At 72.8% G+C, this 112664-nt stretch carries 100 protein-coding genes, 1 pseudogene and 1 riboswitch (1 of these 102 running past the window's edge); of the genes and pseudogenes, 50 read left to right on the top strand and 51 right to left on the bottom strand.

Going from position 1 to position 112664, the window contains the following annotated elements; translation table 11 throughout:
- Positions 1–339, bottom strand: the 5' portion of a protein-coding gene (locus ACFZB9_RS31485; protein ID WP_391452867.1) for a hypothetical protein. The gene continues 69 nt to the left of window position 1, outside the view; 339 of the gene's 408 nt are visible here — the first part of the coding sequence; the start codon lies at positions 337–339; the stop codon falls past the left edge of the window.
- Positions 340–554: 215 nt separating this feature from the next.
- Positions 555–701 (bottom strand): hypothetical protein, encoded by a 147-nt coding sequence (locus ACFZB9_RS31480; protein ID WP_391452865.1) that lies wholly within the window; start codon positions 699–701, stop codon positions 555–557.
- Between the two features lie 463 nt (positions 702–1164).
- Between ACFZB9_RS31480 and ACFZB9_RS31475 the strand changes: the two genes are divergently transcribed.
- The 4 genes from ACFZB9_RS31475 to ACFZB9_RS31460 all read left to right on the top strand — a co-directional run bounded on the left by ACFZB9_RS31475 (position 1165) and on the right by ACFZB9_RS31460 (position 5050).
- Positions 1165–2421: a helix-turn-helix transcriptional regulator gene (locus ACFZB9_RS31475; protein ID WP_391452863.1), complete on the top strand. Its 1257-nt coding sequence runs from the start codon at positions 1165–1167 to the stop codon at positions 2419–2421.
- 14 nt (positions 2422–2435) lie between these two features.
- A complete protein-coding gene (locus tag ACFZB9_RS31470; protein ID WP_391452861.1) occupies positions 2436–2795 on the top strand; it encodes a hypothetical protein in 360 nt (119 codons plus the stop codon).
- A 552-nt stretch (positions 2796–3347) separates the two neighbouring features.
- Entirely contained in the window at positions 3348–4340 is a 993-nt protein-coding gene (locus ACFZB9_RS31465; RefSeq protein ID WP_391452859.1) for a GlxA family transcriptional regulator, read from the top strand.
- Positions 4341–4423: 83 nt separating this feature from the next.
- Positions 4424–5050 carry an isochorismatase family protein gene (locus ACFZB9_RS31460; protein WP_391452857.1) on the top strand — a complete coding sequence of 209 codons (627 nt, stop codon included), beginning with the start codon at positions 4424–4426 and terminating at the stop codon, positions 5048–5050.
- A gap of 22 nt (positions 5051–5072) precedes the next feature.
- On the opposite strand, the gene ACFZB9_RS31455 is transcribed toward ACFZB9_RS31460, so the two are convergent.
- Entirely contained in the window at positions 5073–6146 is a 1074-nt protein-coding gene (locus tag ACFZB9_RS31455; protein WP_391452851.1) for a DUF4190 domain-containing protein, read from the bottom strand.
- 526 nt (positions 6147–6672) lie between these two features.
- Here ACFZB9_RS31455 and ACFZB9_RS31450 point away from each other — a divergent pair.
- The gene (locus ACFZB9_RS31450; RefSeq protein ID WP_391452849.1) at positions 6673–8349 is read left to right on the top strand and encodes a hypothetical protein; all 1677 of its coding nucleotides are present in this window, start codon (positions 6673–6675) and stop codon (positions 8347–8349) included.
- A gap of 279 nt (positions 8350–8628) precedes the next feature.
- Positions 8629–9144: a SigE family RNA polymerase sigma factor gene (locus ACFZB9_RS31445; RefSeq protein WP_391452847.1), complete on the top strand. Its 516-nt coding sequence runs from the start codon at positions 8629–8631 to the stop codon at positions 9142–9144.
- Positions 9145–9823: 679 nt separating this feature from the next.
- On the opposite strand, the gene ACFZB9_RS31440 is transcribed toward ACFZB9_RS31445, so the two are convergent.
- From ACFZB9_RS31440 to ACFZB9_RS31380, 13 genes are all read right to left on the bottom strand, one after another.
- Entirely contained in the window at positions 9824–13891 is a 4068-nt protein-coding gene (locus ACFZB9_RS31440; protein ID WP_391452845.1) for a LysM peptidoglycan-binding domain-containing protein, read from the bottom strand.
- Complete coding sequence (locus tag ACFZB9_RS31435; RefSeq protein ID WP_391452843.1) at positions 13891–14334, bottom strand: hypothetical protein; 444 nt, start codon at positions 14332–14334, stop codon at positions 13891–13893. Before ACFZB9_RS31435 ends, ACFZB9_RS31440 begins: the two co-directional genes overlap by 1 nt.
- A gap of 132 nt (positions 14335–14466) precedes the next feature.
- On the bottom strand, positions 14467–14913 hold the full coding sequence (locus ACFZB9_RS31430) for a TadE/TadG family type IV pilus assembly protein (protein WP_391452841.1): 447 nt from the start codon (positions 14911–14913) through the stop codon (positions 14467–14469).
- Positions 14914–14942: 29 nt separating this feature from the next.
- Complete coding sequence (locus ACFZB9_RS31425; RefSeq protein ID WP_391452839.1) at positions 14943–15329, bottom strand: TadE/TadG family type IV pilus assembly protein; 387 nt, start codon at positions 15327–15329, stop codon at positions 14943–14945.
- Positions 15326–15598 (bottom strand): hypothetical protein, encoded by a 273-nt coding sequence (locus ACFZB9_RS31420; RefSeq protein ID WP_391452837.1) that lies wholly within the window; start codon positions 15596–15598, stop codon positions 15326–15328. Before ACFZB9_RS31420 ends, ACFZB9_RS31425 begins: the two co-directional genes overlap by 4 nt.
- A 47-nt stretch (positions 15599–15645) precedes the next feature.
- Positions 15646–16533 (bottom strand): type II secretion system F family protein, encoded by an 888-nt coding sequence (locus ACFZB9_RS31415; protein ID WP_391452835.1) that lies wholly within the window; start codon positions 16531–16533, stop codon positions 15646–15648.
- Positions 16530–17540, bottom strand: coding sequence for a type II secretion system F family protein (locus tag ACFZB9_RS31410; RefSeq protein ID WP_391452833.1), 1011 nt, complete (start codon positions 17538–17540; stop codon positions 16530–16532). The genes ACFZB9_RS31415 and ACFZB9_RS31410 overlap by 4 nt, the downstream gene beginning before the upstream one ends.
- 64 nt (positions 17541–17604) lie before the next feature.
- Positions 17605–19380: a CpaF family protein gene (locus ACFZB9_RS31405; RefSeq protein ID WP_391452831.1), complete on the bottom strand. Its 1776-nt coding sequence runs from the start codon at positions 19378–19380 to the stop codon at positions 17605–17607.
- Between the two features lie 4 nt (positions 19381–19384).
- Positions 19385–20914 carry a hypothetical protein gene (locus tag ACFZB9_RS31400; protein WP_391452829.1) on the bottom strand — a complete coding sequence of 510 codons (1530 nt, stop codon included), beginning with the start codon at positions 20912–20914 and terminating at the stop codon, positions 19385–19387.
- Positions 20914–21777, bottom strand: coding sequence for an SAF domain-containing protein (locus ACFZB9_RS31395; RefSeq protein WP_391452827.1), 864 nt, complete (start codon positions 21775–21777; stop codon positions 20914–20916). Before ACFZB9_RS31395 ends, ACFZB9_RS31400 begins: the two co-directional genes overlap by 1 nt.
- Positions 21778–21872: 95 nt before the next feature.
- Complete coding sequence (locus tag ACFZB9_RS31390) at positions 21873–22904, bottom strand: hypothetical protein (protein WP_391452825.1); 1032 nt, start codon at positions 22902–22904, stop codon at positions 21873–21875.
- Positions 22905–22909: 5 nt separating this feature from the next.
- Entirely contained in the window at positions 22910–23308 is a 399-nt protein-coding gene (locus ACFZB9_RS31385; protein ID WP_391452823.1) for a hypothetical protein, read from the bottom strand.
- Between the two features lie 430 nt (positions 23309–23738).
- On the bottom strand, positions 23739–24638 hold the full coding sequence (locus ACFZB9_RS31380; protein ID WP_391452821.1) for a hypothetical protein: 900 nt from the start codon (positions 24636–24638) through the stop codon (positions 23739–23741).
- Between the two features lie 241 nt (positions 24639–24879).
- Between ACFZB9_RS31380 and ACFZB9_RS31375 the strand changes: the two genes are divergently transcribed.
- The 3 genes from ACFZB9_RS31375 (at position 24880) to ACFZB9_RS31365 (ending at position 27301) form a co-directional block, all read left to right on the top strand.
- Positions 24880–25314, top strand: coding sequence for a pyridoxamine 5'-phosphate oxidase family protein (locus ACFZB9_RS31375; protein ID WP_391452819.1), 435 nt, complete (start codon positions 24880–24882; stop codon positions 25312–25314).
- Positions 25315–25396: 82 nt separating this feature from the next.
- Positions 25397–25849, top strand: coding sequence for a MaoC family dehydratase (locus ACFZB9_RS31370; protein ID WP_391452817.1), 453 nt, complete (start codon positions 25397–25399; stop codon positions 25847–25849).
- 222 nt (positions 25850–26071) lie between these two features.
- On the top strand, positions 26072–27301 hold the full coding sequence (locus ACFZB9_RS31365) for an MBL fold metallo-hydrolase (protein ID WP_391452815.1): 1230 nt from the start codon (positions 26072–26074) through the stop codon (positions 27299–27301).
- Positions 27302–27319: 18 nt separating this feature from the next.
- Here ACFZB9_RS31365 and ACFZB9_RS31360 read toward each other — a convergent pair whose 3' ends face one another.
- The gene (locus tag ACFZB9_RS31360; protein ID WP_391452813.1) at positions 27320–28261 is read right to left on the bottom strand and encodes a DUF389 domain-containing protein; all 942 of its coding nucleotides are present in this window, start codon (positions 28259–28261) and stop codon (positions 27320–27322) included.
- 73 nt (positions 28262–28334) lie between these two features.
- Between ACFZB9_RS31360 and ACFZB9_RS31355 the strand changes: the two genes are divergently transcribed.
- The 4 genes from ACFZB9_RS31355 (at position 28335) to ACFZB9_RS31340 (ending at position 31880) form a co-directional block, all read left to right on the top strand.
- The gene (locus tag ACFZB9_RS31355; RefSeq protein ID WP_391452811.1) at positions 28335–29309 is read left to right on the top strand and encodes an acyl-CoA thioesterase; all 975 of its coding nucleotides are present in this window, start codon (positions 28335–28337) and stop codon (positions 29307–29309) included.
- Between the two features lie 110 nt (positions 29310–29419).
- Entirely contained in the window at positions 29420–31099 is a 1680-nt protein-coding gene (locus tag ACFZB9_RS31350; protein ID WP_391452809.1) for a BCCT family transporter, read from the top strand.
- A gap of 176 nt (positions 31100–31275) precedes the next feature.
- Complete coding sequence (locus tag ACFZB9_RS31345) at positions 31276–31506, top strand: hypothetical protein (protein ID WP_391452807.1); 231 nt, start codon at positions 31276–31278, stop codon at positions 31504–31506.
- Positions 31507–31652: 146 nt separating this feature from the next.
- On the top strand, positions 31653–31880 hold the full coding sequence (locus tag ACFZB9_RS31340) for a hypothetical protein (protein ID WP_391452805.1): 228 nt from the start codon (positions 31653–31655) through the stop codon (positions 31878–31880).
- A gap of 43 nt (positions 31881–31923) precedes the next feature.
- Here the strand turns inward: ACFZB9_RS31340 and ACFZB9_RS31335 are convergent, their stop codons facing one another.
- The 3 genes from ACFZB9_RS31335 to ACFZB9_RS31325 form a co-directional block, all read right to left on the bottom strand.
- The gene (locus ACFZB9_RS31335; protein ID WP_391452803.1) at positions 31924–32289 is read right to left on the bottom strand and encodes a DUF4180 domain-containing protein; all 366 of its coding nucleotides are present in this window, start codon (positions 32287–32289) and stop codon (positions 31924–31926) included.
- 14 nt (positions 32290–32303) lie between these two features.
- The gene (locus ACFZB9_RS31330; RefSeq protein ID WP_391452801.1) at positions 32304–32783 is read right to left on the bottom strand and encodes a helix-turn-helix domain-containing protein; all 480 of its coding nucleotides are present in this window, start codon (positions 32781–32783) and stop codon (positions 32304–32306) included.
- A gap of 112 nt (positions 32784–32895) precedes the next feature.
- Positions 32896–34773 (bottom strand): DUF2398 family protein, encoded by a 1878-nt coding sequence (locus ACFZB9_RS31325; protein ID WP_391452799.1) that lies wholly within the window; start codon positions 34771–34773, stop codon positions 32896–32898.
- Between the two features lie 249 nt (positions 34774–35022).
- Here ACFZB9_RS31325 and ACFZB9_RS31320 point away from each other — a divergent pair, with 249 nt between their 5' ends.
- A complete protein-coding gene (locus ACFZB9_RS31320; protein WP_391452797.1) occupies positions 35023–35703 on the top strand; it encodes a lysoplasmalogenase in 681 nt (226 codons plus the stop codon).
- A gap of 27 nt (positions 35704–35730) precedes the next feature.
- Here ACFZB9_RS31320 and ACFZB9_RS31315 read toward each other — a convergent pair whose 3' ends face one another.
- Positions 35731–36534, bottom strand: a complete 804-nt coding sequence (locus ACFZB9_RS31315; RefSeq protein ID WP_391452795.1) for an exodeoxyribonuclease III — start codon at positions 36532–36534, stop codon at positions 35731–35733.
- Positions 36535–36702: 168 nt separating this feature from the next.
- On the opposite strand from ACFZB9_RS31315, the gene ACFZB9_RS31310 reads away from it, so the two are divergent.
- Both ACFZB9_RS31310 and ACFZB9_RS31305 read left to right on the top strand, forming a co-directional pair.
- Positions 36703–38337: a CocE/NonD family hydrolase gene (locus ACFZB9_RS31310; protein ID WP_391452793.1), complete on the top strand. Its 1635-nt coding sequence runs from the start codon at positions 36703–36705 to the stop codon at positions 38335–38337.
- A gap of 141 nt (positions 38338–38478) precedes the next feature.
- Positions 38479–40077, top strand: coding sequence for a cytochrome bc complex cytochrome b subunit (locus ACFZB9_RS31305; RefSeq protein WP_391452791.1), 1599 nt, complete (start codon positions 38479–38481; stop codon positions 40075–40077).
- 66 nt (positions 40078–40143) lie between these two features.
- On the opposite strand, the gene ACFZB9_RS31300 is transcribed toward ACFZB9_RS31305, so the two are convergent.
- Positions 40144–41241 (bottom strand): ROK family glucokinase, encoded by a 1098-nt coding sequence (locus ACFZB9_RS31300; protein WP_391452909.1) that lies wholly within the window; start codon positions 41239–41241, stop codon positions 40144–40146.
- Between the two features lie 329 nt (positions 41242–41570).
- Here ACFZB9_RS31300 and ACFZB9_RS31295 point away from each other — a divergent pair, with 329 nt between their 5' ends.
- Positions 41571–42731 (top strand): alpha/beta hydrolase, encoded by a 1161-nt coding sequence (locus ACFZB9_RS31295; RefSeq protein WP_391452789.1) that lies wholly within the window; start codon positions 41571–41573, stop codon positions 42729–42731.
- Positions 42732–42809: 78 nt separating this feature from the next.
- On the opposite strand, the gene ACFZB9_RS31290 is transcribed toward ACFZB9_RS31295, so the two are convergent.
- Positions 42810–44402, bottom strand: coding sequence for a PucR family transcriptional regulator (locus ACFZB9_RS31290; RefSeq protein ID WP_391452787.1), 1593 nt, complete (start codon positions 44400–44402; stop codon positions 42810–42812).
- Positions 44403–44970: 568 nt separating this feature from the next.
- Here ACFZB9_RS31290 and ACFZB9_RS31285 point away from each other — a divergent pair.
- From ACFZB9_RS31285 to ACFZB9_RS31245, 9 genes are all read left to right on the top strand, one after another.
- Positions 44971–45858 (top strand): FAD binding domain-containing protein, encoded by an 888-nt coding sequence (locus ACFZB9_RS31285; RefSeq protein ID WP_391452785.1) that lies wholly within the window; start codon positions 44971–44973, stop codon positions 45856–45858.
- Positions 45855–46343 (top strand): (2Fe-2S)-binding protein, encoded by a 489-nt coding sequence (locus tag ACFZB9_RS31280; RefSeq protein ID WP_391452783.1) that lies wholly within the window; start codon positions 45855–45857, stop codon positions 46341–46343. The genes ACFZB9_RS31285 and ACFZB9_RS31280 overlap by 4 nt, the downstream gene beginning before the upstream one ends.
- Positions 46340–48700 carry a xanthine dehydrogenase subunit D gene (gene pucD, locus ACFZB9_RS31275; protein ID WP_391452781.1) on the top strand — a complete coding sequence of 787 codons (2361 nt, stop codon included), beginning with the start codon at positions 46340–46342 and terminating at the stop codon, positions 48698–48700. Before ACFZB9_RS31280 ends, pucD begins: the two co-directional genes overlap by 4 nt.
- A 258-nt stretch (positions 48701–48958) precedes the next feature.
- Positions 48959–50437, top strand: coding sequence for an NCS2 family permease (locus tag ACFZB9_RS31270; protein ID WP_391452779.1), 1479 nt, complete (start codon positions 48959–48961; stop codon positions 50435–50437).
- A 132-nt stretch (positions 50438–50569) separates the two neighbouring features.
- Complete coding sequence (locus tag ACFZB9_RS31265; RefSeq protein ID WP_391452777.1) at positions 50570–51769, top strand: XdhC family protein; 1200 nt, start codon at positions 50570–50572, stop codon at positions 51767–51769.
- 303 nt (positions 51770–52072) lie between these two features.
- Positions 52073–52705, top strand: coding sequence for an RNA polymerase sigma factor (locus ACFZB9_RS31260; RefSeq protein ID WP_391452906.1), 633 nt, complete (start codon positions 52073–52075; stop codon positions 52703–52705).
- Positions 52702–53751: a hypothetical protein gene (locus tag ACFZB9_RS31255; RefSeq protein ID WP_391452775.1), complete on the top strand. Its 1050-nt coding sequence runs from the start codon at positions 52702–52704 to the stop codon at positions 53749–53751. The genes ACFZB9_RS31260 and ACFZB9_RS31255 overlap by 4 nt, the downstream gene beginning before the upstream one ends.
- Before the next feature lie 503 nt (positions 53752–54254).
- The gene (locus ACFZB9_RS31250) at positions 54255–54875 is read left to right on the top strand and encodes a pyridoxamine 5'-phosphate oxidase family protein (protein WP_391452773.1); all 621 of its coding nucleotides are present in this window, start codon (positions 54255–54257) and stop codon (positions 54873–54875) included.
- Between the two features lie 19 nt (positions 54876–54894).
- Positions 54895–56127 carry a globin domain-containing protein gene (locus ACFZB9_RS31245; RefSeq protein ID WP_391452771.1) on the top strand — a complete coding sequence of 411 codons (1233 nt, stop codon included), beginning with the start codon at positions 54895–54897 and terminating at the stop codon, positions 56125–56127.
- A gap of 29 nt (positions 56128–56156) precedes the next feature.
- Here the strand turns inward: ACFZB9_RS31245 and ACFZB9_RS31240 are convergent, their stop codons facing one another.
- The 12 genes and pseudogenes from ACFZB9_RS31240 to ACFZB9_RS31185 all read right to left on the bottom strand — a co-directional run bounded on the left by ACFZB9_RS31240 (position 56157) and on the right by ACFZB9_RS31185 (position 70643).
- Positions 56157–57884, bottom strand: coding sequence for an SDR family oxidoreductase (locus tag ACFZB9_RS31240; protein WP_391452769.1), 1728 nt, complete (start codon positions 57882–57884; stop codon positions 56157–56159).
- Positions 57881–58732 carry a M24 family metallopeptidase gene (locus tag ACFZB9_RS31235; protein WP_391452767.1) on the bottom strand — a complete coding sequence of 284 codons (852 nt, stop codon included), beginning with the start codon at positions 58730–58732 and terminating at the stop codon, positions 57881–57883. The genes ACFZB9_RS31240 and ACFZB9_RS31235 overlap by 4 nt, the downstream gene beginning before the upstream one ends.
- 2 nt (positions 58733–58734) lie before the next feature.
- Positions 58735–59955 carry a PDR/VanB family oxidoreductase gene (locus tag ACFZB9_RS31230; protein WP_391452765.1) on the bottom strand — a complete coding sequence of 407 codons (1221 nt, stop codon included), beginning with the start codon at positions 59953–59955 and terminating at the stop codon, positions 58735–58737.
- Positions 59956–59975: 20 nt separating this feature from the next.
- Positions 59976–60860: a metal-dependent hydrolase gene (locus tag ACFZB9_RS31225; protein WP_391452763.1), complete on the bottom strand. Its 885-nt coding sequence runs from the start codon at positions 60858–60860 to the stop codon at positions 59976–59978.
- Between the two features lie 173 nt (positions 60861–61033).
- Positions 61034–61768: a polyprenol monophosphomannose synthase gene (locus ACFZB9_RS31220; protein WP_391452762.1), complete on the bottom strand. Its 735-nt coding sequence runs from the start codon at positions 61766–61768 to the stop codon at positions 61034–61036.
- Positions 61769–61956: 188 nt separating this feature from the next.
- Positions 61957–62709, bottom strand: coding sequence for an IclR family transcriptional regulator (locus ACFZB9_RS31215; protein ID WP_391452905.1), 753 nt, complete (start codon positions 62707–62709; stop codon positions 61957–61959).
- A 300-nt stretch (positions 62710–63009) separates the two neighbouring features.
- Positions 63010–64470, bottom strand: a complete 1461-nt coding sequence (locus ACFZB9_RS31210; protein WP_391452760.1) for a catalase — start codon at positions 64468–64470, stop codon at positions 63010–63012.
- 283 nt (positions 64471–64753) lie between these two features.
- Positions 64754–65821 (bottom strand): annotated as a pseudogene (gene alc / locus ACFZB9_RS31205) (allantoicase); the annotation flags it as partial.
- A gap of 28 nt (positions 65822–65849) precedes the next feature.
- The gene (gene allB, locus ACFZB9_RS31200) at positions 65850–67250 is read right to left on the bottom strand and encodes an allantoinase AllB (protein WP_391452758.1); all 1401 of its coding nucleotides are present in this window, start codon (positions 67248–67250) and stop codon (positions 65850–65852) included.
- 132 nt (positions 67251–67382) lie between these two features.
- Positions 67383–68522 (bottom strand): glycerate kinase, encoded by a 1140-nt coding sequence (locus tag ACFZB9_RS31195; protein WP_391452756.1) that lies wholly within the window; start codon positions 68520–68522, stop codon positions 67383–67385.
- A 329-nt stretch (positions 68523–68851) separates the two neighbouring features.
- Positions 68852–69745 (bottom strand): 2-hydroxy-3-oxopropionate reductase, encoded by an 894-nt coding sequence (locus tag ACFZB9_RS31190; protein WP_391452754.1) that lies wholly within the window; start codon positions 69743–69745, stop codon positions 68852–68854.
- A gap of 55 nt (positions 69746–69800) precedes the next feature.
- On the bottom strand, positions 69801–70643 hold the full coding sequence (locus ACFZB9_RS31185) for a hydroxypyruvate isomerase family protein (protein ID WP_391452752.1): 843 nt from the start codon (positions 70641–70643) through the stop codon (positions 69801–69803).
- A 370-nt stretch (positions 70644–71013) separates the two neighbouring features.
- Between ACFZB9_RS31185 and ACFZB9_RS31180 the strand changes: the two genes are divergently transcribed.
- The 8 genes from ACFZB9_RS31180 to ACFZB9_RS31145 all read left to right on the top strand — a co-directional run bounded on the left by ACFZB9_RS31180 (position 71014) and on the right by ACFZB9_RS31145 (position 78724).
- Complete coding sequence (locus ACFZB9_RS31180; protein ID WP_391452750.1) at positions 71014–71289, top strand: thiamine-binding protein; 276 nt, start codon at positions 71014–71016, stop codon at positions 71287–71289.
- Positions 71286–71669 carry a helix-turn-helix domain-containing protein gene (locus ACFZB9_RS31175; RefSeq protein WP_391452748.1) on the top strand — a complete coding sequence of 128 codons (384 nt, stop codon included), beginning with the start codon at positions 71286–71288 and terminating at the stop codon, positions 71667–71669. The genes ACFZB9_RS31180 and ACFZB9_RS31175 overlap by 4 nt, the downstream gene beginning before the upstream one ends.
- 180 nt (positions 71670–71849) lie before the next feature.
- Entirely contained in the window at positions 71850–72380 is a 531-nt protein-coding gene (gene uraD, locus ACFZB9_RS31170) for a 2-oxo-4-hydroxy-4-carboxy-5-ureidoimidazoline decarboxylase (RefSeq protein ID WP_391452747.1), read from the top strand.
- A gap of 89 nt (positions 72381–72469) precedes the next feature.
- Positions 72470–72805 carry a hydroxyisourate hydrolase gene (uraH, locus tag ACFZB9_RS31165; protein WP_391452744.1) on the top strand — a complete coding sequence of 112 codons (336 nt, stop codon included), beginning with the start codon at positions 72470–72472 and terminating at the stop codon, positions 72803–72805.
- 30 nt (positions 72806–72835) lie between these two features.
- Positions 72836–73756 carry a factor-independent urate hydroxylase gene (gene pucL, locus ACFZB9_RS31160; protein WP_391452742.1) on the top strand — a complete coding sequence of 307 codons (921 nt, stop codon included), beginning with the start codon at positions 72836–72838 and terminating at the stop codon, positions 73754–73756.
- A gap of 328 nt (positions 73757–74084) precedes the next feature.
- Complete coding sequence (locus tag ACFZB9_RS31155; RefSeq protein WP_391452740.1) at positions 74085–75479, top strand: nucleobase:cation symporter-2 family protein; 1395 nt, start codon at positions 74085–74087, stop codon at positions 75477–75479.
- A gap of 8 nt (positions 75480–75487) precedes the next feature.
- Positions 75488–76870, top strand: coding sequence for an 8-oxoguanine deaminase (locus ACFZB9_RS31150; RefSeq protein WP_391452738.1), 1383 nt, complete (start codon positions 75488–75490; stop codon positions 76868–76870).
- A gap of 210 nt (positions 76871–77080) precedes the next feature.
- Positions 77081–78724, top strand: a complete 1644-nt coding sequence (locus ACFZB9_RS31145; protein ID WP_391452736.1) for an MFS transporter — start codon at positions 77081–77083, stop codon at positions 78722–78724.
- An 82-nt stretch (positions 78725–78806) separates the two neighbouring features.
- On the opposite strand, the gene gcl is transcribed toward ACFZB9_RS31145, so the two are convergent.
- The 4 genes from gcl to ACFZB9_RS31125 form a co-directional block, all read right to left on the bottom strand.
- Positions 78807–80594, bottom strand: a complete 1788-nt coding sequence (gcl, locus tag ACFZB9_RS31140; RefSeq protein ID WP_391452734.1) for a glyoxylate carboligase — start codon at positions 80592–80594, stop codon at positions 78807–78809.
- A gap of 113 nt (positions 80595–80707) precedes the next feature.
- Complete coding sequence (locus ACFZB9_RS31135) at positions 80708–81094, bottom strand: hypothetical protein (RefSeq protein WP_391452732.1); 387 nt, start codon at positions 81092–81094, stop codon at positions 80708–80710.
- A gap of 27 nt (positions 81095–81121) precedes the next feature.
- A complete protein-coding gene (locus ACFZB9_RS31130) occupies positions 81122–81595 on the bottom strand; it encodes a hypothetical protein (protein ID WP_391452730.1) in 474 nt (157 codons plus the stop codon).
- Between the two features lie 324 nt (positions 81596–81919).
- Positions 81920–82552: an HAD family hydrolase gene (locus ACFZB9_RS31125; RefSeq protein ID WP_391452728.1), complete on the bottom strand. Its 633-nt coding sequence runs from the start codon at positions 82550–82552 to the stop codon at positions 81920–81922.
- A gap of 129 nt (positions 82553–82681) precedes the next feature.
- Here ACFZB9_RS31125 and ACFZB9_RS31120 point away from each other — a divergent pair, with 129 nt between their 5' ends.
- Complete coding sequence (locus ACFZB9_RS31120) at positions 82682–83227, top strand: flavoprotein (RefSeq protein ID WP_391452726.1); 546 nt, start codon at positions 82682–82684, stop codon at positions 83225–83227.
- A gap of 61 nt (positions 83228–83288) precedes the next feature.
- Here the strand turns inward: ACFZB9_RS31120 and ACFZB9_RS31115 are convergent, their stop codons facing one another.
- Entirely contained in the window at positions 83289–83669 is a 381-nt protein-coding gene (locus tag ACFZB9_RS31115; protein WP_391452724.1) for a gamma-glutamylcyclotransferase, read from the bottom strand.
- Between the two features lie 90 nt (positions 83670–83759).
- Positions 83760–85436 carry a malate synthase A gene (aceB, locus tag ACFZB9_RS31110; protein WP_391452722.1) on the bottom strand — a complete coding sequence of 559 codons (1677 nt, stop codon included), beginning with the start codon at positions 85434–85436 and terminating at the stop codon, positions 83760–83762.
- A 193-nt stretch (positions 85437–85629) separates the two neighbouring features.
- On the opposite strand from aceB, the gene ACFZB9_RS31105 reads away from it, so the two are divergent.
- The gene (locus tag ACFZB9_RS31105) at positions 85630–86427 is read left to right on the top strand and encodes an IclR family transcriptional regulator (protein WP_391452720.1); all 798 of its coding nucleotides are present in this window, start codon (positions 85630–85632) and stop codon (positions 86425–86427) included.
- A gap of 15 nt (positions 86428–86442) precedes the next feature.
- Here ACFZB9_RS31105 and ACFZB9_RS31100 read toward each other — a convergent pair whose 3' ends face one another.
- Complete coding sequence (locus ACFZB9_RS31100) at positions 86443–87996, bottom strand: MFS transporter (RefSeq protein WP_391452718.1); 1554 nt, start codon at positions 87994–87996, stop codon at positions 86443–86445.
- 208 nt (positions 87997–88204) lie between these two features.
- On the opposite strand from ACFZB9_RS31100, the gene ACFZB9_RS31095 reads away from it, so the two are divergent.
- Positions 88205–89737: an MFS transporter gene (locus ACFZB9_RS31095; protein ID WP_391452716.1), complete on the top strand. Its 1533-nt coding sequence runs from the start codon at positions 88205–88207 to the stop codon at positions 89735–89737.
- A 29-nt stretch (positions 89738–89766) separates the two neighbouring features.
- Here the strand turns inward: ACFZB9_RS31095 and ACFZB9_RS31090 are convergent, their stop codons facing one another.
- On the bottom strand, positions 89767–90987 hold the full coding sequence (locus tag ACFZB9_RS31090) for a hypothetical protein (RefSeq protein ID WP_391452714.1): 1221 nt from the start codon (positions 90985–90987) through the stop codon (positions 89767–89769).
- 3 nt (positions 90988–90990) lie between these two features.
- A riboswitch (cyclic di-AMP (ydaO/yuaA leader) is annotated at positions 90991–91180 on the bottom strand.
- 245 nt (positions 91181–91425) lie between these two features.
- Here ACFZB9_RS31090 and ACFZB9_RS31085 point away from each other — a divergent pair.
- Positions 91426–91818, top strand: coding sequence for a ribonuclease domain-containing protein (locus tag ACFZB9_RS31085; protein WP_391452712.1), 393 nt, complete (start codon positions 91426–91428; stop codon positions 91816–91818).
- Between the two features lie 90 nt (positions 91819–91908).
- Here the strand turns inward: ACFZB9_RS31085 and ACFZB9_RS31080 are convergent, their stop codons facing one another.
- From ACFZB9_RS31080 to ACFZB9_RS31070, 3 genes are all read right to left on the bottom strand, one after another.
- Positions 91909–92634 carry a response regulator transcription factor gene (locus ACFZB9_RS31080; protein WP_391452710.1) on the bottom strand — a complete coding sequence of 242 codons (726 nt, stop codon included), beginning with the start codon at positions 92632–92634 and terminating at the stop codon, positions 91909–91911.
- Positions 92635–92781: 147 nt separating this feature from the next.
- Positions 92782–93840, bottom strand: a complete 1059-nt coding sequence (locus ACFZB9_RS31075) for a class I SAM-dependent methyltransferase (protein ID WP_391452708.1) — start codon at positions 93838–93840, stop codon at positions 92782–92784.
- Between the two features lie 105 nt (positions 93841–93945).
- Positions 93946–94140 (bottom strand): DUF1059 domain-containing protein, encoded by a 195-nt coding sequence (locus ACFZB9_RS31070; RefSeq protein ID WP_391452706.1) that lies wholly within the window; start codon positions 94138–94140, stop codon positions 93946–93948.
- 191 nt (positions 94141–94331) lie between these two features.
- On the opposite strand from ACFZB9_RS31070, the gene ACFZB9_RS31065 reads away from it, so the two are divergent.
- The gene (locus tag ACFZB9_RS31065; RefSeq protein WP_391452704.1) at positions 94332–94667 is read left to right on the top strand and encodes a MoaF N-terminal domain-containing protein; all 336 of its coding nucleotides are present in this window, start codon (positions 94332–94334) and stop codon (positions 94665–94667) included.
- A gap of 107 nt (positions 94668–94774) precedes the next feature.
- On the opposite strand, the gene ACFZB9_RS31060 is transcribed toward ACFZB9_RS31065, so the two are convergent.
- Positions 94775–95533, bottom strand: a complete 759-nt coding sequence (locus ACFZB9_RS31060; protein ID WP_391452702.1) for a TetR family transcriptional regulator — start codon at positions 95531–95533, stop codon at positions 94775–94777.
- Positions 95534–95672: 139 nt separating this feature from the next.
- On the opposite strand from ACFZB9_RS31060, the gene ACFZB9_RS31055 reads away from it, so the two are divergent.
- Positions 95673–96437, top strand: coding sequence for an SDR family NAD(P)-dependent oxidoreductase (locus tag ACFZB9_RS31055; protein ID WP_391452700.1), 765 nt, complete (start codon positions 95673–95675; stop codon positions 96435–96437).
- An 18-nt stretch (positions 96438–96455) separates the two neighbouring features.
- Here ACFZB9_RS31055 and ACFZB9_RS31050 read toward each other — a convergent pair whose 3' ends face one another.
- Both ACFZB9_RS31050 and ACFZB9_RS31045 read right to left on the bottom strand, forming a co-directional pair.
- Positions 96456–97433, bottom strand: coding sequence for a phosphotriesterase (locus ACFZB9_RS31050; RefSeq protein WP_391452698.1), 978 nt, complete (start codon positions 97431–97433; stop codon positions 96456–96458).
- A gap of 159 nt (positions 97434–97592) precedes the next feature.
- Positions 97593–98171: a DUF4865 family protein gene (locus ACFZB9_RS31045; protein WP_391452696.1), complete on the bottom strand. Its 579-nt coding sequence runs from the start codon at positions 98169–98171 to the stop codon at positions 97593–97595.
- A gap of 274 nt (positions 98172–98445) precedes the next feature.
- Here ACFZB9_RS31045 and ACFZB9_RS31040 point away from each other — a divergent pair, with 274 nt between their 5' ends.
- Positions 98446–98772 (top strand): tetratricopeptide repeat protein, encoded by a 327-nt coding sequence (locus tag ACFZB9_RS31040; protein WP_391452695.1) that lies wholly within the window; start codon positions 98446–98448, stop codon positions 98770–98772.
- 175 nt (positions 98773–98947) lie between these two features.
- On the opposite strand, the gene ACFZB9_RS31035 is transcribed toward ACFZB9_RS31040, so the two are convergent.
- Positions 98948–100408, bottom strand: coding sequence for a PLP-dependent aminotransferase family protein (locus ACFZB9_RS31035; RefSeq protein ID WP_391452694.1), 1461 nt, complete (start codon positions 100406–100408; stop codon positions 98948–98950).
- A gap of 106 nt (positions 100409–100514) precedes the next feature.
- Between ACFZB9_RS31035 and ACFZB9_RS31030 the strand changes: the two genes are divergently transcribed.
- Complete coding sequence (locus ACFZB9_RS31030) at positions 100515–101759, top strand: MFS transporter (protein ID WP_391452692.1); 1245 nt, start codon at positions 100515–100517, stop codon at positions 101757–101759.
- 84 nt (positions 101760–101843) lie between these two features.
- Positions 101844–102713: an NAD-dependent epimerase/dehydratase family protein gene (locus ACFZB9_RS31025; RefSeq protein ID WP_391452690.1), complete on the top strand. Its 870-nt coding sequence runs from the start codon at positions 101844–101846 to the stop codon at positions 102711–102713.
- A 150-nt stretch (positions 102714–102863) separates the two neighbouring features.
- Here the strand turns inward: ACFZB9_RS31025 and ACFZB9_RS31020 are convergent, their stop codons facing one another.
- Positions 102864–104297, bottom strand: a complete 1434-nt coding sequence (locus tag ACFZB9_RS31020) for a carboxylesterase family protein (protein WP_391452688.1) — start codon at positions 104295–104297, stop codon at positions 102864–102866.
- Positions 104298–104408: 111 nt separating this feature from the next.
- On the opposite strand from ACFZB9_RS31020, the gene ACFZB9_RS31015 reads away from it, so the two are divergent.
- The 7 genes from ACFZB9_RS31015 to ACFZB9_RS30985 all read left to right on the top strand — a co-directional run.
- Positions 104409–105413, top strand: a complete 1005-nt coding sequence (locus tag ACFZB9_RS31015; protein WP_391452686.1) for an AsnC family transcriptional regulator — start codon at positions 104409–104411, stop codon at positions 105411–105413.
- A 176-nt stretch (positions 105414–105589) separates the two neighbouring features.
- Positions 105590–106357 carry a gamma-glutamyl-gamma-aminobutyrate hydrolase family protein gene (locus ACFZB9_RS31010; protein ID WP_391452684.1) on the top strand — a complete coding sequence of 256 codons (768 nt, stop codon included), beginning with the start codon at positions 105590–105592 and terminating at the stop codon, positions 106355–106357.
- Positions 106350–107090: a GNAT family N-acetyltransferase gene (locus ACFZB9_RS31005; protein WP_391452682.1), complete on the top strand. Its 741-nt coding sequence runs from the start codon at positions 106350–106352 to the stop codon at positions 107088–107090. The genes ACFZB9_RS31010 and ACFZB9_RS31005 overlap by 8 nt, the downstream gene beginning before the upstream one ends.
- Positions 107087–108946: an NAD(P)/FAD-dependent oxidoreductase gene (locus ACFZB9_RS31000; RefSeq protein WP_391452680.1), complete on the top strand. Its 1860-nt coding sequence runs from the start codon at positions 107087–107089 to the stop codon at positions 108944–108946. The genes ACFZB9_RS31005 and ACFZB9_RS31000 overlap by 4 nt, the downstream gene beginning before the upstream one ends.
- Positions 108946–110430 carry a pyridoxal phosphate-dependent decarboxylase family protein gene (locus ACFZB9_RS30995; protein ID WP_391452678.1) on the top strand — a complete coding sequence of 495 codons (1485 nt, stop codon included), beginning with the start codon at positions 108946–108948 and terminating at the stop codon, positions 110428–110430. The genes ACFZB9_RS31000 and ACFZB9_RS30995 overlap by 1 nt, the downstream gene beginning before the upstream one ends.
- Positions 110417–111424: a DMT family transporter gene (locus ACFZB9_RS30990; protein WP_391452676.1), complete on the top strand. Its 1008-nt coding sequence runs from the start codon at positions 110417–110419 to the stop codon at positions 111422–111424. The genes ACFZB9_RS30995 and ACFZB9_RS30990 overlap by 14 nt, the downstream gene beginning before the upstream one ends.
- 719 nt (positions 111425–112143) lie before the next feature.
- Positions 112144–112664, top strand: a 521-nt coding sequence (locus ACFZB9_RS30985; RefSeq protein ID WP_391452675.1) for a hypothetical protein, incomplete at its 3' end; no start/stop codon positions are given.

Raw genomic sequence — 112664 nt, 5'->3', positions numbered from 1 at the left:
TCCGGTCTCCCGGTACTGCGCGAGGGCTTCGGTGTTCACGGTGCCGTCGACGTTGGTGAACCAGATCTCGGGGAGCGGCCCGTACACCTGCTCGTACGCGCTCACCCAGTCGATGAGCCCGTGGCCCGTCATCTCGACGTGGGTCAGCTCCCGGGCCGCGTGGTGCAGGCTGAAGTCGCGGTGGGCGTCGGGGTCCGTGACGAGGGCGTGCCACGCGGAGTCGATGGCGGTGGAGAACATCTGGGGCGCGGCCTGGCCGGCGTCGAACCGGCGCGCGGCGATGGTGAAGAACTTGCCCAGCTCGTCCAGTTCGACGCTGGGCTTGGTGGCGGTGTGCATGTGCCTCTCCAATCGGGTTGGCTCTGCTCGACCAGACGGCCGAGCAGTGGTGCAAGGTCGTACCGGCCCCGGCCCGGCGATGGCCCTTTCCACCGAGCCGGGGGCTGTGCGCCGCCGCACCGGCCGGCCGGTGCGGCGGCCCGAGGTGCGTGAGGTCACGCCCCGGAGCCCGCCGTGAGAACGGCTGAGAAACACGGCGGGAGTCTGTGGGCTGGTCAGCGGGTCTGCGGCGGGCTGGGCTCGTCGGGCTCCGAATCGAAGACGAGCTGCCACGGCGGGTCGAGGACGATGGGCTTCGCGTGGGTCGGGCGGGGCGGCTCGGCGTCCCACGCCCGCTTCACCCGCCACCTGATCATCGTCATCATCCTGCGCGTCCTGCGGCAACCTTGATGCGTCGTCACTCCACAGCGGGTCCGGGGCCCTCGGGCGGCGCACCCCAGACCGCTGCACTGTTCACTCGCCGCCCCCTCGCGGGTGCTCGCACTCCGGCAGAGGCACGTGGAGAGCACGGCAGCGCTCTGACGCAGCGTGCCCGGGGACTGGCCGGCCTCGGCGGCCCGTGCGGCCTCGTAGTCGTCCAGCGGGTCCCAGCCGGCCGGCAAGGCCGCCAACTCCCTCTTTGCCAGGCCCGTCACGACTTCGCGGTACACCCGTGGGGTGGTGCGTCTCACCATCGATCTATCCTCCTTCGCCGCTCGAAGTAGCTGCATCCAGTGAACGGCCGAAGAGTTACCCCGAACCAGAGCGGCAAGTGAGCACCTGTCAGGCATAATCAACGCACTGTCCGGCCTGACCTCGGGCTTCTCGATCTGAGCGGAGGCTCCCGTGGCTCCGAGGAGGAAGCGTCTCGCCGAGCGCCGCAGGGCACTCGGCTACAGTCAGGAGTTGTTCGCCAACGAGCTGGGGGTAGCGGTATCCACGGTTACCCGTTGGGAGGCTGGCGCGACCGATCCCCAGGCGTACCTACACCCCAAGATGGCAAAGGTTCTCAGGGTCAACCCTGAAGGGCTGGCGGACCTCCTCGCACCAGAGGTGCCAGTCCCTGACCGCACAGTGGTCTACGTCGCCGGCCCTCCCCCTGGTGATACTGATGACATGAAGCGCCGCGATGTATTGAGCCTGCTCGCCGTGACCGGTGCGCTCATCGCCCTGCCGGGCTCCGACAAGCCCCCGTCTCGTCCCGGGGTGGCTGTGTCCTTGGCAGACACCGGGCCTGAATTGAACACGTACCTCTGGAAAGTGTTCGGCCTCTCCGACTCCAAGCAGGCCGTGTACCCGATGGTTCAGCACCAACTGGGTCTCCTGGCCAAAGGGCTGGGGGAGAGCCAGAGCGACGCCTCGCGCCAGCAGCTCTGTGTGCTGGTGGGAGACCTGTATCAGCTCGCTGGCGAGATCTTCTTCGACGCCAACAGGTACACCGATGCTGCGCACTGCTACACACTGGCCGCCAGCGCCAGCAAAGAAGCACGAGCTTTCGACATGTGGGCCTGTGCGTTGACGAGGCATGCCTTTGTCGAACTCTATGAGCGCCGCTTTGCCGTCGCGGCTCCGATTCTGTCAGCGGCATCTCAGGTAGCAGAACGAGGAGACAGTCAGCTCTCGACCCGACACTGGGTGGCGGCGGTCCAAGCGGAGGCGCATGCGGGCCTCGGCGACCTTGATGCGACTAGACGCGCGCTCGACGTCGCCGAGCAGGTACACAACCTGTCCGGGCAGCTTCACAATGGCGGCTGGCTTCGGTTCGACGGATCACGCCTCGCCGAGGAGCGTGGGACCTGCTACCTCGCCCTCGGCCGCCCGGATTTGGCAGAGCAAGCGCTGACCGCCGCACTCTCGCAGCAGCTCTCACTGCGCCGTCGGGGAGCGGTGCTCGCGGAGTTGGCGGCCCTGGGTGCCGAACGCCGCGATCTCGACCAGGCGGGTCACTACACTCGCGCTGCTTTGGAGCTGGCAGGCCAGACCGGCTCGGGCTACATCGGGAGGAAGTTGGAGGGCGTCAAGAGCCGCCTCGTCCCGCTCATGGCCGATGCTCGGGCTTCAGCATTGCACCAGCAGATCTCGGCGCTCGACAGCGCCGCCTGACGAAGGAGTGACGCATGTCATCTGACGGGCAGATCTTCCGCGAAGCGTGGATCGCGGGCGTGTCAAAGCACTACCCGGGCGAGCCGAAGGCCGGCTACGTCGCCCCATGGGACAAGACACCGGAATGGGAACGCGAGTGCGCCGCCTCCGTGTACGGCCAGGTCCGCGACTTCATCAGCGTGAGCGGCGGGAATACGTCAAAGCTCACCCGGGAGCAGAAGGGGCGGTTCGTCGCGACGTGTTGGATTGCTCAGATCCACAAGCACATCGAGAACCCGAAGCCGGGCTACGTCGCTGACTGGAACGACCTGCCCGCCTGGCAGCAGGAGACTGATGCGGACATCTTCGAGGCGATCGAGCACAGCCATTCCTGAGCGGTCTGCGTCTGCCCTCCCCGACTCTTCCGGGGCGGGGAGGGCAGTTCCGGTGATCCAGGGCGGCCGGCTGGGTCAGCAGAGGGGTTGTCGTCAGTGCTACTTGGGCGCCTCGGCGGGGAATGCGCTGGGGCCTACGAGGGGGTGGGGCCGGGGATCGGCCGGTGGCGGCTGCCACCCAGGCCTGGTGGCGTCCCTGGGCATCCAGACACCCCCGGTGCTTCTCCACGGTGCCGGTCTGCTCACCCAGGCCCCGGACAACCCGGAGCCTCGCCGGTCACCGATCCCGGGAGGCTCATATGAACCTCTCAGGCGCAGGCGCAGACCCGGCCGACAGCGCATCACCTCCGCAGCGATCTCACCGTCTGCGGGAACTCCCCCGTCCCGAGCGGATGGGTCGTCTCCGGCACGAATGCCCTGAACGGATGCGGGGGCTACCTGACCGACTCGATCACGAAGGTGAGCTGACCGACGGCCGTCGAGTACGGCGGCGTCCGGATGTGACAGAAGCGCGTCATTGCGGATGCGTGGGGCGGCGGCAACGATGGGGGCATGCCCACTTCCCGCCGTATCGTCATCGCGGTCTTCCCGGACGTCGACCTGCTCGATGTGACCGGGCCGGCCGAGGTGTTCGCGCTGGCCAACCGGGAGACCGGTGGCCGCGCGGGATACCGGGTGCAGTTGGCGGGGCCGGCCCGGGGCGAGGTCGTCACGGCGGCCGGGGTGCGGCTGGTGGCCGACCTGTCGTTCACCGAGGCGGCGCAGGCCGGTGGGGTGCTCGACACGCTGCTGGTGCCCGGCGCGGTGGACCTGGGTCCCCAGGGGCCGGTGGCCCGGATCGACCAGTCCGTCGTGGCCTGGCTGAAGGCGATCGCGCCGCAGGCCCGGCGGGTGGCGTCGGTCTGCGTGGGCGCACATCTGTTGGCCGCGGCCGGGCTGCTGGACGGGAAGCGGGCCACCACCCACTGGTCGACCGCCGCACAGCTGGCGGCCGACCATCCGGCGGTGACGGTGGACGCCGACCCGATCTTCGTCCGGTCCGGGCAGGTGTGGACCGGGGCGGGGATCAGCGCGTGCATGGACCTGACGCTGGCCCTGGTGGCCGAGGACCTCGGCGAGCAGGTCGCGCTCGCGGTGGCCCGGCAGCTGGTGATGTACCTCAAACGCCAGGGCGGGCAGAGCCAGTTCTCGGTACCGCTCAGCCGGCCCGCCGCCTCCCGGCGGGACATCGAGGAGCTGCGGACCCACATCGCCGAACATCTCGACGGTGACCTGTCCGCGGCGGCGCTGGCCGGGCGGATGTCGCTGAGCGAACGTCACTTCGCACGGGTCTTCCGCCAGGAGACCGGCAGCAGTCCCGCCGGGTACGTCGAGGCCGTCCGGGTGGAGGCGGCCCGTCGGCTGCTGGAGAACACCGACCAGCCGCTGGAGCGGGTCGCCGCCGCCAGCGGATTCGGCTCCGTGGAGACCCTGCACCGGGCGATGCGCAAGCAGATCGACACGACACCCGCGGCCTACCGTCGCCGCTTCCGCACCACCACCTGAGCCCTCCGCTCACCCGGCCTCGGGCACGTGCGCACGCCGTGCCCCTCTCCTGCCATGTCCAGAACGAGAAAAGGAACCCTGTGATGACCACTCCCCTGACCCCTTCGCCGACCCTGCGCGAGGTGATCGGCCTGGACGGCCGGCTGCCCCGGCTCGCCGACACCACGCTCGTGCTGATCGACTTCCAGAACACCTACACCACCGGGGTGATGGCGCTGGAGGGCGCTCGGGAGGCCCTGGCGGCCGCCGGCCGACTGCTCGCTGCCGCCCGCGCCGCCGGCGTCCCGGTGATCCACGTCGTGAACGACGGCGGCGAGAACACCCCGTACGACATCCGGGCGGAGATCGGCGCGATCTGCGCCGAGGTCGCGCCCGTCGACGGGGAGCGCGTCGTGGTCAAGCAGTCCCCCGACGCCTTCCACGACACCGAGCTGGAGAAGGTGCTGCGCGAGCTGGGGGCGGGGACGGAGCTGGTGCTGGCCGGCTTCATGACGCACATGTGCGTCGCGTTCACCGCCCAGGGGGCCTTCACCCACGGCTACCGGCCCACCGTCGCCGCCGAGGCCACCGCCACCCGCCCGCTGGCCGGCCCCGACGGCACCGTGCTGCCCGCGGCGACCCTGCAGGCCGCCGCGCTGGCCACGATCGGCGACCTGTTCGGGACCGTCGCCGCCACGGTGGCGGAGCTGACCGCACCGGCGGTCCGGTAGCCGGGCAGGTGGCGGGCCGGGCTCAGACCGGGGCGGGGGCGGCGGTGTCGGCCGGGCGCGTGCTGTCCGGGGTGCCGGTCTCCGGGTCTGCCGGGGTACCGGTCTCCGGGTCTGCCGGGGTGCCGGTGTCCGGGGCGGCCGGGGTGCCGGTCTCCGGGTCGGCCGGCAGGTCGTCGTCGGTGAGGCCGAGGGCCTTGCGGGCAGCGGCCTCGGCGGTCGAGGGGGCGTTGGTCCGCAGGGCGGCCTGGTAGGCGGCCACCGGGTCGGTGGTGTCGGCGGCGGCCGCGTTCCAGACGGCCTGGTCGGCCCGGAAAGCGCCGACCAGCGTGGCGATCTGGTCCTTGACCCCGCTCGGCCACTGCGTCGCGTTGAGCATCGTCGCGCTGTCCGCGAGCACCTGGGCGGTCCGGGTCGACTCCTCGACCGCCATCCCCGGGTCGGTCTCCGGCATCCGCAGCATCCGGTCCTGGGCCTCGACCTCGGCGATGTCCGTCACGAAGTCCTGCTGAGCCCGCGTCAGACCGGCCGGGTCGGCAGGGTCGGTCGGGTCGGCCGGGCCCCCAGAGCCGTCGCCAGGGTTGTCACCGGGCAGGGGCAGCACGGGGGCCGAAGTGTCGGAAGCGGTGGCGCCGCTCATATCGAAGTGCCAGTGGCCGACGATCGTGCTGAACGTCCCCGCGAGCAGACCGAGCGTCCCGAGCACCACCCCGGCGATCGCGAGCCCGAGGCCGCGCTGGTGGCGACGCCGGAGCTGGACCAGCGCGGCGATGCCGAAGCCCAGTGCGGCCGGCCAGAGGCAGCAAGTGAGGCCGGTGACCAGCGAGGTGATGGCCAGCCCGTTGGTCCCCTCGACCGCCCGGCGCCCGTCGAAGGGGTGGGGGTAGGGCCCGGCCTGCCCGTACGGATAGGGATACGGATAGGGATAGGGATAGGGGTACTGAGACTGGTACGGGCCGCTCCCGGGCGGCGGCCCCGCGAACCCGGCGGGAACGGCATCCTGCGGCGGCGCCCACAGATCACCCGCACCGGGCCCGGGCGGCACCGCGTCCTGCGGCCCCACCGCCTCCCCGCCATCCGGTCCCGCCGCGTCCGTCATCTGCCCGCTCCCCCAAGCCCACTGCCCACTGCCCACGCAGCAGTCCGACCGTGGCCGGACTCTAGCGGATCACGAGAACCCACCCAGCTCCCGGACCCGTGACAGCGAAAGCGCGGCTCAGGGTCCGGCGAAACAGGTCCGGCGGGGGCCGATATGGCGCGCGTCCGGTGGGAGTTTCACCGGACCAGGGTCTTCAGGAACTCGCGGCGCCGGCGGTCCTCCTCGGCCTCGCGGGCAGCCTTCCGCCGGTCATGGTGCACCCGTTCCCGCAGGTCAGTGGGCCCTGGCGACCGGTCATACATGGCCGGTGCGCTGTCCTGTCGGTCGAGCTGCGGCGACACCACAATCGGTGCCATCAGAGCGGCCCCGCGCCCCGGTGGCAAGACGCGCCGGAGTAAGGAGCCGCCCCCCGAGGCGACCGTCGTACCGAGCCGCCGGCTCGTCCAGCGACTCGTCACAGCCGGCCGCCGCAGCCCAGGCGATGACCTGCCTCCAGGGAGCACATATGCCACCACAGGAAGTGATCATGAATAGGACCATGAAGAAGGCCGCGAAACTCCTCACCGCGCCGACCATTGCCCTGGCCCTCCTGGCGCCCGTCCTCGCTGCCACCCCGGCAAGCGCCGCGACGACCGATGCCTACACCTTCACCAACCCGAACGGCACCCTCAACGCGACGGGCAACAACGACGGGAACCAGATCTCCGTCACCCCCGACGGCACCAACTACACGAACTGGCGACTGATCAAACTCAGCGACCCCGGCACGTTCGACATCGCCAGCACCTCCTCCGGGAAGTGCCTCTACGCCTCACAGCCCGCCATCCAGCAGTCCTGCGGCAAGAGCGGCGAGGAGTGGCACTTCCGCCCCGTCGACGGCAAGCCCAACACCTTCGGCATCGTCCGCCGCGACGACAGCACCGGCACCGAGTACTGCATGGACAACCGGGGCGGCCTCCACCTGTGGGGCATCCTCGCCCAGCCCAACGCCTGCAACGGCAGCGCGAGCCAGGAGTGGACGGTACCCGCCGCGAACGCGGCCGAGGCCAGGAGCCTGGCGCTCGACTACTACAGCGACCTGTGCTCCAAGAAGACCTCCACCTGCTCGTGGACCGAGAAGTCCGAAGGGCAGCCCGAAGCCCTGCCCCGCCAGCCCGCCTCCTCGGTCTGGTACAACGACACCGCCGACAAGGTGACGCAGGTCTTCACCACGATCTATCACTCGGGCTGGTCGCAGTCGTTCGGGGTGGGCCTGTCGTCCTCGATCGGTGTGTCCGTCCCGGTCCAGGCCATGGTGTCCACCCAGCTCCAGGCGACCACTGCCTACGAGTCCGACCAGTCGACCATCAACGGCATCGCGGTGACCGTCCCCACCAAGAACTACGGATGGGTCGACTTCGCGGCCATCGGCAAGAAGGTCACGGGAACGTGGACCTTCGACACCGACAACCAGCCGTGGACGACCGACGCGACCGTGACCGTCCCCGTCATCAACTCGACGGCCGGCTCCACGATGTACGTCGCCCACACCAGCCCGGACCAGCCGGGCACCACGAACGTGACAGGCGCTGACGCACCGGCGCTGACCATGGCCACGAAGGCATCGTTCACCCCGGATCTCCCCGACGGCACCACGGCGTCGCAGGACGGCCCGAACACGGTGAAGCTCATCGACACCGCCACCGGAGCCAAGATCGGCACGATCAAGCCGAGTACCGTCGTGGACACCAAAGGGACCACTCACGCCGTCGATCTGACCATCTCCGGCAACGTCATCACGCAGACCATCGAGAACGCTCCCGGCGACACCATCGACGGCTCCATGACCATGCCGGCCGTCAGCTACAGCACCATGACCGCTCCGGCCGTCAAGCCCGCTGGTGTCAGGACCGCTGGTGTCAGGACCGCCGCGCTCACGACCAGGTCCGCGAAGGCGACCATGCGCCCCGCGTTCTGGCCGCTTCCCGATCGCCAGCACCCGAAGAACTCGGACGAGTGGAACAAGTGCATGGCCGGGCAACTGGGCAAGAGCATGGTGGAAGGCGCAGCCAAGGCCGCCCTTCTGGGGGCCCTGAAGGGCGGCGCGCTCGGCGCTGAAGCAGGCCCTGAGGGAGCAGCGGCGGGCGCCGCCCTGGGGATGCTGAAGGGCACCGTCACCGGGCTGGGCAAGGCGTACTACGTCTGTGGTACCGACCCGGGCTGATCCGCACGCACCGAACGTAACTGCCACACACCGACGGATCGAAGTCGGCGAGCGGCGGGCGGCACCAGGCGGCTCTCGTAGCCGACCTGGTGCCGTCCGTTTTTAGGGTCCGCGATTCGATGAGCACTGGATCCGGTCGGGGCCGCTGAAGCGTCAACGTGGTCACCGTGCGCCGGGCGTGAGCATGTGACCCAGTTCACAGGACGGGAGTGCATAGCGGAGTCGGGCCCGATGCCTTTCTACAAGTACAGGCGCAGATGCGGATGAAGGGCGGTGCCAATGAAGCAGTTGCAAACGGACGGCTTCGATGAGTTCGTAGCGGCCCGCTGGTCGGCTCTGTTCCATTTCGCGCGCCTGCTCTCCGGCGGAGATCAGCACCAGGCCGAGGACCTGCTGCAAGAGGCACTCGTCAAACTGTGGTTCGCCTGGCCGAAGGTCGCCCTACAGGCGCCGGAGCCGTATGTGCGTCAGGTACTGACGCGCGCGGCGGCCAGGTCTGCGCGGCGACGGTGGTGGGGCGAGCGTCCGACTCGGACTCAGGACATGCCGGAGATCACCGGCTTGGTGGACCTGGCGGCCGCGGTGGAAGAGCGCTCCCGGTTGGAAGTCGGGCTGGCGCAGTTGCCGGTGCGGCAGCGGGCCGCTGTGGTGCTGCGCTACTACCAGGACCTGTCCGAGCGGCAGGTTGCCGAGGCGCTGGGTTGCCCGGTGGGCACTGCCCGCTCTCTGGTGTCGCGCGGGGTGACGAAACTACGGCAGGCATTGGCCGAGGTGACTGTCGAGCCGGTGGGCTGAAGGAGAAGAACGATGGATGACTTCGAGAAGGAGCTGGCACGAATGATGCGCGAAACACAGGAACACACGCCTTTTGAGCCCCGTCACCGTGACCGCCTGCAGGCGGGCGTCCGGACCCGCCGTCGGGCCCGAACGGCCTGGATGGCCGGCGGATCGGTCCTGACCTTTGCGGGGCTCGGCATCGGACTGGTCGTCCTGCCCAACGCCTTCGCCCAGGACCGCCCCGCCACGCCCCAGCGCCCCGCATCGTCCGTCGCGGCACCGACCCCAACCTCCACCTCGGGGACGGGCCCCGTGCCGACTCCGGCCCCGACTCCGACAGCGGGAGGCCTGCCGATCTCACACCCCACCTCGGGAACGGGTGCATCGGACCCCCTGCCGACTCCGGTCCCGACTCCGACAGCGGGAGGCCTGCCGATCTCACACCCCACCTCGGGAACGGGTGCATCGGACCCCCTGCCGACTCCGGTCCTGACGCCGACAGCGGCGCGGTAAAGAAGCCATGAATCCGTGGCCCGGGAGTTCGACTCCCGGGCCACGGGCTCGTCATCCGACGCGGGTCGACACCGATGGAACGGTCTCTCCGTCCGGGCCATGATCACCCGGATCTGCTCGGACAGTGCTCATGATCCGCCGACAGTGCTCGCGAAACCGCGGATCCTAGATCCGTCGTTGTCGTTCAGGGACTGGAGAGCAGATCACGGAGCAGGGCGACGGTGTCGGGGTCGAGGCTGCGGCCGGTGCGGCGGCTCAGTGCGTCCAATCGGTTGACGGCCTTCAGGAGTTGGTCACGGGCGCCGGCCGAGGCGTAGGCGTAGAACAGGTCACGGTGCAGCAGTTCGACGTCCGGGGCGACGGCCAGGCCGCGGAAGACGGCGGCCTCGGCGCTGCGGTGGTCGCCGTACTGCAGGCGGCGGGCGGCGAGTTCGTGGGCGGTGTCGACCACGGCGGCGAGCATGTCCTGGCGCGCCGCCTCGGCCCAGCCGTAGCCGACGCTCGGGGTCTCGGCGAACGGTGCGCCGCGGACCAGGGCGAGCGCGTGCGCGAGCGCGGCATCGGCGGTGGTACTGGTGCTGCGCATGCCGCGCCGGTAGAGGCTGCGGAACTCGTCCCAGTCACACGTCACCGTGGGCGCGAAGGTGTAGGCGTCCTGGGCGTCCTGGCGCAGGAAGGCACGGCCGTCCGGGTCGCTGCCGATCCACTCGGCCAGCGCGGCGAGGGTGGCCGGCGGGGCCTGGTCCGGGCGGGCGTGATCGCCCGGGTGCAGGGCGCGGTCGACGGCGGCGGGGTCGGTGCCCGGGTGCAGGGCGAGGTAGGCGGCGAGTTCGGTGAGCGCGGGCACGGCCACGGGCTCGGCCGCGCCGCTGGGGCCGAGCACGTCGACCGGACCCAGCAGGCGCACCCGGGGGGTGGTGCGGATCGCGTGGGCCTCCGGGGAACGGAGGATGGCGAGCAGGTCGTCGGCGTCGGTGCGGGCGATCACCGTGCCGGGCACGGGAGTTCCGCCGGCCGGGGTGGCCGGGACCGGCTCCGGCCGGAACGGGACGCGTGGGTCGACGCCGGTCGGGGCGGGCGCGGGCTCATGGGTGGGGGCGGGCTCGGAGTCGGGGGCGGGCTCGGAGTCGGGGGCGGGCTCGGGAGCGATGGCGGGGACGGCGGGAACGGCGGGAACGGTGCTGGACAGCTCGTCGGCGACGAGCAGTTCGGCGGTGGTCTCGGCCTCGGACGTCGGCTCGGCCCCGGGCGTCGGCTCGGCCCCCGGAGTCGGCTCCGGGCCGGGCCCCAACTCGCGCGGGAAGCCGGGCAGTACGACCGGGCCGAGCGGCGTCGACTGACTGCCGCTGCTCACCTGCAGCCCCCGGCCGTTGCTGTTGTGCCGGGGCCCGACAGGCCCGACCGGGCCGAACGCCCCCGGCAGGCCGCCCGACCCGGGCGAGGCGGGCAGCGCGCTCGCCATCGGTGCCGGCAGCGGACGCACCACCGAGACCGCCGACGCGCCACCCCCGGGCGAGGCCGCCGGGTTGACGGTGGCGAACGGGCTGGCGCCAGTGCCGATCACCCGGGCGATCAGCCGCGGCCCGGACTCCGGCGGCCCCTCCGGCAGCGCGGCGCCGATGAACGGGGCGGTGCCCGCCCCCACGCCCGCCAACACCGGGACCGGCCTGGGGAGATCGGCGGGCTCCAGCTCGGCGCCGTCGACCGTCCAGGCGGGGGCCGGGTGCTGGATGGTGGAGGCGGCGGTGTCCAGCACCTCGGTCCAGTGGCCGTACTGCTCGTCGGTCAACCGCTGGAGCTGGACGGCGAGATGGAGGCCGGGCAGGGTGGCCTGGCCGCTGCTGGGCAGGGTCCAGCGGGCCACCGGGCCGGTGCCGCGCTCGGGCGCCCGGGCGATCACCGCCAAGCAGGTCCGCGGCCGCCCGTCCAGCAGCCGTCCCAGCTCCGACGGCACGTCGCCCATCGGCGCCTGGGCGGAGAGCACGATCTCCGGCACCCAGGCGTCGTCGGCGTGGCCCCGGCTGCGCGCGTCGCGCGGGTGCGCGGCGCCGACCGCGACCAGCGAGGAGCGGGCCCGGGCGGTGCGGGTCTCCAGCGCGACGAGGGCGGCCTCCAGGGTCGGGTAGCGGTGCACCCGGTCGGCGACGGTGTCGGAGACCGGCAGGTCCTCGGCGAAGCCGACCAGGTGCAGGCTGAGCTTGTCGGCGAGCACGCTGTGGGCGAGTTCCAGCGCCAACGCGCGCAGCACACCGCGCGCGTCGTCCGGGTGGCCGGCCAGGTGCATCAGCCGCACCGTCTCCAGGTCGGCCAGGACCGTCGCGCCGTCGGGGGCGGTGCCGAGGGCGACCAGGGCCGGGTAGGGCGCGGGCACCTTGGCAGCCTGCGCGGTGGGGAGCAGGTCGGTGGAGTCGGCCGAGCACCACCAGACGTTGGCGGCGTGCGCGGCCCGGAACGGCGCGACCGGGACGGCCGGTGCCGCCAGGTGCAGTTCGACGGTCCCGCCGGTGGTGACCCGGACGGCGGCCAGCGCGGGCAGCCGCTTGCCGGTGCGGCTGATGTTGCGGGCCATGGTGCGCAGCGAGCGGTTGAGCAGGTCGAGGCCGGTGCTGTTCTGCCGGGTCCGCAGTTCGGCCTCGAACGCGGCGGCGGGCGGGGTGGGCATCGGGATCCGGTGCCGGGGGCGGCGGGCCCGCTGCTGCGCGCCGCGCCGGTGCGCCACCGCGCCGACCATGACCGCGGCCAGCAGCACGCCGATGCCGGAGGCGGTCAGTGCGGCGGTGTAGTCGCTGAGCGGCTCCTCGCCGTCGCCGCTCTGGTGGGCGACCTCCTTCACGGACGGCTCGGCGCTGCTCTTCGCCCCGGTCGGCGCGCCCGCTCGCTTCTCCGACCCGGGGGCGGCGGCCGAGGGGTGCGGCACCGGGTCGGCGGACGGCGCGGTGGAGTGCGGCGCGGCGGGCGCCTGCGCAGCCGGTGCCTGCGGGGACGGTGCCTGCGGGGACGGCGGCTGCGGAGACGGTGCCGGCGGCGGGGGTGCGGACTGTGGCGCGGGTGCGGGCGCCGACTGCGCGGGGGCGGCCGGTGGCGCCGGCGCGGCCGGCGCGCCCGGGATGTGCAGGACCATGCCCGGGACCAGCATGTTCGGGTCGCCCAGCGTCTCGCCGTCCGGCGCCCGAACCCCCTTGTTCGCGTCGAACAGCTGCGGCCAGGCGTCCGAACTCCCGAGCTCGCGCTGGGCGATGGCGGAGAGCGTGTCGCCCTCCTGGACGGTCGCGGTGGCGTGCCGCTCCCCCGGCTGCTCGCCCTGTCGGCCCTGCTCGCCTTGCCGGCCCTGCTCGCCCTGCTGACCCGCCGAGTTCGGCGCCGCGGCCGGTGCCGGTGTCCCGTTCGTGCCGCCGTTCGCACCGCCGTCCGGCTTGGCGTCGGCGGGCATCAGCAGCTGCCAGCCCGGCTGGATCGGCCGGTCGGCGTCGAAGTGCTCGCCCGAACCATCCATCACCCGGCCGGCGTTGAGCTTGGCGATCTCCTGCCACCGGTCGCCCGAACCCAGTTGGCGCTCCGCGATCGACCAGAGGCTGTCGGCCGGGCGAGCGTCCCGCACGGTGTAGGTCGGCTGCTGCGACTGCGGGTCGGCGGCCGGCAGCGCGAGGTGCGGCGCGGCGGCCGGCGCGGCCGCCAGCGCGGCGTACTGCGGTGCGGCGGCCAGCTGGGCGGGTGCGGCCGCGGCCGTCAACTGCCCGGGCAGACCGGCCGCGAAGGAGGCGCCGGCCACCGGCAGCAGCGCGATCACCGCGCCGACCAGGCCCGCCGCCATGCGCTGGCTCCAGCCGAAGCTGGGGATCCGCCGGGCCACCCGGCCGCGCAGCTGGGCCGGGATCTCCAGCAGGACGGAGCAGGCGAAGCAGGCCCAGCCGAGCCAGCCGATGCCGACCAGCGCCCAGAGGAAGAGGCGCCCGTCGTCCGGCGTGGTGAGCACCTCGCGCAGGCTCGTGTGGCCCTCGCCGCCCATCGCGGCCACCGCCTGGGTGCCGTACAGCAGCAGCGCCGGCACACCGACCAGCAGCAGGGCGAGCACCAGCAGCGCCCCGAGGGCGGCCGGGACGGCGCGCAGGGCACTGCGACGGCGCCCCTGCGGGGGGCGCGCCCCGCCCTGACCAACAGCGCGGCGGCCGTCAGCGGTCCGATCGCCGACGGGGCGGCCCGCGTCCGGGGAACTCCCCGTTCGGGCACGGACCTTGGCTCGTGGTGCGGCCATCAGGCGCCTCCCGTTTTCTCGCGGCCGTCCACCACCGTGGCGGAGCCGGTTCCATGAACAGTCAGGGTCGGTGTGTCGAAGAGCCCGAGCAGGGCGGTCCGGTACGTCGTGTTGATCACGATGGTGATGCTGGTGGCCGTGGCGGGTTCGGCCGGGTCCGGCGGCTCGGCCGACAGGCCGTAGGGCTTCAGGTAGGCGTCGGCCGCGGCATAGGCGGCGGCCGTGTCGATCTTCAGGCCCTTGCCGCCCAGCAGCGCGCCCTCGTCGATCTGCTGACCGCCGACCCGGGCCGCCTCCTCCGCCAGCGCGTCGGTCCGCTCGATGGCGCGCAGGCGACCGCCGCAGTCCAGCACGATGCCCAGGAACAGCATCAGTGTGGTGGCACCGAGCGCCACGAAGATCGAGATGGTGCCGCGGTCGCGGCCACCCCGACGGACCCTCACGTCCCCTCCCCAGGGCTTTCGTCCGGCCCGTGCTGTCACGGCGCCATCGTGCTGTCCCGCGTGCTGTCCCGACGTCACTGCCCGTCCCTGCGTCGCTGCGTCACTGCGTCACTGCGTCACTGCGTCACTGCGTCACTGCGAACGGAAGCGGTCGATGACCGATGTGAACGAGCCGGTCAATGTCACCTCGCCCGGTACCCACACCACGAACAGATCATTCACCTGGACCGGACAACTGACCTCGACCCGCACACCGTTCAGTGGCACGGGCCCGGCGTCGAGCGGCACCACCGAGGCGTTCACCGTCACCGTGGGGCGGCAGCTGACGCCGTTCTCGGCGAGCGCCTGCTTGACCGCCGCTTCGGCCACCGTCTGCGGGGACTGCCCCGACCGGTCCAGCGAGGCGGTCCGCGCGCCGACCCGGGCGGCCTCGTCGACGGTGCTCGACACCATCTCCAGCCGGCCGATGATGATCGCCAGACTGAAGAGCAGCGCGATGGCGGGGACCAGGATCGCGGCCTCGATCGCGAGGCTCCCCCGGTCGGCCACCCCGACGGCCCGCACGCCCCCCTGTACCACCGCGCACCCCTTCTCACCCCGTCGCGCCGTCATGGCCCGACATACCGTTCGATCGGCGCCTGGGCGCGCTGGGAGACCGTCAGACCGTCGAATCCGGGCAGCAGGAAGAGCGGGTGGATGTGCACGGTGACGGTGACGGTGTCCGCGGTGCGGACCGGCCGGTCCACGGTGGGGGTGCCGAGCAGGCCGCGGAATCCGTCCAGGAAGGCCGTGGCACGGTCGGTGGCCGCCTGGTCGGTGCCGCCCAGCACCCGTCCCGCGTCCGCCCCTTCGCGCGCCGCGGCCAGCGCCACGCTCTGCGAGTACCAGAGCAGCGCGGTCTGCGCCACGAGCATCACCAGGAGCAGGATCATCGGGAAGACGAGCGCGAAACTGAGGGTGAGCGCACCACGGTCGCGTTCCCGACGGTCCGTCATGAGCTCGTCGGGAGCCCGGTCGGGATCGTGGTGGGCACGGTCTTCTTCACGGTGTTGCCGAAGCTGCTCACGGCCGCCAGCACGGCACCCGCGATCGCCACCACGACGATCACGATCAGCGCCATCTCGATGCTGAGCGCACCGCGGTCGCCCGCGGCCCGGGCGGACCTGGCCCGCCCGCCGTGGATCCGCAGCAGCGCCACGCCGAAGGTCAGCGGCAGCAGCAGGGGCAGCAGGAACTGCCGTGTCAGGGTGTGCAGGGTCTTCATGGTTCGCTCTCCTCGGGGGACGGAAGTCCGGTGGGCCGGACGGGATTTCAGAACGCATGGAGCATCTGGTAGAGCGCGGGGTAGACGATCAGCACGGTCATCAGCAGGGTCAGGGCCGCGCCCGGTGCGACCATCTGCTCGCTGGCGGCACCGGCCTCGGCCAGCTCCGTGGCCAGCAGTTCGTTGCGCAGGCCCTTGGCCCGGGCCCGCAGGGTGTCGTAGACCGCGGCGCCGTCGGTGCCGGAGATCCGCATGATGTCGGCGACGTCCTGCAGGGGGGTCAGGCCCAGTTCGGTGGCGAGCGCGTCCAGACCGTCCCACGGGGGCAGGCGGTCGGTGGCGGCCCGTTCCAGGGCGTCCTGGATCCGGCGGAAGACGGTGCCCCGCCCCACCGCCGCCGCGCGGCGCATCGCCTCGGCCGGCCCGTGGTCGGACGCCCGTTCCAGCGCGACGAGTTCGAGATAGGCGGCGATGCCGTGCAGGTACTCGGTGCGGGCCTCCCTGGCCTCGCCCTGCACGATCGCGTCCGGCACCATCCAGCCGCCGGCCGCCAGCGCCAGGCTGACCAGCGCGGGCAGCGCGACGGGCGGCGCGAAGCCGGTGAGCGCCGCCATCGCCGAGAGGTAGCCCGGCAGGACCAGGCCGACCAGCGCGAAGAGCAGCTTGTGCGCCATGAACCGGGCCGGGGTGCGCCCGATCAGCGCCAGGGACTGCATCGGCACACGTGAACCGGCCAGCGCGAGGGAGCGGTTGCCGAGCCGGTCGTACCAGGCCGCCCCGGCGTTCGCCGCGCTCTCCCGGTGCTGGGCCGGGGCCCGGTGCAGGCGCTCCAGGGCCTGGCCCAGGTCCGGTGGGGCGGGCCGGAGTTCGGCGATCAGCAGGGCGAGGCCGGCGGCCGCCACGCAGCCGGCGAGCACGGCCCAGGGGGAGATCATCGGGGCTCCTTGAGCAACGGCGGCTCGGCGCCCTCGGACGCTACGGTCCGCGGGTGTCCGGCGCGGGTGGGCGCGTCGTGCGGGGAGTCGTCGTCCGGGGCGGGCAGCCCCCCGACCCGGCTGCGGCGGTCCGGCTCCAGCAGCCGGGGCAGCGGCTTGTTGGCGGCCAGCGAGCGCATCCAGGCGATCACCGCGACGAAGAGTCCGGCCAGCCCGGCCAGCACCAACTGGCCCTGCACCGTGCCGTAGGGGGCGGTGTAGCGGTCGTTGAACGAACCCACCACGATCACTCCGAAGATGATCGTCACCAGCCACCGGATGGTGGTGCGGTGCTTGGACCGGTCCGCCTCGATCGCGCGGCGCTGGCGGACCTCCTCGCGCACCGACTCCGCCATGTCGGACAGCGCCCGGCTGAGCCCGGGACCGCTGTCGCCGGCCCGCAGCAACAGGGCGGCGAGCACCTTGTCCGCGGTCGCGTCGGCCAGGCTGTCGGCGAAGGCGCGCAGCGCGTCCTCGGCGCTCCACCGGGCCTGCAGGCGGGTGGCCAGCTCCTCGATCTCGGTGCGCAGCGCGGCGGGCGCGGTGCGCACGCTGGTCAGCAGCGCCTGGTTGAGGCCGGTGCCGAGCAGCAGGACGTCGGAGAGCCGCTGGGTCCAGTCGGCGAGCGCCTCCAGCCGGGCGATGTGCCGGGTGTCCGAGCGGGTGGCCGCGTAGAGCCAGGGAAAGCCGAAGACCACCAGCGGGACCAGCAGGACGCTGAGCAGGATGCCGCTGAACAGCCAGACCACCGGCGTGGCGATGAGCGCGATCGCGAGCTGGATCCGGCGCGTCCGCAGGGTGCGCGGATCCGGTACACCCGGCGCCCCGTACCAGAAGATGTGCGCCCGGGTGGCGAGCCGCCCGGGCGCGGCCCGCTCCGCGGCGCCGATCCCGATCCCGGCGAACCCGGCGGCCAGCACCACCAGCCCGCCGACGAGCAGGACCCCGCACAGGACGAAGAGCAGCATCACAGGCCCTTTCGGGTGGGGTCGGCGGAACGACGCGCTGCCCGCCCCGCCGGGCGCACCGCTCTCATCGCAGTCCCCCGATCCGCAGCGCGAGCGGTGCGCTCCAACTGCCGTAGGCGGACTGCAGCAGGCCCGCGTCGAAGCCCGCCCGGCGCAGGTCGTCCAGGCAGTTCGGCGGGGTGTGCGGCACGGCCCGCGGCTCGCCGAGCTCGGGGCGCGGGCCGAAGACGGTGTTCAGCGCGGGGCGGCCGTGCTCGCCGAGCCCGGTGACCTCCAGCACGTGCGAGACGAACCGGTGCCGCCGGCCGCCCACCGGCGTCTCGTCGACCATCGAGACGTGCACGATCAGGTCGATCGCGTTGGCGGTCAGCCGGTAGGCGAGCGAATCGGTCATGTGCGCGCCGTACTCCAGGCAGAGTTCGGCGATCCGGTCCACCACCATGTGCGGACCGCGCGCGTGCAGCGTGCACATCGAGCCGCCCTCGCCGTTGGTCATCACCCGCAGCATCGGGACCACCTCGCCCGAACGGACCTCGCCGACGATGATCCGCGACAGGGTCATCCGCAGTGCCGCCGGAATGAGTTCACCGATCGTCAGTTCGCCCGCCGGCTTGCCGTCGATCCGCTCCCCGTTGCCCTCCCGGGCCTCCATCGGCACCACCTGGCGCAGGTGGCCGAGGGTGTGCAGCCAGAGCTCGAACTCCGACTCCAGGGTGCCGATCCGCTCGTCCGGCGGTATCTCGGCGGCCATCGCGCGCAGCAGGCTGGTCTTGCCGACGCCCTGGGTGCCGGTGATCATCACGTTCTTCCGCGCCCGGATCGCCGAGGCCAGGAAGGCCGCGACGGTCGAGTCCACGGTGCCCAGCGTGACCATGTCGGCGAGCGTGGCGGAGGCGACCCGGTGGCGGCGGATCGCGACGTACGGCCGCGGCGTCACCTCCGTCATCGCCTGCAGTCGCATGCCGCCCTCCAGGCGCAGCGCCAGCGTCGGGTTCGCGGTGCTCAGGCTGCGCTCGCCGCCACCGTGCTGCCGGGCCAGGTCCTGGAGCAGCTCGATCAGTTCGGCGTCGCTGTCGGCCACCGGCGGCACCTTGCGCAGCGGCTGGTGGACGCGCGAGATCCAGACGTCGTCACACCCGTTGATCAGGATGTTCTCGATCTCCGGGTCGTCCAGGTAGGGCTGCAGCCGGCCGGCCCGGAAGAGCAGGTCGTAGACGGCCTCGGCGAGCACCCGGTCCTGTTCCCGGGTCGGGGGGACGCCGTGGGTCTGGGCGTAGCTGTCGGACCAGCGGGCCACCGCCTCCTCGATCAGTGCCCGGCCGCGCTGCCGACGGGTGGCGCGGTCCACCTCCTGCCCCTGGCCGGGGGCCAGCCGGGAGAGCTGCTGGTGGAGCTCGGCGGCCACCTGGCGCTTGAGCTCGCGGGCCAGCTTGGTGTCGACGACGGGGGCGGTGCCGGCGCTCCACGTCTCGGGGGCGGGCAGCACCGGCAACCCCGCGGGCGTGGCGGTGGGCGTGGGCATGGGGGGCGGGGTGGGCATGGCGGTGGGCGTGGGCATGGAGGGCGGGGTGGGCATGGAGGGCGGGGTGGGCATGGCGGTGGGGGCGGTCGCGGTCGGGGTGGCGTTCGCCGACCAGTCGCCCGGCCAGGACCGGGCCAGCGGCTGCGGACCGGGCTGCGCGGCCCAGGGCTGACCGGTGGCCGGCGAGCCGGTCGGCACCGCCCGGCCACCCCAACCGGTCGCGCCGGGACCGCCGGTGGCGCCCGTCCCCGGCACCGCGGCGTCCCCCTCCAGCGCGTCGACATCCATCGCGTCCACGGCCGTGGCTCGGTCACGCATGGGGCTACCGCGCACGGAGCACCTCTCCCTGGGTCTCGGTGTCCTCGGTCGGCGCCCGGAACGGCTCGGGAGCCGCCGGGTGCGGCGCTATTGCGGCCAGCGGCGGCGGCTGAGCGGGCAGCGGCGGCAAGGGGAACGGCTGGCCCGGCGGGGCGGGTGCCCCCGCCGCCGGCCCCGGCCGCACCTGCACCGGCCCGGTCTGCGGCACGTACACCTGCCCGGCGGACGAGAGGAACGCCTGCCCGCCCGCCATCGGCTCCAGGTACTCCCGCACCGCCGGATGCGCCGGATGCGCCGGATAGGCCGCCGGCTGCGACTGCGGTTGCGGCTGCGGCTGCGGCTGCGGCTGCGGCTGCTGCGACTCGTACCCGACGGGCTGCGCGGGCGCCACCGGCTGCTCCTCGGACCGCGGTTGCCCCGGCCCGAACGCCGGCTCGGCGAATCCCGGCCGATACGCGGGCTGGTAGGCGGGTTCAGCGGCCGGTGGCTCGAAGAGCTGGCCGGAGGGCGGTGCGTACGCCTGCTGGTACTGCCGGTCCGGCCGGCCGCCCTGCTCCGGCTCGTATCCCTGATGCCCCTGATACCCCTGGTACTGCGCGGCCTCGGGCACCCACTCCCCCACCGCCGGGGCCGACGTCTGCGGCGCGGCACCCCAGCCGAAGCCGCCCCCCTCGGCCGCCGCACCGCCCGCACCGCCCGCACCGGCAAGAGCAGCAGGAGCGGCAGCCTGCCCACCCGCCGTGGGCGCCGTCAGCCGGGCCCGCCGGTCCGCCACCAGCGCCTGGATCCGGTCCGCCGTGGTCCGGGCGGTGCGCATCAGCTCCGACCTGACGAACCGCCGGTCGGTGCTGTCCCCGCCGTCCGAGAGCACCCGGGCGGTCCGCGCCGCGTACGGGAGCGTCCCCAGCACCGGCAGGCCGAGTTCGCGGGTGACGTCCGCCACCGGGTACGGCCCCTCGGTGATCAGCAGCAGGCCGAGCGCGTCGGTGCCGGTGCCCGCCGTCTCCAGGTCGGCCCGCAGCGCGGCCAGGCGCGGACGGGCGGCGCTCAGGCCGCGCAGCGTGGTGCGGACGGTGGCGACCACTGCGTCCGCCCGCCGGGCCAGCACCGCGCCGGGCCCCAGCGCGCCGGAGCGGCCGAGGTCGAGCAGCACGTCGTAGCCCTCCGGTTCGAGCGCGCGCAGCGCCTCGACCAGCGGTTCCCAGGTGTAGGCGAGGCCGGCCGCCTGGGCCGGATCGGTCAGACCGGGCAGCAGCAGCCGCTCGCCCGCGCCCTCCGGGGAGATGTCGATCAGCTGCTCCCAGATGGCCTGCGCGAGCAGCCCGCGCCGGTCGGCGACGGCGAGGTTGCGCAGCCCGTAGACGGCTTCGATCCGGCCCTCCAGCGCGCCCGCCAGCGCGGCGCCGCCGTCCGGGTCGCACTCGACCAGCATGACCTTGCGCCCCGGCGCCAGCGGCCAGCAGAGCAGCAGCGCCAGCGCCGTGGTGGTGGCCCCGGGGGCACCCGGCCCGCCGGTGACCGCGATCACGGCCATCAGGCCGCGCTCCCACCGGAGGCCGGTGCCGACGGCGAGCCCGACGCCCCGGCGGAGGCCGCACCGGCCCCGGCCGAGGGCGTGGCCCCGGCGGACGGCGAAGCCCCCGCGGACGGCGCCCCCGCCTTCGGCGCCAGGATCACCTGGAACCTGCCGCCGGCCGCCCAGACGGCCAGCGTGGTCGCGTCAGTCGGCGGCACGGCGACGTCGATCACCTGGCTCCCGTCGCTGCCCGCCTTGCCCAGCTCGGCGACCACCGCGTTCATGGTGGCCGGACCGTGCGAGGCGCCGCCGCCCGACAGGCCGCCGTTCTGGTCGGCGATCTGCACGATCACGATCTGCTGGCCCACCTGGAGGCCGTCGGCGGGCAGTTGACTCGTGTGCACCGGCAGCCCGACCTCCTGCATCCCGGGCTGTACGACCAGCGCCCGGGTCAGGTCGGCCACCAGCAGCAGCGCGCCGCGGTGCAGGTCGCCGGTGGCCCGCTGGCCGATCGCCAGGTTCCGGTCCGCGGCACTCACCGGTGCCAGCGCGGGGTCACTGGCGATCCGGGCGACCACCAGGTCACCGGCTGTCAGCGGCTGCCCGTACGGGACGTCACGGGCCAGTGCCAGCACGGCGATCCGCTGTCCGGAGCTGTTGTAGAGCACCGCGCCGCCCAGGCCGCCGGCCGCGATCAGCGCGGCCGCCATGGCGAGCACGGCCGGGCGGCGCCGCCGGGCCCGCAGCGAGCGGGACGGAGCGAGGGGGCCGGAGCGGGCCTCGGCACGGGCCGTCGCGGGCGCGGCGGTCACCTGGTCCTGGCCGTAGCCGACGGCTCCCTGCGCGCCGAGGGTCGGCGACGGGAAGGTGCGGTTCTCCATCGGACTTCGGCCTTCCTGACGAGCGCTGACGTGCGGTGACGTGCGGTGACGTGCGGTGACATGCGTGATGAGCAAGGACATGCGGTGGCAGCAGGTCAGTTGAGCACCTGGAGTTCGTTGACCTGGAGCGCCAGCGGATTGCTGGAGACCTGGATGTCCAGCGGCCCCCACGGGTGCGAGCCGTCGGCGAGGTTCGTGGTGGTGATCGTCCAGTACTGGGTGACCGTCAGGTCGTAGCCGTTCGCCGTGGTCGCCGAGCCGCCGGCCGCCGCCTTGCCGGCCCCCGCGGGCGAGGTGCGGCCGAACTGCCCGATGCACGCGTCGGCCGGCGGGTTCTGCTCCAGGCCTGCCGCGTACGGGTGTCCCGCGCCCTTGCCCTTGCAGTCCAGCGTCGCCTCCTGCCCGGTGGCGGGGTCGACGTACCCGAGGTCCCAGACCACGTCGACCAGCGTCGCGGTGGCGCTCACCGAGACGCCGTTGAGCGAGACGGTCTGGGTCTGCGGGCCGACCGTCTCGTCGTGGGTGGCGTCCGAGGTCTCGTACCAGAACCAGACCGGCGACCCCACCACGGCCTGACCGGGAGGTGCGGTGTGCGGGATCGGCCGGGCGAACTGCAACTGCTTGACGGCCATCTGGGCCACCGTGCCGGGCGTGGGGGGCGGCGCGGCGATGTTCGGCGGCTTCTTCAGGAACACCAGAGCGGCGGCTTCGGGATTGTTGTTCGGGTCGTAGCAGGTCTTCAGGTAGACCGCGCCGTCCGCCGGGGTGTTGCCGCCCCAGGACGGGTCACCGGCTGCCGGCTGCGGATCGGCCTGGGTGACGTAGCACCCGCTCGCGCTGTCGAAATACCCCAGGTCCGGGTCCCAGCACGGATGCTGCGCCCCGTGCCACTCGCACGTCGGCTCGGCGCCACCCGAACCACCACCGCCCCCCGAACCGCCGCCCGTCCCCCCGCCACCCCCGGGGGATCCGCCGCTACCGGGGTCCTGGAGCACCACGCAGACCGCCAGCACCACGCAGGGGTTGATGCCGCCGGACGACCCCGCCGCCTGCGCGGGGATCGCCGAGCCGGCCAGCAGGCCGGTCAGCAGCAGGAGTTGGCCCAGGAGAGCAGGGATTCGACGCATTGTCCTCAACATGTCCGGCCCGTCTCGCGATTGAACTCGAACACCGTCCAGATACTGCCCTTCACCAGCAGTACCACCTGCGCCGGATAGCGGGTCAGCCGCTGCGGCGCGTCCTTGTTGCTGCCGTCCGCGGCATCCACCTGGTGCCAGCCGCTGACGTCCACGCAGTCCTCGATCACGGCACGCTGCGGATTGCTGTTCAGATCGACGCTCTGGACCACCGGGGAAAGCACCGGCTTGCCGTTCATCACCATTTTGGCGTCGTGCAGGGATTGCAGGCTCGTCAGGATGTTTCCGAGCGCGGTTCCGCTGGAATAGATCCTTACTTGGGCCCCGTTCGGGTCAGCACCCGAGTACGCCGACTCCTGTGCCGCCCACCAGTCCTGGTAGGTCTTCAGCACCACCCGGCCGACCGCCCCCTGCGACCCGTCCAGCGGTGCCGGACTCCCTGCCGCAGCCCCCCCGTTCGGAGATCCGGCCGAGGCGGTCGGCGCATTCGAAGATCCGGCCGAAGGTGCGGCCACGGACCCGCCGGCCGATCCCCCACCGGCCACACTCACCGCACTGGGCACGGTAGTTGACAGACGCTCCGCCGCCCCCGGTGACCGCCCGGCGCAACCCGCCGCCGCGAAGAGCGTGAGCAGAACCGTCGCACCGACCCCGACCGCCCTCAGGCGTAACAAAGCCCTGCACCGGTGCATAGCCCCACCTAGTCGCGACCAACCGACCGTCGGCCGAAGTTGGCAGAAAACACCTGCCTGTTGCCGAAGTGCGGTGTGGGGCACGATTCTTCGCCAACCCAACCGCGTACGGCAACACCTTGGGCCCCTGACCTTACGCGGAAGGCGGATCCGTTGGAGCACTTTCGCGCCACAGAACAGCCAACAGTTCTTCAGAAACCGACAATCCGGCCAGCGCACCTCGCACAGCGGCCCGATTCCGCAGCAACAACCGGCCACCCGAAGGAGGGACGAGCAGCCTTGCCTCGATACCTGACGCCAGTTCGCCCCAGGCGAGTTCGGCGGCGACGGTCGGCTGAAACTCGGCCGGCGCGAGGGCGGGGGGTGCGCCCGGCACTCCGCGCTCCAGGACCCGGCCGAGCGCCCAGCTGAACGACCCCTCCGCGCCCGGCAGCACCGCCGAGCGCCCGCGGCGCCCCCCGGGGTAGGGGCCGATCCGCCCCCAGAGCGGCACCCGGGAGTGGACCAGCAGCTCGGCCACCCCCTGCTCGCCGTCCAGCCCGCCGATGGCCGCCCAGGTCTCGGGGGCGGCGACGGCGTCCACCAGCAGCAGGGCCTCCTCCTGGGCGCCGTGCACCATGGTGCTCACCACCCAGTCCCAGGCCAGCCCGCGCCGGTAGGCGTTGTCCGGCGTACTGCCCGCGGTGACCAGCGCCAGGCGCCGGCCGCGCGGGTCGGCGATCAGCTGCCCGAGCAGGCAGACCACCAGCCGGCGCCCCTCCTGCCGGGCGGCCGAGCTCAGCGCGGTCAGCATGGTGTTGGCATCCGCCTCGGGCGGCACCACGGTCACCCGGCAGCCCCGGTTGCCGGTGTCGAAGCAGACCGGGGGCAGCGCCTTGGCCAGCACCTCGGCTCCGTGCGCGGCCTGCGCCGAGCCGCCGAAGCTGCGCTCCGGCCCTCCGTTGGCACCGATCACCACCAGCTCGACGCCGCCGGCCGGGCCCGCCCCCAGGCCGCCCGCCCCCGCGCCGGCTCCCACACCCAGACCCGTCACTGCCGCACCCCTCTTCGCCGTACCCGTCCCCGCCGTGGCCCGTGCCCGTCGTAGCGGACGAGGCCATCCTGCACCCCGGAGCGCGGCCCGGCCCAGCTCCCGGCCCAGCACCGACCCGACGCAGGCCCGACGTACGGCCCGACGAAGGCTCGACGCAGGCCCGGCAGACGGCTTGAGCCCGCACCGGACCCGGGACCATGGGCCCTACTGACCACACCCCCGGCAGGCGCACCATCGGATCATGGACCGTGTCGACCGTATCGAGGATCTGAGCGAGGCCGAGTGCCTGCGGCTGCTCAGCACCGTGCCCATCGGGCGCGTGGTGTACACCGAGCACGCGCTGCTGCGGGTGCTGCCGGTCGGTTTCCAGCTCGACACGGACGGCCGGCTGCTGCTCGGGCTGCCGCCGGACGGCCAGCTGGCCCGGGCGCTCGACGGCACCGTCGCCGCCTTCCAGGCCGACCGGCTCGACGAGGTGGCCCGGACCGGCTGGAGCGTGGTGGTGCACGGCCAGGCCGAGGTGGTCCGCGACCCGGCCCGGCACACCGCCCTGCCGCACGGCGGCCCGCTGCCCTGGGTGACCGGACGCGAGCCGCTCCTCGTCGGCCTCACCGCCGAGCTGGTCACCGGCCACCGTCTGCTGCACCGACCGAGCCACCACCCAGCCGCCAACTGACCGATCGGTAGGGCTACGCTCCCGGGGACGGGCGGAAGGCCGTCCGCCCGTCCGAGCCCCCGACCGGCCTCAGGAGCACAGCATGACGACCTTCGCCACCCTTGACGAGCTGACCGAGGCGGTCGGCACCGTGCTGGGCAGCAGCGCCTGGCACACGGTGACGCAGGAGCAGGTCAACCTGTTCGCGGAGGCGACCGGCGACCACCAGTGGATCCACGTCGACCCCGAGCGCGCCAAGGCCGGCCCGTTCGGCGGCCCGATCGCACACGGTTACCTCACCCTCTCGCTGATCCCGCTGCTGGCCAAGGAGTGCTACGGCGTGGAGGGTGTCCGGATGGCCGTCAACTACGGTTCGGAGAAGGTGCGCTTCCCGGCCCCGCTGCCGGTCGGCACCCCGGTGCGGGCGACGGCCGAGCTGCTCTCGATGACCGAGGTGGCCGACGGGCGGCAGGCCGTGGTCCGGTTCACCATCAGCAGCGAGGCCAGCCCCAAGCCGCACTGCGTCGCCGAGACGATCACCCGCTTCTATGCCTGAAGCCGCTCCTGACCCGGCGGGCGCCGCGTCCTGACGCCCCGTCGGACCAGCGGCAGCGGCCGGTGCCGACACGCCTCGAACGGCGGGTGGATCACGCGATCCACCGCGCCCGGCAGCGTCGCCTTGGGTAGTCTCCCGATGAGGTGTTGATCGTATCGAGCGGGCGCCGATACCGGTGCCCGCTCGACGTGGTGCCCCTGACGTCCCTTCCTAGGAGGTGCCGTGCCCGGCTCCGTCCCCAGCTCGTCCCGCTTCACCGATCTTCGCGGTCTGTCGACCGCCGGCTGGCGACGGATGCGGACGGACGCTTTCGGCGCCGTGCCCACCGGCGCGCGCCTGGAGCGGATCCAGGGCAGCCCGAACTTCGTGGACGGCGCCTTCCGCAACCCGGTACCCACCCGCCGGCTGGTCTACGACCGCTCGCCGCTGGAGATCAGCCGGGCCCAGCTCACCTCGAACCGGGGCCGCCGGGTGCCCGCCCGGCCGATCCCGGTGCACCGGCTGCGCTCCGCCGAGCTGGCCGTGCCGCCGGCCTCGGGGCTGCGGCTGACCTGGCTGGGCCACGCCACCGTGCTGGCCGAGCTGGACGGCCGCCGGGTGCTCTTCGACCCGGTCTGGGGCGTGCGCTGCTCACCGTTCCCGGGGATCGGGCCCAAGCGGCTGCACCCGGTGCCGATCCGGCTGGCCGACCTCGGCCCGGTGGACGTCGTGGTGATCTCCCACGACCACTACGACCACCTGGACATGACGACGATTCGGGCCCTGATCGGCAGCGGCGCCCGGTTCGCCGCCCCGCTGGGGGTCGGCGCGCACCTGGAGCACTGGGGGGTGCCGGCCGAGCGGATCACCGAGCTGGACTGGTGGGAGTCGACCGAGCTGGCGGGCCTGACGCTGACCGCGACCCCCGCCCGGCACTACTGCAGCCGCGGCCCGCGCACCGACCCGCGGATGCTCTGGGCCTCCTGGGCGGTGGCCGGCCCCGAGCACCGGCTCTTCCACAGCGGGGACACCGGCTACTTCCCCGGCTTCACCCGGATCGGCGAGCTGCTGGGCCCGTTCGACGCGACGATGACCCAGGTCGGCGCCTACAGCCAGTTCTGGCCCGAGGTGCACATGACGCCCGAGGAAGGGGTGCGGGCGCACCAGGACGTGCGCGGCGGGCTGCTGCTGCCGATCCACTGGGCGACCTTCAACCTGGCGCCGCACCCGTGGGAGGAGCCGGCCGAGCGCACCATGGCCGCGGCCGCGGCACTGGGGGCCGCGGTGGCGGTGCCGCTGCCGGGCGCGCCGTTCGAGCCGGCCGAGCCGCCGGAGCAGCGCGCCTGGTGGCGCACGGTCGCCGGCCTGCCGGAGCCCGCCACCCCGCTCGTGCCCGCGACAGCCGCCGCGCCCGCGACGCCCACCGCACCGGCCGCCCCCGCCCACTCGCACGAGGACGAGGTCCCGGCCTGAGCCAGGGCCGCCGCACCGTCACCGGGCGGTGCGGCGGCGGCTGCGCAGCTGCCGCCAGGCCGACTGCTGCACCAGCAGGGTCAGCACCCCGGCGAGCACGATCCCCGACATGTTCAGCAGCAGCTGCACCGTCGACCCCCTGGCCTGCCCGAACTCCCCGTAGGCCAGCGCCACCGCCGCGTTGGCCGCCGCCGGCACGGTGGTGACCGAGATCGCCACCCCCACCAGCGCGCCCGACTTCGCGGAGGTCAGCGAGAGCAGCCCGGCGACCCCGCCCAGGAACGCGACCACCAGGGAGAGCGCGTCCGGCTGGAAGATGAACGAGGTGTTCGGCCGTGGCCCCTGGAACTCCGCCTCGGTGAAGAGGCCGAAGGCGTCCATCATCCAGGCGAACAGGATGGTCAGCGCGATCGCCACCGCGAACCCGCCGAGCAGCGCGGTGAGCGAGCGCAGCGCGGGATGGGCGCGCCGCTGCACCACGGCGACGCAGAACCCGGCCAGCGGCCCGAACTCGGGCCCCACCACCATCGCGCCGACGATCAGCACCGCGCTGTCCAGCACCACGCCGCAGGCCGCCAGCATGGTGGCCGTGACGATGAACGCCAGGTAGGTGTAGGAGAAGGCGGACTCCTCGTGGGTGACCTCGGTGACGGACTCCCAGACCAGGGCGTCCGAGCCCAGGCCCGGGGCCTGGCTCTCGGCCTCCCGGGCGGCCGCCGAGATGGACAGCTCCAGCGCGGAGACGTCGATCGCCCCCCGCTCGGGCAGTCCCAGTGCACGCAGTCCCGCCAGCAGCTCGTCCGCCGACTCCCGCGCCACGTCGCACAGCACGACGTCCCCGGGCGGGCGCCGGGCCGTGGCGGGCAGGGTGATGACGTGGGTGACGCCCAGGCAGTCGTCCAGCAGGTCGAGCACGGCGGGGAGCAGGCCGCCGGGGACGATCAGGCGCAGGTGCAGCACGAGGGACTCCCGAGGTTGCTGGTGAGTAACCCACCTCACAGTGCCGCCCGGGGCGTTCTGCCACTATGACCGCATGGCAGACGCACCGGCACGCGACCACCGGACGGCCCACGGTCCCGGCGACGGTCAGGGTCAGGCCGACCCCTTCGATCCCACCCCCGCGAGCGGGGTCCAGGTGGCCTCGTTCCAGGATCTGCTGCGGATCGAGGAGCTGGACGAGAACCTGTTCCGCGGCCACTGCCACGCCGGTGCCCCGCTGCGCGCCTTCGGCGGCCAGGTGGCCGCCCAGGCGCTCACCGCGGGCGGGCGCACCATGCCCGCCGGGCGCGGGGTGCACTCGCTGCACGGCTACTTCCTGAGACCGGGCGACCCCGGCCGCCCGATCGTCTACCAGGTGGAGCGGATCCGCGACGGCCACTCCTACGCCACCCGGCGGGTGACGGCCGTCCAGCGCGGCGAGGCGATCTTCACGCTGTCCGCCTCCTTCAAGCAGCCCGAGCAGACCCCCGGGCGCCAGCGCGTGATGCCGCCGGTACCGGGGCCCGAGGAGCTGCCCGACCCTTTCCCGCAGTGGGCGCGGGCCGACCCGGCCGACGTCGACCAGGCGGCCGGGTTCCACTCGCTGGACATCCGCTTCATCCCGCCGGATGCGCCGGGCATGCCGCCGGAGGCCGAGGGCATGCCGCAGCAGTTCGTCTGGCTGCGCAGCGGTTCGCCACTGCCGGCCGAGGACGGGCTGCTGCACGTCTGCGCGCTGACCTACCTCTCGGATCTGACGCTGGCCGCCACCACCGCGCTGCACCGCCAGCCGCACCGCTTCCAGCGCAGTGAGCCGCCGCCGGTCACGCTGGCCTCGCTGGACCACGCGATGTGGTTCCACCGGCCGTTCCGCGCGGACGAATGGCTGCTCTTCGCCCAGCGCAGCCCCTCGGTCTCGGACGGCCGGGGACTGGCGCTCGGTGAGTTCTACAGCCGGGACGGGCTGTTGGTCGCCTCCGCCGTGCAGGAGACCCTGGTGCGCGAGCGCCGGCCGCTGCCGCGCGGCTGACCGCCGGGGGCCGCCGGCCCCGGCGCGTCGGGGGCGGCCGCCGAGACTTCGCCGGAGATAGTGCGATATGCGGCATTCTCCCGCCGCACCGTCGCGGTGAGAGGCCCCCGATGACCCGTCAGCCCCCTGACAGCCCGGACCTCCTGGCGTCGCTCGCGGCCCCCGACCCGGTCCCACCGCCGCCGCAGGGGAGGCTGCCGACCGACCGGGTGGTCTTCGGGGTCAGCGCCGTGCTGGTGCTCGGCGTGGTCAGCTGGGGCGTCTTCGCCGAGAAGTCGCTGGGCCACGCCTCCAGCACCGCGCTCGGCTGGGTGCTGCACAACTTCGGCTGGCTCTTCGTGGTCGCCGCCGACGTCTTCCTGGTGCTGACCGTGCTGCTGGCGTTCAGCCGGTTCGGCCGGATCAGGCTGGGCCGCGACGAGGAGCGGCCGGAGTTCTCCACGCTGGCCTGGATCGCCATGATGTTCAGCGCCGGCATGGGCATCGGCCTGATGTTCTACGGGGTCGGCGAGCCGCTCCAGCTCTACGCCGAGCCGCAGCCCGGCTCCGGACTGACCGCACTGACCCCGGCGGCCGCCCGGTCCGCGCTGGAGTTCTCGCTCTTCCACTGGACGCTGCACCCGTGGGCGATCTACGCGGTCGGCGGCCTGGCGATGGCGTACACCACCTTCCGCAAGGGCCGGGGCAACCGGATCAGCGCGGCCTTCGTACCGCTGCTCGGCGAGCGCGGGGCGAACGGCTGGGCGGGCAAGGGGATCGACCTGCTGGCGGTCTTCGCCACCGTCTTCGGCTCCGCGACCAGCCTGGGCCTGGGCGCGCTGCAGGTGGCCGACGGCCTGGGCGTCATCTCCTCGGTGCACAACTCCCGGCAGCTGCAGCTGATCATCATCGGCTCGCTGACCGCCGCCTTCGTGCTCTCCGCCTTCTCCGGGGTGCACAAGGGGGTCAAGTGGCTGAGCACCGCCAACGTGGTGCTGGCCTCGGTCATCATGCTCTTCGTCTTCGTGGTCGGGCCCACCGTCTACGTGCTGGACGCCATTCCGGCCACCGTCGGCGGCTACCTCGCCGACCTGGTCACCATGGCCAGTCAGACCGGCGCCTTCACGGACGAGAAGTGGCTCGGCTCCTGGACCATCTTCTACTGGGCCTGGTGGCTCTCCTGGGCACCCTTCGTCGGCACCTTCATCGCGCGCATCTCGCGCGGCCGCACGGTGCGCGAGTTCCTGGTCGGGGTGCTGCTGGTGCCCAGCGGAGCCACCGTGGTCTGGTTCTGCGTGATGGGCGGCACCGCGATCCGGCTGAACGCCACCGGGCGCGCCGACCTGGTCGCCACCATCCCGCAGGGTCCGGAGGCCTCGCTCTTCGCGATGATGAAATCGCTGCCCTGGGGGTCGGTGAGCAGCGTGGTCTGCGTGCTTCTCGTGATGACCTACTTCATCACCAGCGCGGACTCCGCCTCGCTGGTGCTCGGCTCGCTCTCCAGCGGCGGCTCGCTGCACCCGCGCACCTGGCTGGTGGTGGTCTGGGGCGTGCTGATGGGCGGGGTGGCCGCCGCGCTGCTGCTGGCCGGCGGGCTGACGGCGCTGCAGAACGCGACCATCCTGGTCGCGCTGCCGTTCGTGGTGGTGATGCTGGGGCTCTGCCTGGCGCTGGTCAAGGAGCTGCGCCAGGATCCGGCGGCCGGGCCGTCGCGGTTCCACCCCGCGCACGGGCTGCGCGACGCGGTGCGGGTGGCGGTCGGTGACGCGCCGGACCAGGCACTGGCCGGGCAGGCTCCGCCTTCCGAGTGAATGCCGGGGGCACGCCGCGCGGGCACGGGCGGCGCGGGATCCCGTGCCGGCACTGGAATCTGACGCACCGACGGGCGCCGCGACGGCGCTGACGCTGCGTCGATGGGGCATTACTCACCGTCAGGTCCGTGACATGCTGGCAGCCGTCTGTCTGTCCAGTCGAAGGCTCACCGGTCATGTCCGTCCAGACGGTCGGCGCCCCCGCGTCCCCCTCCCGTTCCGGCCCGCACGGGCGGCGCGGCGCCGCCACCGGGATGAACAACACCAGCGCGGCCGCCGCGCTGGCCGGCAGCCAGTTCGGCGGCCACCCGGCGGTGATGCTGCCGATCTTCTTCTACGGCATGACGCAGCAGTTGCCGGCCGCCGCCGTCCCGGCCGTGCTCGGCCGCCGGGCGAGCGGGAGGTGAGCCGCCCCGGGTCGGGCACGCCGCCTGCCTCCGGGGCATCCGCCCAGGTGGGGGCGGGCTGTTTCGTGCCAAACCGCCGCATCCCACCGGTGCGGCGTTCACCCGTGTGTCGTCATCGTTTAACACCCGACTGGAATGCTCGAACCATGGACCACTCGTTGCCGCCGCTCCGCCGCCCGGTGGAGCCCCTCGCTCCGGAATCCCCGGACGCACCGGACGCCGTACGCTTCCCGCTGCCGCAGCGCCACCGGCGCTACCTCGCCTGCGCCGCGGTGGCCGCCTCAGTCGCGCTCGGCACGCTCGGCGTGGGCGCCACGGTGGAGACGCTCCAGCACCACACCGCGGTCACGGCGGCGGCCGCCCAGGCCCACTGAGCCGGGCGGCTCCTGGCGTCAGCCCCCCGGGCGGCCACGGGTGTCAGCCCCGGGCGGCCAGTCGCTCGTCCAGTTCCGCGAGGTCGCTGACGAACCAGATCTGGCTCCCCCGGTCGCACTCGCGGACGAAGTCCCGCAGCGCCGAACTCTCCTCGGTCCACCGCGAGATGTCGCCGACCACCGCGATGCCGACCCGGTACTGCGCGAACTTCTGCAGCACCTCACCGGCCACGCCGGTCCGCAGCCGGAAGAAGTCCTGGTGCCAGCGCGCCACCGGGACCGCCACCCACTGCGCCTGGCCGGCAGCCGCGTCACCGATCAGCTGCAGCGCATCCGGGACGCCGGACACGAGGTCCCCCTTCGGCTCGCAGACCAGCACGGCACCGCCGCTCATCTGATGGACCGTCATCCCACTCAACCTCTCTACTGCGGACTTGAGGACTGGATATCCGGCGCCAGGTCGCCGACCAGGCGCAGGATCTCGGCGCTGTCCGCCGCGCCGCCCAGCACGATGACCTTCATGGTGCGGCGCGCCTCGTCGCGCACCGTCTCCAGGCGCAGCGGCACCCGGTCCGGGCGGTGGGCGACGGAGGCGTGCAGCAGGGTGGCGAGCCGGTCCATCGCGAGGGCGTCGACGCCCTCGATCCGGATGATGCTCGACACCTCGATCTCCGGCGCCGTGGCGGCGGCCGGCACCGCGGTCGCGGCGTCGGCCGGAGCACCGGCTGCGGCCGCCGTGGCGGACCCACCGGTGAACGCCGCCAGATCCTGCGCCGCGATCCGGTACTGCTTGCCGATCCGGACAGCCTTCAGCCGCCCGTCCCTGATGTACGCGCGGACCGTGCGCACATGCAGGCCGAGCAGGACGGCGACTTGGTCGACGGAGTACATCTGCGGCGCCATTTCCTCGGCCCATCCTTCCCCAAACATCCCTATGCTGTCCAATCTAACAGCAGAACAGGGAGTGATAGGGACAGATGAGGGCGTAGGGGGTACCGGGAGGCGGCGGGAGGTGTCAGCGGCGGGAGTGGCGCCCGGTACTCGGCTCGCTGCCGAGTTCGAGCCGCGCGGCATAGCGGGCCGCCGGGGCGAGCAGCGTCCAGCCGGTGCGGGCGGCGCCCGGCTCGCAGCCGGCCGGGACGCTCGGCGCGGTCGGCGCGATCAGCCCCATCGCGTGCAGCAGGTCGAGCAGGTCACGGCGGAAGGCGGCCCGGTCGGCCAGGTGCGCCCGGCGCCAATGGGCGGCACGCGGGTCGTGCCCGTGGTCCTCGGTGTCGTACTCGTCGGCCAGGTCCCCGAGGATGCCGTCTATCAGCGCCTCGGCGATCGGCACGCCCGCGGGCGCGGGCTGCCGGGCGGGCGGCGCCTCCTCCTCGGGCAGCGGACGGAGCTCCTCCACCAGCCGCTCGACCAGCAGCAGCGCCACGTGCGCCAGTGGGCCCGGGCCGGGGAACCGCAGATCGGTCAACTCGCCCGCCGGGTCGAGCAGGGCGATCCCCTCGCAGCGGATCTCGGCGGTCAGCCCGAGGAAGTCCGCGAACATCGCGGCCTCGGCCGCGCGGGACTCCCAGAGCCACTCCCGCTCCAGCGGGGTCAGGTCGGCCAACAGCACCGCCGGCGTCTCGACCAGCCGGCGGCGGACCGCCACCGGGACGGTGGTACGGGGGGCCGGCGGATCCTGCGGGCGTGGTGGCCGGCAGCCGGCCACCACGGCGGCGGCCAGCTCGTGGTTGACGGACAGCCAGGCGGCCACGGGCGCCTGGGCCGTCCCGGGTATGGAGGGGGCGAGGACCTGCCACTCGGTCAGCAGCGCGATCGCCGCGCCGACCGCCTCCGGCCCGACGGCGACGGCATCGGCATCGGCATCGGCGACGGGCGCGGCATCCGGCTCCGCGACGGCAGCGGCTGCCGCTGCCGCTACGGCTGTGCCCGCGGCATCGCTCTCCCTGGGCGCGCCGGCGCCGTGCTGCGCGACCTGGGCCGCCAACTGCGCGGCGGGCCGGCGCGGCGGGCCGTCCAGCAGGACCGCGAGGAGCAGCGTCAGCGCGGCGTACTGCTCGGGGGTGCAGGGGTAGCCGTGCACGGTGAGGCGGCGCAGCGTCCCGGCGCCGAGCTCCGCCTTGCGCAGCCGGGCGAAGGAGTCGGTGACGGTGAGCGGGTAGCCGAGCAGCTCGGCGAAGCGGCCGGTGAGCCAGCCGGCGTGACGCCGGATCAGCCCGAACGCCTGGGCGTGCGGGCCGGTCGCGGTGACCAGCGGGTGCGCGAGCAGCATCCGTGCGGCGGCCCGGCGTTCGGCCGCCAGCGCGGCGGCGCGGCGGCTGTCGGCCCCCTGCGGGAGCGTCGCACCGGCCGGCGGCTCGGGCTTGCGGTGCCGGCCCGCGACGGCGGAGGGAGCCGGCGCGGGGGCGATCGCCAGCCGGCGGCCGCGCCGGGCGCGCGCCGACGAGCCGCCCGGCAGCACCGTGGCGACCTGCTGACGGACCGTCGGGCCGTGCCACCAGCTGGCCTCGGCGAGGTCGGCGCAGGCCGGCGTAGGAGTGGTGCCGACGTGCCGGGCGCCGTAGAGGCCGAAGGTGTTGGCGAACAGGTCGTGCGCCTGGTCCGGGGCGGCGGCGGCGAAGCTCCGGGCGAGCTCGTGCAGGCCCTCGGTGCGGTCGGGTCCGCTCGCGGGCGCCGGGCTCCGCCGCCCGGGCTCGATCGGCTGCCAGTCCGTCAGGGTCAGTGTCACCTCGCCCCCGTAGGCCGGCTGCGGGCCCGGGCCCGCTTCGGTGCCGCCGCCGGAAGCCGGCGGGGGCGTGGTGGCGGGTGGCCTGGTGTCGCCGGCGGGGAGGGTCAGCAGGTCACCGGCACCGGTGGGCAGATCGGTACCCGCCAGCCCTCCGCCCCCGCCCACGCGCCCCTCCGCCGTGCTGTCCCGCGGCCGTTGGCCGCGCGGCTCGTCCGTCCCGCTCGATCGTGTCGGGACACAGCCTAAGACACCGGAGCGAGGTGACGGCGCAGGCTCGGAGAGTCTCCCGGCAGTTGGCCCCGGGACCGTTACCCGGCGGCCGGGCCCGGTACCATGGCCGACCGTTACGCACGAGTAGTACGCGTGGGTAACCGGCTCTTCCGGTGTCCGCCCCGGTCGCCTATCGTGCCGGACATGCTGAACCTGACGACCGCCACCGCCCCCCGGGCCGCCACCGCCCGCCGGGCCCGCGGCCTGCTGACCGCCTTCGCCGCGACCGCCGCCACCCACCTGGGCTCGCTGCTGACGGACGTCAAGGTGGTCGAGCAGGTCACCAAGCCCGCCCTGATGCCGCTGCTCGCCACCCACGCCGTCAGCTCGGCGGCGCCGGACCGCGCGCCGCGCCTGCTCACCCCCGCGCTGCTGGCCAGCGCCGCCGGGGACGCGCTGCTCCAGGTGGACAGCGAGCCGGCGTTCCTGGCCGGCATGGGCGCCTTCGCCGGGGCGCACATCTGCTACGTGACAATGTTCGCCAAGCAGGGTGCGCTGACGGACCGTCGGCGCACCGCGCTGGTGGCGGCCGGGTACGGCCTGGCCTGGGCGGTGATGATCAGCCAGCTCTGGCCCGGCCTCGGGGAGCTGAAGGCGCCGGTGGCGGGCTACAGCCTGCTGCTCGCCGCCACCGCCGTGACCTCGGCGGGCCTGGGCCGGCGCGGCGGGTTCGGCGGCGCGCTCTTCCTGCTCTCCGACACGCTGATCGCCACCCGCCTGGCCGGCTGGCGCGAGCTGCCCGGGCACGAGTTCTGGATCATGTCGACCTATCTGCTGGCCCAGTACCTGCTCGCCACCGCCGCCCTGAAGTCCATCCAGGATTAGGCCCGGACGGCTGCAGGCCCCGGACGGCTACAGGTCGAGGTCCACCACCACCGGGGTGTGGTCGGAGGTGCCCTTGCCCTTGCGCGCCTCGCGGTCGACGTAGGCGTCGGTCACCGCGCCCTGGAAGGCCGGGTTGCCGTAGACCAGGTCGATCCGCATGCCGCGGTTCTTCGGGAAGGCCAGCTGGCGGTAGTCCCAGTAGGTGTAGGGCCGGTCGTACTTGAGCGGGCGCGGCATGACGTCCGCCAGGCCCGCCTCGCGCAGCTCGGCCAGCGCGGCGCGCTCCAGCGGGGTGACGTGGGTGGCGCCCACGAAGTCGGCGAGGTCGTAGACGTCCTCGTCGGTCGGCGCCACGTTGAAGTCGCCGAGCACGGCGAACGGACGCTCACCGGCCGCGTCCGCCCGCACCGAGTCGCGCAGCGTGGTGAGCCAGTCGAGCTTGTAGCGGAAGTGCGCGTGGCCGACCTCGCGGCCGTTGGGCACGTAGACCGACCAGACCCGCACCGGGCCGCAGGTGGCGGCGATGGCGCGCGGCTCGATCACCGGGAGCATCGCGTCGTCGGCCAGGTAGCCCGGCTGCTCGGGCAGGTCGCGCACCACGTCCTCGAAGCCGATCCGGGAGACGATGGCCACCCCGTTCCACCGCCCGGTGCCGTGCGCCTCGGTCTCGTAGCCGAGGGCGCGCACCTCCTCGTAGGGGAAGGCGTCCGCGGCGCACTTCAGCTCCTGCAGGCAGAGCACGTCGGGCTTCGCGCTCTCCAGCCACTCCAGGAGCTTGGGCAGCCGCGCGGTGACGGAGTTGATGTTCCAGGTGGCGATGCGGACGGTCACGAGCAGGCCTTCCAGCGGGTACGGGGGGACGGATGCCGGGCCCCAGGGCGTGGCCGGCACCCGTCCCGAAGATACCTCCCGGCACCGACAGCACCTTTATCGCGTTGTGACCCGAAGATGAGTTACTGACGAGTAGTCAATGATGGACCACCAGCCCCCGGAGCCCCCATGCCCACCCGCCGGCCCCGCCGCGCCGCCGCACTCGCCCTGGCCACCGCGCTGCTCACCGCCGCCCCGCTCGCGCTCGCCCCGGACCTCGCCCAGGCCGCCGGTGCGGGAGGCGGCCAGCGCGCCCAGGCCGCCCCGAGCCTGCGCTTCACCGACATCCCCGGCGCGGACGGCGTGATCCTCAAGGGCAACGTCTACGAGCCCGGCGACGGCGCCGCGCACCACCCGCTGCTGGTCCTGCCGGCCAGCTGGTCGATGAACGACGCGGAGTACCTGGTGCAGGCCCGCCGCCTCGCCGAGGCGGGCTACGTGGTGGTCAGCTACACCCCGCGCGGCTTCTGGGGCTCGGGCGGGCAGATCTCGGTGGCCGGGCCGCAGGACACCGCCGACGCCTCACAGGTGATCGACTGGGCGCTCGCCCACACCACGGCCGACCCGGCCCGGATCGGCATGGCCGGGGTCTCCTACGGCGCCGGGATCAGCCTGCTGGCGGCCGCCAAGGACAGCCGGGTCAAGGCGGTCGGCGCGATGAGCGGCTGGGCGGACCTGGCCGAGTCGCTCTTCGGCAGCGAGACCCAGCACCTGCAGGCCGGCGACGTGCTGACCGTGCTCGGCTACCTGACCGGCCGTCCCAGCGCCGAGACCCGCCAGGAGCTGATCTCCTTCTTCGGCAGCGACCAGCCGAGCGAGGCGCAGCTGCGGGCCTGGGCCGCGCAGCGCTCGGTGTCCACCATGGTCGACCGGATGAACGCCAACGGCACCGCCGTCCTGCTGGCCAGCGCCTGGGGCGACAGCATCTTCCCGCCCAACCAGCTGACCGACTTCTTCCAGAAGCTGACCGGCCCCAAGCGGCTGGAGCTGCGCCCCGGCGACCACGCCACCCCCGAGATCCTGGGCCTGGCCGGCCTGCCCAACGACGTCTGGACGGACACCAGGAGCTGGCTGGACCACTACGTCAAGGGCGTCGACAACGGCATCGACCGCGCCCTGCCGGTGCACATCGAGCCGCAGGTGCAGGACGGCTACGAGGACTACCCGAGCTGGTCGGCCGTCAGCTCGCACACCGCCGCGCTGCCCCTGGGCGCCCGGGACGGCTGGAACACCGGCGCGCTGGGCCAGGGCGCGGGCACCGGCTGGCAGACCACCATCACCACCGGCGTCCCCTCCGGAGCGGGCGCGGGCACGGTCTTCCTCAGCAGCCTCGCCGAGCAGTTCCTCAAGGTGCCGCCGCTGGTCTCGGTGCCGTTGCTGCCCCGCCCGTTCGCCGCGGTCTGGCAGTCGGCGCCCGCGACCGGCACCGAGCAGGTGCGCGGGACGGCGCGGGTCCACCTGTCGGTGACGCCGAGCGCCGGCCAGGGCAGCCTGATCGCCTACCTGTACGACGTGAACGCGCTGGGCGTGGGCAAGCTGATCACCCAGGCGCCGTACACCTTCCTGGACCGCGCCCCCGGCCAGGCCTTCGACGCGGACTTCGCGCTGATGGACACCGCCTACGACGTCCCCGCCGGGCACCGCCTGGCGCTGGTGGTGGGCACCGTCGACCCGATGTACATCACCCACAACCCCGCGGGCGCCCGGCTGGCCTTCGGCTCCCCCGCGGGCGATCCGTCCCGGGTCTCGGTGCCGCTGCGGTGACCGCCCTCTGGTAGCGCGAGGGGGTGAACCCGGGCGCCGCGCGCGGGTGTGGCAGGGCCGGTGTGCCGCACCCGCGATAAGGCTGTCCCGACGGCCCGTCCACCCGGACGGCCGCCGGAGCGGAGATGAGGTGCGGATCGCATGCGGCTGCGGCGCTCGGCGGAGGCGGCCGGGCCGACTCCACGGTTGGACGTGGGCCGGGCCGCCGAGCGGGGCGCCGTCGCCCTGGACGGACGGCTGCCGTTCCTGGACGCCGCCAAGGGGCAGCTGCGCAAGGTCTTCCCCGACCACTGGTCGTTCCTGCTGGGCGAACTGGCCCTGTACAGCTTCGTCCTGCTGCTGCTCACCGGCGTCTACCTGACCTTCTTCTTCAAGCCCACGATGGGCGAGGTGGTCTACGCCGGCGGCTACGCGCCGCTGCGCGGGATCCGGATGACCGAGGCCTACGCCAGCACGCTGGACATCAGCTTCGAGGTGCGCGGCGGGCTGCTGGTGCGGCAGATCCACCACTGGGCCGCGCTGGTCTTCGTGGCCGCGATCGGCGCGCACCTGCTGCGGATCTTCTTCACCGGCGCCTTCCGCCGCCCGCGCGAGGTCAACTGGCTGATCGGCCTGACGCTCTTCCAGCTCGCCCTGGTGGAGGGCTTCGCCGGCTACTCGCTGCCCGACGACCTGCTCTCCGGCACCGGGCTGCGCACCGCGCAGGGCTTCATGCTGGCGGTCCCGCTGGTGGGCAGCTACCTCGCCTTCTTCGCCTTCGGCGGCGAGTGGCCCGGCACCGACATCGTCTCGCGGCTGTACACCACGCACATCCTGCTGCTGCCCGGGCTGCTGGTCGCCCTGGTGACGGCCCATCTGATCCTGGTCTACCACCTCAAGCACACCCAGTGGGCCGGCCCCGGGCGCACCGAGCGCAACGTGGTCGGCAAGCCGATGTTCCCGCACTTCGCCACCCAGACCGGCGGGCTGCTGGCGATGGTCTGCGGGGTGATCGCGGCCCTGGCAGCGCTGGCGCAGATCAACCCGATCTGGAAGTACGGCCCCTACCGGGCCGACCAGGCCTCCACCGACGCCCAGCCGGACTGGTACATGGGCTTCCTGGAGGGCGCGCTGCGGCTGATGCCGGGCACCGAGACCCGGCTGTGGGGCCACACCATCGCGTGGAACCCGCTGCTGCCCGCGGTGGTCTTCCCGCTGGTGCTCTTCGGGGCGCTGTACGCCTACCCCTTCCTGGAGCAGTGGATCACCGGCGACCACGGCGAGCGGCACCTGTGCGACCGCCCCCGCGACCGCCCCGCCCGCACCGCGGTGGGGGTGGCCGCGATGACGGCGTACGCGGTGCTGCTGCTGGCCGGCGGGCAGGACGTGCTGGCGCTGGTCTTCCACCTCTCGGTGGACTCGCTGGACTGGGTGCTGCGGGTGGCGCTCTTCGTCGCCCCGGTGCTCGCCTTCTGGCTGACCCGCCGGCTCTGCCTGGCCCTGCAGGAGCACGACCGCGACCGCTTCACCAGTGGCTCGGCACCCACCGGGTTCGTCCGCCAGTCGGTGGAGGGCGGCTACGAGGGCGAGCACGAGGCGCTGGCCCCGGTCCAGCGCCACGTCCTGACCCTGCACAACCGTCCGGCACCGGTGCGCGCGGCCGGCCGCGGGCCCGGGCCGCGGGTGCGCGCGGCGCTCAGCCGCTGGTACTACCGCGACCGGATCGAGCTGCCCAGCGACCCGGAGGCCGAGCAGGAGTGAGTCGGCGCGGACACTCGCACGGACACGGACACGGACACGGGCACGGACACGGACACGGGCACGGGCTCAGCGCTCGGCACGGCTGCGCTTGACGGTACGGAAGCGGCGGGCGACCGCACGCGCCAGGTCGGCGGCGCCGATCAGACCGGCCTCGTTGCCGAGGGCGGCGCGGGTGAGCTGGGCCTCGGGGCGGAAGCCGCGGCCGGTCAGGGTGCGCCGGAAGGCGTCCTGGGCGGGGGCGAGCAGCAGGTCGCCGGCGGCCGAGACGCCGCCGCCGATCACGAAGCGGCCCGGGTCCAGCGCGGCGGCCAGGTTGGCCAGGCCCACGCCCAGCCAGGTGCCGATGTCGTGCAGCAGCTCGACCGCCATCGGGTCGCCGGCCTGGGCGGCCTCGGTGACCAGCGGCCCGGTGATCGCCGCCACGTCACCACCGGCCCGGGCCAGCAGCGGCTGGGCCACCGGGGACTCGGCGACCGCCAGCTCGCGCGCCTCGCGCACCAGCGCGTTGCCCGAGGAGTACTGCTCCCAGCAGCCCCGGTTGCCGCACGGGCAGCGGTGCCCGCCGGGGACCACCTGCATGTGGCCGAACTCGCCGGCCAGCCCGTAGCGGCCGCGGTCGACGTAGCCGTGGCGCACCACCGCGCCGCCGATCCCGGTCCCCAGGGTGATCATCACCAGCAGGTCCTCGCCCCGGCCCGCGCCGAAGCGCCACTCCGCCCAGGCGGCGGCGTTCGCGTCGTTCTCGACCACCACGGGGAACTTCAGCCGGTCGCTGAGCGCCTCGCGCAGCGGCTCGTCGCGCCAGTTCAGGTGCGGGGCGAAGAGCACCCGGGAGCGGTCGTAGTCCACCCAGCCGGCCGCGCCGATGCCCACCGCGTGCACGTCGTGCCGGTCGGCCAGCTCCAGCACCAGCTCGACGATGACGTCCTCGACCACCTTGGGGCTCTTGCTCTTGTGCGGCGTCTCGGTGCGCAGCTGCTCGACGATCTTCCCCTCGCCGTTCACCACCCCGGCCACCACCTTGGTGCCGCCGATGTCGATGCCGATGGTCGGCAGCCGCAGCACGCCGGCCGGCAGGGTGCGGCGGCGGTCCGCGCCGTACCGGTCGAGCCGGCGCTGACCGAGGCCGCGCTGGCCGAGACCCCGCTGGCCGAGACCGAGCAGCGCGGGCAGGACGGGTTGGCCGGTGCGGCCGTTGGGCTGGGTCACGTTGGAACGATACGCCGCGCCGATCGCCCGGGCGCGTGCTGAGACGCCGGTCCCGGGCCACCCACCATGTGCCGGCCGGTCTCAGGCGGATGTCAGACTAGGAGGCTGGAACACGGCGAACGTCCAGCTGCACGTGATCTTCCTCTCAGGTTCCGGTCGGCTACGCACGAAACCGGGCCCACGTTCATGCCGTCGTTCTTGTATACGTCCACCCCAGCACGTCGTTAGGCACCGGGCATCGCCAGGTCCGGGCGGCCCCAGCAATTCGGATACGAGAGACATTGATGCAACTGACAGGCCAGCCCTTCCTGATCCTCACGATCATCCTGGTCCCGGTGTCGCTCCTGGTGACCCTGGTGCTCTGGGGACGGGTCGGCGGACCCAAGCCGGTCCAGCTGCTGGCCCGGCTGGTGATGCTGCTGTTCTGCCAGGTGACGGCGGTGGCCATGATCTTCGTGATGGTCAACAACGCCAACATGATCTACGGCAGCTGGGACGACCTGCTGGGTGACGGTGGCCACATCAGTTCGGTGCCCAACGTGCCGGCCGCGGCTGCGGGGGCGAACGGCGCGAGCGCGAACGGGCAGCCCGGCAACGACGCGGCCAAGCCGGCCCGCAGCAAGGTGATCCAGCAGTTCAAGCCGGTGGACGACCCGCTGGTGCCCAAGGACGTGCAGACCACCGACCTCAAGGGTGCGGTCTCCGGGGTCGACGGCGAGGTCAACGTCTGGCTGCCGCCGCAGTACAACGACCCGGCGTACAAGAACACCAACTTCCCGGTGGTCGAGCTGTTCCCCGGGTTCCCCGGCTCCTCGAAGACCTGGTTCGGCTCGCTGAAGGTCTCCGAGCAGCTGGCGCCGCTGATGAAGTCCGGCCAGGTCACCCCGTTCATCCTGATCTCGCCGCGCACCCAGCTGATCAGCACCACGGTCGACACCGGCTGCGCCAACGTCCCGGGCAAGGTCAACGCCGACACCTGGCTCTCCACCGACGTGCCGCAGATGATCCTGGACAACTTCCGGGCCGACCCCTCGCCGAACGGCTGGGCGGTGGGCGGCTTCTCGGCCGGGGCGGCCTGCGCGGACCGGATGGCGCTGCTGCACCCCGACCGCTACCGCGCCGCGGTCAGCCTCTCGGGCTACAACGACCCGCACTCACTCACCTCCTCGCTCACCGCGAACGACCCGCACCTGCGCGAGACCTCCAACCCGCTCTACATCCTCAAGCACGCCGCGACCCCGCCGAACCTCGCGCTCTACCAGAGCGGCGACCACGGCGACGGCTACGAGGACGGGCAGGCGCTGGCCACCGCCGCCAAGCCGCCGACCACGGTGAAGGTGGTGCTGACCACCGGTCCGCACACGCCCTCGCTGTGGCGCCCGATGGTGCCGGACGTCTTCAAGTGGCTGACCACGATCATCCCGGCGCCCAGGCCCTCCGCCTGAGCGACAGCACCCGCGAACAAGCAGGCCCCCGGACCACTCGGTCCGGGGGCCTGCTTGTTCGCGGCGGCTGACGGCCGGTCAGGCCAGCTCCAGGGCCAGGTAGAAGTCCACCCGGTCCTCCAGTCGCGACAGGTCACGCCCCGTCAGCTCCTCGATCCGCCCGATCCGGTAGCGCAGCGTGTTCACGTGGACGTGCAGCTGGGCGGCGCAGCGGGTCCAGGAGCCGTCCGAGCGCAGGAAGGCCTCCAGCGTGCGCACCAGGTCGGCCTGGTGCTCGATGTCGTAGGCGATCACCTTGTCCAGCAGCCGGCTGCGGAAGGCCCGGCGCACCTCGTCCGGCACCGCGGCCAGCAGCAGGACGTGCGAGGCCAGTTCCTCGGGACCGGCCACGCAGACCCGGCCGACCCGGGCGGCGGCGATCCGGCGGGCGTGCCGGGCCTCCTCCAGCGCGCCGCGCAGGCCGCCGGCCTCCAGCGCGGGGGCCGAGACACCGAGGGTGATCCGGCCCGCCGAGCCGAGCCCGGCCTCCAGCGGGCCGAGCAGCTCGCGCAGCGCGTCGGCGGGCACCGCGGTGGCCGGCGCGGGCAGCACCACCACCGCGCCGGTGCCGGCACCGGCCACCAGCGCGCGGTCCGAGGTACCGGTCAGCGCCTCCTCCAGGATCGAGCGCACCGCCCCCTCGGGCAGGCCGGTCCCCTCGGCGCTGAGCACCAGCCAGGAGCCCTCCGACGCCACCGGGCCCGGCTCCGCGCCCTCGTACCGGGTGGCCATCGCCGAGGAGGCGTACAGGGCGCGGCTGATCTCGGCCGGGTCGGCGTCGCGCTGCAGCAGGGTCAGCACCTCGTCGGCGATCCGGCGGCGCAGCCGGCGGCCCTCGTCGCGGCGGTCGCGCTCGGCGGCGACCAGGCGGGCCAGGTTCTCGGCCAGCTGCTGGCGCTTGGTGGTCCACTCGGTGACGTCGCCGGCGACCGCGAGCACCCAGTCCGACAGGGCCGCGCCCTCCTCCGGGCGGGAGGTGGCGGGCAGCAGTGAGTAGGAGCCGGAGGCCAGCCGGGCCCGGTGCGGGGGGCGGCGGCGCTGGCGCTGGGCGGCCAGGTGGGCGCGGACCAGCTGGTCGCGGTCCTCGGCGCTCAGGTGCTCGACCGGCCCGGCGATCACCCGCCCGGTGGGGGTGAGCACCCAGCAGTCCAGGTCGAGGTCCCCGCCGAGCAGGTCGAGCACCGCGTCCAGCCCGCCGCCGCCGGCCGCCGAGACCAGCATCCGGTGCCGGTCCACCAGGGCGGCCAGGTCGGCGGCGCGGTCGGCGGAGACCTGGCGGCCGATGAACTCGGTCAGGGTGGAGAAGGCGATGTCGTCGGGGACGGCCAGCAGCGGCATCCGGTGCCGGCGGCAGGCCTCGATCAGGTCCTCGGGGACCGGCCCGACCTCCGCCTCACCGGCCGCCAGCGCCACCGCCCCGCCGGCCGCCAGCGTGCGCACGAAGCGCTCGGAGTCCTCGGGCGCGGTGCGCCAGAGCATGCCGGTGAGCACCAGCTCGCCGCCGTGCAGGTAGCGGCCCGGGTCGTTCAGGTCCGTGGTCATGACGCCGCTGACCTGACGGTCGAGCTCCTCCTCGGCGGCGAGCAGCCGCAGCCTCGGGGCGCCGGGGGCGAGCAGGTCACGGACACGCATCCGCAGACTCCTTCGTCTGAACTGGGGCGGATCAACTGGGGACGGACCAACTAGGGCTGGACCAACTGGCTTCGGGTTACTGGGTGGTAGCTGGGCGAGGGTCGCAGGGCTGGGGTTCGGCTGAACGGCGGCTGGGACGGTCCGCGCGGGTCGGGGGGTCACCATATGCCCGATTCCCGGACCTTCGGTGGTACGTCTCAGCGCTGCGCGAGGTCACGGGGTGTCGCGGGGCCGTCACGGCCGGATCACGGCCGGACGTGGCGGCCGGCAAACCGCTCAGCAGGGCATTCGCCGTCCTTAGAGGAACGTACAGGATGCCGGGCGGACCCGGCGCGGGGGCTTCATGCCATCGGTGACTGCCTGCGGGCACCAGGTCGGCGGTTCACTGGCCACACGCCGCCGGACACACCCCGGTGACCAGGACGCGACACCACGGCGACGCCGAGGTGACCGGTTCCGCTCCCCGGAGGTTTGGGAGACCGTACGGCCGTGTCAGAAGGCCCGGCCCGCGGTTCCCGGGGCACAGTGCCCAAAGGTTCGATCGGCGACGACTTGAGGAGACACCCGCATGGAGTTCCTGCGGCCCGCAAGCTGGGACGAGGCGCTCGCGGTGAAGGCTGAGCACCCGACCGCGCTGCCCATCTCGGGTGGCACGGATGTGATGGTCGAGATGAACTTCGACGTCCACCGGCCATCCGCGCTGCTCGACCTGAACCGCGTCACCGAGCTGACCGAGTGGTCGATCACCGACGGCGTGGTCAGGCTCGGGGCCGCCGTGACCTACGCCCGGATCATCGCCGAGCTGGCCGGACCGCTGCCGGGCCTGGCGCTGGCCTCGCACACCGTCGGCTCGCCGCAGATCCGCAACCGGGGCGGCGTGGGCGGGAACCTGGGCGGCGCCTCCCCCGCCGGCGACGCGCACCCCGCGCTGCTGGCCGCCGGCCGCGACGTCTTCGTGGAGGCCGCCTCGGTGCGCGGCACCCGGCTGATCCCGATCGACGAGTTCTACGTCGGGGTCAAGCGCAACAGCCTGGAGCGGGACGAGCTGATCCGCGCCGTACACATCCCGGTGGCGGACGGCCCGCAGCAGTTCTCGAAGATCGGCACCCGCAACGCGATGGTGATCGCGGTCTGCGCCTTCGGCTTCGCGCTGCACCCCAAGAACCACACCGTCGGTACCGGTATCGGCTCGGCTGCCCCCACGCCGCGCCGCGCCGTGGAGGCGGAGGAGTACCTGCAGGGCGTGCTCGCCGAGCGCGGCCTGTGGGAGTCCGGCGAGCTGCTGGGCGCCGAGGTGACCCAGCGCTTCGGCGAGCTGGTCAAGGCCGCCGCCTCCCCGATCGACGACGTCCGCGGCACCGCCGACTACCGCCGGCACTCGCTGGCCGTGATGGCGCGGCGCACCCTCACCTGGACCTGGAACGACTACAGCAAGCAGATCAGGAGCGCGGCATGAGGGTGACTTTCACCGCCAACGGCAAGCCGGTCGAGGCTGACGACGTGTGGGAGGGCGAGAGCCTGCTCTACGTGCTGCGCGAGCGGGTCGGCCTGCCGGGTTCGAAGAACGCCTGTGAGCAGGGCGAGTGCGGCTCCTGCACGGTCTACCTGGACGGCACGCCGGTCTGTTCCTGTCTGGTGGCGGCCGGCCAGGTGCAGGACCGCGAGGTGCGCACGGTCGAGGGGCTGAGCGAGGAGAACGGTGAACTGGGCCTGGTCCAGCAGGCGTTCATCGACGCCGGGGCGGTGCAGTGCGGCTTCTGCACGCCGGGTCTGCTGGTGCAGACCGACGCGCTGCTCGACCGCTCCCCGCAGCCCAGCGACACCGACATCCGGGAGGCGCTGAGCGGCAACCTGTGCCGCTGCACCGGCTACGAGAAGATCATGGACGCGGTGCGGCTCGCCTCCGCCCGCACGTGCCAGAAGGTGGGGACGGCCGAATGAGCGCGCGCACGATCCGGGGGCAGAAGAACCTCCAGGACATCACCACCGGCTCCCCGGACGGCATCGGCGGCTCCCCGCTGCGGCCGGACGGCACGCTGAAGGTCAAGGGCGAGTTCGCCTACTCCTCGGACATGTGGCACGAGGACATGCTCTGGGGCATGGCGCTGCGCTCGCCGCACCCGCGCGCCACCATCCTCTCGGTGGACATCTCCGAGGCGCTCAAGACCCCGGGCGTCTACGCGGTGCTGACCCACGAGGACATCCCGGGCGCCAAGTACTACGGCCTGGAGATCCAGGACCAGCCGGCGCTGGCGATCGACAAGGTCCGCTACCACGGCGAGGCGATCGCGCTGGTGGCCGCGGACCACCCGGAGACCGCCCGCCGCGCGGTGAAGAAGATCAAGGTCGAGTACGAGGTGCTCACCCCGATCACCACCGAGGAGCAGGCGCTCAACCCCGAGGTGCACGGCTACGTGCACGAGCCGCACGAGTACAAGTCGCACGGCTCGGGCAACATCTGCCACTCGCAGAAGCTGGTCTACGGCAAGGGCGTGACCGACGAGGTCAAGGCGCTGGCCGACGTGGTCGTCAAGGGCGTCTACGAGGTCGGCATGCAGGACCAGGCCTTCCTCGGCCCGGAGTCCGGCCTCGCGGTGCCCGCCGAGGACGGCGGCATCGACCTCTACGTGGCCACCCAGTGGCTGCACGTGGACCGCCAGCAGATGGCCCCGGTGCTCGGCCTGCCCGAGGAGAAGGTGCGCCTGACGCTGGCCGGCGTCGGCGGTGCGTTCGGCGGCCGCGAGGACCTGTCGATGCAGATCCACGCCTCGCTGCTGGCCCAGCGCACCGGCAAGCCGGTCAAGATCGTCTACGCCCGCGACGAGTCCTTCTTCGGCCACGTGCACCGCCACCCGGCCAGGATGAGCTACGAGCACGGCGCCACCCGGGACGGCAAGCTGGTCTACTCCGACGTGCGCCTGGTGCTGGACGGTGGCGCCTACGCCTCCGCCTCACCCGCCGTGGTCGGCAACGCGGCCTCGCTGGGCAACGGCCCCTACAACATCCCGAACGTGCGGATGGAGGCCATCGCCCTCTACACCAACAACCCGAGCTGCGGCGCGATGCGCGGCTTCGGTGCGGTGCAGGCCTGCTTCGGCTACGAGACCCAGATGGACCGGCTCGCCGTCGAGTTGGGCATGGACCCGGTGGAGCTGCGCCAGCTGAACGCGATGTCGGAGGGCGACTACATGCCCACCGGGCAGCAGATCGACTCCCCCGCGCCGGTGGCCGAACTGCTGCGGCGGGTCAAGGACATGCCGCTGCCGCCGCCGCTGGACCTGGACAACCTGGACATCCGCGAGCTGCCCGGCGCGCTGTCGAACACCTCGCACGGCGAGGGCATCGTGCGCGGCATCGGCTACTCGGTGGGCATCAAGAACGTCGGCTTCTCCGAGGGCTTCGACGACTACTCCACCGCCCGGGTGCGCCTGGAGGTGATCGGCGGGGAGCCGGTGGCGATGGTGCACACCGCGATGGCCGAGGTCGGCCAGGGCGGGGTCACCGTGCACGGCCAGATCGCCCGCACCGAGCTGGGCGTGGAGAAGGTCACCATCCACCCGGCCAACACCGAGGTCGGCTCGGCCGGTTCCACCTCCGCCTCGCGCCAGACCTACATGACCGGCGGCGCGGTCAAGCTCGCCGCCGAGGCGGTCAAGCAGGCGCTGATCGCCAAGGGCCGCAAGCGCTACGGCTGGACACACTCCGACCTCGACCTGGTCGGCGGCAAGGTGGTCTCCGGCTCGCAGGGCGCGCTGGTCTCGATGGTCGACCTGCTCGGCGACGAGGCGATCGACCTGACCCGCGAGCACCACCACCGCCCCACCGTCGCGTTCGACAAGGAGACCGGGCAGGGCTTCGGCCACGTCCAGTACACCTTCTGCGCCAACCGCGCGGTGGTGGACGTGGACGTGGAGCTGGGCCTGGTCAAGGTGGTCGAGCTGACGGCGGCCCAGGACGTCGGCAAGGCGCTCAACCCGCTCTCGGTGATCGGCCAGATCCAGGGCGGCTGCACCCAGGCGCTGGGCCTGGCAGTGATGGAGGAGATCATCGTCAAGGACGGCAAGGTGCGCAACGCCTCCTTCACCGACTACCTGATCCCCACCATCCTCGACGTGCCGCCGATCCCGGTGGACATGCTCGAACTGCCCGACCCCAACGCGCCGTACGGACTGCGCGGGGTCGGCGAGGCACCCACGGTCTCGGCCACCCCCTCGATCGTGGCAGCCATCCGGCAGGCCACCGGCCTGGCGCTCAACCGGATCCCGGTCCGGCCCGAACACCTCACCGGGACGCTCTGATCCCGGTGCCCGACCTCCCCGGGGCGGCGGCCAGTCTTCCCCCGCCGCTCCGGGGCCGCACCACCAGGAAGTACCACGTGCACCACCTTCCGCTGCCTCTCCCACGCCGGGGCTCTGCAGCGGTGCGCACCACCCCACGCACCGCAGGCACCACAGAGTGCACCTCGTGAGTCGAACAGTCCCCCTCGGCGGTCGCCCCTACTGACCGTCCCAGGTCGGCTCGCCCACCCCAACCCCCTTTGAACCTTGGGAGTGGACATGTCCCGGATCCCCACGGAGCCAGACACCACTGAAAGAATCCCCGCCCAGGCCGGCACCCCCACCTCGGCCTCGGGCGGCTCGACGAACGCTCTGGACAGGTACTTCAAGATCTCGGCCAGAGGCTCGACCTTCGGCAACGAGATCCGCGGCGGACTGACCACCTTCATGGCGATGGCCTACATCGTCCTGCTCAACCCGCTCATCCTGAGCGGCGCCGACGTCACCGGCGCCAAGCTCGACCACGCCCAGCTCACCACCGCGACGGCGCTCGCCGCCGCCGTCACCACGATCCTGATGGGCGTGGTGGGCAACGTGCCGCTGGCGGTCGCCGCCGGCCTGTCGGTCTCCGGGGCGGTCTCCGCGCTGGTGGTGCCGCACACCACCTGGGCGCAGGCCTTCGGCCTCTGCGTCATCTACGGTCTGCTGATCGTGCTGCTGGTGGTCTCCGGGCTCCGCGAGAAGATCATGAACGGCATCCCACTGCCGCTCAAGCACGCGATCACCATCGGGATCGGCCTGTTCGTCTCGCTGATCGGTCTGCACAAGGCCGGCTTCGTGCAGAGCGGCGGGCCCACCCTGGTCTCGCTCGGGCCGCAGGGCGAGCTGACCGGCTGGCCGGTGGTCTGCTTCGCCGTCACGCTGCTGATCATCTTCGTGCTGCTGGCCCGCAACGTGCGCGGCGCCATCCTGATCGGCATCGCCTCGGGCACCGTCTTCGCCTTCGTGGTCAACGCGGTCGGCCACGTCCCCGCCAAGGCCTGGGGCAGCGCGCCGCCGGTCTGGCCGGGCAGCCCGGTCGCCGCGCCCGACTTCGGCCTGGTCGGCCACATCGACCTGTTCGGCGCCTTCGGCTCCAAGGGCATGGGCGCGATCAGCGCCTCGGTCGCGGTCTTCACCCTGGTGCTGGCAGGGTTCTTCGACGCGATGGCCACCATCATCGGCGTCGGCACCGAGGCCGGCCTGGCCGACAAGCAGGGCCGGATGCCCGGCCTGTCCAAGGCCCTGTTCATCGACGGCGCCGGCGGTGCGATCGGCGGCCTGTTCGGCGCCTCGGGCCAGACGGTCTTCGTCGAGTCGGCCACCGGCGTCGGTGAGGGCGCCCGGACCGGGTTGGCCTCCGCGGTCACCGGCGGTGTCTTCGCGCTGATGCTCTTCTTCTCCCCGCTGGCCGGCATCGTGCCGGTCGAGGTCGCCTCCGCCGCGCTGGTCGTGATCGGCTCGATGATGATGAGTCAGGCCCGGCACATCGACTGGGCCGACCGCGACGTGGCCATTCCGGCCTTCCTGACCTGCACGATGATGCCGTTCACCTACAGCATCACCGCGGGGGTCGCCGCCGGTGTGATCTCCTACACGGTGATCAAGGCCGGCAAGGGCAAGTGGCGCGAACCGGGTCCGCTGATGTGGATCCTGACCGCCGTCTTCGTCCTCTACTTCGCGCTCACACCGGTCAAGGAGTGGCTGGGGGTCCACTAGCGGTACCGGCGTGGTGCGGGGGGAGCCGACCGGCCGCCCGCACCACACCGCAGTCACCTCCACCCGTCCACCCGTCCACCCGCCCGCCGGACCACCGCCAGCCCCTCGACACCACCGATAGGAGCCACGGACATGCAGGACATCGCCGAGCAGTTGCAGGCCTGGCACGCCTCCGGGCGCTCCTTCGCGGTGGCCACCGTGGTCGGCGTCTCCGGCAGCGCGCCGCGCGATCCGGGCGCCGCGCTGGCCGTGGACGCGGACGGCGAGGCCGTCGGCAGCGTCTCCGGCGGCTGCGTGGAGGGCGCGGTCTACGAGCTGTGCCGGGAGGCGATCGACTCCGGGCAGCCGGTGCTCGAACAGTTCGGCTACAGCGACGAGGACGCCTTCGCGGTCGGGCTGACCTGCGGCGGCATCCTGGACGTCTTCGTCCAGCCGGTGGTGCCCGGAGCGGACGCCGGGCTGGACGCCGGCATCACCTACATCGCCTCCGGCACGCCGGTCGCGCTGGTCCGGCTGGTCGAGGGGCCCGCCGCGCTGCTCGGCGCCACCGTCGCGGTGACCGCCGACAGCCACCACGGCACCCTCTCGCCCGGTGGCCCCGCGACCACCGGAGCGCTGGAGCGCTCGGTGGTCGCCGAGGCCCGCGCGCTGCTGGACGCCGGCCGGACCGCCAAGGTCACGCTGGCGCTGGACGGCCGCCCCTGTGACCCTACGGCCGCGAGCACCGTCACCTTCTTCGTCGAGTCCTACGTCCCCAAGCCGCGGATGCTGGTCTTCGGCGCGATCGACTTCGCGGCCGCCGTGGTGCGGATCGGCAAGTTCCTCGGCTACCGCGTCACCGTCTGCGACGCCCGCCCGGTCTTCGCCACGAAGCGGCGCTTCCCGGAGGCCGACGAGGTGGTGGTCGACTGGCCGCACCGCTACCTGGACGCCCAACTCGCCGCACCCGACGGCACCGGAGGCCTCGACGGCCGCACCGTGCTGTGCGTGCTGACCCATGACGCCAAGTTCGACATCCCGCTGCTGGAGCGAGCGCTGCGGCTGCCGGTCGGCTTCGTCGGCGCGATGGGCTCGCGCAGGACCCACCTGGACCGCAACACCAGGCTGCGCGAAGTCGGGCTGAGCGAGGCCGAGATCGCCCGGCTCCGCTCGCCGATCGGCCTGGACCTCGGGGCCAGGACACCCGAGGAGACCGCCGTGGCGGTGGCCGCCGAGATCGTCGCCAGCCGGCGCGGCGGCGGCTGCCTGCCACTGTCGGCCGGCTCCGGCCCGATCCACCACGACCTGGAGCGCGCCGAGGCCCAACCTGCCAAGTCCCGGCGGGTCGCCTGACCGGCAGCTCAACGACCCGACTGACGCTCCGTCAATCCCCAGCAAGCTCCCAGGAACGCCGCTTTCTGCGGCGATACCGCACACTGGTCCCGTCCGGCACCCGCTGCCGGGCGGGACCGTGCGTGTTCCGGCCCGCAGAGAGTGGATGATGGCTCGGTGCAAAACGCAGATCAGTTCGGGTACGCCGACGCCGTCGGCCCGCCTCCGACCCCACCGACCGCCCCCGCGACCGCCACCGCCGCGTCCGCCGAGGAGTCCGACGGCGCGGGCGGCCCCGGGCAGCCGGAACGGCTCGGGCAGGCGGTGCTGGCCGCGCAGGCCGGCGACGAGGAGGCGTTCCGGGAGGTCTTCCGCGCCGTGCAGCCGCCGCTGCTGCGCTACCTGCGGGTCCTGGTCGGCGGGGACGGCTCAGTTGTCTCGGACGCCGAGGACATCGCCTCCGAGACCTGGCTGCAGATCGCCCGGGACCTGCACACCTTCCGCGGCGACGGCGACGGCTTCCGGGGCTGGGCCGCCACCATCGCGCGCCACCGGGCGCTGGACCATCTGCGGGCCCGGCGCCGGCGCCCGACCACCGAGCTCCCGGAGGAGTACCTGACCGAACTGCCCGCCCGGGACGACACCGAGGGCAGTGCGCTGGCCACCGTCGGCACCCAGCAGGCGCTGGCGCTGATCGCCCGGCTGCCCAAGGACCAGGCGGAGGCGGTGCTGCTGCGGGTGGTGCTGCAGCTGGACGCGGAGAGCGCGGCCCGGGTCCTCGGCAAGCGGGCCGGCAGCGTGCGGATGGCCGCCCACCGGGGCCTGCGCAGACTCGCCGGTCTGCTGGAATCCCCGGGCGCACTACCCGCGCCACGTGGTTCGTCGAAGCGGTTCGAAAAAAAATCCGCCGAAGGTGTGACACAACCCGCAGCCTCGACGCTGAAGGACATGAGATGAGCACCAACCGATCCCGTCGGATCGACCGCGACGCCGCCGAGCACCTGCTGGCCGGCGCGGCGGACGTTTCGCCGGGCGGTCCTGGCGCCCTCTCCGGACTGCTCGCCGCCGCGGCCGCTCCTGCGACCGCGGACGAACTGGCCGGGGAGGAGGCGGCCGTGGCCGCGTTCCGGGAGGCCGCTCGGCTCACGTCCTACTCGTCCGCCGCCCAGCCCGCCACGAAACCGTCCCGGAGTCGCCCGATGGCCGCTTGCGTACCGCAGGGGTTCCGCGTTCCCGCGCGGTTCCTCGGTGCCAAGGCCGTGGTCGCGGCGCTCGCGGTGACGGCGATCGGCGGGGTCGCGGTAGCGGCGGGAACGGGGCACCTGCCGGCGGTGCTGGGCGGCTCCGGCCACTCGGCGACCAGCGACAACGTGGCTGCCACCGGATCGGCCTCGGCCACCCCGCCCGGCAGCCGCGGCGGGGATGAACAGTCCATGCGGCCGGGCCCCGGGCCGAGCTCCGGCGGGCCGGCGGCCAAACGGCCGCTGCCCGGTGGATCGGCGGCGGCACCGGCCGGGGCTTCGGCCGGGGCTTCGGCCGGCTCGGACGGTCAGGGCGACGGCGCGGCGAGCAGCAGGCCCGGCGTCTCCCCGCCGCCCGGCAAGGCCGTCCCGGCCACACCCGGCGAGTCGGGGCTGTCCGCCCTGCTGCTGCCGCTCTGCCGGCTGTGGCCGGGCGACGACCAGCCGGGTACCAGCGACTCCCGGTTCGAGCCGCTGACGCGCGCGGCGGGCGGCTCGAACCGGGTACGGGCGTACTGCGCCGCGCTGCCGGACGGCGGCCAGGGACCGGGTCCGGGCCGGCCGGGCGGCAAGGACACCCCCGGCTCCTCCCCGGTTCCCGCGCCACGCACCGGCGCTCCCACGCCGGTCCGCCCGCCGGTCGGTGGTGGGCCCGCTCCGACGCCGCCCGGCGGCGACGGCCGCGGCCACGCCCCGCAGGGGCAGGGCGGCGGCGCGGGAACAGCGGCGGCGACAACGGCCACGGGAGGCAGTGAGCCGTAGGACTGCGGTAACCCCCTCAGACTCCGGGACGGTGGTGGCTTCCCCGGGCACGCCACCCTCCCGGAACTCCGGCGGCCCTGACTGTGCATGAGCTCGGTCGCCGGTCCGGACGGGGTGACGGACTCCCCCGGGTCCGTCACCCCGCGGCCGAAGGCCGGTGAGGACACCTCCCGGCCGGAGGCTGGGGGAGAGTCTGGGCCCGGCAAGGTTGGGGTCGGCCGGGCCGGGCCCAGACTCTTCCTCGCCCGCGCGACGCCCGCGGCGTGCGGGTCCACGGTGGAGATGAAGGACCGACGACGTGCGCTCCGCACTCGTCTTCCCATGAGTCCAACACAACCTCAGCACACTTTCGGGTGACCAGCGGTCGCGCTACGTGTAGGGTGCGAGGAACGGTCGAACGCCGGTGCGTTTGACCACAGTTGTGAAGTTCCGGGGGGAATGTTGTCATGCGCTTGACATAGACCGTTCATTCGACACCCCTTCCCCCACGACGCGGAGGCCCGATGGCCAAGCCCCTCCTCCACCGCCCCGGTTCGACTGGGGAGCACCAGCTGCAGGAGGCCTACGGCTCCACCGAGCGCGCCGAACGCTTCTACCGCGAACAGGTACTGGACCACCTCAACCCGCGGATGCGGGAGTTCGTCGCCCGCCAGGAGATGGCCTTCGTCGCCACCTCGGACGCGAGCGGCGAGTGCGACGCCAGCTTCCGGGCCGGCCCGCCCGGCTTCCTGCACGTGATCGACCCGCACACCCTGGCCTACCCCGAGTACCGGGGCAACGGCGTCATGGCGAGCCTGGGCAACATCAGCGAGAACGGCCATGTCGGCCTGCTCCTGGTGGACTTCGTCCACGACGTGATCGGCCTGCACATCAACGGGCGGGCCCGCGTACTGGAGGACGCCCAGCTGCGCCCGTACGTCCCCGCCCTGCCGCTGGAGACCGTGCCGGGGCGGCGCGCCGAACACTGGGTCCTGGTCGACATCGACGAGGCCTACCTGCACTGCGCCAAGCACATCCCCCGGTTCGTCCCCGCGCCGCGCACCCGCGCCTGGGGCACCGACGACACCCGGCGCAAGGGCGGCGACTTCTTCGGCGCCAAGGAAACCAGCCAACACGTTATCTGACGGAGCGTCACCCACGACCATGACGGACAATCCGACTCTGATCCGCGACAGCTTCGCGCTGGTACAGCAGCACTCGGACAAGCTCACCGGCCACTTCTACGCGACGCTCTTCCTGCACAACCCCGAGGTCCGCGAGCTCTTCCCGCCCGCGATGGACGTGCAGCGCGACCGGCTCTTCCGGGCCCTGGCCGGCGCCGTCCGGATGCTCGACCGCCCCGCCGAACTGACCTCGTTCCTGGAGCAGCTGGGCCGCGACCACCGCAAGTACGGGGTGCGCACCGAGCACTACGAGGCGGTCGGCAGCGCCCTGCTCGCCACCCTGCGCCGGTTCGCGGGCGAGGCCTGGACGCCGGCGCACGAGAGCGCCTGGAGCGAGGCCTACGGTCTGATCGCCGCCGCGATGAGCGGCGCCGCCGAGGCGGAGGCCGGCCGGACCCCGTCGAGTTGGCTGGCCGAGGTGGTCGGACACGAGCAGCGCGCCCCGGACCTCGCGGTGCTGACGCTGCGCCCGGACACCCCGTTCCCCTACCGGGCCGGGCAGTACACCACGGTGGAGACCGCCCGCTGGCCGCGCGTCTGGCGGCCGTACTCGATCGCCAACGCCCCGCGCCGGGACGGCCTGCTGACCCTGCACGTGCGGGCGGTGCCGGCCGGCTGGGTGAGCAATACGCTGGTGCACCACACCCGGGTCGGCGACGTGGTCAGGCTCGGCCCGGGGCGCGGCTCCATGACGCTGCCGGACCGGCCCTCGCGACGGGTGGTCTGCGTCGCCGGTGGCACCGGGCTCGCCCCGGTCAAGGCGCTGGTCGAGGAGATGATCGCACGCCACCGGCCGCTCACCCTGCACCTGTTCGTCGGCGCCCGGCAGCAGTGCGATCTCTACGACCTGCAGAGCCTGCGCCAACTCGCCAGTGTCTTCCCCCGGTTACTGCTGGTCCCGGTGATCTCCGCGGAGATCGGCTATCCGGGCGTGCAGGGCCGGCTGCCCGAGGTGGTGCCGGACCAGGGCCACTGGCCGGAGCACGAGGTGTTCGTGGCCGGCCCGGACGACATGGTGGTCAGCATGGTCGAGCGGTTCCAGCGCGACGGGGTGCCCGCCGAGCGGCTGCACTACGACCTGAGCACCACGCCGGCCGAACTCGACATCACCTCGGGCCTGCTGGACGGCAGCACGGGCCTGCTGGACGGTGGCGGCGGGCTGCTGGGCAGCCGCCCGGGCCGGCCGGAGGGCGGCGAGCCCGCCGGCCGCTGACCTGGGGCCGCTCCGGCGGGGCCGCGCTCTCAGCCCGCGTTGATCCGGGCCGCCCGCCGGAGCAGGCCGGGCGCCAGCCGTCCGACCCAGCGCGCCGCCTTCGCCTCCAGCGTCACCGGCACCACCGGCTTGCCGGTGCGCACCGCGCGGACGATCTCGGCGGCCACCTTCTCCGGCGGGAAGCCCCGCCGGGCGTAGAGCTTGGCCGCCCGGGCCTGCTTGGCGGCCTGCTCGCTGCTGGAGGTACCGGAGAAGGTCGAGGTCCGGGTGATGTTGGTGTTCACGATGCCGGGGCAGATCGCGCTCACCCCGATACCGCTGTCGGCCAGTTCGGCCCGCAGGCAGTCGGAGAGCATCAGCACCGCGGCCTTGCTGGTGGCGTAGGCGGCCAGCACCTTGGAGGGCAGATAGGCGGCGGCCGAGGCCAGGTTGACGATGTGCCCGCCCTGGTCCCGCTCGACCATCAGGGCGCCGAAGGCCCGGCAACCGTGGATCACACCCCACAGGTTGACGTCCAGCACCCGCTGCCACTCCTTCTCGGTGGTCTGCAGGAAGGTGCCCGAGTGGCCGATCCCGGCATTGTTGACCAGCACGTCCGGCACCCCGTGCGCCGCCGCCACCTGCCGCGCGAAGTCGTCGACGGCCGCGCCGTCGCTGACGTCCACCTGGTAGGCGTGGCCCACGCCGCCCACCAGCGCGACCAGTTCGGCGGTCCGCTCGGCCGCCTCCAGGTCCAGGTCGCAGACCACGACGGTGGCGCCCTGCTCGCCGAAGGCCAGCGCGGTGGCCCGGCCGATCCCGCTGCCGGCGCCCGTGACGACCACCAACTGCTGGGCCGCCCCGGCCGGTTCGCCGCCGCTCTCGATCCGCCCGGTGAACTCGCGCACCATCTGGGCCACCACCGGGCCCTGTTCGAGCAGCGCGGACCAGTGGGTGGCGTTCAGCTCACGCCGGGTGAGGCTGGGCACCCAGCGCTCCAGGCCCTCGGAGAGGAAGGCGTTGACGTAGCGGTCGCGGCGCAGCGCGATCAGCTGCACCGGCACCTCGGTGGGCCGCTCGCGCGGGTTGCGCAGCGTGGGACGCATGTTGGCACGGTACAACTCGATGCCGCGCACCGCGTCCTGACGCAGCGTCCGCTGGGGGTGGCCGGCCCGGGGCCGGACCTCCTCCAGGTCGCGCAGCACCCGGGGCCAGGCCCTGGCCAGGCCGAGCCGCCAGGTCGCGGGTGCCAGGAAGGGCAGGTGGAAGGCGGCGATGTACCAGGAGTGCGCGCTCTGGACCAGGAGCTGGCGCAGGTGGCGGGGGGTGGGCCGGCGCATCCGGTGGCGGATCCAGTGGCCCATGTGGTCCAGGCAGGGCCCGGACATCGTGGTGTAGGAGGCGAGTCGGCGCTCGGCGCCGGGTTCGGTGACGGCCTCCCAGGACTGCAGCGAGCCCCAGTCGTGCGCGACCACGTGCACCGGGCGCTCGGGGCTGACCGCGTCGGCCACCGCGAACAGGTCGGCCGCCAGCAGCGGCAGCCGGTACTCCGCGCGGCTGCGCGGCACCGAGGACTCGCCGGCCCCGCGCACGTCGTAGCGGACCACGTGGTGGTCGGCGGCGAGCTCGGCGGCCACGTCGTCCCAGACCCGGTGGGTGTCGGGATAGCCGTGCACCAGCAGCACGGTGGGCGCCGCGGGGTCGCCCTGTTCGAAGACGGCCAGGTCGATGCCGGCGCTGTGCACGGTGCGACGGCGGACAGCGGGGTTCTCACTCACGCGGTGGTCTCCTCAAGCGTCGTCCAGCGCCGCACGTGCGGCAGCTCGTCATCCAACCAGTAGGCGTCGTCCTCGGTCACCACCAGGAGTTCCTCGAACTTGATGCCGACCGCGCGGAAGGCGATGTGCGGCTCGACCGCCCACAGCCCGGGGGTGGGCGCGTGGCGCGAGGAGCGGCCGTCGGCCCAGAGCGGGGAGCGCCCGTGCAGGCGCTCGCTGATCAGCTCCCGGCCCAGGGTCTGCAGGGTGCGCACACCGAAGCCGAAGAGGTTCACGCCCATCGGCGCGCGGCTGGTGTTGCGGGTCACCTGGTGGCCGATCACCCGGCCCGGGTAGACCTGGTGGCGATTGTCGTAGCCGTGCCGGGCGATCTGCGCGTCGACGGCCGCGTAGACCTCGTTCAGCGGCTTGCGGGCCCGCACCTCGCGCAGGATCAGCTCCCGGTAGACCTTGAGGTCCAGGGCGAGGCGGTCCCAGACCGGGTTGTCGCCGACCTTGCCGCCGTAGCCGATGTCGGCGGTGTAGCCGTCCACCACCGGGGCGCAGTCCAGCACGTAGGGCATGCCCTCCTGGAGCACCCGGGAGCCGGCGAAGAACTGCAGCGGGGTGTGGAAGTGGCGGAAGGCGGTGCGGTCGCCGAACCAGGCGAACGGGATGTGGAAGAAGTCCCGCACCCCGGCGGCGACCAGGCAGCGGCGCAGCTGGGCGGTGGCCTGCCGCTCGGTGACCCCGGGTTCGATCCAGGCGGCGACCTGTTCGGCGCAGTGGTAGGCCAGTTGCTGGACCTCGCGGAAGCGGTCCAGGTCCTGGGCGGTGTAGCGGAAGCCGGGGGTGCTCGTCACGGTCACGGTCAGACCTCCAGGACCAGGGTCTCGCCCTCGGCCGCCCGGGAGACGCAGGGCAGCAGGGCGCCGCTCGCGCGCTCCTCGGCGGTGAGCCGGCGGTCGCGGTGTTCGGGGGTGCCGGCCAGCAGCTGGACCCGGCAGGTGCCGCAGAACCCCTGGTGGCAGGAGTAGGGCAGGTCGGGCCTGGCCTCGCGCAGCACGTCCAGCGCCGAGCGGTCGGCGGGGACGGGCAGCTGTTCGCCGGCTGCGCCGAGTTGGAGCGTGAACGGGTGACCGCCCTGGACCGGGGCGGCGCCGAAGCGCTCGTAGTGCAGGGCGGTGGCGGGCGAGGCCTCGAAGGCGGCCTGGACGGCGGCCAGCATCGGGGCCGGGCCGCAGCAGTAGACCGCGCTGCCGGGGCGGGCCGGGGCCAGCAGTTGGGCGCCGGTGGGGACGCTGCCGCTGATCAGGGTCACCCGCGCGGGGTCCAGCGCGCGCAGCTCCTCGGTGAAGGGCATCGACTCCTCGCTGCGCCCCGCGTGCACCAGCTGCCAGTCCAGGCCGCGCCGCTGGGCCTCCCGGGCCATCGGCAGCAGCGGGGTGATGCCGATCCCGCCGGCCACCAGCAGCAGCCGCGGCTCGCCGCAGAAGGCGAAGCCGTTGCGCGGGCCGCGGACCGTCAGCCGGGCACCGAGGTGCAGGTCCTCGTGGATCTCGCGCGAGCCGCCACCGCCGTCGGCGATCCGGCGCACGGCGATCCGGTAGGCGGTGCGGTCGGCCGGGTCGCCGCAGAGCGAGTAGTGGCGCTCGCGGCCGGAGGGCAGGGTGAGGCGCAGGTGGGCGCCCGGCTGCCAGGCGGGCAGCCGGTCGCCGGAGGGGTCGGCGAGGCGCAGCTCGACCACGTCCTCGGCGACCGGGCGGTGGGCGGTGATCACCAGCGAGAGCGGGGCTCGCGAGCGGGGGGCGGGCAGGCGCGGGCTGCGGCGCAGCAGGGGGCGGCCCATCGCGGGGGTGTAGACGTCGCCGAAGACGGTGACGGCGTGCATGAAGCGGTCCGGCCCGGGGCGGCCGTAGAGGTCCGGCGGGGGCGTGTCGACGTCGAGCCGCGTGGTGCGGTGGAAGGCGGTGGTGGGCGCGGGCGGGGTCGCGAGCGGGGCGGCACCCCCGGGGTCGGTGCCGGCCGGGGCAGCGGGGGCGGCCTCGGCCGGGGCGGTGCTCTGCGGGGCCATCGGGTGGCTCTTCTCCATCGGGCGCTCCTCGGGCGGCGTCAGCGGGCGGCGGCGCGAGCGGCCGGCGAGGTGGCGAGGTAGCCGAGCGCCTGCGCGCTGGAGCCCTCCTGGGTCGGGTGGTAGCCGGGCCGCAGGTAGCGCAGCCCCGAGCGCAGCGACTGCAGCGGGTCGGGCAGCAGTCCGCGCTGGGAGATCTCCCAGGCCTGCCGCCAGGTCGGCCTGATCCGCCCGGCCAGGGTCGGGTCGGCGGCCAGCAGGAAGCGCACCCCGCGCACCCACAGGTGCACCAGCAGCGGTCCGGAGACCGTCATGCCGCGCAGCCTGCGCAGGTAGCCCGGGTCCAGGTGCACCATCAGGTCGAAGGCGACGCTGCGGTGCTCGACCTCCTCCGCGCCGTGCCAGCGCAGCAGGTCCAGCATCGTCGCGTCGGCCTTCGCCCGGTCCAGGCCGGGCGAGTTGAGCGCCCAGTCGCCCAGGAACGCGGTGAAGTGCTCGATCGCGGCGACGAAGGCGACCCGCTCGATGATGTTCTCCCGCCGCTGCCGCGGGCCCAGCCGCGGCTTCTCGCCGAGCACCCGCTGGAACAGCCAGGCGATCTGCCGCACGTAGGGCCGCGGGTCGATCCCCTGGGTGAGCAGGTGGTCGAGCACCTCCTGGTGCGCCTCGGCGTGGATCGACTCCTGGCCGATGAAGCCGAGCACCTCCTCGCGCAGCTGCTCGTCGGTGATCAGCGGCAGGGCGTCCTTGAACACCTTGATGAACCAGCGCTCGCCCTCGGGCAGCAGCAGGTGGAGCACGTTGATGGTGTGGGTGGCGACGGGCTCGTCGGGGATCCAGTGCAGCGGGAGCGCGCTCCAGTCGAACTTCACGTCGCGCGGCTCCAGCACGAGGTCCGCGTGCACCTCGGGGGCGTTTCTGGGCATGGGGGAACCCTCCTGGGCGGCGGGGGTGGCGTCAGCACCTCAAACTACTGGCGGGTATCGCAGGCCACAAGAGGTTCGGCGGGTCTTATCGACAACGCGTCTAATAGGAGATCGGTCGGCGGAACAGCACTGAGGGGGGTGGCCGCGGCCACCCCCCTTGGTGCCGAGCGGGCTCAGCCCTTCTCGCTCCCGCGGTGCTTGGCCCGCAGCCGCCACGGCATCCAGGCCGACTCCAGCTGCGTGTTGATCGACATCTTCGACTCGCCCGAGGCACGCTGCCCGAAGCGGATCGGCACCTCGACGATGCGCACCCCGGCCTTGGCGGCCAGGTACTTCATCTCCACCTGGAACGAGTAGCCGTTGGACTCGATCCGCTCCAGGCCGACCGCCGCCAGCGCCTCCTTGGACCACAGGTTGTACCCGGCGGTGACGTCGGCCGCCGGCACGCTCAGGATCGTCTTCACGTAGAAGTTGGCCCACTTGGAGAGCAGCCGGCGGTGCGCGGCCCAGGCCTCGTCCAACGAGCCGCCGGAGGTGTACCGGGAGCCGATCACCACGCCGGCGCCGTTGCGGGCCGCCTCGATCATGTCCCGCAGCGCCGTCGGCGGGTGCGAGAAGTCGGCGTCCATCTGGACCACCAGGTCGGCGCCGTCGGCCACCGCCTTGCCCATCCCGGCCCGGTACGCACGGCCCAGGCCGTCCTTGGTCGTGCGGTGCATCACCGAGATCACCCCGGGGTGCTCCTCGGCCAGCTTGTCGGCCACCTCGCCGGTGCCGTCGGGGCTCCCGTCGTCCACCACGAGGATGCCGAGGTCCTCGATTTCCAGGTTGAGTATCTCCTGAACGATCCGGGGGAGGTTCTCGACCTCGTTGTAAGTCGGGATCACCACAACGGTGTTGGTGGTCACGGGGTGCGCTCCGTTCAGCGGGAGTCAGCTGGTTTCACTGGCCGCGAACCGAGCGGCCCACCGCGCCATCTAACTCACATGTTCGCAAGGACAGCTGAGAGCTAATCACACCGGCCAAGTCACCGAGAAAACAGCCCTTCAGCGGACCCTGAGCGCACCGTCGATCGTTCCCGAACCGGTCCGGTTCCTCAGACCGCCATCGCCAGCATCAGCGGCGCCGCCCGCTCGGCGAGCAGTTCGGCCGCGGCGCGCAGCCGGTGCGCGTTGGCCACCGGGAGCGACATCGCCAGGCAGCCCACCGTGGAGCCGGCCGTCACGGGGACGGCGGCGCAGACGGTCCCGAGGGCGTACTCCTGGAGGTCCAGCACCGGCATGGTGGCGGGCTGGCGCTCAAGGCGCTGCATCAGCTGGTCGGCGTCGGTGATGGTGCGCGAGGTGAGCCGGGCGATGGGATGGCGGGCCAGGTGGTCCAGCCGGCCGTCGTGGTCGAGCTGGCTGAGCAGGCACTTGCCGATCGCACTGGCGTGGGCGGTGGCCTTGAAGTCGACCCACTCGTGGACGGCCGGGGCGTGCTCGGCCTCGGCGACCGCCTCGACGCGCAGTTCGCCGTCGTGGTAGCGGCTGAAGTAGACGGCGGCGCCGAGCTCGTCGCACAGCTCGGTCAGCTTGTGCTGGAGGCGGATGCGGATCAGCTGCTCGCGGTTGTACTGGCCGAGCATCGCGAAGGTGCCGCCCAGCACCCAGCCGACATCGGTGGACTGGAGGTACCCCTCGGTGCAGAGCAGACCCGCCAGGTCGCGCACCACGGGTTCGGGCAGGCCGGTCTCCCGGACCAGGTCGGCCAGGCCCGCGCCGTACGGGTGGCGGTCGGCGGCCTCCAACAGGCGCAGCGCGCGCCGCAGTGAGGTGTGCGGTCCGAACTCGCCCTGGTCCAGCATGATCTGATGACCCTGACCGTGTGCCGGCATGGCCTCCCCTTCCGCTGCCCTGGGTAACCTCCACAGCCTATCCACCGATCGCCCGGCGCACCCCCAGGTCCGGCGAGAATCCCGCTGGTGACGGGTATTGGCCGAATGGCATATGCCAGACGGTCGCCGGGCCGGTCGGTGCGGGCCGGCAGGTTTGGCGGCGGATCGGACACCTGACGGCAGCCGGACGGGCCGCCTCCCCGCTGCCCGGGGAGGCGGCCCGCCTGAGGGTGGTGAAATGGAGCGGGAACGGTCCGACAAACCCTGGGAGGCTCAGCCCTCGTCGCGGGCGCGGAGCTTGGCCACGGCGGCCTCCAGCCGGCTGCCGTACTCCTCGTCGGCGGCGTGGAAGTGCGCCAGGTTCTTCTCGATCACGTCCTCGCGGGTGACCTGGGCGAGGAAGCCCGCGAGGTTGTCGATCAGCCGGGACCTCTCGCCCTCGGACATCAGCCGGTACAGCTCACCGGCCTGGAAGAAGTCGTCGTCCTTGGTGTGCGCCGGCGTGCCGTAGGTGCCGGTGTGGCCGTTCAGCGCGAGCGGGGCCGCCAGCGGCCGGTCGCTCTGCGCCGGGCCGTCGTAGGAGTTGGGCTCGTAGTTCTTGCCGCGTCCGGCCTTGTTGACGGCCGAGAAGCCGTCGCGCCCGTAGTTGTCGACCTCGGTGGCCCTGGGCGCGTTGACGGCGAGCAGCGTGTGGTTGACGCCGAGCCGGTAGCGCTGGGCGTCCGCGTAGGCGAACAGGCGGCCCTGGAGCATCTTGTCGGGCGAGGGGCCGATGCCGGGCACGAAGTTGTTCGGCGAGAAGGCGGCCTGCTCGACCTCGGCGAAGACGTTCTCCGGGTTCCGGTTCAGCACCAGGCGGCCGACCTTGACCAGCGGGTAGTCCGCGTGCGGCCAGACCTTGGTGAGGTCGAAGGGGTTGAAGCGGTAGTCGGCCGCCTCGGCCACCGGCATCAGCTGGACGTACAGGGTCCAGGACGGGAAGACCCCGCGCTCGATCGCCTGGTGCAGGTCGCGCTGGTGGCTGTCGGCGTCGCCGCCCACCACCTCGGCGGCCTGGGCGCCGTCCAGCGAGCGGACGCCCTGGTTGGTCTTGAAGTGGTACTTGACCCAGAACGCCTCGCCCTCCTCGTTGACCCACTGGTAGGTGTGCGAGCCGTAGCCGTTCATGTGGCGGTAGGAGGCCGGGATGCCGCGGTCGCCGAAGAGCCAGGTGACCTGGTGGGTGGCCTCGGGGGCGTGCGCCCAGAAGTCCCAGACGTTGTCGGCCTCGGTGATCCCGGTGAACGGGTCGCGCTTCTGCGAGTGGATGAAGTCGGGGAACTTCAGCGGGTCCTTGATGAAGAAGACCGGGGTGTTGTTGCCGACCAGGTCGTAGTTGCCCTCGGCGGTGTAGAACTTCAGCGCGAAGCCGCGCGGGTCACGCACCGCGTCGTTGGCGCCCAGGTTGCCGGCCACGGTGGAGAAGCGCAGGAAGACCTCGGTGCGCTTGCCGACCTCGGCCAGGAAGTCCGCGCGGGTGTACTTGGCGACCTCGTCGGTCACCTCGAAGTAGCCGTACGCGCCGGAGCCGCGGGCGTGCACCACCCGCTCCGGGATGCGCTCGCGGTTGAACCGGGCGAGCTTCTCCAGCAGCTGCTGGTCCTGGATGAGCAGCGGGCCGTACTCGCCGGCCGAGGCCGAGTTCTGGTTGTCGGCGATCGGGGCGCCGGACTCGGTGGTCAGGTTCTTGGGCATGGGGGTCCTTCGGTTCTTCAGGTACGGGAGTTGCTGGTGAGCAAGAACGGAGGGCGAAGTCAGGGGAAGGTCAGACGCCGAGCAGGCGCCAGATCGCGGCGGCCCGGCGCGAGGTCTCGGTGCCGTCCGGGCCGTCGGCCGGGCGCAGCGCGGTCACGGCGGCGGTCACCTCGGCGGGCGCGGCCAGCGGACGCGCCGCGGCCAGCTCTCCCGCCTCGGCCGCGGTCAGCCCGGCCTCGGTGAGCGCCTGGGCGGCCTCGCCGGCGGGCAGCGCGTTGAACCAGCGCAGCGCGAGCGCGGCGCGCCCCGCCTCGGTGAGCCGGCCGGTCAGCCGCAGCCGGGCCACCCCGCCGTCCGGGTAGACGTTCAGCCGCACGTGGGTGGCCGGGCGGCCGGCGTTCGGGGCGCCGGCCGCAAGACGCAGCCGGTGCCGGGTGTCGGGCTCCAGGCGGGTGCGCGGCAGGATCTCGAACCAGCCCTGGGCGTCGGTGGCGGGGTCACCGCCGGTGGAGGCGTCGTAGCCCACCAGGTCGGCCCAGCCGGGGGCGTTGGCCACGAAGTGGGTGGTGTCCACCTCGGCGGCCAGCACCTCGCCGCCCCCGGCCAGGGCGATCCGCACCCAGTCGTTGGCCTTGTCGCGCCGACGCCGGGTCTCCCAGCCCTCGCCCATGACGGAGGCGCGGCCGGGAGCGTTCAGGTTGTGCGGGGAGGAAAAGTAGCGGTCCGAGGCGGCCTCGGCCACCCCGCCGAACTCCTGCGCGGCCAGGTCGAAGGTCAGCCCGTCCAGGTCGCGCGGGTCGGGCAGTACTTCGCCGTGCACCCGCAGCCGGGCGACCCCGCCGTCCGGCCAGATGTTGAGCCGCACGTGGGTGTAGCGGGTCGGGTCCTGGACGGCGAACTCGTGCGCGGTGTCGCCGCGCAGCGCGGTGCGCGGCACCAGGTCGGTCCACGCGGCCCCGGCCAGCTCGCCGGCCGAGGGGATCCCGGGTATCGAGGCGCCCTGCACCGAGCCGCTCTCGGGGTAGTTGCCGGTGAAGTGCGCGGTGTCCACGATCACGCCGTGGATCCGTCCCGCGACGCCCAGTCGGACGATCGTCCAGTCGTGGTCCTGGTCGGTGGGGTGCGGCTGCTCGGCGCTGACCCCGCGCCGGCGCTTGCTCTCCCAGCCGTCCATGATCTGGCCCTTGTGGCCGAAGGTGTGCGGCCGGAACTCGGCGGGCTCGGCCACCAGCAGGTTCTCCGCGTCCGCGAAGGTGTCCTCGTTGGTGGCCACCACGCCGGCGCCCAGCAGCCGGGAGGCGAGGTTGACCAGCTCGGTGAAGGGAGCGGCCGGGGTCTGACTGGTACTCATGTTCTCGCTCCTCAGCGGTCGGAAGGGGTCAGTGATTGCGGAGGATCTGCCGGCCGAACGGGGCCGCGTCCACGTCCACCACTCGTCCGCGCAGCCAGGTGGTGGTGACCAGGCCGGTCAGCTTGCGGCCCGCGTAAGGCGTGACCGGGTTGCGGTGGTGCAGCTCAGCGGGTTCGACGGCGAACTCGGTGTCCGGGTCGAAGGCGACCAGGTCGGCGTCGTGTCCCACGGCGATCGCGCCCTTGACGCCGTCCAGCCCGACCAGCGAGGCGGGCCCGGCGGCCATCCAGCGGACCACGTCGGCCAGGGTGTGGCCGCGGCGGCGGGCCTCGGTCCAGATCGCCGGCAGGCCGAGCTGGAGCGAGGCGATGCCGCCCCAGGCGAGGGCGAAGTCGCCGCTGCCGCCGTCCTTTCGACGGAGCTTCAATTTCGCGGTGGACGGCGAGTGGTCGGAGACGATCCCGATGAACTCGCCAGCCGCCAGCGCCTCCCAGAGCCGGTCGCGGTTGGACTCGTCGCGGATCGGCGGGCAGCACTTGAAGGCGGTGTCGCCGTCCGGTATCTCCTCGGCGGCCAGCGTCAGGTAGTGCGGGCAGGTCTCGGCGGTGACCCGGACACCGTCCGCGCGGGCCTGGGCCAGCAGCGGCAGCACCGCCGCCGAGGAGACGTGCAGGATGTGCACCCGGGCGCCGGTGCGCCGGGCGGTCTCCAGCAGCCGGGCGACGGCGGCCGTCTCGGAGTCGTCGGGCCGTGAGGCGAGGTAGTCGCGGTAGTGCGCGCCGGGGACCTGCGGGGCGGCGGCGAGCACCGCCGGGTCCTCCGCGTGGATGATCGCCAGCGCCCCGAGCCTGGCCTGCTCGGCGAGCGCCTCCTCCAGGGCGGGCGCTTCGAGGTGCGGGAACTCGTCGACGCCGGAGGGCGACAGGAAGCTCTTGAAGCCGAACACCCCGGCGCGGTGCAGCGGTTCGAGGTCCCCGGTGTTGCCGGGAACGGCGCCGCCCCAGAACCCAAGGTCGACCCAGGCCTGCCCCTCGGCGACCCCGCGCTTGGCCGCGAGGCCGGCGAGCGTGGTGGTCGGCGGTATGGAGTTGAGCGGCATGTCGATGACGGTGGTGACGCCGCCGGCCGCGGCGGCCCGGGTGGCGCTGGCGAAGCCCTCCCACTCGGTGCGGCCCGGCTCGTTGACGTGCACGTGGGTGTCGACCAGGCCGGGCAGCAGCGCGAGGTCGCCGAGGTCGGTGAGCGCGGCGCCGGTGAGCTCGGTACCGGTGAGCTCGGCACCGGTTTCGGTGAGCGAGCCGTGGGCGGCGATCCGCTCGATCCGGCCCTCGCGCACCAGGACGTCGGCTGGGCGCTCGCCGTCGGGGAGGACCACACGACGGGAGCGGATCACCTCGGTCGATGCGTGAGGGGTGCCGAACTGCTGCATCAGGACCTCCGACTGGGCTTGCGCTGCGGTGGGGTGGCTCGGAGCCTAGGCCCGCCTTCAACAAAACGTCAATGTAGGAAAATACGATGAACGGGAGCCGTAGCGGCGGTACCCGCGGGTGCCCGACCGGTCCTACCGGAGCAGGTCCCGGGCCAGCCGCTCGCCCGCCACCTCGGCGAGTTCGGCGGCCTTGGTGAGGCTGTCCCCCGGCTGTTCGGCCAGGTCGGTCAGCGCGTACGCGGCCACGAACCCGGCCCGGCGCCACTGGCTCTCGGCCAGTTCGAGCCGGCCGGCCACCGCGGCCACCGGAACCCCCGCCCCGGCGGCCGCGGCGGCGACCCCGGCGGGGGCCTTGCCATGGAGCGTCTGCGCGTCCAGGCAGCCCTCGCCGGTCACGACCAGGCGTGCCCCACGCACGGCCTCGTCGAAGCCCAGCAGTTCGAGCAGCAGCTCGATGCCGGGCCGCATGGTGGCGCCGAGCAGCGCCAGGGCGGCGAAACCGACCCCGCCCGCCGCCCCGGCGCCGGGAGCCTGCCGGAAGTCCGCGCCGATGGTCGCACCGACCACCTCGGCCCACCGGGTCAGGCCCGCTTCCAGCACCACCAGCTCCGCGCCGTCCGCGCCCTTCTGCGGTCCGTAGACGGCGGTGGCGCCGCGCGGGCCGAGCAGCGGGTTGTCCACGTCGCAGGCGACGACGACCTCCACGCCGTTGAGCGTGTCGGCCAGCGAGCCCAGGTCCAGGCGGTGCAGCCGGCGCAGGGCCGCACCGCCCGGCGGCAGTTCGCCGCCCTCGGCGTCGTACAGGCCGATGCCGAGCGCCTGGACCATGCCCGCACCGCCGTCGGTGCAGGCGCTGCCGCCCAGGCCCAGCACGACCCGCTTGACCCCGAGGCCGACGGCCCGGCCGATCAGCTGGCCGACCCCGAAGGAGCCGGCCGCCAGCGGGGCGGTGCGCCCGCCGGGCAGCCGGGCCAGGCCCGAGGCCTGGGCGAGCTCGACGACGGCGGTGCTGCCCTTGACGGCGATCGCGGCATCCACCGGCAGGCCGGTGGGGCCGGCCACCTTGACCGGGATCCGGGTGAACCCGGCGGCCAGCGCGGCGGCCAGCGTGCCCTCGCCGCCGTCGGCCACCGGCAGCTCGCGGACCTCGACGCCGGGTACCACCCGGCGGATGCCCGCGGCCAGCCGCGCGGCGACCTCGGCACCCTCCAGGGTGCCCTTGAACTTGTCGGGAGCTACGACCACGTGGCCCTGGGTGGGGGTGGCGGGCATGGTGCTGGCCTCACTTCCGAGTCGAGCTGAACTGACGGTCGATCACATGCTCCATGATCGAAGCGGGGTGCGACCCCCTCCCGCCGTTTCCCCCCGTCCCGCTTCCGACGTACGGGGGGCTCCCCTCGGCGGGAGGGGGCCGGGCGGCCGGGTGCACGACCGAAGTGCGCCCGGGCCGCCGGTTGGCACGACCAGCGGGGAGCGGATTCTCGCCCCAGCTCTCCCGCTGGTCGAAAGTGCCCTCCTGGTGACGCGGGCACGACCGGACAGGTACACGCCACCAGGAGGAGTCTGTGGTGCCCGGGCCCGGTGGGCCCGGGCGGGCCCAGCTACTTGACCTCGCGACCCGCCAGGCGCTCCACGCCGCGCAGCAGGGCCGAGTGGTCCAGCGAGCCGTCACCGTTGGCCCGGGCCGAGGCGACCAGCTGGGCGACGAGCGAGCCGACCGGCAGCGGCGCCTCGACCGCGCGCGCGGCGGCGGTGACGATGCCCATGTCCTTGTGGTGCAGGTCGATCCGGAAGCCCGGGGCGAACTGCCGCTCGGTCATGTTGGCCTTCTTGCGGTTGAGCACCGTGGAGCCGGCCAGGCCGCCCGCGAGCACGTCCAGCGCGGCCGGCAGGTCCACGCCCGCGTTCTCCAGGAAGACCACGGCCTCGGCCACCACCTGGATGTTGACCGCCACGATCAGCTGGTTGGCGGCCTTGACCGTCTGGCCGGCGCCGACGGGGCCGACGTGGATCACCGTGGTGCCGAGCACGTCGAAGAGCGGCTTCGCCTCGGCGAAGTCCTCGGCGGCGCCACCGACCATGATCGAGAGCACCGCCTCGATCGCGCCCGCCTCGCCGCCGGAGACCGGGGCGTCCAGGGTGCGGATGCCCTTCTCCTTGGCGGCGGCCTCGACCTTGATCGAGGTCTGCGGGGTGATCGAGGACATGTCGATCACCAGGCTGCCGGGCGCGGCGTGCTCCAGCACCCCGCCCTCGCCGAGGATGACCTGCTCGACCTGCGGGTCGGCGGGGACCATGGTGATGACCACCTCGGCGTCCCGGACCGCGTCCGCGATGCTGCTCGCACCGTGGCCGCCGGCCGCCACCAGGGCGTCGATCTGCGGCTGCGTGAGGTTGAAGCCGGTCACGTGGTGCCCGGCCTTGACCAGGTTGGCGGCCATCGGGCTGCCCATGATGCCGAGGCCGATGAAGGCGATCTTGCGGGAGGCGCTCATCGCGTTGAATCCTTTGGTACGAGGGGAAGGTGAATGAGGGGGGCGAGCCCGCAGGTCAGCCGGCGCGCAGCTCGCGCGGCAGCCAGGCGAAGCTGTCGGCGCTGACGCCCGTGGACGGCTTGTACTCCAGGCCGATCCGGCCGGTGTAGCCGGCCGCGGTGAGGCGGCCCAGCAGGTCCTCGAAGTCCAGCCCGCCGGTGCCGGGTTCGTTGCGGCCCGGGTTGTCGGCGATCTGCACGTGGCCGATCCGGTCGGCGTAGTTCTCGACGACCGCGGCCAGGTCCTCGCCGTTGACGGCCAGGTGGTAGAAGTCGCAGAGGAACTTGGCGTTGCCGAGCCCGGTGGCCGCGTTGATCCGGTCGACCACCTCGACGGCGGCCTTGGCGGTGTGCAGCGGGTAGTCCGGTGCGTCCACCTTGTTCAGCGCCTCGATCAGCAGGATCGCGCCGATCGAGTGGGCGGCCCGGGCGGCGAGGGTGAGGTTCTCCAGCGCGAGCGCGTCCTGCTCGGCCGCCGGGACGTCGGCGACCCGGTTGCCGTAGAGCGCGTTGAGCGCGCCGGCGCCCAGCGACTGGGCGAGCGCGGCGGCAACCGGGATGTTCGCCCGGAACCGGTCCCGCTCGGCGGGCACCGACGCGGTGCCCTTGGCGCCGACCGTGAGGTCGTCCAGGAAGTTCAGGCCGGTCAGCCGCACGCCGGCGTCGACGAAGGCCTTGCGCAGCGCGTCCAGCTCCTCGTCGGACGGCGTGGTCGCGGTGCCGAAGGGCCACCACAGCTCCGCCGCGGTGAAGCCGGCGGCGGCCGCGGCGGCGGGGCGCTCCAGCAACGGGAGCTCGCTGAACAGGATCGACAGGTTGACCGTGTAGCTGTGCTCGGAAGCGGCTGTCACGTCCCTCACCTTTCACTTCTTCTCCCCCGGCGGTCGGCCGGCGGGACCCTCAGCCCCACGATTTCCATCATGTGGAAGAAGGATTCTGCTTGGTGGAAGCTTGCCATGAGCACCCGAGGGAGTGTCAAGACTCCTGCAACAGTTTGTTGAACCCGCCGGCCGATGCCGTGCCATCGGGCCTTCCCCGCGACCCCCCGCTCACCAGGGCCTCTCTTGCGGATCTTGCCGGGCGCGCGACGCCGGGCATCCCGCCTGGACGCACCGACGAAGAGCCCAAGTACGACCCAGTACGAGGACCCTCCGCCGGCACGCCCAGCCGGGCGCCCAACGCCGCACGCTGATCCGACAAGATCCACAAGAGAGGCCCTAAAGTGAGCTGGTGCGATTGATGGTGGAGTTCACGACAGAACCGTTCGAATTGGTCACCTTCCCCGACCACGCCGCGGCGGCCCGCCGGGTGGTCGACGAGGCCGGCCTGGCCGTCTCGGTCGGCCCCTTCGGGACCAGCGCCGAGGGCGAGGCCGAGCAGGTGCTCGCCGCGGTCTCCCGACTGCTGCACGACACCCTGGACGCCGGCGCGAGCCGGATCTCCGTCCAGGTCAGCGTGCTGCCCGAGACCGAGCCCCAGGCGCCCGAAGGAGTGGATACGCAGTGAGCGACGCCCTGGAACACCCGCTCGCCCGAGCGATAAAGCCACTGCTCGACGCGGTCGGCGCCACCCCGCTCGCCATCGGCGAGGCGAAGCCGGACGACGTGGTCCTGGAGTGGGACGGCAACCCGGCCCTCGCCGTGCGGCTGCCCCACCTGAGCAGCGCGCTCGACCGCCTGCTGGCCGAGATGACCCGCCAGTTCGACGGCCGTCCGCTCAGCGAGCTGGACCGGCTGGAGAAGCAGCGGGTGGTCGCCCTGCTGGAGGAGCGCGGCGCCTTCACCGTGCGGCACGGGGTGGAGACGGTCGCCTCCGCCCTGGGCGTCAGCCGGTTCACGGTGTACAACTACCTGAACCGCCAGATCGACGGGCCGAAGTCCGACTGAGCCCGGCCAGGCCAGTCTCACCGACGGGCACTTCGGGCACACTTGGTGGATCGCACACGAAAGCGGGCGAGGACCGCAGGCGGTTCGAAACGTAACCACCAAGGCTTCAACAAACTGTTGACGCCCCGGGGTGGTGGATCTAGTTTTTGCGGGTGGCACCACTCTTCAGGAGGTCCACCCGTGACCAACCACCCCTACGCGACCGCTGACGCGGCCGACGCCCTCACGGCGCTGGCCGCGACCCCGGACGCCGAGCTGGAGCGGACACTGCTCGAAGTCTGCTCCAGCCCCCGCTGGGCCGCCGCCGTCGCCGGCCGCCGGCCCTGGTCCGACCGCTCGGCCCTGCTGGCCGCCAACCAGGCGGCGATGCGGGAGCTGGCGGTCGCCGATCTCAACGACGCGATGGCCGGCCACGCCCGGATCGGCAAGCCCAAGGCGGGCGACGCCACCTCCGAGCGCGAGCAGGCCGGCATCCAGGGAGTGGACCAAGCACTCCTTGCCGAACTGGACGAGGCCAACGCCGCCTACGAGGCGAAGTTCGGCCATGTGTTCCTGATCTGCGCCACCGGGCGCACCGCGGCCACCATGCTCGCCGCGCTGCGCGAGCGCCACCCCAACACCGCGGCCGCCGAGGCCGAGATCGTCCGGGGCGAGCTGCGCAAGATCAACGACATCCGGCTCAACCGCCTGCTGGACGAGCCCCTCAGCTGACGCCACGTCAGACAATGACGATCAGCGGTTTCCGGCATCCCGGAATCTGACGATCCGTCACCACCATCACCAGTAAGGTCACTTCCGCCATGACTGGCATCTCCACCCACGTGCTCGACACCAGCCTCGGCCGCCCGGCCGAGGGCGTTCCGGTCGAGCTCGCACTCACCACCGAGGGTGGCTGGCAGGTGCTCGGCACCTGCGCCACGGACTCCGACGGCCGGGCCAAGGACCTGCCGGCCGTGGAGGCGGGCTCGGTCGTCCGGCTCCGCTTCGACACCGCCGCCTACTACCGGCACGCGTCGAGCGGGACGCCGTTCTTCCCCGAGGTCTCGATCGTCTTCACGGTCGCGCCCGCGCAGCACCACTATCACGTGCCGCTGCTGCTGAACCCCTTCGGATATTCCGTCTACCGCGGAAGCTAGACGGTCAACACAGCAAAGGAGCCGACGGCCATGGCCCACGTGCTCGGTCAGAACCAGTACGGCAAGGCGGAGAACCGCATCGTCCGGGTCTACCGTGACAGCACCCGTCACGAGATCAAGGACCTCAACGTCTCGGTCGCCCTCCAGGGCGAGTTCGAGGACGTCCACCTCACCGGCTCGAACGCCAACTGCCTGCCCACCGACACCACCAAGAACACCGTCTACGCCTTCGCCAAGGAGTACGGCATCGAGTCGGCCGAGGCCTTCGGCATCACCCTGGCACGGCACTTCGTCGACGACACCGAGCGCGGCGTGGTGCACGGCGCCCGGATCCGGATCGAGGAGTACTCCTGGAACCGGATAAAGACCCCCGACAACACCTCGCGCTTCATCGGTTCGGAGGAGGTCGGCCACTCCTTCGTCCGGGACGGCGGCGAGGTGCGCACCAGCGAGATCGTCTACGACGGCGAGTCCGTCCAGGTGGTCTCCGGCCTCAAGGACCTGATCGTGATGAACACGACCAACTCCGAGTTCTGGGGCTACATCAAGGACAGGTACACCACCCTGCAGGAGGCCTACGACCGGATCCTGGCCACCCAGGTGACCGCGCGCTGGGCCTACAACTTCCGCGGCCAGGAGGGCGAGGCCCAGCCGAACTGGAACCGCTCCTACCAGCACGTGCGCCGCCACCTGCTGGAGGCCTTCGCGGAGACCTACTCCTACTCGCTGCAGCAGACCCTGCACGCGATGGGCACCCGGGTGCTGAACAACCGCGCCGAGGTGGACGAGGTCCGCCTGGAGCTGCCCAACAAGCACCACTTCCTGGTCGACCTCTCGCCCTTCGACCTGAAGAACGAGAACGAGGTCTACTACGCCGCCGACCGGATGTACGGCCTCATCGAGGGCACCGTGCACCGCGAGGGCGTCACCCCGGTCATCCCGGTGGCCTGACATGAACCGCGCCCCGCGTCTCCATCCCCCGCGCCGGGCGCACGGTTCAGCCTGCGACAGCAGCCGTACCACCCGCAGCTCCACTCGCTGTTCCACCCGCAGTTCCACCAGCAGCTCCACTCGCACCACCAGCAGCTCCATCCGCACCACCTGTCTCTCCACCCCCACCCACCGGAGATCGTGCTCGCCCCACGGCGGCCGCCCCGGGGAGCTGGAGACGCAGCCCGAGGGATCCTCGACCCGCCGTCCCGCCCTCGGGCCGGGTTCCACCACCACGTCACCAGCGCCACGGGCGCGCCGAGAGCCGCGAGCACCAGAGGAGCTCGACATGGCACTCCGCTCCACCAGCAGTACCGACGGCGGTTCCCCCCAAATAGTCCACCCCGTGGACGAACTGCTGCCCCCGGTCCGCCTGTTCGGCACCGGACTGCAGCACGTCGCCGCGATGTACGCGGGCGTGGTCGCACCCCCGCTCATCATCGGCGCCGGCGTCGGGCTCGGGCCCGGCGAACTGGCCCTGCTCATATCGGCCAGCCTGTTCACCGCGGGCCTGGCCACCCTGCTCCAGACGCTCGGCCTGGGGCGCCGTTCCCGCTCGCGGATCGGCGCCCGGCTGCCGTTCGTCAACGGCGTCTCGTTCGCGGGCGTGGCCCCCGTGCTCGCGATCGCCAAGGAGCACAGCCCGAAGGCCGCGCTGCCGGTGGTCTTCGGGGCGGTGATCGTCGCGGGAGCCCTGTGCTTCCTGGCGGCGCCGTACTTCTGCCGGCTGATCCGGTTCTTCCCGCCCGTCGTGCAGGGCACGGTGATCACCCTGATCGGGGTGTCGCTGCTGCCGGTGGCGGTGAACTGGGCCCGCGGCGGCGAGACTCCGGGAGCGCCGGGCTACGGCTCGGTGCACGCCATCGTGCTGGCCGCCCTCACGCTGGCCGTCGTGGTGGTCCTCAACCGGGTGTTGCACGGCTTCTGGCAGCAACTCTCGCTGCTGCTGGGCCTGCTGGCCGGCACCCTGCTGGCCTTCCCGCTGCACCTGGCCGACTTCGGCGCGGTGCGGGACGCGCAACTCTTCGCGCTGCCCGCCCCGTTCCACTTCGGCGCCCCGGTCTTCGACCCCGCGGCGATCATCTCGATGTGCATCGTGATGGTGGTCTCGATGACGGAGTCCACCGCCGACATGCTGGCGCTCGGCCGGATCGTCGAGCGCCCGGCCGACGAGGCCACCCTGGCGGCGGGGCTGCGGGCGGACGGCCTGGCCACCGCGCTCAGCCCGGTCCTCAACGGCTTCGCCTGCAGCGCCTTCGCCCAGAACATCGGGCTGGTGGCGCTGACCCGGATCCGCAGCCGCTTCGTGGTGGCCGCGGCCGGTGGGATCCTGGTCGTGCTGGGGCTCTTCCCGCGGCTGGGCGCGGTGGTGTCGCTGGTGCCGCAGCCGGTACTCGGCGGCGCCGGGATCGTGCTCTTCGGCACGGTGGCGGCCAGCGGCGTGCGGACGCTGGCGGAGGCCGGGCTGGAGTCGGGCTCCAACATCCTGCTGGTCTCGGTCTCGCTCGGCGTCGGGATCATCCCGATCGCCGTCCCGGACTTCTACGACGCCTTCCCGCCGGCGCTGCGCACCCTGCTGCACTCGGGCATCTCGGTCGGCTGCGTCTGCGCGGTCCTGCTCAACCTGCTCTTCCACCATCTGGGCTCGCGCGCCGGAGCGGCCCGACCCTCCCCCACTCCCTAGGAGTCACCATGGCAGTCCAGCCCCCGCCCGCCGATCAGCGGATCGTGATCGAGAACGCCGCGATCGCCACCGTCGACGCCACCGACACCGAGTACGCCCGCGGCCACGTCGTGATCAAGGGCAACCTCATCGAGTCGGTCGGCGACGGTCCCGCGCCGCAGTGGCTGGACAACGTGGTACGCCGGATCAACGCCGAGGGCCACCTGGTCACCCCGGGCCTGGTCAACACCCACCACCACTTCTACCAGTGGATCACCCGGGGGCTGGCCCAGGACAACATCCTCTTCGACTGGCTGGTCGCGCTCTACCCGACCTGGGCCCGGATAGACGACCAGCTGGTGCACGCCGCCACCCTCGGTTCGGCCGCCGCGCTGCTCAAGTCGGGCTGCACCACCGCCAGCGACCACCACTACGTCTTCCCCAAGGGCCGCGGCGACATCCTGGGCGCCTCCATCGAGGCCGTCCAGTCGCTGGGCCTGCGCTTCACCGCGCTGCGCGGCTCGATGGACCGCAGCAAGAAGGACGGCGGCCTGCCGCCGGACCACGCGGTGGAGAGCACCGAGGAGATCCTGATCGCCTCCGAGGCGGCGGTGGACCGCTGGCACGACGCCTCCTTCGGCTCGATGCTGCACGTGGCCATCGCGCCCTGCTCGCCCTTCTCGGTCTCCACCGAGCTGCTGCGCGAGGCCGCCGTGCTGGCCCGCCGCAAGGGCGTGCGGCTGCACACCCACGGCTCGGAGACGGCCGAGGAGGAGCAGTTCTGCAAGGAGCTGTTCGGCATGGGCCCCACCGACTACTTCGAGTCCACCGGCTGGCTGGGCGAGGACGTCTGGATGGCGCACTGCGTGCACATGAACGACTCCGACATCGCCAAGTTCGCCGAGACCGGCACCGGCGTGGCGCACTGCCCCTCCTCCAACGCGCGCCTCGCGGCCGGCATCGCCCGCGTCCCGGCCATGCTGGCGGCCGGGGTGCCGGTGGGCCTGGGCGTGGACGGCACCGCCTCCAACGAGTCCGGCGAGCTGGGCACCGAGCTGCGCAACGCGCTGCTGATCAACCGGCTGCACGGCCGCCCCGACGCGCTGACCGGGCGCGGCGCGCTGCGCCTGGGCACCATGGGCGGCGCCCGGGTGCTGGGCCGGCAGGACGAGATCGGCTCGATCGAGGTGGGCAAGCTCGCCGACCTGGCGCTGTGGAAGGTCGACGGCATCATGCACTCCTCGATCGCCGACCCGGTGGCCGCGCTGACCATGGGCGCCCTGCCGCCGCTGACCGCGCTCTTCGTCAACGGCAACGCCGTGGTGGAGAGGGACACCCTGACCACCGTCAACGAGGACCAGATCGCGCTCACCTGCGCCCGGGCCGCCCGGGAGCTGGCCGCGCGGGACTGATGATGCCCCCGCACTGATCCCCCCAGAACTCCGGGCCGCCCAGGGACGGTGCGTGACCCGGACTCCGTCCGCCTCCCGGCGGACGGACCGCAGCCCCGGACCCACGGCGAGGGTCCGGGGCTGTGGCGCGTCGTGAGGTGAGGCACCGTAGGTTACTGATGTTCAGCACCGCTGACCGCACACCGCTCCTCGACGGCCGAAAGAGACCATATGACCACCGTGGGGTCAGCGATCCCCGCTGCCCGCCTGCCCGCCGCGCTGCGCCACCCGGTGTTCGCCGCCACCCTGCTGGCCGGAGTGCTGCACCTGGTCTGGGCGTTGGCGCTGGCCAACGACGCGGGCGACCTGGCGGCGCAGTACGCCTGGACCGAGTTCACCCGCCAGCACCCGGACTCGGCCTACAACCTGTCCTGGTACGGCGGGATGCACCCCGCCTCCTACAGCGTGCTGTCGCCCTACCTGATGGGCCTGCTCGGCGTGCGCACCACGGGCATGCTGGCCGGCACCGCCTCGGCCGCGCTGGCCGCCACGCTGCTCAGCCGCTCCGGGCTGGCCCGGCCGCTGGCGCCCGCGCTGTGGATGGCCTTCGCCCTCTGGTGTGATGTCGCCTCGGGACGGGTGACCTTCGCGATCGGGGTGGCCTTCGGGCTGGCGGCCACCGTGGTCGCCTTCAGCCGGGGCGGGCCACGGCTGCGGGGCACCACGCTCTTCGCGCTGGCGGCGCTGGCCACCATGGGCAGCCCGGTGGTCGGGCTCTTCCTGGAGGTGGTGGCGGCCGCGCTGTTCCTGACCGCGCGGCGGCGCGACAGCTACCCGCTGGCGATCGCGCCGGTCGTGGTGGTGGCCGCCACCACGCTGCTCTTCCCCTTCTCCGGGGTGCAGCCCTTCGACTGGTGGGCGGCGGCGCCGGTGGTGGCGGCCGCGCTGGCGGTGGCCTTCCTGGTGCCGGGCGGCTGGACGGCGGTGCGGCGCGGGGCACTGGTCTACGCGCTCGGGGTGGTGCTGGTCTGGCTGATCCCCTCGCCGGTGGGCAGCAACGTGGAGCGGCTCAGCCTGCTCTTCGCCGGCACCGTGCTGCTCGCCGTGCTGCTGAACTCCCGCCAGTCCAGACGCCGGGCGGTGGCCACCGCGCTCGCCTTCGCCGCGGTGGCCTGCTGGTTGGCCGGGCGCACCCTGGGCGACCTGCTGGTGACCGTGCCGGTGGCCAAGGCGGCCACGGACGGCACCGCGCTGATCAACGAGCTGCACCGGGTCGGCGCCGACCGCAGCCGGGTGGAGGTGGTCCCGCTCGCCTCGCACTGGGAGGCCAGCGGGATCGCCCCGTACGTGGACCTGGCGCGCGGCTGGAACCGGCAGGCGGACGTCACCCGCAACCCGCTCTTCTACACCGACAAGCTGGCCCCCGCCGACTACCACGCCTGGCTGCAGCGCTGGGGCGTGGGCTTCGTGGCGCTCTCCAGCGACAAGCCCGACGACGCCGCGGTGGAGGAGGCGGCGCTGGTCTCGGCCGGCCAGCCGTGGCTGGAGCCGATCTGGCAGCAGGGCGGCTGGCACCTCTACCGCTTCACCGACGCGACGCCGCTGGCCGCGCCGCCGGCCGTGGTGCAGCAGGCCGGACCGGCCGAACTGACCGTCTCGGTGCCGGTGCCCGGCCGGGTGCACCTGCTGCTGCCCTGGTCGCCGTGGCTGGGCATCGCGGGCGACCACAGCGGCTCGGCGGCCGGCTGCCTGGCCTCCGCGGGCGAGTGGACGACGCTCTACGCCCCCAACCCCGGCACCTACCGGATCACCGCGAGCTACTCCTTCCTGCGCGGCAACCCCTGCGCGGCCGGCCAACTGGCCAAGGCCGGCTGAGCCGGTCGCGGACCCGGGCCCGGTCCCGGTCAGCGTGATGCCCCTGCCGGCCCCAAGCCGGCAGGGGCATCACCGTCTTCGGTCAGACCTTCAGCGTCTTGATCGCGGTCGGGGCGTGGCCGGGCTCGGTGGCCAGCTCCTCGAACTCGCTGACGTCGCTGATGTCGGCGGTGCGGCTCATCGCGATGTTGGTGATCCGCTCCAGGATCGCCTCGACGACGACCGGCACCCGGTACTCGGCGGCGAGCTTCTTGGCCTGCTCGAAGGCGGCGCCCAGCTCGCTCGGGTCGGTGACCCGGATCGCCTTGCAGCCCAGGCCCTCGACGACCTTGACGTGGTCGACGCCGTAGACGCCCAGCTCCGGGGAGTTGAGGTTCTCGAACTCCAGGTTGACCTGGAAGTTGATGTCCAGGCCGATCTGCGCCTGACGGATCAGGCCCAGGTAGGCGTTGTTCACCAGGACGTGGACGTACGGGATCCGGTGCTGGGCACCGACCGCCAGCTCCTCCAGCATGAACTGGAAGTCGTAGTCGCCGGAGAGCGCGACGACCGGGGTCTCGGGGTCGGCGGTGGCCACGCCCAGCGCCGCCGGGATGGTCCAGCCGAGCGGGCCGGCCTGGCCGCAGTTGATCCAGTGGCGCGGCTTGTAGACGTGCAGCAGCTGGGCGCCGGCGATCTGGGACAGGCCGATGGTGGTGACGTAGCGGGTCTGCGGGCCGAAGGCCTTGTTCATCTCCTCGTAGACGCGCTGCGGCTTCATCGGCACGTTGTCGAAGTGGGTGCGGCGCTGCAGGGTGGCCTTGCGCTCCTGGGTGGCGGCGACCCACTCGGCGCGGTCCGGCAGCCGGCCGGCCGCCTTGAGCTCCTTGGCCACCTCGACGAAGAGCTCCAGCGCGGCCTTGGCGTCGGAGGCGATGCCGAAGTCGGGGGCGAAGATCCGCCCGATCTGGGTGGGCTCGATGTCCACGTGGACGAACTTGCGCTCGCCGCGGTAGACGTCCAGCTTGTAGCCGGTGTGGCGGTTCGCCCAGCGGTTGCCGATGCCCAGGACGAAGTCCGAGGCCAGGAAGTTGGCGTTGCCGTAGCGGTGCGCGGTCTGCACGCCGACCATGCCGGCGTTCAGCTCGTGGTCGTCCGCGATGGTGCCCCAGCCCATCAGGGTGGGGATGACCGGGGTACCGGTCAGCTCGGCGAACTCGACCAGCAGGTCGGCGGCGTCGGCGTTGATGATGCCGCCGCCGGCGACGATCAGCGGCCGCTCGGACTCCAGCAGGAAGCCGATCGCCTTCTCGATCTGGGCCCGGGTGGCAGCCGGCTTGTAGACCGGCAGCGGCTGGTAGGTCTCCGGGTCGAACTCGATCTCGGTCAGCTGGACGTCGATCGGCAGGTCGATCAGGACCGGGCCGGGACGGCCGGAGCGCATCAGGTGGAAGGCCTGCTGGAAGACGCCGGGGACCTGCGCGGCCTCCAGGACGGTGGTCGCCGCCTTGGTGACCGGCTTGGCGATCGAGGCGATGTCGACGGCCTGGAAGTCCTCGGTGTGCAGCTTGGCGACCGGGGCCTGCCCGGTGATGCACAGGATCGGGATCGAGTCGGCGATCGCCGAGTAGAGCCCGGTGATCATGTCGGTGCCGGCCGGCCCCGAAGTGCCGATGCAGACGCCGATGTTGCCGGCCTTGGTACGGGTGTAGCCCTCGGCCATGTGCGAGGCGCCCTCGACGTGCCGGGCCAGCGTGTGCCGGATCCCGCCACCGGCCTTGAGCGCGGCGTAGAAGGGGTTGATCGCGGCGCCCGGCACGCCGAACGCGACCTCGACGCCTTCGCGCTTGAGGATCTCAACTGCCGCGCGGGCGGCTGTCATTCGAGGCATCGGGGGACTCCTGCGTCGGCTCGTATTCCATGATGCGGAATATTGCTTTTAGGATGCGAAAATGACGGTAGGCGGCAGCCCGAGCAGGAGTCAAGGGTTCCCGGCCGAGAACTTCAACAACTCGTTGAAGTGGCGGCGTAGCGGGTGCTCTGGCGGGTCCAGTCGGCCAGCGCCCGGCGGAAGTCGTCGAGGGAGCGGGCGAACCGGCCTGTAGCGGGGGCGAGGTCATCGTCGCGAACCGCCGTGCACAGCCACCAGAAGCGGCGCTCCTCGGCTTCCAGAAAGGCGCGGACCTGCACGGTGGCCTTGCGGTGCGTCAGGCCCTGGGCGGCGGCCAGCGCACCGACGGCGGTGAAGGTGTCGGTGCGGTCGGCGGCGAGGTCGTTGGTGAGGCACCCGATCGCGGAGAACGCGTCGACCAGCGAGCGGACCAGGGGGTCCGTCCAGTCGGGGGTCACGCACCGCTCGGCCAGCTCGCACCACATCGCGGCCAGGACCATCCCGCCATCGGCGGGGCGCAGACTGAGCTACTCGCGCAACGTGGGGACGCGCTCGGGCCGGGTGAAGCCGGTGGGGCTGTCAAAGGCTGCGCCGAGCCACACGTGCAGTTGCTGCCGGTAACGGGCCCACCAGTGCGCTGTCATCATCACGCTGGTTTCATGGGACAGTGCGGCCAGCGCGAGCACGAGGGGGTGACCGGTCATCAAGCGGGCACCTTCGGTGGGAGCGGCTACGAGATCGCGGTAGAGCTCGTCGGCTTCGTCCCGCCTGGCGCGATTCAGTCCGTCGTCCAGCAGGTCATCCGCGAGCCAGGTCCACAGCGCCCAACGCGTCGCGAGGTCCAGCTCGGCCCCCCGGGCACTGGGCCAGGCAGACAGGCACAGGTCCACGTAGCCGTGCGCGAGATGGGCGGCAGGGTCGGGGTGGAGGCGGCTGCTGGTGAGTAAGGTGGCGGCAGAAACGTACAGGCCGGTGTGGCGCGGGTCGGTGATGCCAGCCACGCTTCGGAGGTTCGATGCTGAGGTCACGCCACGATGGTGGACGCCCCCATAGCGACCAAGTGACACACCTTGTGTCGCAGCATCAAATGGCTTGAGCCCATCGGGCATAGGCCATCAGCTGCTCATCTCGGCTGCGGCTGAGCCGGACCAGGGTGGCGAGTTCAGCCCGGACCTGGCCATGCTCCCGAACGTGCTGCGGCGCGATGCGGTACGCCGCGTGAGGAGTCGGGCCGCGCACTGCCGCTCGGAGCCGAGGCTGCTGCGAACAACTCGCTGAAGCTGTGCGATGAGGGAGCTGGGCATGAGGCGACGCTAGCGCCTCGCTTACTGTGTGGTGAGGATATCGGCAAGCTCGGTGAGGGAGTTGACGCTCCAGGTGGCGTCCGACGCCCGCTGGACGTAGCCGATCGGGCCGCGGCGCAGGTGCGCGGCCCGCAGGCCGGTGGCCAGCGCGGGGGTGACGTCGTTGGCCGGGTGGTCGCCGACGTAGAGGATCTCCTCCGGAGCCGCCGGAACCCAGTCGATGATCCGCTGGAAGAATCCGTGGCTGGGCTTCGCGACTCCCCACTCGGCCGAGGTCGCGATCCCGTCGACCGGCAGCCTCAGCCGGCTCAGGCACTGACCGGCACGAACGTTCTGGTTGCCCGCGGCTCCCACCCACAGGCCCGCGTCCTTGAGCTGCTGGAGGACTGGACGGACGTCGGGGTACAGGTCTGTGTCGTCGAGGAACTCGTCGTGACCGGCAGCACGCCGCGCCTCCCACTCCGCCTGGACGTCACAGCCCGGACGCACCATGCGGATGGCTTCCGCGTTGTCAAGGCCCTGGGCGAGTACGGCGCCGACCAGCGCCGACATGGTGTGCGCCGGAATGCCAAGCCACGTGGCCCAGTCCCGCCAGTAGCGGGTGTCGGAGGTGAGGGTCTCGCCGACATCGAACACCACCGCCTGGATCGCCATGCCCGGCAGCGTAGCGGAGGGCTCGCCGGATCGAGTGAGCACCGCGCTCAGCCCTTGAACCCGGACCTCTCCAAGCTGTTTGATTCGACATCGGAGGATGCGCAGCAAGCCGTCCGAGGAGGAAGCACATTGACGATCGAGCCGTTCCTCTACGTCGTCGTCTGCGCGTCGGGCATCGCCGACGGAGTGGGCAAGCTGATCACCGCTGCCCATGCCGAGGGCTGGGGAGTCGGCGTGATCGCGACCCCGAACGGGCTCGGTTTCATCGACCAGGAAGCCGTTGAAGCCCAGACCGGCTACCCGATCCGCTCCGCCTGGCGCACGCCGAGCATCCCCCAGCCGCTGCCCCCGGCCGACGCGATCGCCGTGGCCCCGGCCACCTTCAACACCATCAACAAGTGGGCCGCCGGCATCTCGGACACCCTCGCGCTCGGCATCCTCTGCGAGGCCTACGGTCTCGGCATCCCCGTGGCCGTCCAGCCCTACGTCAACTCCGCCCAGGCCGCCCACCCCGCATACGCGGAGAGCCTGGCACGGCTCCGGTCGATGGGTGTGCTGATCGGCGACTACGTCCCGCACAAGGCCAAGGCCGGCGGGGGCCGCGACACGTACAACTGGACTCACGTCCTCGACCTGCTGCGCCCGGTGGCGCGGTCGAGGACGCAGCTGGAGTAGACGAAGCGCTGTGAGCGGCCGCCCAACGGGAGGCCGCTCACCGGCAAGATCTCAGCTCCGGTCAGAACTCGCGGCCCAGGGTGGCCAGGTAGGCGCGCCAGCCGCCGAACTCGGTGATCTCCTTGTGGACGCCGCGCTCCAGTTCGCCGGGGGCGAGCACCATCGAGAAGCAGGCGCTGCCGTCGGCGAGCTTGATCACGCCGAACGCCAGCTCGGCCGGCTCGCCCGGGAGCAGCACGTCGCGCAGGAACGGAAGGCTCACCTCGTACAGTTCGCCCTCGATCGCGGTGTCCACCGCCGGGTCGGGGAGCAGGCCGGGGCAGACGTCGCGGATGGAGAAGAAGCGGTGGCCGGGCGCGGTGCGGACCACGCCGAGGAACGGCGCGTCGCCCAGCAGCGGGTGGAACTCGCCACCGCGCATCGCCTGGCCGTTGAGGAACATCCGAACCATGGGAAAGGGGCCTTTCAGAAGAGCGCATGGTCCGCCGGGGAGTGTTCGCCCCGGCGGACCGTACGAAACGGCAGTACGGGCTCAGCCGAGCAGTGCGTAGCCTGGCAGCGTCAGGAAGTCGACGAAGTCCTCGGCGAGCGAGACCTGCTCGAAGAGTTCGCGCGCCTGGGCCCACCGGCCCGCCGCGTACGCCTCCTCGCCCGACTCGGCCCGGATCCGGCCCAGTTCCTCGGCGACCAGACGGCGGGTCAGCTCGGCGGTGGCCTTCTCGCCGGTGTCGGCGAGCACCACGCCGTTGTGGATCCACTGCCAGATCTGCGAGCGGGAGATCTCGGCGGTGGCCGCGTCCTCCATCATGTTGAAGATCCCGACCGCGCCCAGCCCGCGCAGCCAGGCCTCGCAGTAGCGCAGGCCGACGGCGACCGCGTTCTGCAGGCCGGCCTGGGTGCAGGAGCCGCCGGCGCCGGCGATGTCGAGCAGTTCGGCAGCCGTCACCTGCTCCGGGGAGCCGGGGTTCTCCTTCTGGTGGGGCCGCTCGCCGAGCACCGCGTCGAAGCTGGCGCGGGCCACCGGGACCAGGTCGGGGTGGGCCACCCAGGAGCCGTCGAAGCCGCCTGCGGCCTCCCGGTCCTTGTCCGCCTTGACCTTCGCCAGCGCGGCCGCGTTGACCTCGGGGTCCTTGCGGCTGGGGATGAAGGCGGCCATCCCGCCGATCGCGTGGGCGCCGCGCCGGTGGCAGGTCTGCACCAGCAGGCGGGCGTAGGCGGCCATGAACGGCGAGGTCATGCCGACGCTGTTGCGATCCGGCAGGATGTAGTGCTCGCCGGCGTCGCGGAAGTTCTTGACGATCGAGAAGAGGTAGTCCCAGCGGCCCGCGTTCAGCCCGGCGGCGTGGTCGCGCAGCTCGTAGAGGATCTCCTCCATCTCGAAGGCGGCGGTGATCGTCTCGATCAGCACGGTGGCCCGGATGGTGCCGTGCTCGATGCCGAGCTGGGCCTGCGCGTGGCTGAAGACGTCGTTCCAGAGCCGCGCCTCCAGGTGGCTCTCGGTCTTCGGGAGGTAGAAGTACGGCCCGGAGTTGGGGTCTTCGGGGCCCTTGGCCAGCAGCCGCGCGGCGTTGTGGAAGAAGTAGAGGCCGAAGTCGAAGAGGGCGCCGGCCACCGGCGTGCCGTCCACCAGCAGGTGGGCCTCGTCCAGGTGCCAGCCGCGCGGGCGGACCACCACGGTGGCGAGTTCGGCGGCGGGCCGCAGCCGGTACTCCTTGCCCTCGGGCGAGGTGAAGTCGATCCGGCCCTCGTAGGCGTCGATCAGGTTGAGCTGGCCGGTGACCACCGACTGCCAGGTGGGCGAGGTGGCGTCCTCGAAGTCGGCCAGCCAGACCTTGGCCCCGGAGTTGAGCGCGTTGACCACCATCTTGCGGTCGGTCGGCCCGGTGATCTCCACCCGACGGTCCTGCAGCGCCCGGGGAGCCGGGGCGACCTGCCAGTCCGCGGCGCGGATTCCGGCGGTCTCGGGCAGGAAGTCGAGGGTGCCGGCCCGGGCGATCTCGGCCCGGCGGGTGCGGCGGCGGGCGAGCAGCTCCTGCCGGCGGCTCTCGAAGGTCCGATGGAGGCCGACCACGAAGGCGACCGCCTCGGGAGTGAGCACCTCCTCCGCCCGGGCGACACGCTCCCCCGCGATGGTGACGAGCGGCGCGGCAGCGGTACCTGAGGACGCCCCCGGCTGGAGGGCGGGGGCGGGTCCCTGGTCTGTAGCCATGGGCAGGACACTCCTTGGACGGTAGAACCTGTGTAGGGAGCTCCGATGGGGCTTCCCTCATCTGATCCGACCCACCTACTGGCGAGTTCGATTCTGTAAGGTGGACACTAGTTTCCGCGATACAGAATTTCAACGGTTTGTTGAGGTAGATCGCAGGGACTCTACTCCTCCCCCGACAGCAAAGGGAACGCCGGTGGCCAGCACCCCAGCCCAAGCCTCGACCGGATCCGAGCGCTCCTCCGCAGGGAGCGTGCAGTCCGTCGAACGCGCCTTCCAACTCCTGGAGGCGCTCGCCGACTCGAACGGCGTCGCCACCCTCAGCGAGCTGTCCACCACCTCGGGCCTGCCGATGCCCACCATCCACCGGCTGGTTCGTACCCTCGCACAGCAGGGATATGTCCGCCAGGACACCGCGCGGCGCTACACGCTCGGCCCCAGACTGATCCGGCTCGGCGAGACGGCCGGCCGGCTGCTGGGCAGTTGGGCCCGTCCCTACCTCGCGGAGCTGATGGAGGCCACCGGCGAGACCGCCAACCTGGCCGTGCTGGAGGGCGGCGAGGTGGTCTACGTCGGCCAGGTCCAGTCCCGCCGCTCGATGCGGATGTTCACCGAGGTCGGCCGCCGGGTCCAGCCGCACTGCACCGGCGTGGGCAAGGCCCTGCTCGCCCAGCTGCCCGAGGCCGAGGCACGCGCCGTGCTCGGCACCCGGCCGCTGCCCGCGCACACCGAGTTCACCGTCACCGACCCCGAGGCCCTGTTCGCGCAGCTGGCCGCCGCCCGCGAGGCCGGCTACGTGGTGGACGACCAGGAGCAGGAGATCGGCGTGCGCTGCATCGCGGTGGCGGTCCCCGGCGCACCGACGCCCACCGCGCTGTCCGTCTCCGGCCCCGAGGCGCGGATCCGCGCCCTGGAGGAGCAGAGCGGCAGCTCGGCCCTGGTCCCGGTGATGAGCCAGATCGCCCAGCGGCTGGGCGCGGTGCTGGCTCCCTGATCGGCCCAGGCGGCATCAACTCCCGCTACCAGGAGGCCTTCTGGTGCCAAGATGCCGGTCGGCCAGGGCGCAGAGCAGCGCCGCCGCCTCGAAGCCGAGCGCGACCAGCAACCCCAGCTTGAAGGCGCCGGCCCAGTCGTGGCCGGCGCCCAGGCGGCCGAAGAAGACCGCGCCGACCACGGCGATGCCGAGCGAGCTGCCCAGGCGCTGGCCGGTCTGCAGGATGCCGCCCGCCGTACCGGCGCGCGCCACCGGCACCTCGGCCAGGGCCAGGCTCTGGTTGGGCGCGATCACCAGGCCGGATCCGATGCCGGCCACCAGCAGCGGTGCGGCCGTCGCCCACCCCGCGCCGTGCCCGGGCACCAGCTGGACGGCGAGCGCGGCCAGGCCCGTGCCGACCAGCACGGCCACCAGCCCCACCAGGATCACCGTGCGCCCGGCCGTGGCCACCCACCGCCCGCCCACCAGCGCCGAGACGGCCGAGCCGAGCGCGAACGGGGTGATCGCCAGGCCCGCCCCCAGCGCGCTGTAGCCCAGACCGCTCTGCAGGTAGAGCGTGAAGATGAAGAAGACCGTGGTGAAGCCGGCGAAGTAGAGCAGGCCGAGCGTGACGCCGAAGGTGTAGCAGCGGATCGCGAAGAGCGACAGGTCCACCAGCGGGGTGCGCCGGCCACCTGCCGCCACCCGCCGCTCCCAGCCGACGAAGCCGGCCAGCACGAGGGCGCCGACCGGCAGCAGCAGCCACTTGGCCGAACCGTGCCACTGCTGCTCCTGCACCAGCGGCAGCAGGATCGCCACCAGGCCCAGCGCGAGCAGCACTACCCCGACCCAGTCGATGCGGCGATCCGGGCGACCTGCCGCGGCGGCGCCCGCACCCGTGCCGCCCGCGATGCCGGTGCCGATGCCGATGCCGGTGCCGATGCCGGTGCCGGTGCCGCGCGGGATCAGGCGCAGCGCGAGCGCGAAGGCCAGCACGCCGATCGGCAGGTTGACGAAGAACACCCAGCGCCACCCCGTCTGCTCCCCCGCCGCGTTGATCAACAGACCGCCCGCCAACGGCCCCACCGCGGTGGCGAGCCCGACCGTGGTGCCGAAGTAGCCGAAGGCCCTGGCCCGCACGGCGCCGGTGAACATCTGCTGGATCAGCCCGGAGATCTGCGGACCGAGCAGCCCGCCGCCCGCGCCCTGGACCAGCCGGGCGAGCACCAGCACGGTGGCGGTCGGTGCCAGGCCGCAGGCGGCCGAGGCGGCGGTGAACAGGCAGAGCCCGACCAGGAAGACGGTGCGCCGCCCCCACAGATCGCCCAGCACCCCGGCCGGGATCAGCGTGAGGCCGAAGGTGAGGGCGTAGCCGGAGAGCACCCAGGACAGGTCGGCGGAGCTGGCGTGGATGCCGCGCTCGATCGAGGGCAGCGCCACGTTGACGATCGACACGTCCAGCAGGCTCATGAAGCCGACCAGCAGGCAGACGGCCAGCGCCTGCCAGCGGCGGCGCAGCTCGGCACGGTCGCCCGTCGAGGGGTGGGAACCGCCGTCGACCGCGCCGACGGACGGCTTGGGCTCGCTCATCCTCCTTAGCCTGGCCCATGCGGCACGCTCCGGGCAGCGGCGTTGACCCGTTCGGCCGGGGCGCGGAGCACCCCCGAGCGCCCGTCCTCTTCATCCGTTCGGGCGACGGGAGGCCGGTCGCAGGTTCGCGCCCACGGGCTCGGGGTAGGCGCGCAAGCCTGACACGGACGGGGAGCCGACGCCCGCCGGCCCGGAAAGGGAGCCCGCCATGCCACACGAGCCGACCACCGACCCCGGGCCCGGGAGGGGCGATGGAGCAGTCCCCGCCGGGCCGACCACCGACCCCGGGCGGCTGATCCGCACCCAGGTCCCCGCCCGGCTCGACCGACTGCCCTGGTCGCGGTGGCACTGGCGGATCGTGATCGGGCTGGGCACGGTCTGGATCCTGGACGGCCTTGAGGTCACCATCGTCGGCAACGTCGCCGGGCGGCTCTCCGAGCAGGGCAGCGGGCTGGCGATCAGCACCGCCCAGGTCACCACCTGGGCGGCCGCCGTCTACGTGGCGGGTGCCTGCTGCGGTGCGCTCTTCTTCGGCCGGCTCACCGACCGGTTCGGACGCAAGAAGCTCTTCATGCTCACCCTCGCGGTCTACCTCACCGCCACCGCCGTCACCGCGTTCTCCTGGACGGCGTGGTTCTTCTTCCTCTGCCGCTTCTTCACCGGCTTCGGCATCGGCGGCGAGTACGCGGCGATCAACTCGGCCATCGACGAGCTGATCCCGGCCCGGGTGCGCGGGCGGGTCGACCTGATCATCAACGGCAGCTTCTGGGTCGGCGCGGCGATCGGCGCCTTCGCCTCGATCGCGCTGCTGAACACCGCGCTCTTCGCCACCGACCTCGGCTGGCGGCTGGCCTTCGCGATCGGGGTGGCGCTGGGCCTGGTGATCCTGCTGGTGCGCCGGCACGTGCCGGAGAGCCCGCGCTGGCTCTTCACCCACGGGCGGGGCGAGGAGGCGGAGCAACTGGTCGACGAGATCGAACGGACCGTCACCGAGCAGACCGGCGAGCCGCTGCCGGCCCCCGAGGGCTGGGTGACGGTCCGGGAGCAGGGCCCGGTCAGCTCCACCACGGTGGCCCGCACGGTCTTCCGCAGCTATCCCAAGCGCACCGCACTGGGCCTGTCGCTCTTCGTCGGCCAGGCCTTCCTCTACAACTCGGTCACCTTCGGCTACGCCGTGATCCTGACGACCTACTTCAACGTCGCGCAGGGCGACACCGGCTACTACTTCGCCGTGATCGCGGTGGGGAACTTCTGCGGCCCGCTGCTGCTCGGTCACCTCTTCGACAGCGTCGGCCGCAAGCCGATGATCGCCGGAACGTATGTGCTGTCGGGGGTGCTGCTCTTCGGCACGGCCGCGCTCTTCCAGCAGGGTCTGCTCAACGCCAGTACCATGACGGCCTGTTGGGTGGGCGTGCTGTTCTTCGCCTCGGCCGGCGCCAGCGCCGCCTACCTGACGGTGAGCGAGGTCTTCCCGCTGGAGGTGCGGGCGCTGTGCATCGCGTTCTTCTACGCGGTGGGCACGGCGCTGGGCGGCATCACCGGCCCGCTGCTCTTCAACGGCCTGGTGAACAGCGGCAAACCCGCCGACACCACGCTCGCCTTCTGCATCGGCGCCTCGCTGATGGTGGCCGCCGGGCTGGTGGAGGCGGCGATCGGCGTCCGAGCGGAGCGGCTCTCCCTGGAGGAGTTGGCCGCCCCGCTCTCCGCCGTCCACGGCCAGGAGGCCGGCGTCGAGGCCTAGGCCGCCGTCCACGGCCAGGAGGCCGGCGTCTAGCGGTAGACCCGCACGTAGTCCGCCGCGAAGGTGATCGGGGTGGAGCCGCTCGGGGCGGGGTGGTACTGACCGGCGCTGATCGACAGGTTGAGGATCAGGCTGGCGGACCAGTTGGCCCCGACCCCGGTGTTGTCCGAGTAGACCTTGACCCCGTTCACGTACCAGTCGACGGAGTTGGCGCCGTAGTAGGTGCCGATGGTGACCCACTGGCCGGGCTTCACGTCGGTGGCGTCGGTCAGGTAGTCGTGCGCCGGGTTGACGTGGTTGGTCAGCTCCAGCAGGTTCGGGTTGTCCGGGTGGTACTCGAACGAGTCGATCTCGCTGCCGCCGTTCGACCAGGTCCACAGCGCGGGCCAGGCACCCGGCGCGGAGGGCATCTGCACCCGGGCCTCGGCGTAGTCACCGGTCTTCACCTTGAAGCCCTGCTGGGTGCCCTCGGTGGTGAGCAGGCCGGTGGTCCACGCCTGCTTGCCGTTCTCCAGGGTGTGACCGGAGGGCTGGGCGGTGAAGGTGGCCACGCCGTTCGCCACCGAGACGTCGGACGGGTCGAGCCAGTCGAGCTTGTTGTCGTCCGGGTTGTGGTTGCCGTACTTGTACGCGGTGGTGGTGCTGTCGTTCCACTTGGTGGAGTCCAGCGGGCCGTTGAACTCGTCCGACCAGGTCAGCGCCTTGCCGGCGACCGGTGAACCACTGGTGCTCGGCGACGGCGACGGCACGGGCGTCGGGGTGGGGGCCGGGGTGGGCGCGGGTGCGGGTGCGGGTGCGGGAGCGGGGGTGGACGTGCCGGCCGCCGCGACCGTGAGGGTCTGGGTGGTCAGGTTGTGCCAGGCACCCGCCTGGTCCTGGAAGAAACCGAACATCTGGTACGTCCCCGCCGGGAAGCTGCGCGCGCCTGTGGTCAGCGAGAGCCCGCTCGGGCAGATCTGCTGGTTGCCGAGGTTCCCGGGGAAGTCCAGGTTGTTCCCGGCGGCGTCGCGCACCCCGACCCCCACCGTCTTCGCGGTGAAGCAGGAGGCGGCGTGCACGGTGAGCGCGGCGGTGGTCGAGGCACCGGCGGTGGCCGTGGTGGGGGTCAGCCGGTCCTGGGTGACCTGGGGCACGGCGGTGGTGGCGGACGTGCGGGCCCAGGCGTCGGCCTGACCGACCACGGGCACCGCGAGCAGGCCGAGCGCTCCGGCGACGACGCCGAGGCGCAGCGGGGTGGACGTGCGTATCACGGGGAGTCCTCTTGCGACGCCTACGAGGTGAGCTGTCGGGTTCGGGCCGCAAGATGGCCCGGCCGGCACCGGTCTCAGGTGACGGCTTCACCCCTAGCCGGGCGTGCTTCCTGGGCCTGCGGGCGCAGGCGGGCGGGGGCACGGCGGCACTACCTGGGTCCCCCGCTCCTGCCTGGTGCGGTGCTCTGGGGCCGGCCACCGGCAGGCAGGACTCGGCGGTCCCGGAGGCTGGGCCCGCCGCTGGGTGGCGGGCGCCAGCAGGGTAGGCAGATGACGTGATCATCATCAATGTCAGGCGAGTCACACGAGCCCCACCCCTCGCAAAAGCGACGCCGCCGCATCACCTGGACCGCCGCTCAGTTACGTGGACATGAAGACTCTGCCGGCCCGCTCCCAGCACCTTCCCAGGCTTCCTGACGCTGCCCCAGACTGCTTGCCATGCAGACACTTCTACGCGCGTTGAAGTCGCGTGCCGCCGCCGTGGTCACCGTGAGCATGCTCACCCTGGCCCCCACCGCCGTCTTCGCCGCCGACGCCCACGCGGACGTCAGCGGCTCCATCTGCCAGTCGGCGCTGCCGAGCCAGGCGGACGACACCCTGAACCTGATCGCCCAGGGCGGCCCGTTCCCGTACTCCGAGGACGGCGAGACCTTCCAGAACCGCGAGGGCGTGCTGCCCAGCGAGTCGTACGGCTACTACCACGAGTACACGGTCGTCACTCCGGGTGCCCCCACCCGTGGCACCCGCAGAATCATCACCGGTGAGGACGGGTCGGACTACTACACCTCCGACCACTACGCGTCCTTCTCGCTGGTCGACTTCAGCTGCTGAAAAGCGGCCCCGCAGCGGCCCTGAAGCGGCCCTGAAATGGCCCCGACACGGCCTGGGCCCCGGCGCGACAGCCGGGGCCCAGGCCGTCTGTCAGCCGGCGGCGCGCCAGGCGGCCGCGGCCGCCACCCGGTTGTGCACCCGCAGCTTGGCGTAGGCGTGTTCCAGGTGCTTGTCCACGGTGCGGGCGGAGACCGCGAGGCGACGACCGATCTGCTGGTCCGTCAGGCCGTCCGCGAGCAGGTCCAGCACGGCTGCCTCGCGCGCGGTGAGGTCGGCGACCGGCACCCGCGGCGGCGCCAGCCGCTCCAGGCCGTGGGTGAGGCGGGCCCGCAGCAGGGTGGCCGACTCCAGGTCGGCATCCGGGAAGTCGCTGCCGGACCGGTTGACGATCAGCGCCACCGTGCGCCGCCCGGCGCTCGTCCAGCCGGCCGGGAAGGCCATCGCCAGCTGGTACTCCGCGCCGACCGGGCCCAGCGCCTCGCCGTAGGTGCCGAGCCGGTGGTACTCGGTCCGGGACTGCAGGTCGCTGCGGCGCATGGGGACGCCGCTGCCGCCGTTGGTGTGCCTGAAGAGCGGGTCCTCGGGGGCGTCGCGGAAGAACGCGGCCAGCGCCTGCGGACTGAACAGCTGCTGCGGCAGGGTGACCGGATGGCGCCCGGCGGGGGTGCGGGTGGACCAGGTGAGGGTGTCCCCCGGCACGGCGCGGAGCAGCACCGGAAACAGCGCCGGCAGCAGGGTCTCCTCGTCGACGGCGTCGATCAGCAGGTCGATCACGGCGCAGATCCGCCGCAAGCCGGCCTCCCCGGACGGAGTCACGCATCGAGCGTGCGCCCACCGGGGAGGCCGGGTCAAGCCGGGTCCCGACAAACCCGGCTGCGGACCGCCCGCCCAACGAGGCGATCATGGGAGAGAAGTGACAGGGGCCGCCCTGCGGTTACCGGTTACCGGCTGGCGGCTACCGGCCTACCGGCTGGCGGCGTAGACGCGGTTGAGCGGGCTCTCGGCGGCCAGCTTCCAGTGGTGCAGTCCGGCGTCGTCGGCGAGGTGGCGCATCGCGTCCTCACCGGCGTGGTTGCCCATCGCCTGCGGCCCGTGCTGGGCCAGCGCGGAGGGCAGGCAGATGGCCACCGAGGCGGAGACCACGGCGCGGCCGATCGGATTGGCGTTCTCCCGGACGTCGGCCGAGGCGTTCGGTTCGACGATCATGCAGGCGCCGTCGGGGGCCAGCGCCTGCTCGGCGTGGTGCAGCGCGCTGCCGGGGTCGCCCATGTCGTGCAGGCAGTCGAAGAAGGTGATCAGGTCGTAGCCGTCACCGGGGAAGTCCTGGGCGCCGGCCACCTCGAAGCTGACCCGGTCGGCCAGTCCCTGCTCCTTGGCCAGCTCGCCGGCCGCCTCGATCGAGGGGCCGTGGAAGTCGAAGCCGTGGAAGTGCGAGGCCGGGTAGGCCTTGGCCATCAGCATGGTGGACCAGCCGTAGCCGCAGCCCACGTCGGCGACCTCGGCGCCGGCCGCCAGCTTGCGCTCGGTGCCGTTCATCGCGGGGATCCATTCGGGGACCAGGGCGCCCGCGTAGCCCGGGCGGAAGAACTTGGCGGTACCGGCGAAGAGCGCTTCGCCGTGCTCCTCCCAGCCCACCCCGTGCCCCGTCCGAAACGCCTCCATCAGCACGTCCTCGGTGCCGTAGAGCGCCTGCATCATGGTGAAGAAGCCGGCCGCGTAGGTGGGCGCGCCGGGGTCGGCCAGCACGGCGGCGTGCTCGTCGGGCAGCAGGTAGCCGTCGGTCGCCGGGTCGTACTCCACGTACTCGCCGGCCACCTGCGCGGCCAGCCACTCGCGCAGGTAGCGCTCGTGCAGGCCGGTGCGTTCGGCCAGCTGGGCCACGGTCAGCGGCCCGGCACCGGCCATCGCGGTGTACAGGCCCAGCCGGTCGCCCAGTGAGGTGCACAGTCCGGCCATCGCGGCGGCACCGTCGGTCACCACCCGGCCCAGGAACTCCATCACCTTGTCCTCGTCGACCGCCATCGCGGCCACCTCCTCGGCACTCCCCCTCACTCCAGCAGAGCACCCCCGCCCCGGGCCATACGGGATTCTCCGTACCGCCCGGGGCGGGGATGCTTCGGCGGTGCTTCAGGTGTGCTGGAGGATCAGTTCGTCCTTGAGCGTGGCGCGGATCTGGTCCCGCAGTTCCCTGGAGTCGTCGTGGCCGTGGACCGAGACCGCGTGTTCGGCGGCGGCCCGGACCACTTCCTCCTCCTCACCGGAGATGGCCAGCGTGCAGTGCATTTCGCTCGGGTACTCCCGGCAGTCGACGACCTTGCGCATGATCGGCCTCCCGACCGGCCACGGTGCCCCCACCCGGCGGCCGGCCACCCGCTGGCCGGAGGACCGGCGGACAGAGGCACGGGGCGTGTCGCGGAACCATTGTCCCTCCGCGCCGCGGGTCGGATAGCGTTGGGAGCGCACCAAATGCCCCGGCCAAGCTCCCCGGATCACAGACGAGGACCTCCACCAGCATGACCGAGACCGCTGCCCTGCCCGGCTTCGCCGGCCGGACGTACCTCTTCCAGGTCGACAACGGCGCCGCCTTCCGCAACGCCTACTCGGCCGACGGCAAGCGGCTGCGCTGGGAGGGTCTGGGCGAGTCGGCGGGCCAGTGGGAGGACGTGCCGCTGCACGTCGCGCTGGTCGCCCCCGAGATCTACTTCGTCAGCTGGACCGAGCGCAGCGGCCTCACGGTCAGCCATGTGATGGACCTGGTGACGATGACGGTGCGGGCGTTCTGGACCTACGAGGGCGAGGGCGGCCGGGTCGGCGAGCTGCACACCGGCACGCTGGAGCCGCTGGCCTGACCCCGCGGCACCACAGCTGAACCGGCCCCGTCGGAACGTCCGGCGGGGCCGGTCGCTGTGCGGGCCGGTCGCTGTGCGGGCCGGTCGCTGTCAGGGGCCGGTCGCCGTCAGGGGGCTGAAGCAGCCTCGGCGGACGCCGCGTCAGGCCGTTCGCCCCAGAGCCGCAGCCCGGCCGTGAGTTCGCGCAGGCAGCGCGCGGCCAGCGGCCCCGGCGCACCCGGGCCCTCGGTCGGCGCCGCGCCGTCGGCCGGGGCCGTGCCGTCGGCCGGCTCCTCGGCCGCCCAGCTCTCCAGCGCGACCCGGATCGCGGCCGTGGCGGCGGCGGCCGCCAGCCGCACCTCCAGCGGGTCGGCCCCCGCGCCGCAGCGTTCGGCCAGGATCGGGACCAGCGCGTCCTCGGAGTCCTGGTGCACCGCCTGCCAGACCCGGCGCAGTCCCGGGTCGGTGAGCAGCGCGCGCGTCCAGCGCAGCGCGTCGGCGGCCCGCTCGTCGACCGGCGTGAGCGCCTCCACCGCCGCCCGTTCCAGCACCTCGGGCACCGCGAGCCCCACCGGCGCGGCGGCGATCAACGCCAGCCAGCGCTGCCCGCCGGCCGCGAGCAGCGGGGCGACGGCCTCCTCCTTGGTCCGGAAGTACCGGTAGAAGGTGCGCAGCGCGACGCCCGAGGCCCGCGCGATCTCCTCGGCGCTGGTCGCCTCGGCGCCGCGTTCGGCGAAGAAGGCGGCGGCCGTGGTGGCGATCTCCAGCTGGGTGGCGGCCCGGCGGCGGTCGTTGAGCGAGGGCCGGTCGGCCGGCGCTGCCTGCTCGGCCTGCGCTGCCTGCCCGGTCGGGGCGGGTCGGTCGGTCGGGGCGGGTCGGTCGGTCATGCCTCCACGCTACGCCACACCCGGCCCATCTGGCATGAACTAGCGAAGTGGCACAACGTGCCACTCAGGCGTACCGTGACTCACGTGGCCGCGGGCAGCGGCCGCACGCACCTGAACAGCCCTGAGATCGGAGCACCCCATGCAGCGCTTCACCGACCGTCGCGTCCTGATCACCGGCGCCGGCTCCGGCATCGGCCGGGCCACCGCCCACCGCCTGCTCGCCGAGGACGCCCACGTCGTCGCGGTGGACGTCAACGAGGCGGGCCTGCGCGAGACGGCCGAGCGGGCCGCCACCGAGGGCGCCGCCGAACGGCTGACCACCGCCGTCCTGGACATCTCCGACGAGGAGTCGGTCCGCGCCGGGGTAGCCGCCGCCGTGCGGACCCTGGGCGGGCTGGACGTCCTGGTGAACGCCGCCGGCATCCTGCGCTCCTCGCACACCCACGAGACCAGCCTGGAGTTCTGGAACACCCTGCTGAGGGTCAACCTGACCGGGACCTTCCTGATGACCCGCGAGGCGCTGCCCGCGCTGCTCGCCTCGGACTCCGGCGTGGTGGTCAACTTCAGCTCCACCTCGGCGAGTTTCGCCCACCCGTACATGGCCGCCTATGCCGCGACCAAGGGCGGCATCCAGTCCTTCACGCACGCGATCGCGCAGGAGTACAGCAGGCAGGGGCTGCGCGCGGTCTGCGTGGCGCCGGGCAGCATCGACAGCGGCATGACCAACAATCCCGGCCTGCCCGCGGACGCCGACTTCGGCCTGCTGGCCAAGCTCGCACCCGCCCTCGGCGCCGGCTTCGCGGGCCCGGAGACGGTGGCCGGGGTGATCGCGATGCTGGCGAGCGAGGACGGCGCGTTCGTCACCGGCACCGAGATCCGGATCGACGGCGGTACCCACATGTAACACGCGGGGGGCTTCGGCTCACCCCCGCCAGCGGGCCGCGAAGGCGCGGGCCGGGTTGTCGCGGAAGATCAGCCCGGTCTGCTCCTCCCCCAGCTCGCGCAGCAGCCGCGGGCGCAGACCGGTCAGCAGGAACGGCATGCCCGGGCCGTCGGCCGTGGAGCGGGCGGTGGCGACCACGGTGTCGCCGCCCAGCAGCAGCCGGTCGCCGTGCCCGGCCCGGGCCAGCTCGGCCAGCGTCGCCAACAGCCGCCAGTCGGTGGCGTGATTGACCCGGGACGGGCCGTCGAAGGCCAGATAGGCGCCGGTGGCCGCGAGGTCCCGGTGCAGCAGCGGGTCCGGGAAGCGGTTGAGGTGGCCGAGCACCACGCTGGACGGCGGCACGCCGAGGCGCTCGCAGAGCAGGTCCAGCACCTCGGTCGCGCCGGTGCCCAGTTCGTGGTGGACCGCGATCGGGGCACCGGTGGCGTGGTGCGCGGCGGCGGCCGCGGTCATGGTGCGGCGGGCGTGCTCGTCCAGGCCGTGGTAGCCGCCGGCCACCTTGATCAGGCCGGCCCGGGGAGCAGGGCCGGCCGGATCGGCGCCCGGGCCGGTGATGCCCTCGGTCAGTTCGGCGACGAAGAGCTCGGCGAGGGTGTCCGGCGGTGGCAGCTGATCGTAGTGCGCCGCCTGGTGCAGCCCGGTGGCCGTGACCAGGTGCACCCCGCCCTCGACGGCCAGCCGCACCAACTGGTCGGCCCGGCGGCCCAGTCCGTGCGGCGTCCACTGGATCACCGCCCGGCCGCCCGCCGCACGGAAGGCCGCCAGCTCGGCCGCGGCGGCCGCCGGATCGTCCAGCTCCTGCCCCGGCAGCCGGGCGCTGCGGAAGAAGAGGTGGTCGTGCGCGTCGCAGACGCCCAACTCGGCCGGGTCCAGATCGCCGAGGACGGTACGGATCTTCGCCGTGCCGCCGTCCGCCGCCGTACCGGCCCCCGCCGTACCGGCCGCTCCGGCGCTCATGCGCCCACCTCCTGGTCCAGCAGGCGGTAGCCGGCCTCGCGGCCGAGGACGGCGGGGGCCAACCGGTCGGCCAGGGCGGTGGTCTCGGTGTTCGTCACGGGGAAGTCTCCAGACGTGGTCGGGTCCCGGCACGGGGGCCGGAGAAGATCTGACGGACCGTCACCACTGCTGCCCGCGCGGCAGATCGGCCAGCTCGGGGCGGCTGAGGTGCAGCACCTGGTAGCGCTCGCCGTACCCCGGGCCCGGCGGCTCGCTCCAGAGGGTGAAGGTGAGCAGCTCCCAGCGGTCCGGGTCGACGGCCAGCGCGGTGGTGTGCACGCCCGCCAGGCCGGCCGGCAGCGCGGCGCGGGCCCGCTCGATCTCGGCGGCCGGGTCCGCGTCGGGCGCGAGCGGCTCCAGCAAGCGGGTGGCGGCGACCGCCCCGGCCGCCCGGGCCGGACCGTCCTCGACCGCCAGGCCCAGCCAGGAGCGGACCCGCGGCCGGCCGAAGTCCTGGCTCAGCCCCTGAAAACCGGGGCCCCAGAGAAAGCGGTTCATCCCCCGCGCGGCCCGCCAAAGGTAGAAGGGCGCGTACTGATTCACCGGCGAGTCCGCCTGCCCGCGCTCGCGCACCAGATAGGCCTTCACCGCCAAGTCCGGGAAGTCGTCCAGCAGGTGGCCGCGCTCCGCGACCCGGCGGCGAATGATGTCCATGTCGTAGTCGGCCGGCAACGTGATCTCGTACTGCATCGCATGCATCGTGGCTCCCCTGTCCGTTATGCGGGTACGACCGTTATCGGGCGGGCGGACGTGGCTCGACGTGCGGATCCGTCGTTCCGTGATCTCCCGCAGGACGTAATGTACATACTAGTAGGTACAGTCGCCACTCATTAATGAACAAAAGACTGGACAGGGACATGCAGACACGGGATAGTTGCCCCGGAATAGTTGAATCTTCATGCGTTGTTCTGTGCACACCGGAAGTTCCGGCCGGAGTCCCGTCAGACGACTCACCTGAAGAAAGGAGCGCCCCGTGACTGCCTTCTCCCCCTCGGCGGAGTACGCGCGGGCCCAGTTGTTCTTCGATTCCAAGGCGTATGCCGACGCGGCCCTCATTCTGGAGCCGCTGATCGCCGCCGAGCCCGGCCATCTGGCCACCCGGCTGCTGCTGGCCCGCAGCTACTACCACTCGGCCCAGCTCACCAAGGCGGCCGCCGAACTGCGCCGGATCCTGGAGCAGGACCCGACCGAGAGCTACGCCCAGCTGATGCTCGGCCGCACCCTGGAGCGCCAGGGCCGCGCCGACGAGGCCCGCCCGCACCTGCGGCTGGCCGCCGCGATGACCGACGCCTACGCCTGAGCTGCCGCGATGACCGAGGTCTACGCCTACGCCTACGCCTGAGCCGCCCCTCCCCACCGGACCGCCGCCCGCCCGCACCCCCACGCGGGCGGGCGGCTCCCTGTGCGGTGAGCACCCCGGGCCGGTCCGGCCCGAGCCGTCACAGCCGTCCGGGCCGTCACAGCCGTCAGGGCCGTCAGAGCCGTCGGCTTCGTCCGCACAGACCCTGCAGCGCGCCGACCAGGGCGTCCAGGGCCGCCGGGTAGGCGTGCGCGGCCGGCGTCGCGTAGCCGACCACCAGGGCGGGCGGCGTCTCGGCCGGGTCCTGACCGTGCAGGTACTCGCTGAGCGGGCGGGCCAGCACCGAACCCCGGCGCAGCGCGGCGGCGATCTCCCGCTCGTCCAGGTCCGCCGGCAGGGGCAGTTGCAGGATCGCGTGCAGGCCGGCCGCGATGCCGGTCAGCCGGGCGTGCGGCAGCCGCTCGGCGACGGCCCCGGCCAGCGCGTCGCGCCGGCGCCGATAGCTCGTGCGCATGGTCCGCACGTGGTGGTCGAAGGCCCCGGAGTCGAGCAGGTCGGCCAGGGCCAGCTGCTCCAGCGTGGGCGTCTGACGGTCCGCCAGCCGCTTGGCCGCCATCAGCGGCTCCAACAGCGGTGGCGGGCAGGCGATCCAGCCCAGCCGCACCGCAGGCCCGAGCGACTTGCTGACCGATCCCGCGTAGACCACCCGGTCCGGGCGGCGGCCCTGCAGGGCGCCCACCGGGCGGCGGTCGTAGCGGAACTCCCCGTCGTAGTCGTCCTCCACGATCCAGCCCCGGCACTCCTCGGCCCAGGCCAGCAGCGCCGCCCGGCGGGCCGGCGAGAGGCTGACGCCGAGCGGGAACTGGTGGGCCGGGGTGCAGAGCACCGCCCGCGCGGCGCTGCCGGCCAGCGCGTCGACCCGCAGGCCCTGGTCGTCGACCGCGAGGTCCAGCACGGGCAGCCGGGCCGCTGCGGCGGCCCGGTGCTCGGGCATCCCGGGGTTCTCCATGGCCAGGGCCGGCACGCCCGTCTCGGCGAAGACGGCGGCGAGCAGGCCGAGCGCCTGGGCGAAACCGGAGCAGATCACCAGGTGCTCCGGGGCGACCCGGACACCGCGCACCCGCCCGAGGTAGCCGGCCAGCGCGGTGCGCAGTTCGATCCGGCCGCGCGGGTCGCCGTAGCCGAACGCCTCGGCGGGCGCCTCGTGGATCGCCCGGCGCAGCGCGCGGGACCAGGCGACGCGGGGGAAGGCGGAGACGTCGGGGCGGCCCGGGCTCAGATCGTGGCGGAGTCCGGGGGCGGCGGTCGGCGCGATCCCGGACGGCCGCGGTTGGGGCCCGGCGTCCTCGGCGACCCGGGTGCCCGCCTTGGTGCGGGCGGTGAGCCAGCCTTCGGCGATCAGCTGCTCGTAGGCCTGGCTCACCGTCCCCCGGGAGAGGCCGAGTTGCTCCGCCAGGTGCCGGGTCGCGGGCAGCCGGACACCGGGCGCGAGCCGGCCCTGGCGGATCGCGGTGCGCAGCGCCTCCTCGACGGCCCGGCGGCGGGTGCCCCGGGCGCCGGGAGGGCCGGTCTCGACCAGTTCGATCAGCAGGTCGAGGCCGGGCGGCCGGTCACGCCGTGGGGTGGCTGGGGGCATCGGTTCGGGCACCGGGGCGGGCACCGGGGCGGGCATCGGTTTGGCTCACTTCACCGGGCTTCTTTTGGTCCATGGAGATGGTCCTTTCTGCTTCTAATTTGAGCATGTGACCACGCATCGGACCGCTGACTCGGGCGATCTCGGCACCGCCCCCGCCCCCTCCCCGACCCCGGCCGCCACCCCCACCGCTGCTCGCGGGCTGTCGCGACCACTGGTGCTGCTGCTCGCCACGGCCTGCGGGCTGGTGGTGGCGAACAACTACTACGCCCAGCCCCTGCTGCCCGCGCTGGCCGACAGCCTGCGGGTCTCCAGCGGCGTGGCCGGGCTCTGCATCACGGTGAACCAACTCGGGTACGCGCTGGGCCTGGTCCTCCTGGTGCCGCTCGGCGACCTGCTGGCCCCGCGCCGGCTGGTCGTCACCATGCTCGCCGTGGACACGCTCGCGCTGGCCTCCGCCGCGCTGGCCCCCGGCCCGGGCACCCTGCTGGCCGCCCTGGCCGTGGTCGGGCTGACCGGCTCGGCCGCCAGCGTGCTGATCCCGCTCGCCACCTCGCTGGCCCGCGAGGAGCAGCGCGGCCAAGTGGTCGGCACCCTGATGAGCGGCCTGCTGCTGGGGGTCCTGCTGGCCCGGACCGCCTCCGGCGCGCTCGACCAACTGGCCGGCTGGCGCGCGGTGTACGGCTTCGCGGCGGCCGCCACCGCGGTACTCGCGCCCGCCCTGCGGCTGTGCCTGCCGAACCTGCCGGCCGGCCGCGGGCAGAGCTATCCGCGCCTGCTCGCCTCGGTCGCCACCCTGGTGCGCACCGAGCCCCTGCTGCGCCGCCGGATGGCCTGCGGCGCGCTCGCCTTCGGCTGCTTCCAACTCCTCTGGACCGGCCTGCCGTTCCTGCTCAGCGACCGCCCGTACCACTACTCGGCCGCCACCATCGGCCTGTTCGGCCTGCTCGGCGCCGCCGGAGCGCTCGGGGCCCAGCCCATCGGGCGGCTGCAGGACCGGAGCCTGGCCCACCCCGCCACCGGGCTGCTGGTGCTCACCCTCGCGCTCGCCTGGGCGGCGCTGGCCGGCGGCCACCACCTGCTGCCGCTGATCGTCGGGATCCTGCTGCTGGACGTCGGAGCCCAGGGCCTCAACGTGCTCAACCAGGCCCGGATCTACACGTTCCCGGTGGCGCTGCGATCACGGGTCACCACCGCCTACATGACCGCCTACTTCCTCGGCGGCGCGGTCGGCGCCACCGCCGCCGCGACGCTGTACGCCACGGCCGGATGGCTCGGCAGCTGCCTGACCGGGCTGGGGCTCACCGCGGCGGCCGGCGCGCTGTGGCTCGGCGACCGGCGGGCAGCGAACTGATCCCCCACCTCAGCCCAGCTCAGCCCAGCCCAGCTCACCGCAGCTCAGCTCGCTCGACCCACCGTCTGCTCATCGGAGATCCACATGCGCGTCTTCCTCGCCGGGGCCACCGGCGCCATCGGCCGGCTCCTGCTGCCACTGCTGCTGACCGCCGGCCATCAGGTGGTCGCCTGCTCGCGCAGCGAGGAGGGCACCCGGGCGCTGCGCGAGCAGGGCGCCGAGGCGGTCCGGCTGGACGTCTTCGACCGGACGGCGGTCGAACGGGCCATGGCAGCGGCCGCACCGGACGCCGTGATCCACCAGCTGACCGCACTGAGCGGCTTCGCCCCGGGGCCTGTCCAGGCACTGGCCGAGAACGCCCGGATCCGGCGCGAGGGCACCCGCAACCTGGTGGACGCCGCGCACCAGGCCAAAGTGCGCCGAATCGTCGCGCAGTCCATCTCCTGGGCCTACCAGGGCGGCGACACCCCGGCCACCGAGACCACCCCGCTGGACCCCGGCACCGAGCAGCCACGCGCCACGACGGTCGGCGGCGTGCGCGCCCTGGAGGAGGCGGCGGCCGAACTCCCCGAGCACGTGGTGCTGCGCTACGGCACCCTCTACGGCCCGGGCACCTGGTTCGCCAAGGGCGCGCTGATGGCCGAGCGGCTGCACCGGGGCGAGCTGGCGGCGAGCGAGGCGGTGAGTTCGTTCCTGCACGTCGAGGACGCCGCCCGGGCGGCACTCGCGGCGCTCGACTGGCCCAGCGGCACGGTCAACGTGGTGGACGACGAGCCGGCTCCTGCCCGGCTCTGGGTCCCGGCGCTGGCCGCCGCCGTCGGGGCGCCGACGCCGCCCGCGGTGGCCGGGCGGGCCGCCTGGGAGCGCGGCGCGGACGGCGCGCTGGCCAGGACCGCCCACGGCTGGCGACCGACCCGGGCCTCCTGGCGGCAGGGCTTCGCGGCGCTCGCCTGAGCGTGCGTGCGCCCGCCGGACCGCCGGGAGCGGCCGGGAGCGGCCGGGGAGCGGCCGGGGAGCGGCCGGGAGCGGCCGGGAGCGGCCGGGCGGGCGTCAGGCCCGTCCAACCCGTCAGGCCCGTCCAACCCGTCCAACCTGTCAGACCCGTCAGGCGAAGCGCTGGACGTCGGCCGCGGTCCGGTACGGCGTCCAGTCGCCGCCCGGCGCGCCGGTGGCCGTGAAGGCGGCGAGGGCCCGGCCGAAGGCCTCGCCCAGCGCGCGGTCCGCCGCGCCGACCGTGCCCAGCATCGGGGCGGCCGGGTAGGCGTCGAAGGTGCCGAAGAGGAACGGCAGTTCGGCGCAGTGGGTGGCCCCGAGACCGAGCTCGTCGGGCGTCGGGCGGCGGTCGAAGCGGTAGACGTACGCCGGGGTGCCCTGGGCGGCGCGGTGCTCGGCCAGCTCCGTGGCGCCGGCGTGGAAGAACCGGTGCGTGACGGTCTCGCCGACCGGACCGTGCAGGCCGAAGCCCGTCATCTCGTCGGTGGTCGTGCCCAGCAGCAGGTCCTTGCCGCCCAGCGCGCCCGCGGCCACCGCCGGGAGCATCGGCTGCGGCAGACCCGCGCCGCCGAGGACGGGGTACATGGGCGGGTTCGGGTCGCCGGAGCCGGCACGGTCGGCGGCCAGCCGGCGGTAGGTGTCGAGCAGTTGCCGGACGGGCAGCGCGCGCAGCTCCTCCCAGCCGCTCGCGCCCGGGGCGGAGCCGGCCTGCCGCGGGTCGATGCCGAGCAGGCGCAGGTAGGCGGCGGCCGTCTCGGCGGCCTCGGCCGGGTCCTGCGGGCGCATGCCCCAGGGGCCGCTCTGGGCGATCACCCGGCGCACCGCGCCGCCGGTGGCGGGGTCGAGCGCCAGTGCCAGGGCCGAGTAGGCGCCGGCCGACTGGCCGCCGACCGTGATCGCCGCGGGGTCACCACCGAAGGCGGCGATGTTCTCGGCGACCCAGCGCAGCGCAGCGCCCTGGTCCCGGCAGCCGAGGTTGTCCGCGCCGAACTCCGGCAGGTAGAGGTAACCCAGCGGACCCACCCGGTAGTTGGCGGTGACCACGACGATGTCGCCGAGAGCGGCGAGCCGGGCGCCGTCGTACCAGTCCCACCCGCCGCTGCCGCTGCTGAAGCCGCCGCCGTGGAACCAGAGCAGCACCGGGCGCGGCGCGTCGGTGGCGGCGGCCGGCGTCTGCCGGGGCGTCCAGACGTTGAGGGTGAGGCAGCCGTCCTCGTCCCAGTCCGGCTCGCGCGGCCCCATCACGGCCTCCAGCCGGGACGGGCCCTGCGGGGCCGCCGGCCCCGGGCGCACCGCGTCGCGGATCCCCTGCCAGCCCGGCTGCGGGCTCGGCGCGGCGAACCGCAGGGCGCCCACGGGGGAGGCCGCGTACGGGATGCCGCGGAAGGCCGCCACCGGGCCCTCCAGCGTGCCGCGCAGCAGGCCGTGGGCGGTGGCGAGCACCGGCCCCGTGCCGTTCGTGCCGTTCGTGCCGTTCGTGCCGTTCGAGCCGTTCGTCGCGTCCGTGCCGCTCGTTCCGTTCGGTCCGCTCGTTCCGTCGGTCATGGCCATCCGTCCCCTCTCGTCGTGTCGGCCCCTCAGGTGTACGGCTTCCCGGCGGGAGCAGGCCATCGTCCGCCGCCCTGAATCCGAAAACATGACACCGAAGCACCTAGAATGCCGAATGTGCGCCAATCGCTCGATGAGACCGATCGCCGGATCGCCGCCGCGCTGCTGCTCGCGCCCCGCGCCTCCTGGCGGACGCTCGCGCACTGCCTGGAACTGTCCGAACGCACGGTGGTCCGCCGGGCCGGGCCGCTGTACGCCGACGGCACGCTGCGGGCCACCGTGGTGTGCAGCCCCGTCCGGTTTCCCGCGCTGGTCCCGCTGGCGCTGCGGGTGCGCTGCCGCCCCAACCGGGTACGGGCGGTGGCCGCCACGCTGGCCCGCCGGCCCGACACGGTCTGGGTGGACGTGCTGGGCGGCGGCGACGAGATCAGCACGATCCTCTTCCTCGACGGCCCCGAGGCCCGCAACACCCTGCTGCTGCGTGATCTGCCCGCCACCGCCGCCGTCGCCTCCTGGACCGCGCACACGCTGCTTCGGGTCTTCCCGATCTCGTTCCACTGGAGCGGTGATCTGCTCTCCGCACGCGAGACCGCGCTGCTCCGCTCGACCGATCCGCTGCTGGCCGGCGGACCGGCGCCGGAGTCGCCCGACGTCCCGGCGGCCGCCGAGGCGCCGGGCGACGCCGCCCTGATCGAGGCGCTGAGTGCCAACGGCCGGGCCGGCTACACCGACCTGGCCGCCCGGACCGGCCTCAGCCCGCTCACCGCCCGGCGCCGGGTGGCGGCGCTGGTCCACGGCCGGGTGGTCCGGCTGGCCACCGAGGTGGACCTGGCGCTGCTCGGCTGCCAGAGCGAGGCGCTGCTCTGGCTGACCGTCAGCCCCGGCGCGCTGGACGCCACCGGCCTGGCCCTCGGCCGCCACCCCCGGGTCCGCTTCGTCGCCGCCACCACGGGCCCCGCCAATCTCCTGGTGGCGGTGGCCGTGGCGGATCTCAGCGCCCTCTACGCCTTCCTGACCGAAACCGTCGGCGCCCTGGAGAAGATCACCACCATCGAGACCACGCCGATCCTGGCCACCGCCAAACGTACCGGCCTGACCCGCCCCACCTGGTGAACCCACCGGCTCCCGGAGGTCAACCAGAGGTTCCGGTCGCGGAGTTGTCGCTCGTCAGCGCCAGGTGGTCAGCGGAGATGAACAGCATCCGTCCGATCTTGCGCAGTCGACAGGGCGTCAGTTAGCGTTCGTCTCGTTCGTGTTCCATCACGTGCACGATTTCATGGGGGCGGGTCATGCAACCCAGGATCGGTATCACCGCGCGATTACGCCGGTCAGTGCAGAGCCATTGTGTCCATCAGGCCTACGTCGATCAGGTCGCCCGGGCAGGCGGGGTGCCGATCATCATTCCGTTCGGCGACGAAAAACTCTGCGAACCGGTGTTGTCCGCGCTGGACGGCCTTCTGCTCACCGGCGGCGAGGACATCGATCCCGACCATGCCGACGGAACCCCACGGCAGAGCAGGTACGACTACCACCCCGACCGGGACGCCTTCGAACTCCGGCTGGCCACCCTGGCCCTCGCCGCCGGGCTGCCGACCCTCGGCATCTGCCGCGGCTGCCAGGTGCTCCATGTCGCAACGGGGAACCGGCTGATAGCGGATATCCCCGCGGTCACCGACGGCAGTGTCGCGCACCGGCTCTCGCTCACCGAGCCGTCCCGGCACCAGGTCACCCTCGCCGCCGGGAGCAAGGTGGCGCGGGCCTACCGGGAACCATCCGTGCGGGTCACCTCCTACCACCACCAGGGGCTGACCATGTCGGAGCGCCCCGATTCACGATGGCGAGCGACCGCGCATTCCGAGGACTCGCTCGTCGAGGCCATCGAGCAGGACGGGGACGGCTGGGCCGTCGGCGTGCTCTGGCATCCGGAACTGCCCGCGACGGAGAACGCGGACGAAAGTCCGGACCGGTTGATACCCGACCAGTTGAGCCCCGACCCGTTGAGCCCCGACCCGTTGATATCTGCCTTCGTCCTGGCTGCGAGGCCGTCCCATGTTTGATCTCCGCCGCCTGGAGCCCGAGGATCTCGGACTCATTCTGGAACTCCAGGAACGCATCCGTTCCGGCCTCGCCGACACATCGACATTCCAGACCAGTACGCCGGAGTTCATCTCCTACTGCCTTGCGGACGGCGGCCATTGCTATGGCGTGTCGCGCGGCGGCGAAACGGTCGCGTACCGCATGGTCTACTTTCCGCGCGACCGTGCGTTCAATCTGGCCAAGGACACCGCGCTGCCGCCGGCCGAGTACTCCCGGGTGGCGCACTGGGACACCATCGCCGTCCTGCCCCAGTGGCGCGGATTCCAGCTGGCGCGGCTGCTGAACACCCGGGCCCTGGCCGACCTGGTGGAGACGGACATCCGCCATCTGCTCGCCACCAGCTCACCGGCCAATCCGCACGGGGTCCGTTCACTGCTCGAAGCGGGCTTCCGGCCGGTCCGGCTGGTGCGCAAGTTCGGCGGCAGGCTGCGGTTCCTCTGCTACCGCCCCAGTCCGGCCGGTTGGCCCACCGAAGGACCCACCGAACGACCCTCCGAACGCTCCGCCGAACGCTCCGGCGAACGACCCGGCGACGGCCCGAGGCGATCGGTTTCGCTCGGTGCCACCGAGGAGCTGGAGCGCGCGTTCCAGGACGGCTGGACCGGCACCGCCATCGTGATCGACGACTCCGGGCCCCGGCTCGCCCTGCGGCACCAGCCCCTTCCGTTCGACGACGAAAGCTCCCCACGGTGACGAAGATCCTGGTGACCACAGCCAACCCCGAGTTACCCGATTCGGACTTCCTGCGAGCCGGAAACATCCTCTACGCACCGGAGTTGTCCTGCGCCACCGACGAGCAGGTGATCGAGCGGGCCGTCCGGCACGGCTGCGAGGCCCTGATCACCCCGCGGCGCCCCGCCGACCCGCTGCTGCTGCGCTGGTCGCAGGCCGTCCCCGGCCCGAGGTTCCTCGCCTACGTGACCGGCATCCCGGCGCCGGCCGGGCTCCCGGGCCTCACCGAGTTCCAGCAGGACGGCACCGGCCTGGACGCGCTCGCCAGGGCGCTGCGCCGCTGCGAGCAACAGGTCGCGCTCAACCGGCACTTCGAGGCCGCGCCGGCCGATCCGCGCGGCCGTGAGGTCGTGCTGCTCGGCGCCGGGATCGTCAACCTGGTCACCGCACTCGGCCTGGCCGAGGACGGCTACCACGTCACCGTGCTCGACCGGTCCCCGGCGCCCGGGCACGAGGACTGGCAGCGTTACGGCTGCACCCACGCGGGCGACGACGCACGGATGTTCACCTTCACCGAGATGGACAACTACAACAACCAGGACTTCCACGGCAGCGCCCCGGGGTACTTCCGGATCCCCGTCACCGAGGGCGGCTGGCTCGCCCGTGGCGGCCCCGGCCTGTCAGCCGCGGAGCAGGCCTGGATCGAGGAGTTCGAACAGATCCCGGCCTGGCTCGCCCGCGCCTACAACGAGGACATCTTCGCCTTCGCCGCGGAGGCCGGCCAGGAGTGGCACCGGCTGCGGCACAGCTACCCGGAGCTCTTCGAGGACGTGAGCTTCAGCGACGGGATCCTGCGGCTGTACAGCGACCGCCGCCAGCTCGCCGCCGCGCTCGACCGCCACCGCCGGATCGGCGCCCTGCTGGACGAGTTGACGCCCGCCGAACTCGCCCGCGAGTTCCCCACGCTGGCCCGGCCGCTGGACCGGGGCGAAATCGCCGGCGGCTTCCTGGTCCCCGGATTCACCCTGAACATCCACAAGTTCACGCAACGGATCGTCCGCCACCTCGAAGCCCGGGGCGCCGTCTTCCACTGGGACACACCGGTGGCCAGGGTGCGGCGGGACGACGCCGGACGGCTCACCGGCTTCGACTGCGCCCGGGCGATCCCCCAGGACGCGCACATCGTCGCCTCGCCCGGCACCGACGGGCAGGCCCTGCTCGCCGGATCGCCGTGCGAGGGGAAGATCCACGGAGTGCTGGGCGGCTGGCTCCGGATCAGCAACAAGGGTGCCAACCTGCCCTGTTCGCTCAAGATCGCCCGCAAGGGGCACGTCACCGAGGACGCCAACGTCACGGTGGCGCTGGACAGCGACGGCCAGGAGATCCTGATCGTCGGGTCCGGCTACGGCTACCTCGGCGCCGGCACCCACGACGCGGCCGGGCACGGCGTCGACGCGGAGCAACTGGCGGCCGTACGGGCCGGCATGGTCGACACCGTCGAGCGTCTCTTCCCCGACCGCGCCGACCTGTCGGAGTCCTCCAACCCGGCCGACAACTACAGCTTCAAGTTCTGCGTCCGCCCCTGGACTTCGACCTCGCTCGGCCTGTACCACGCGGAAACCACTGCCCACGGGCGGCTGTTCGTCATCAACGGCGGGCACAACACCGGCGGCTTCGCCCAGGCACCGGCGATCGGCCGGGCCGTGCTCGCCTCGCTCCGCGGCGAACGGCACCCCATGCACGCGCTCTACCACCCGGAGCGCTTCCGGTCGTTCGTCAACGGAGTCGACGCGGCCAACACGGTCGACACGGTCGACGCGGACAGCTCGGTCGACGCGGACGGCTCGGTCGACGCGCTCAACAGAGGGGGCAGCTGATGGGCGCCGAGACGGCACCGCTCGATCCCGCCGACTGGGAGGAGTTCCGCGAGCTCGGCAAGCGGATCATCGACGACATGGTCGACTACCTCGCCGGTGTCCGGGACCGCCCGGTCTGGCAACCGGTGCCGGAGGCGGTCCGCGCCCGCCTCGGCACCGAACTACCCCACACCGGAACGCCGATGGCCGCCGTCTACCAGGAGTTCTGCGAGTCGATCCTGCCGTATCCGCGCGGCAACATCCACCCGCGTTTCTGGGGCTGGGCGAACGGCTCCGGCGTCCCCGTCGCCGCCTACGCCGACCTGCTCGCCTCCGTCATGAACTGCACCCTCGGCTCGGGCGAGAACGCGGCGATGCTGGTCGAGCGGCAGGTGATCGAGTGGCTGAAGCAGGCCTTCGACTGGCCCCGCACCGGCTCCGGCGTGCTGACCAGCGGCTGTTCGATGGGGCAGATCATCGCCCTGGCCGCCGCGCGCGAAGCCCGTCGAGGCGCCTGGGACGTGCGCCGCGACGGCAATCTGGCCGGCCCCCAACTCACCGTCTACGGCTCCACCGAGACGCATCACTCCTTCGAGAAGGCGGTCGAACTGCTGGGGATCGGTCGGGTGTTCTTCCGGCAGATCCCGGTCGACGAGTCCTTCCGGATCGAGGTGCCCGCGCTGCGCGAGGCGATCCGGCAGGACCGCGCCGCGGGGTTCCATCCGCTCTGCGTGGTCGGGAACGTCGGCACGGTCAACACCGGCGCGATCGATCCGCTGGAGGAGCTGGTGGCCGTCGCCCGCGAGGCGGGGCTCTGGCTGCACCTGGACGGCGCGTTCGGTGCGTTCGCCTACCTGCTGCCGACCCACCGGCGGCTGCTGGCCTGCCTGAACCAGGCCGACTCGCTCGTCTTCGACCTGCACAAGTGGCTCTACCTGCCGTTCGACGTCAGCTGCGTCCTGGTCAGCCGGCCGGACGCCCTCGAAGCGGCCTTCAGCTCGACCGCGGACTACATCAGCCGCACCGACCACGGTCCGGCGGCGTACGAGGTGGCGTTCTCCGACCGGAGCATCGAGCAGTCCCGGCGGTTCCGGGCGCTGAAGGTGTGGTTCGCCCTCAAAACGCACGGCATCGACGCCTTCGCAGACACGATCGCGGGCAACATCGAACAGATCGCCCGGCTGACCGAACTCGCCGATGCGTCCCGGACCTTGGAGGTCCTCTCGCGCAGCCGGCTGAACATCGCCTGCCTGCGCTACGTCTGGCCGGGCGGCGAGCCGCAGGCGGTGGACCAGGTCAACCGCGAGATACTGTCACGGCTCCAGGTGGGCGGGTTGGCGATGCCCTCGCACACCGTGATCGACGGGAAGTTCGTCATCCGGGTCGCCAACAACAACCACCGGACGACGACGGCCGACATCGAATTCCTGGTCGAGCAGATCCAGGCGATCGGTGATCAGCTCACCCACCAGCCGCCGGAGGCTCCCGCAGGTGATTCCCGTTAGGTCAGGCGCATACTCGGTCGGACTTCCGGCGGCGCTGGTCGCGACCGCGCTGTGGGGATTCACCTTCCTCGGGCCCGCGGTCATCGCCCCGCTCAACGTCTACTACCTCGTGGTGGGCAGGTACGCGGTCTTCGGCGTGATGTCGCTGACCGTCCTCGCGCTGAACTCCGCCAAGGCGCGGGAGCTCGGCGCGCGGAACTTCCTGAAGGCGATGCACCTGGGCGTGGTCGGGTACATCGGCTTCTACCTGCTGCTGTCGCTGTCGACCAGGATCGGCGGCGGCGTCCTCGCCTCGACGCTGACCGGGCTGATCCCCGCAATGGTCGCGCTGGCCTCCAACGTCTTCGAGAAGGCGCTGAACTGGCGCCGGCTGCTGCTGCCGATCGTCGTCATGTCCGGCGGGCTGCTGCTGGTGGACAGCGCCTCCTCCGCCGCCGACCGGGCCGGCGTCTCCGCGGGGCAGACCCTGCTCGGCATCGTGCTGGGCGTCTCGGCCTGCCTGGCCTGGGCGTACTTCGTCATCGCCAACGGGATCATCCTCAAACGCGCCAAGACCCCCATCGACAACGTGGTGTGGACCGCCAGCATCGGCACCGGCGCCTTCGGCGCCTCACTCCTGCTGGTGCCGCTGGCCCGGGCGGGCGGCGGTCCCTCGCCGTTCCACGACGCCGGCACCTTCTGGCACTACCTGGCCTGGTGCGCCGCCCTGGCGGTACTCGGCTCCTGGTGCGCCACCTGGTTCTGGAACGCGGCGACCAAGCGGCTGCCCACCACGGTCATGGGCCCGATCATCGGGATGGAGGCCGTCTTCGGCGTGGTGTTCAACCTCATGCGGGAGCGGCGGCTGCCGACCTCCTACGAGCTGTGGGGCGGCCTGCTGGTCGTCACCGGCGTCTTCCTCTGCGCCTACCTCTTCAACCGGGCGCTGGCGGCCGCGGCCCGGCGCCGCGAGGCTGCTCAGCAGTTCCCGCTCCGGGTGCACGGCATCGAGTAAGCCAGCTTCGCTTCCTATGATTTGACGCATAGTTCGTGGGTCAATTGTGACCTTTTGATGCACCTAAATGCCTACTGCCTTGGACGAATCGGCAGTCTTACGTGATCGAACTGCAATGCCCCGAAGCCTCGGTTCGTGGCAGCATGACCGCCGCTGACTGCATGTCAGAACGTCGACACCCACCGGCGTTCACAGCCGGTGGGACGTCGCGGCTCGCTCGTTCGACAAGGGGAGGTCACGTGGGGATGAGGTTGAGCCGGGCGATACGCGCAGGGAGCGGGATACAACTCGTCCGCTCCACTGCGGCGGTCACGCTCGGCGTGGTGCTTGTGACGGGGGGCATGCCGGTCGTGGCATTCGCCGTCTCGCCACCGAAGCCGCACGCACCGGCAATTCCGGCCGAGCGGATGGTTCCGTCCAAACGGGAAAAGCCCGGTAACCCGGGAAAGCCCGCGACTTTCAAGACATTCGACCCAACGGTCGCCACAGAGCTGCCGGGGGCGGGCAGTGCGGTCGTCGATCTGACGGCCGCATCGAGCGGTGGTGCGCGAGCGCTCGCCGCTCCGCAGGGCTCGGCGGGTTCGGCCGGCGCCCGGGCGGGCAACCTGCCGATCTCGGTCGGAGCCGCCACGCAGGGTGGTGCGAAGGCCAACGCTGCGGGGGCTGGGGCGAGTTCCTCGCCGCTGTCGCGGGTGCGGGTGACCACGGCGGACCAGTCCGTGGCGTCGAAGGCGGGCGTGCACGGTGTGCTGTTCTCGGTCGAGTCGGCCGATGCCTCGACGGGTTCCGGCGCGGCGACGGTGACGGTGGATCCGTCCTCGTTCCGGGCCGCGTTCGGTGGGGACTACGCCTCCCGGCTGCACCTGGTGCAGTTGCCCGCGTGTGCGCTGACCACACCGGAGCTGGCGCAGTGTCAGAGGCAGACTCCCGTGCAGACGGCCCCCGGTGCGCCGCTGACGGCCACCGTACAGCTCGCCCTGCCCGCCGCCGGTGCCGCCCGGACGGCGCCGCTGGCGACCACCGAGCAGGCGCAGTCCGTCTCGTCGACGGCGACTGTGCTGGCCGCGACCTCGGCCCCGGACGGCTCGTCCGGTACCTACTCGGCGACCTCGCTGTCGCCCGCCGGTACCTGGTCGTCGGGCGGGAACACGGGTGCGTTCACGTACGCGTACCCGATCCAGGCGCCCAAGTCGATCGCCGGTCCGGCGCCGGACCTGTCGCTGTCCTACGACTCGTCCTC

This window comes from Kitasatospora sp. NPDC008050 (assembly GCF_042957465.1).
GTDB lineage: Bacteria > Actinomycetota > Actinomycetes > Streptomycetales > Streptomycetaceae > Kitasatospora.
This window is presented reverse-complemented; position numbering and strand designations above follow the sequence as displayed.

What these genes read in the sequence shown, in the direction of transcription:
- ACFZB9_RS31445 (WP_391452847.1), top strand. Translation starts at nt 8,629, where the DNA reads ATGAAGCAGTTGCAAACGGACGGCTTCGATGAGTTCGTAGCGGCCCGC.
- ACFZB9_RS31415 (WP_391452835.1), bottom strand. Translation starts at nt 16,533, where the DNA reads ATGATCTCCCCCTGGGCCGTGCTCGCCGGCTGCGTGGCGGCCGCCGGC.
- ACFZB9_RS31190 (WP_391452754.1), bottom strand. Translation starts at nt 69,745, where the DNA reads ATGAGCGCCTCCCGCAAGATCGCCTTCATCGGCCTCGGCATCATGGGC.
- ACFZB9_RS31320 (WP_391452797.1), top strand. Translation starts at nt 35,023, where the DNA reads ATGCTGAACCTGACGACCGCCACCGCCCCCCGGGCCGCCACCGCCCGC.
- ACFZB9_RS31350 (WP_391452809.1), top strand. Translation starts at nt 29,420, where the DNA reads ATGACCCGTCAGCCCCCTGACAGCCCGGACCTCCTGGCGTCGCTCGCG.
- ACFZB9_RS31335 (WP_391452803.1), bottom strand. Translation starts at nt 32,289, where the DNA reads ATGACGGTCCATCAGATGAGCGGCGGTGCCGTGCTGGTCTGCGAGCCG.
- ACFZB9_RS31270 (WP_391452779.1), top strand. Translation starts at nt 48,959, where the DNA reads ATGTCCCGGATCCCCACGGAGCCAGACACCACTGAAAGAATCCCCGCC.
- ACFZB9_RS31465 (WP_391452859.1), top strand. Translation starts at nt 3,348, where the DNA reads ATGCCCACTTCCCGCCGTATCGTCATCGCGGTCTTCCCGGACGTCGAC.
- ACFZB9_RS31480 (WP_391452865.1), bottom strand. Translation starts at nt 701, where the DNA reads ATGACGATGATCAGGTGGCGGGTGAAGCGGGCGTGGGACGCCGAGCCG.
- ACFZB9_RS31450 (WP_391452849.1), top strand. Translation starts at nt 6,673, where the DNA reads ATGAATAGGACCATGAAGAAGGCCGCGAAACTCCTCACCGCGCCGACC.
- ACFZB9_RS31340 (WP_391452805.1), top strand. Translation starts at nt 31,653, where the DNA reads ATGGACCACTCGTTGCCGCCGCTCCGCCGCCCGGTGGAGCCCCTCGCT.
- ACFZB9_RS31245 (WP_391452771.1), top strand. Translation starts at nt 54,895, where the DNA reads ATGACGGACAATCCGACTCTGATCCGCGACAGCTTCGCGCTGGTACAG.
- ACFZB9_RS31055 (WP_391452700.1), top strand. Translation starts at nt 95,673, where the DNA reads ATGCAGCGCTTCACCGACCGTCGCGTCCTGATCACCGGCGCCGGCTCC.
- ACFZB9_RS31390 (WP_391452825.1), bottom strand. Translation starts at nt 22,904, where the DNA reads ATGCGTCGAATCCCTGCTCTCCTGGGCCAACTCCTGCTGCTGACCGGC.
- ACFZB9_RS31440 (WP_391452845.1), bottom strand. Translation starts at nt 13,891, where the DNA reads ATGGCCGCACCACGAGCCAAGGTCCGTGCCCGAACGGGGAGTTCCCCG.
- ACFZB9_RS31375 (WP_391452819.1), top strand. Translation starts at nt 24,880, where the DNA reads ATGGACCGTGTCGACCGTATCGAGGATCTGAGCGAGGCCGAGTGCCTG.
- ACFZB9_RS31095 (WP_391452716.1), top strand. Translation starts at nt 88,205, where the DNA reads ATGCCACACGAGCCGACCACCGACCCCGGGCCCGGGAGGGGCGATGGA.
- ACFZB9_RS31035 (WP_391452694.1), bottom strand. Translation starts at nt 100,408, where the DNA reads ATGCCCCCAGCCACCCCACGGCGTGACCGGCCGCCCGGCCTCGACCTG.
- ACFZB9_RS31015 (WP_391452686.1), top strand. Translation starts at nt 104,409, where the DNA reads ATGCCGAATGTGCGCCAATCGCTCGATGAGACCGATCGCCGGATCGCC.
- ACFZB9_RS31050 (WP_391452698.1), bottom strand. Translation starts at nt 97,433, where the DNA reads ATGAGCGCCGGAGCGGCCGGTACGGCGGGGGCCGGTACGGCGGCGGAC.
- ACFZB9_RS30995 (WP_391452678.1), top strand. Translation starts at nt 108,946, where the DNA reads ATGGGCGCCGAGACGGCACCGCTCGATCCCGCCGACTGGGAGGAGTTC.
- ACFZB9_RS31460 (WP_391452857.1), top strand. Translation starts at nt 4,424, where the DNA reads ATGACCACTCCCCTGACCCCTTCGCCGACCCTGCGCGAGGTGATCGGC.
- ACFZB9_RS31100 (WP_391452718.1), bottom strand. Translation starts at nt 87,996, where the DNA reads ATGAGCGAGCCCAAGCCGTCCGTCGGCGCGGTCGACGGCGGTTCCCAC.
- ACFZB9_RS31145 (WP_391452736.1), top strand. Translation starts at nt 77,081, where the DNA reads ATGACCACCGTGGGGTCAGCGATCCCCGCTGCCCGCCTGCCCGCCGCG.
- aceB (WP_391452722.1), bottom strand. Translation starts at nt 85,436, where the DNA reads ATGGCTACAGACCAGGGACCCGCCCCCGCCCTCCAGCCGGGGGCGTCC.
- ACFZB9_RS31265 (WP_391452777.1), top strand. Translation starts at nt 50,570, where the DNA reads ATGCAGGACATCGCCGAGCAGTTGCAGGCCTGGCACGCCTCCGGGCGC.
- ACFZB9_RS31345 (WP_391452807.1), top strand. Translation starts at nt 31,276, where the DNA reads ATGTCCGTCCAGACGGTCGGCGCCCCCGCGTCCCCCTCCCGTTCCGGC.
- ACFZB9_RS31420 (WP_391452837.1), bottom strand. Translation starts at nt 15,598, where the DNA reads ATGAAGACCCTGCACACCCTGACACGGCAGTTCCTGCTGCCCCTGCTG.
- ACFZB9_RS31395 (WP_391452827.1), bottom strand. Translation starts at nt 21,777, where the DNA reads ATGGAGAACCGCACCTTCCCGTCGCCGACCCTCGGCGCGCAGGGAGCC.
- ACFZB9_RS31255 (WP_391452775.1), top strand. Translation starts at nt 52,702, where the DNA reads ATGAGCACCAACCGATCCCGTCGGATCGACCGCGACGCCGCCGAGCAC.
- gcl (WP_391452734.1), bottom strand. Translation starts at nt 80,594, where the DNA reads ATGCCTCGAATGACAGCCGCCCGCGCGGCAGTTGAGATCCTCAAGCGC.
- ACFZB9_RS31455 (WP_391452851.1), bottom strand. Translation starts at nt 6,146, where the DNA reads ATGACGGACGCGGCGGGACCGGATGGCGGGGAGGCGGTGGGGCCGCAG.
- ACFZB9_RS31010 (WP_391452684.1), top strand. Translation starts at nt 105,590, where the DNA reads ATGCAACCCAGGATCGGTATCACCGCGCGATTACGCCGGTCAGTGCAG.
- allB (WP_391452758.1), bottom strand. Translation starts at nt 67,250, where the DNA reads ATGCAGCAGTTCGGCACCCCTCACGCATCGACCGAGGTGATCCGCTCC.
- ACFZB9_RS31290 (WP_391452787.1), bottom strand. Translation starts at nt 44,402, where the DNA reads ATGCGTGTCCGTGACCTGCTCGCCCCCGGCGCCCCGAGGCTGCGGCTG.
- ACFZB9_RS31115 (WP_391452724.1), bottom strand. Translation starts at nt 83,669, where the DNA reads ATGTTCCTCAACGGCCAGGCGATGCGCGGTGGCGAGTTCCACCCGCTG.
- ACFZB9_RS31125 (WP_391452728.1), bottom strand. Translation starts at nt 82,552, where the DNA reads ATGGCGATCCAGGCGGTGGTGTTCGATGTCGGCGAGACCCTCACCTCC.
- ACFZB9_RS31355 (WP_391452811.1), top strand. Translation starts at nt 28,335, where the DNA reads ATGGCAGACGCACCGGCACGCGACCACCGGACGGCCCACGGTCCCGGC.
- ACFZB9_RS31075 (WP_391452708.1), bottom strand. Translation starts at nt 93,840, where the DNA reads ATGGCGGTCGACGAGGACAAGGTGATGGAGTTCCTGGGCCGGGTGGTG.
- ACFZB9_RS31410 (WP_391452833.1), bottom strand. Translation starts at nt 17,540, where the DNA reads ATGCTGCTCTTCGTCCTGTGCGGGGTCCTGCTCGTCGGCGGGCTGGTG.
- ACFZB9_RS31425 (WP_391452839.1), bottom strand. Translation starts at nt 15,329, where the DNA reads ATGACGGACCGTCGGGAACGCGACCGTGGTGCGCTCACCCTCAGTTTC.
- ACFZB9_RS31135 (WP_391452732.1), bottom strand. Translation starts at nt 81,094, where the DNA reads ATGGTCCTGGCCGCGATGTGGTGCGAGCTGGCCGAGCGGTGCGTGACC.
- ACFZB9_RS31280 (WP_391452783.1), top strand. Translation starts at nt 45,855, where the DNA reads ATGAGGGTGACTTTCACCGCCAACGGCAAGCCGGTCGAGGCTGACGAC.
- ACFZB9_RS31230 (WP_391452765.1), bottom strand. Translation starts at nt 59,955, where the DNA reads ATGGAGAAGAGCCACCCGATGGCCCCGCAGAGCACCGCCCCGGCCGAG.
- ACFZB9_RS31060 (WP_391452702.1), bottom strand. Translation starts at nt 95,533, where the DNA reads ATGACCGACCGACCCGCCCCGACCGACCGACCCGCCCCGACCGGGCAG.
- ACFZB9_RS31070 (WP_391452706.1), bottom strand. Translation starts at nt 94,140, where the DNA reads ATGCGCAAGGTCGTCGACTGCCGGGAGTACCCGAGCGAAATGCACTGC.
- pucD (WP_391452781.1), top strand. Translation starts at nt 46,340, where the DNA reads ATGAGCGCGCGCACGATCCGGGGGCAGAAGAACCTCCAGGACATCACC.
- ACFZB9_RS31305 (WP_391452791.1), top strand. Translation starts at nt 38,479, where the DNA reads ATGCGGCTGCGGCGCTCGGCGGAGGCGGCCGGGCCGACTCCACGGTTG.
- ACFZB9_RS31310 (WP_391452793.1), top strand. Translation starts at nt 36,703, where the DNA reads ATGCCCACCCGCCGGCCCCGCCGCGCCGCCGCACTCGCCCTGGCCACC.
- ACFZB9_RS31195 (WP_391452756.1), bottom strand. Translation starts at nt 68,522, where the DNA reads ATGCCCGCCACCCCCACCCAGGGCCACGTGGTCGTAGCTCCCGACAAG.
- ACFZB9_RS31285 (WP_391452785.1), top strand. Translation starts at nt 44,971, where the DNA reads ATGGAGTTCCTGCGGCCCGCAAGCTGGGACGAGGCGCTCGCGGTGAAG.
- ACFZB9_RS31020 (WP_391452688.1), bottom strand. Translation starts at nt 104,297, where the DNA reads ATGACCGACGGAACGAGCGGACCGAACGGAACGAGCGGCACGGACGCG.
- ACFZB9_RS31405 (WP_391452831.1), bottom strand. Translation starts at nt 19,380, where the DNA reads ATGCGTGACCGAGCCACGGCCGTGGACGCGATGGATGTCGACGCGCTG.
- ACFZB9_RS31025 (WP_391452690.1), top strand. Translation starts at nt 101,844, where the DNA reads ATGCGCGTCTTCCTCGCCGGGGCCACCGGCGCCATCGGCCGGCTCCTG.
- ACFZB9_RS31370 (WP_391452817.1), top strand. Translation starts at nt 25,397, where the DNA reads ATGACGACCTTCGCCACCCTTGACGAGCTGACCGAGGCGGTCGGCACC.
- ACFZB9_RS31330 (WP_391452801.1), bottom strand. Translation starts at nt 32,783, where the DNA reads ATGGCGCCGCAGATGTACTCCGTCGACCAAGTCGCCGTCCTGCTCGGC.
- uraH (WP_391452744.1), top strand. Translation starts at nt 72,470, where the DNA reads ATGACTGGCATCTCCACCCACGTGCTCGACACCAGCCTCGGCCGCCCG.
- ACFZB9_RS31155 (WP_391452740.1), top strand. Translation starts at nt 74,085, where the DNA reads ATGGCACTCCGCTCCACCAGCAGTACCGACGGCGGTTCCCCCCAAATA.
- ACFZB9_RS31295 (WP_391452789.1), top strand. Translation starts at nt 41,571, where the DNA reads ATGCAACTGACAGGCCAGCCCTTCCTGATCCTCACGATCATCCTGGTC.
- ACFZB9_RS31210 (WP_391452760.1), bottom strand. Translation starts at nt 64,470, where the DNA reads ATGCCCAAGAACCTGACCACCGAGTCCGGCGCCCCGATCGCCGACAAC.
- ACFZB9_RS31150 (WP_391452738.1), top strand. Translation starts at nt 75,488, where the DNA reads ATGGCAGTCCAGCCCCCGCCCGCCGATCAGCGGATCGTGATCGAGAAC.
- ACFZB9_RS31400 (WP_391452829.1), bottom strand. Translation starts at nt 20,914, where the DNA reads ATGGCCGTGATCGCGGTCACCGGCGGGCCGGGTGCCCCCGGGGCCACC.
- ACFZB9_RS31250 (WP_391452773.1), top strand. Translation starts at nt 54,255, where the DNA reads ATGGCCAAGCCCCTCCTCCACCGCCCCGGTTCGACTGGGGAGCACCAG.
- ACFZB9_RS31045 (WP_391452696.1), bottom strand. Translation starts at nt 98,171, where the DNA reads ATGCATGCGATGCAGTACGAGATCACGTTGCCGGCCGACTACGACATG.
- ACFZB9_RS31005 (WP_391452682.1), top strand. Translation starts at nt 106,350, where the DNA reads ATGTTTGATCTCCGCCGCCTGGAGCCCGAGGATCTCGGACTCATTCTG.
- pucL (WP_391452742.1), top strand. Translation starts at nt 72,836, where the DNA reads ATGGCCCACGTGCTCGGTCAGAACCAGTACGGCAAGGCGGAGAACCGC.
- ACFZB9_RS31085 (WP_391452712.1), top strand. Translation starts at nt 91,426, where the DNA reads ATGCAGACACTTCTACGCGCGTTGAAGTCGCGTGCCGCCGCCGTGGTC.
- ACFZB9_RS31065 (WP_391452704.1), top strand. Translation starts at nt 94,332, where the DNA reads ATGACCGAGACCGCTGCCCTGCCCGGCTTCGCCGGCCGGACGTACCTC.
- ACFZB9_RS31225 (WP_391452763.1), bottom strand. Translation starts at nt 60,860, where the DNA reads ATGCCCAGAAACGCCCCCGAGGTGCACGCGGACCTCGTGCTGGAGCCG.
- ACFZB9_RS31470 (WP_391452861.1), top strand. Translation starts at nt 2,436, where the DNA reads ATGTCATCTGACGGGCAGATCTTCCGCGAAGCGTGGATCGCGGGCGTG.